The following is a 115,343-nucleotide window of genomic DNA, read 5'->3' as shown; positions in this document are numbered from 1 at the left end:
TCGCCTGAATGTGATTCAGTTGCGGGTGCCGCCCCTGAGAGAACGCAAAGAGGACATCGCGATTCTCGCCCGTCACACGCTGCAGAAACTGGCCAAAGAGGTGAACCTGCCCACACCACAACTCAGCCAGAGCGCGCTGAAAAGCCTGTGCGAGTACCCCTTCCCGGGCAACGTGCGCGAGCTGGAAAACATACTGGAACGGGCGTTCACCCTGTGTGAAACCGAAGTACTCGATGCCCCCGACCTGCACCTGCCTTCGGACACCGTACCGCTGAACACCCCGGCAGATCAGACGCCAGCCGGAAACACTGGCTCTGCCATCAACCATCCGGCGAACTGCGCCAATTACCCTTCGCTCGATGCCTACCTTGAAGAAATCGAGAAGGACATCCTCTGCCATTCCCTGGAAGAGGCCAAGTGGAACAAAACCCAGGCGGCCAAGAACCTGGGCATCAGTTTCCGTTCACTGCGGTACCGACTCAACAAGCTCGGGCTGGACCGGGACTAAGCCTCAAAAACCACGCTTGAAAACCAGTCTACCAGCAGTCGGCGGGCGCACGGCGCCCCGTGTGCGCCAGCGACATATCATCGCACTCGTCGTCGTTGGTCTGGGGGGGCCTCACCGGCGTCGCGACCAGAGTAAACGTCGTGGCGCTAATGCTGCCGGCCTCATAGTCCACCTCGTACATCCCTTCACTGGAGTCGATCACCCCCGCGTCCAGCTCTGTGTGCACACCACACTCATCAGAGTTATAAGCGCTGTAGGTGGTGTAACAACGCTGCAATCGCTGCGCCACGTCGTTGAGCGCGGATTTGGCATCCGAGCGGTTGCTGCGCATGACCTGGCCGGTGTAAGAATTGTAGGCCAGTGCTGCCAGCAGCCCGATAATCGCCACCACCACCATGATTTCGATCAGGGTAAAACCTTTCTGTTTCATTCGTTGCATCATCAACCCTTAATTAAGATTTCTCATCGAATCTGCTGCCAAGACTGGCGGCCGATAGCGCTTTCCGGCCAATCCAATGGCGTCCCACCGCCGCCACCGCCGCCGGATCCATCACCGTCTTCCCCGGAGTCTTTTTCATCAAACGCCTTGCCGTCCGAGGTATTCAGAAACGCAAGCCCCGAACTGGCGTCCACTACTCCGACCAGAGGCGGCCCCAGAATCATGGAGTTCGTCTGCACGAACTCTTCCAGTAAGCGCTCGTCATTATCAAAGGGCGTGCCGACCGCAATCAGGTCCATCAACCAGCTGGTGCCGCCATACTCACAGGGAACATCCGACGGATTGATGGTCGCAAACAACAACCGGTCGAACAGCAACATCGGAGTTTCAATCACTCGCTCGCCATCGACAAGATCGAAGTCCAGGAACCAGCCCTCGTCCTCGGCCCAGTCCATGCCAAAGTCGTCCTCAACCGTTCTGTTGGACTCCGCCGTATCCCAGGCCAGACCTTTTTCGTGCAGGATCTCGGTGCGAGCGGTTGTATAGGTCAGTGCCACCCCGGTATCCGCAATACCATAGAAACTGTTGGTGTGGGAAATATCGCCGTTGTCCCCGCTATCGAGGTATTTGCCGGTGCCGAAATAGACCATCACCGCGTTATCCTTGGCGGAATTGAACCCGAGCTCCGGCGCCGCCGTGATCGGCTGAAACTTGCCGTCCGCATCTTTGGCCGTAAACAGCGGCTTGCCCGCCAGACCCAGCTTCCAGTTACCCGTGGTTTCATCATTCAGATCAAACCGCCAGATATTCCCCTGGAGATCCCCGGCGTAAGCCCGTTCAATAGTACCGTCCCGACCGGGAAGCAGAGACACGCCTGACAGCCCCGTAGAAGCGTCACCCGCCGACAGCTTGATGCCGGGCAAAGCGGGGCTCTCCAGGTCCAGCGCGAACAGATGACCACCACCGGTGGTATAGCCATTACCAAACACGACCATCCACTTGCCATTGGCCATACGGGCCACCACCGGCTCCCCCATGATGTACCCCAAGCCTTGCTCATTCTCGCCGGTATAGTCAAAAATCACTTCCGGGTAGTCCGGGTCCGTGATATCGAGGGCGTAAATGCCCTTACCACCGGCTCCCAGGGTGCCCACCGCCACAGTTCGCCAGGCCCCATCGAAGTACGCATCAGAGACGGTCACCGGGCCATCGACCGTGTAGCGGTGGCCATTGTCGGCCCGGCCATAGCTCGGCATCGTCAGGTTGGGCAAAGAGTCATACACACCCAGAGGAATATAGGCAAACCGCTCCTGCAGCACCTTCCCGGTACTGTCATCCGCGTAGAACGAGTGCAGCATACCGTCGTTGGCCCCCACCAGTATTGACGGTGCCCGGTCTCGCTTGCTCGCCAGGTAGGTGGTATAGGCGGCCCCCAGGTCGCCTCCCAGACGGGAGTACCCATGGTCGCGCTGGCCATAGTGGACCGGGCTGGAGTTGACAATATCGCCCAGGATCTGATCCCGCTGACGCAACTCATCAATGCCTTCGCTTCCCTGGTCTCCACGCACCCAGTTGAAACGGTTCTCAGCACTGATCGCCGAGCCCGCCAGGTCAAAAACGGCCCGCTGTGCATCCGAAACCAGCGACCACTCAAATTTGACCTGATTGCCGGTCTCCGAGTTGAGGGTATAGATGTGCCTGGCGACATAGCTGATATCCGCGAACGCCTCCACCGTGGTGAAAGGATCACTGATATCGATAAAGCCGTCGGCTCCGACCGGGAAAGCTCTGACCTCCCCGGACCAGTCGGTGCTGCTGAAGCGCGCCTGGTACAGAAAATCGTCTTTGCTCAAGCGGGTTGAGTTGGTTGCGACCGAGGAGGCGGCCCCAATACTGTCAGCCACCCGACCGAACGCCGCCCCCAGAGACTCCTGCAAGGCCTGAGGATTACGGGCTTCGGAGTAGGTGTCGGGGTCCTCGATATCGCGGATGTCTTCCTCGGTCATGTCATCATCCGGATAGCCACCCCATTTTGCCGCGTAAAACAGAGGCGGTTCGAGCCGCTGTGTCGATGCTTCCTGGACGATATAGGTATTGGTCGTGGCCGTATCCGAACTCTGGCAGTCAGAGCAACCATTGATCACCGCGCCGGCAGGCGCTGTCTCATCGGTGTAGGTAAAACCATTCATTCCCGAGTGAGCATGAAAACCGTCGGTGCTGGTACCGCTCAGCACATAACCGAACCCCAGCGGACGTTCTGAGGACTCATCGATAACGTTGGTTGTAATGGTCAAGGTCCCCGAGGTCAGCACATAATCAAGAATGCCCCACATGTCGGAGTCATAGTCGCCCCCCTGCTCGGCCGCTTCCCAGTTGATGTACAGTTTGCCCTTACTAGAAGCATCGGTACTGGTCTGGGACACAATCTTGAAGTCGACGATGGCACAGTTGCCCTCAGAGTTGCCGGCTTCATCCGTCTCCTGGTTCTGGCACGCGGGCAATATGTTCACAACCTGACCTTCCGCGCCGCCGGGAACCGGAACGGTCACCGAGGGTGTCGCCGGCGAGAGCGCTACACCATAGGTTGTCACCTCCTGAGTGTTTTCCTTCAGATCCGATCTTATACTGTTGTCTCTGGCGTAATAGGCCATGCCGGCAATGTTATAGGTGCCCTCCAGGCGCGGAGCGTCGGGGCAGGTACCACTGGCATCACTGAGATTGGATATGGTTTTCGGGGTACAAAGCTGATCGTCATCAGACGCTGTTTCTCCCACGAAAAATTCACTGCCATGAATACCTTCGGCGGCACCAATTTTGTTGACCCAGTCTTCAACGCTGCCGGTAATACCGATATCAGTGTGGTTGGGCGTCTGGCCGTCGTACGAGCTGGTGGAAGCATTGAACTGAACGACACTCAAGGGCGCGCAGTAATTTTCTGCACCGAGTGGGTCGACCCATTCAGCCGAAACCAGCCCGGATATATAGGCCGAGTCATCCGCACTGAAGGCCGTATTGGCGCTGGCGCCCGCGAGGTACCGCAGCGACTCCAGATAGATTTCTGACTGTGGGTTGCCCCAGTTGGAACAGGTTCCATCTTCAAACCCGGTCAAGCCAAACGGACAATCATCGCCACTATATAGGCCATCACCGTAGTTGTAACCATAAATCCGGAGGCTGTCGAGCGTGCCAATGATGTTCCCTGCCGTCGGAGCGGCCTTGAAGGTGCCGTCGGTCTCAACGTTGATTTCGTCCGTCATATCGCCGACATTCTTGCGTAGCACCCCACCCGATTTGTTCTTGGCATAGGAGCCGGTCAGCAGGCCGAACTGTATGCGGCCCGTCTCGCCATACTGTTGAAGCAGTCCTGTGGGTTTGAAATTGCCATCCGGGTATTTGGAGCAGTTGTCTTCGAAAAAACCGGACTCACACACGGACACCCGGACATTGTAGTCTCCGCTGCCCAGACCCACATCATCCTGGTCCGGGCTGCTGGAAGAGGCATAAATTCCCGTCAAAGTGGAATCATTGTTGTTTTGACCATTGCCACCACTGACATCATCCGCCCAGCGGCACTGCCAGCGCTCATTACTGGCCCACAACGAGTAATTCCCTTTGGCGACCCTCAACAGAGGAGGCGAACTCACCGTCTGTGACTCTCCGGTTCCCTCAGTGGTATTGCAGATGGTTATGCCACTGGCCTGGCTCCGCTCGACACCGCTCGTCACTGTGAAAGGAACGAGCTTGTTAATATCCGAACCGTTATAATACTTGGCAAAGGAGTGAGCATCGTGGGGAATGAAAGCGCGTTCCAGAACGGTTCGCTCTGCGGTGTCGACCTGGCGAGACCCGCCATAGAGAATTTTCCTGACCGCATCCATACGGGTCATGGTGGCCCAGTTCAGAAAGTTGCCATTCCACTTTGAGCTGCAATAACCTTCACTATCAACAGCACTGCTTGGCTCGTAAACACCGTCGCTGTAGTCGTAGCAGGTTTCACTGTTGAAGTAACCAAAATAGGTATGACTGTGAACATAGGTGGTGTCCGCCAGACCGTCCTCGGTCAAGTCGGAGTAATCATCGTAAAGCTTGAAGTACAGCTGATGATCATTTGACATGTTCAGCATCATGATGGGCCGAACGGGCGCAGACAGAAACAGCGGGTCCTGCGCATCGGCAGGCACAAATTCGTTCGCGGTCACCGAATGAGCGCCCAGAGCACAGGAAAGGAGTATGGCTGCGGAGGCAGACACCCTCTTTACGGCTGATAATTGACTCATCTCCACCACCTCTGGCTAATTCAGTTTGACATAGTTGGATTGAACAACGGCATCACTGTTCCCGGTGGCACCCACGCCCCGACTGCTGACCCGGTAGAAATTGACATTGATCGGGATAGAGTCCCTGGCACTCATGCTTAACATCCGCTTCAGGTCATATTCGGACACATCGACTTTCTCAACGACGTACCGGGGCTGCTCCTTCACCCCTTCAAGATCAAAGCCAACTTCTCTGGCCGCGGCCCAGTCTTCCGCCGTCCAGGCTTCAATTCGGACTTTTCCGGACGCGCCCAGGTCCATAACGAGACCGGGGGTTGAGCCGTCAAAGTCCGTTTCTTCCAGGGTGGTTGCTTCAACATACTCTTCAGCCGCTCCCAAGCCCGCTTCGGAGGCCTGAAACGCCACGTTGCGATCGCGCATGTTGCCCGCCATGATTTCCTGCAGGCCACTGCCACGAATGGCGGCCAGACCGACGATCGTCATCAACAGGACCATGATCAGGCCCATGAGCAAGACCGCTCCGCGCTGTCGTTCAGCGCACGCCACTCGACATTCTCTCTTCGCCATCATTTCGATACTCCCGGCTTAGTTGTCCAGTCGCCCGCGTATGCCCACGGTACTGGTAAAAATCTGGCGCATGCGACCGTCGGTGAAGGTCAGCTCCTCCCCGGCAAAGTCCAGTGTTTGAGACTCGGGCAGGACATTTGGCTGAGCGCCCTGCAATAACAGATACAACCGTACTGACCGCACATTGTCCCAATCCGTGGCGGCCATGGCCGATTGAGCCCTGTAGGTATCAGGCACACCGTCTGGAGCGCCAATATCCAGCCCGTAATGGATCGTCATGTCCTCCACGCCTTCAATCAATTCGACCGGAGTCTCCTCTCCCACCTGCTTCCAGAGACTTCTGACCGGCGCCGCACCATCGGGCGAAAAATCACTGTCGGCAACATAGTAGGCAATCGTATTGAGAGCCATGATCCGTGAACCATCGGCGTAGCCCTGGTCGCCGAGCGTATTATCAACGTTTGAGCGAACGCCGGAGCCCCCACCTTTACTGTGAGCAATCGTCGGTTTGCCGCTACTGTTGGAGATGGTGACGGCGCGAAAGACCCGTCCTTTCGTACAGTCGGTAATCACCCCGACCTGATTTGCACAAAAGCCGACACCAACCAGGCATTTATCGGAGACCTCCCCGTCCACCTTCAAGTTGGCGTTGGTAGCCTGCTCGTGCTCTTCGATAATGGGAACACCCTCGCCGGATGCCCGGCGGATGACGAGCACATCCGTGTCAGCTGCCGGCGCCAGAGTTCCCGGCGCATCGGCCGCCGCGTAGCCACGGATCGCCTCGCTGAATTCATACTTATAGTCATCCGACTCGTCACCAGAGTCCAGACCAAGGGTGATTTCGGCATTATCACTGGCACAGCCCATATATCCGGCCATGCGGATATCCTGGGCCAGGAAGTCAACCGCCATCCGGCCGCCCTCCTGAATCCGCGAAATCGCCTGCTGATGACTGTAGGTTGTGCGGCTGGTCAGGAACATCTGCACGACGCCCGTCATCAACACAATCCCGAGCGTGAGTGAGATCATCAGTTCAATCAGTGACAGGCCTTTCTGTTTATACATCGCCCTGGACCTCATATTCGGGTTTCATAAGTGAACGTCGTGGTTTCCTGCTCTTCATCAGGCGCCTCCTCACTATCGGCCAGGCTGTCCTGCTCAATCCACTCGAGCGTGACGGTGCAGACACGATCAGCGCAGTCGACCGCACCTTTGCCGCCGGGAAGCGTACGCTCTACCGCCGTCAGCCACTCGTTGAGATCCCTGCTAGCCAGGCCACCGCCGGTCCCCGGCTTGGTATCCTCAAGGCCATGGTCATAACTGCCCAGCTGCCCTTGATTGATCCGCATCCGATCCAGAATGTCATAGGCCATGACATTCGCCTGGGAACGGAGGTAAGCGCTGTGGTTGAACTGCAGAGAACGGGACTGCAGGGCGCCCATGGCCAACAGCGAGGTGGCCAGAATCAATACCGTGACCAGCACCTCGATCAACCCGACGCCGCGCTGCTGCTTAATACCGGAACTCAACATAAGCTTACTCACCCTCAACAGTTCACCCGCCGCATCTGCACTGAGCCCGACACACCCACTCTGATGGCCCGCGCGGCATTGCCCGTGCAGCTCTCATGCTTCGCGGTGGCATTCACGGGGACATTGTCATTATTGATTCGAGCCAGGCCTCCCATGCTGACAAACCGGACAAAATCGGTAGCGCTACCACCACGTGTCACCTCAAGTGTCATTTCATTGTTGGCCGGATCCCAGTAACGCAGTACCTCTCCCACCGTCACGCTGGCATCCGTGGTGTTAGCCGCCTCATCGACGAAGGCCAGCCAACCATTGGTCCAGTCGCTGCCACAGCCGGTGCCCGCGTCATTGCTCGCACAAACAGACACCGAACCACTGCGCTTGACTGCCTCACTGCGCACATAATTCAGGGCCGTGGCAAACTCTTCACCGAAAGTGAGCGAGCGGTTATTGCGGATCTGATCGGTGAAACTGGGGATGGCAAAGCCAAGAATAATGGCCAGCACCAGAAGCGTGACCAGCATCTCTATCAGGGTAAACCCTCGCATCGAGCGGCCAGATTTGCATATTTGACGCATATAACAACAACTCTTGTTTTGGCCTAATGAGGCATGGCCCGGTTGATAACCATTCGGTCTTAGCCGGCGCTGGACGCCCGGATTTTCGACCTTTATATTACGCAACGCTACCACAGCCCGCCGGACACCGCGCAGCGACTCGCGACATGTGGTCATCATGGATGTATGAACGGCGCCCTAGTGGGCTGCACAGCCCACTAAGTGGCGCACAGCGACATCAAGGAGGAAAATTATGTCACAGCGTGGTTTCACCCTGCTGGAACTGCTTATCACTCTGATCATTCTTTCCCTGCTGCTTGCCTGGGGCATCCCCAGCCTGCAGAGCCAGATTCACCAGACCCAGACCCGTACGGCCACACTGAGCCTGTACGAAGCCATTCAGACCGCCCGCGTGCGAGCCATCACCCGCAATGGCCGCGCGACGCTCAGGGCAAAGGGAAACTGGGATCGGGGATGGGAGCTGTTTGACGACCTGAATCACAACGGCGAGCGGGACCCGGGTGAGGCGCTTATCCTAGAGCATCAGACGCCAGGGAGCGATATCCGCATTAGCGGTAACAGCAAAGTGTCGCGCTATATTTCTTACATTGGAACAGGCGAGAGCCGACACGCCACCGGCACCCCGCGCGGCGGATTTCAGGCGGGGACCATCACGATCTGCCCGGAGGCGGGAAGCGAAGGGTATAAGCTGGTCCTGGCCCGCATGGGAAGGGTGCGACAGCAGGTGATCGACGCCGAGGAGTGCCTCGACGCCTGAGGGTGACGTTGAGGCTACTTAGCGCAGCTCCCGGGGCAGACTGAAGCTGATGTTCTCAGGAATGCCCGCCGCCTCTTCGGCGGTCTGTGCTCCCCAGCCGCGCAACTTCTCAACGACCTGATTCACCAGCACTTCCGGGGCCGAGGCACCGGCGGTAATGCCGATGCTGAGCTTGTCGTTGAGCCATTCGCGCCTGATGCACTCCGGCCCGTCAATCAGGTAGGCCTCGGTACCGCAGCGCTCGGCCAGCTCCTTGAGCCGGTTGGAATTGGAGCTGTTGTGAGAGCCGACCACCAGTACCAGATCGCACTCCAGGGCCAGCTGACGCACGGCATCCTGGCGATTGGTGGTGGCGTAACAGATGTCGTCTTTGCGCGGCCCCAGGATCTCGGGAAACTTCTGCCGCAGCGAATCAATGACCCGGGCGGTGTCATCCATGGAGAGCGTGGTCTGGGTGACATAGGCGAGAAAGTCGGGGTTCTTGACCTCCAGAGCCGCCACATCCTCTTCATCTTCCACCAGATAGATGGCCCCGCCATTACCGGCATCATATTGGCCCATGGTGCCCTCCACCTCGGGGTGACCGGCGTGGCCAATGAGGATGCACTCGCGGCCCTCCCGGCTGTAGCGGACCACCTCCACGTGCACCTTGGTCACGAGCGGGCAGGTGGCGTCAAACACCTGCAGACCCCGGTCTTCGGCCTGTTTGCGCACGGCGCGCGAGACGCCGTGAGCACTGAAAATCACGATGACGTCATCAGGCACCTGATCCAGCTCTTCGACGAAAATCGCGCCCCGTTCGCGCAGGCTGTCCACCACGAACTTGTTGTGTACCACCTCGTGGCGGACATAAATGGGGGCGCCGAAGACGTCCAGGGCCCGATTGACGATGTCAATGGCCCGGTCGACGCCGGCACAGAAGCCTCTGGGGTTTGCGAGTTTGATTTCCATGGGGTCAGTGTACCTGTGCGGGCTCCACGTTCAAAATAGCCACATCGAATATGATGTCGCGCCCGGCCAGCGGATGGTTGAAATCGATGACAACGCGCTTGTCGTCAAACTCCCGCACCACCCCCGGCAGCTCGGATTTCTGGGCGTCGGCGAAAGAGAGCATCAGCCCCTCCTCCAGCTCCAGCCCGGCGTCAAACTGGTCCCGGGGGATCTCCTGAATATTGCTCGGATTGTGCTGGCCAAAGCCCTCCTCGGGGCCCACCACCAGGGTTTCCCGGGCGCCGGCTTTCAGCCCGTACATGGCCTTCTCAAAACCGGGTAGCAGGTTGCCATCGCCCACGGTAAAGGTGGCGGGGCTCTGCTCGAAATTGGAATCGATCTCTTCACCGTCTTCCAGCCGTAGAGCGAAATGCAGGGTCACGGTGGTGCCGGGGCCTACGGGTAATTGTTCGGTCATGTGTTCTGTCCCTCTTTGTCCTTTACGAACAGCATATCAATGATCAGCAAAGCGGCGCCCCCGGTGATGGCCGAGTCGGCAATATTGAACGCCGGCCAGTAGTTGTCCTGGTAGTGCACCACGATAAAGTCCACCACGTACCCCAGCAGGACGCGATCGTAGAGGTTGCCCAGAGCGCCGCCCAGGATCAGGGCCAGCGCCAGCGCCTCGTAGCGCCGATGCGCCACCCGCGTCAGCCAGACCACCAGAACGATGCTGATCGCCGCCGCCAACACGGCGAAAAACCAGCGTTGCCAGCCGCCGGCGGTACTCAGGAAGCTGAAAGCCGCGCCGGGGTTATGCAGCAGAGTGAAGTTGAAAAAGGAAGTGAACACCACTGGCTCACCATAGGTGAGCGCGGCGGAGACCCATTGCTTGCTGATCTGATCCAGAATGATGATCACCGCCGCCAGGGCGTACCAGCGCCAGACATTGGTGGGGATTTTTAATGGCATGTTTGCGCTCGGTTCCAAAGTGATACAACAGTAGTGGAATGGTAAATGGACGGCTTGCGCCGGCACGTCAGGCGTACCGGCGCTCTTCGCCCTGCCCCTCGACATTGTCCACGCAGCGGGCGCACAGCTCCGGATGCTTGGCATCGCTGCCCACATCCGGGCGGTGATGCCAGCAGCGGCCACACTTGTCGTATTTCGATTTCTCCACCGACACCTTGAGCCCCTCGATATCGGTCAGCTCGGCTTCGGTGGCTTCGTCCAGCGGCCGTACCTGCGCAGTGGAGGTGATCAGCACAAAACGCAGCTCGTCGCCCAGTTTGGCCAGCACCTGCCGCTGTTCTTCGTCGGCATAGAGCACCACTTCCGCTCCGAGCGCACCGCCGATCTCGCCCTCGGCGCGCTTGGATTCCAACACCTTGTTGACCGCGTCCTTGACCCGGGCAATCAGCACCCAGTCTTCGGCGTCAAAATCCGATTCCGCGGCAGCCGGCAAGGCATACCATTCAGCCGCAAACACCGGGCCCTGCCGCTCGCCCGGAATCAGGGGCCAGATCTCATCGGCGGTAAAGCTCAGAATGGGCGCAATCCAGCGGGCCATGGCTTCCACCACGTGGTAGAGCGCGGTCTGGGCCGAGCGGCGCGGTAGGCCATCAGCCCGGGTGGTGTACTGGCGATCCTTGATGATATCCAGGTAAAAGCCGCCCAGATCGACTACACAGAAGTTGTGCAGCTTCTGGTAAATATGATGGAACTGATACTGGTCGTAGGCGTTGATGATCTCTTTCTGTAATTCGGCAGTGCGCGCCAGAATCCAGCGGTCCAGCGCTACCATGTCCTCGGGAGCGACCGCATGCTCGGGCTCAAAACCATTCAGGTTGGAGAGCATGAAGCGGGCGGTATTGCGGATCCGGCGGTAGGAGTCCGCGGTGCGCTTGAGAATCTCATCGGACACACTCATCTCACCGCTGAAATCGGTAGCCGCCACCCAGAGGCGCAGCACATCAGCGCCCAGCTCTTTCATGACTTTCTGTGGAGGCACCACGTTGCCCACGGATTTGGACATTTTGCGTCCTTGAGCATCCACGGTGAAACCGTGAGTGAGCACGGTTTTGTAGGGCGGTGTGCCATTCATGGCCATGGCGGTTTTGAGGGAGGACTGAAACCAGCCCCGGTGCTGATCCGAACCTTCCAGATACAGATCCGCCGGGTAGCCCAGATTCTCGCGCTGCTCCAGGACCGCATGGTGGGTCACGCCGGAGTCAAACCAGACATCCAGGGTATCGGTCACTTTCTGGTAGTGATCGGCCTCGGCCCCCAACAACTCGGCGGCGTCCAGATCGAACCAGGCGTCCATGCCGTCCTGCTCGACTTTTTTCGCCACGGCTTCAATCAGCTCGGGCGTTTTCGGATGCAGGTCGCCGGTCTCTTTGTGCACAAAGAGGGCAATGGGAACACCCCAGGTGCGCTGCCGGGAGATGCACCAGTCGGGCGAGCTGGCCAGCATGGAGTCGATACGCGCGCGGCCCCAATCCGGCACCCACTGCACCTGATCCACCGCATCGCTCACCTGCTCGCGCAGCTGGTTTTTGGTCATGCTCACAAACCACTGGGGCGTGGCCCGGAAAATCAGCGGGGTTTTGGTGCGCCAGCAGTGGGGGAAGCTGTGGGTGATTTTCCCCTGGGCCAACAGGGCGCCCTTTTCTTCCAGCAGTGCGACCACTTTTTCATCGACCTTGTAGACGTGCTCGCCGGCAAAGATCTCTACCGAATCCCGATAGAGGCCATTATCATCGATATAGTTGAGGGTGCCGATGCCGTATTTCTGGCCCACCACAAAGTCATCCATACCGTGATCGGGTGCGGTGTGAACACAGCCGGTGCCGGCTTCGGTGGTGACGTGATCGCCCAGGATGACGGGTACCTGGCGCGGGTAGAACGGATGCTGCACCTGCAGCTGTTCCAGTTCGCGACCGGGGGTGCGGCCGACGATTTCATAGTCTTCGACACCCGCGCGCTGCATGACCGACTCGACCAGGGCCTCGGCCAGCAACAGCCGCTCCCCGCCCACCTGGACCACGGCGTAATCCAGCTCCGGATGCACGCTGACGGCCTGGTTGGCGGGAATGGTCCAGGGCGTGGTGGTCCAGATCACCAGAGAAACCTCGCCCTGCCCTTTCAGTCCGGGCACAGCGTGTTCGAGGGCGTGCTGGTCGGTAAAGGCGAATTTGACGTCGATGGAGTAGGAGGTTTTGTCCTGATATTCGACTTCGGCTTCGGCCAGGGCGGAGCCGCCCACCACGCTCCAATAGACGGGCTTGAAGCCTTTGTGCAGATGGCCCTGCTCGGCGATCTTGCCCAGGGAGCGGATGATGTCCGCTTCGAACCGGTAGTCCATGGTCAGGTAGGGGTTGTCCCAGTCCCCGAGTACGCCCAGGCGTTTGAAATCCTCTCGCTGACCGTTGACTTGTCGGGCGGCGTAGTCGCGGCATTTCTGGCGGAAGCTTTTCATGTCCAGTTTGGTGCCGGCTTTGCCGTGTTTCTTTTCGACGTTATGCTCGATGGGCAGGCCGTGGCAGTCCCAGCCGGGCACGTAGGGGGCGTCAAAGCCGCTGAGGGTTTTGCTTTTGACGATGATGTCTTTCAAAATTTTGTTGACGGCGTGGCCGATGTGAATATCACCATTGGCGTAGGGTGGGCCGTCGTGCAAAATGAATTTTTCGCGGCCGGCGCGAGCCTGGCGAATCTGTTGGTAGAGTTTGTCCTGATACCAGCGTTTGAGCATTTCGGGCTCGCGCTGGGCCAGGTTGGCCTTCATGGCGAAGGCGGTATGGGGCAGATTCAGTGTCGCTTTGTAGTCGCTCATAATCGTCAGTTCGCCAAGTGTTTGTGGCTCTCAGGAATTTAGTGCACTTCGTTAGTTCGATCCGGGCCAAGTCGGGGTAATGCCTTCCAAGACTCGCCGTAAATACGTCCCTGTAGGCTCGTTTCGCGAATCCCGCGCTCGACGGTCTTGGAAGGCATTACCCCGCCTCGGCCCTCAGTGCCAGATTCAGGTTCTGTTCCGTTCGGCTTTTGGTTCAAAAAACTGTCTCGCCTGGGCAATGTCTTTTTGCAGTTGCTCGCGCAGTTTGTCTACCGATTCAAACTTCTGTTCTTCCCGCAGCTTGCCGTGAAATTCCACTTCGATCATCTGGCCGTACAGGCTGCCGGAGAAATCCAGCAGGTGCACTTCCAGTAGCGGCTGCGGGTCGCCGCTGACGGTGGGTCGCACGCCCACATTGGCGGCGCCCGGGTGAGTACGGCCATCCGGCAGGCGGGCCTTGACCGCGAAGACCCCGTGCAGGGGGGAGCGGTAGCGGCGCAGCTGTACGTTGGCCGTGGGCACGCCCAGTTCCCGGCCCAGTTGTTTGCCGTAGCCCACTCGACCGGTGATCCGGTAGGGGCGCCCGAGCAGCTGCTCGGCCAAGGCAAAGTCACCGGCTTCGAGCGCTTCGCGGATGCGGGTGCTGCTCACCCGGGCACCGGCCACTTCCAGCGTGCAGGAATCGGAGACAGTGAAGCCCTGTTCCTGCCCCACGGTCTGCAGCAGGTTGAAATCGCCCCGCCGGTCGCAGCCGAAGCGAAAGTCATCGCCAACGACGATATGGCGAATCCCCAAGCCCTTGACCAGTATCCGGTCGATAAACTCCCGGGCGGACAGCGCGCGCAGTTCGTCGTTGAAGCGCAGGCACAGGATCCGCTGCACGCCGGCATCGAACAGGGCCTGCACTTTTTCCCGCAGACGCATCAGGCGTGCGGGCGCCCGTTCGCGGGAGAAAAACTCGTGCGGCTGAGGCTCGAATATGATCACCACGGCCGGCAGGCCATGCTGATGGGCGGCGTCGGTCAGCTGGCGCAGAATGGCCCTGTGGCCAAGATGCACGCCATCGAAGGATCCGATGGTGGCCACGCAGCCCCGGTGCCGGGGGCGCAGGTTGTGCAGGCCGCGAATGAATTCTCTGGGGGCCGGATTCACAGTAATACCCGCGTGCCTCGCTCAGTCAGCAATAAGAAACGCGTGAGTATACAGCAGCCGGACAGCGGGAGTAAGGGGTGAAGGCCCGGTATTACCGGGCTCAGGCGCGATTGATCAGTTCTGCTCCGGAGCGGACCAGGTGCCTGGGCCCCTGGTCCTGATGGTAGGTATGGCGCACGCCGTCGATGGTGACGCTGACGTTGGCATACAGCTGGCGTTTGACGTGGACCCGGCAGTCGGCCCCGGCCCGCTGGCGGGCGGCGACCCGCTCGATCAGCGCCTGCAGGCGCCCGCGCCGGCGGCGCTGGGACTCCAGGGTCGTGCGGATGCGGGCCCGCTTCGTTTCAGGAACCGCTTCCGTCGTCCCCTGCTGCTCCAGTGTTGCCAGAGCATCATTCAACTTGCTCCAGTTGTGTTCGCACAACTCCTTCTCCTGACGCAGTCGGCCCAGGAGTTTGCGCTTGCGCGGCGGCTTGCCGACGATCACTTCGGTGGCCACACTGGCTTCGCTCCCCAGAACATTGGCCACCAGCGCCCGGCCGGCCCTGGCCCAGCCGCCGATGAGGCTGCCTTTGCCGCTGGGCTGCCCCAGCAACAGGTCGCGCCCGGCGCTCAGCTGGCTCTGCAGGGCGTATTCGCGCACCTCCAGGTCGCCCCCGGCCGAGGCCTCGGCCAGATTGATGAATTTGGCGCTCAGGTTGTCGCCGGCGCGCAGGCGGGTCCGTAACGTCAGCTGTCCCCGGTCATCCTGGCCGGCGTCTTCGCCCATGACACCCCCGGAGATGATCAGACTTTTGCCGGCATAGACTTCGGCTTTTTCGACCATGCCGCGCACGATCACATCCCCCGTGGCACTCACCACAAAACCACTGGTGACATCCCCCGCCACCTCCAGGGAGCCGTCAAAATCGATGTCCCCGGTCGAGAGATCCACGTTCTTCACCCTCAGGACCGGATCGACACGGACGCCCTGGCGAAGCGTGACCGGGTGGCCCTTGATCGACGCGCAAAGAATGTCGGGATCACGGGCATCCGGCTCTGTCCCCTCGCAGTCCTTGCCGTAGGGCAGCTCCTTGCCCGGTCTGGGCTCAAGCGGCTCGCCCAGGACATTGACGCCGGCCTCGCCCTGAGTGGCGGGAATTCGCCGCATCAGGGGGGTACCCGGGTCCACCACCACAAAATCGTGCAGCTGGTGCATATCCACCCGGCCCTTGTCATCCTCGACCGGCGACAGGTCCCGGTCGCCCTCGATCAGCGTCTCAAACCGGGTGTTTTCTCCGTTTTTGGGCGGGATCGCGCGGGCGATAATCTGGTGCTCGGCCTGCCCCATGGAGAGCACTTCCTCGAAGGGAATGGCCAGAATGCAGCGCTCGGGCACCCCCAGCTGCGCCAGCTCTTCCAGCAGGTAGTTGCGGGTCACGGGGCGCCCGCCCCAGGCACGGTGCAGGGTGAGATAGACCGCTTCTCTGTCATCGCTGACCTGCCATTCGGGCTGGGCGTCGCGGCGCTCTGCCACAACAAAATCCCCGGGCTGGCGGTTGTTGGCTTTTTGCACCACCGATTCCAGCGTGGCCTCGGGAGCGTGGTAAGCCCCGAAACCGGACGTTTCCAGCTGCGCCCGGAGACTGGCAACACTGACCGGCTGAGCGGCCCTGGACGGTGTCAGGTGAGCCCACACCAGAGACGATTCGGAATCAAAGCTCAAATCAATGGCGCAGGCACGCGCCTGCTCCGGGGTCTGATCGGCGGGAACCGAGGACTCCTGCTGGCCGGGTGCGGTCGCTGAACGGGGCGCACCGGGTACTGTTCTGTTGGAATTGTCGCCCATAACCACAAGCGTAGCACAGACACGACGATTTTCCCGTTTTTAGCTGTTTGTGCGGAATTCGCTGAATTTAATGCCAAAAATACGCAAACTGACACCATAAACCGAGAGTCCGGCAAAGCAGAGCAGGGTCAGGCGCCAGACCCGGTTCCACCAGTCCCAGCTCGACCAGTCACTCCACTGCCCCAACAGCGCCAGCAAAACCAGCACCATTGTGCCGTTGGCCAGCGCAAACCTCACCAGGCGTGAACCCCAACCCGGGCCGGGGGTATAGGTGTCGGAGCGGCGCAGGCCCCGATAAAGAAGGAAGGCATTCAGGTAGGCCGACACCGCCGTGGCCAGCGCCAGCCCCACATGGCCGATATTGAAGATGAAGTACAGCGGCAGCACAAACACCAGGTTCAGCACCATATTGGCGGCCATGGCGTAGATGCCGATCCGCACCGGCGTTTTCATGTCCTGACGGGAAAAATAGCCCGGCGCCAGGATCTTCACGAGCATGAAGGCCAGCAGACCCAGAGCGTAGGCCTGGAGGCTGAGCGAGGCCATCTGCATGTCCCGGGCACTGGTCTCGCCGTACTGGAACAGGGTAAACAGAATCGGCTCGGCCAGCAGCACCAGCGCCAGGGCCGCCGGCAGCGCCACCACCAACACGCTACGCAGCGCCCAATCAAGGGTCCGACTGAAGGCCGCCGGATTCTCGGCGGCATGCTGGCGCGAGAGGCTCGGGGTGATCACCGTAGCCAGGGCAATACCGAACACCCCCAGGGGCAACTCCACCAGGCGATCGGAGTAGTACAACCAGGACACGCTGCCGGTGGGCAGGAATGAGGCCAGCACGGTATCCAGCAACAGATTGATCTGACTGACCGACACCCCGAACAGCGCCGGCGCCATCAGCCAGAGAATGCGTTTGACCCCGGGGTCTTTCCAGTCGACCTTGGGAGCGGGCAGCAGATGCAGGCGCCGCAAAAACGGCATCTGAAACAGCAGCTGACAGACCCCTGCCACCATCACCCCCCATGCCAGGGCGTAGGCGGGCGTGTCCACCAGAGGCGCGGCTGCCAGGGCGGCCAGAATCAGGCTCAGATTGAGAATAACGGGAGTGAAGGCGGGAATGGCAAAGCGGTCGTAACTGTTGAGAATGGCCCCGGCGAAACCGGTCAGGGAAATCAGCAACAGGTAGGGGAAGGTCACCCGCACCATATCCACCGTGAGCGCGTACTTGTCGGGATCATTCAGCCAGAAGCCCGGCGCGAACAGGGCCGTGACCATGGGCGCTCCCACCACGGCGAGCACCGTCACCGACACCAGCACCAGCCCCAGACAGCCCGCCACCCGATCCACCAGCGCCTTCACCGCGGCGTGGGTCCCCTGGTGGCGATACTCGGACAAAACCGGTACAAACGCCTGGGCGAAGGCCCCCTCGGCAAACAGACGGCGCATGAAGTTGGGGATCTTGAACGCCACAAAGAAGGCGTCGGCCCCGGCACCAGCCCCGATCACCCGGGCAAATACCATATCCCGCAGCAACCCGAGCACGCGCGAGACCATAGTGAGCACACTCACCAACGAGCTGGAGCGCAATAGACTGGGCGCCGGTTTGGGCGAGTCGGAAGCCGATGATTTCAATTCAGACACATTCCTTCCTGCAATCAGAGATGACCCGCGCATTATCCACACTCCGGTCACCGAGATACAGTGCCAGGAAACAGAGGAGCGATACGGCACCCTGCCCGGTCGCCGCCCCCCCACGCCGGCCTTGTATGTCATAATCAGCCGTCTCGTCGTGACGCCGTTATCCGTCGCGTCATCAAAACCCATTCCGGTTTTCTGGTAGGAGCCTAGCTGTGCACCGATGCACTCCCCACCTCTTCTGCTTCTTTTTGCTGGCGTCCAGCCTCGCCAGTGGCGCCCCGCCCCTGACGGAAGAGGAGGCGGTCCGCCTCGGTCTCGAACAATCGGACGCGTCCGACCGCTGGGACGCCCACGCGGACCTTGCCCGGGGTAAGCTCGAATCCGCCGGCCGCTGGGCCAACCCCGAAATCGAATACAGCCGCGAAACCCTGGAACTGCCAGAGGGCGACTCCGAAGAGGACACCTGGTCGATCCGTCAGCGCATCAACCTGGCCGGCGTTGACGGGCTGACCCGGGAAGCGGCCCGGCACCAGTACCGGGCCGCTGGCATGCGCAACGACTACGCCCGACTGGAATGGTCTGCCGATATTCGAAGCCGCTTTTACCAGGTTCTGGCGGCCCGGCGAGACGCCGAACTGGTCGCCGACTGGCACCGGCGTTTTTCGGAGTTGACCGAAGCCATCGCACAACGGGTGGAAGCGGGCGACGCTTCCCGCTATGAACTCAGCCGTCTGCAACAGGAGCTGGCACTGCTCGACGGTGAGCGACTGCAGACGCAAGCCGAAGCGATGTCGGCCCGGGACCGACTCACGCAGCTGATTGGCGAGAGCGACCGCCCGCTGACAGGCCGCCTACTCCCGCCCCGGGCACCGGACGCCGGAGACACCCTCGCAGAGAGCCCGTTGTTGCAGGCGCTGTCAGCGGAAGCCGAGAGCGCCGCCGTGCGCGCACGCGCCGCCGAACGCCAACGCTGGCCGGAACTGACCCTTGGTGTGGGCCGCAAAGAGGTGACCGAACCCGGTTTTCAGGCCGAGGGGAATGTGGTATCCGTCGGGCTTGAGATTCCACTGTTTGATCGGAACACCGGTGAGGCCCGCACCCAGCGCAGCCTCGCGCAACAACAACGGGCAGACCGGGCCCTGGCCCGCGCCGAGCTCACTACCCGCCTCCAGACGCTGCAACGTGCCTTGAGGGCCCAGCGGCAGGCCGCCCTGGCGCTGCAACGGAACACAGAGACAGACTCAAGCTCGCTCTCGGACATCGCCGAAAGCAGTTACGCCGCCGGCGAGCTCAGCATCGCGGAACTGATCGACGCCCACCGCTCGGAACTTGACGCCCGCCGGGAGGCGCTGCAACGCGAATTGGAAGCCCGCCGCACCTATATCCAACTGAACCTTCTGATATCCAACTGAACCGTCTGACTGACAGGAGATCACCCATGATTTCAATGAAGCCCCTGATGACCCTCGCCGCACTGACCCTGGCTCTGGCCGCCTGCAGCGATGCCGAGCATCCCCATGACGATGACGCCATGCACGAGGACGAGCATCGCCATGAGGAAGGTGCCCATGATGATGAAGGTGCCCATAACGGTGATGAAGCGCACGATCACGGCGATGGAGATGACCATAGCCACGACGGTGATCACAGCCATGATGATCACGACCACGCCTCGACCGAAGCCTACTACGGGGACGAGGCCGAACAGGCCGACACCGAGGGTACAGTTACCGACGCAGAGCACCACGACGGCGACCATGACCAAGAACACGACGACCAGGAGCACGAACACCACGATGGCGACCACGAACACGGCGAAGACCACGATCATGCCCATTGATTCACGCGCCCGGGCATTGGGTCTGGGGTTGGCTCTGGGATTGGGTCTGGCTCTGACCCTGGCGGGGTGCTCCGACGCCCCGACGGATGATCATGGCCACGCCCACGGTACCGACGGCTCTCATGCGGCCCACGACGAGCACGACACCGGCGCCCGGGTCTACACCGATTTCAGTGACAGCACCGAGCTGTTTGTGGAATTTCCGGCCCTGGTCGCGGGACATGCCTCGCCCTTCGTTGCCCATGTGACCCGACTGAGTGACTTCCAGCCACTGGCCGAAGGGCGGATGGACGTGCTGATCCAGCGCGAAGGACGCTCCGTGGCCCGATTTCGGGTCAATGAGCCGGCCAGCCCCGGCATTTTCCGGCCAACCGTCACCCCCCGGGACGCCGGCGAGTTCACCCTGGTCGTAGAAGTGACTCAGGGGGAGCTGAAGGCCCGGCACACCCTGGGCCGGGTGACGGTTTTCCCGGACGCCCATGCGGCTCAAGACCCCGGCGATCATCCCGAGGGCGACATCCAATACCTGAAAGAGCAGCAGTGGGACAACCGGTTTGCCACCGAGGTGGTCCGGCCCCGGCCCCTGCGGGCCTCGGTGCCCGGTTTCGGGACCGTCACCGCCCCCGCCGATGCCGGCGCCATCGTGCGCGCCCCAGCGGACGGTTACATTGCCACGGCTCAACTGGCTCAGCCGGGCCAGCGTGTGGAGCGGGGCACCCGACTGGGCACCCTGATTCCCCGCTTGGGGAGCGAATCCGATGTGGGCAGCCTGGCACTGGCCCTGGAGCAGGCCCGCTCCCGCCTGACGCTGGCCGAAAAGGATGTCGAGCGGCTGACCGGCCTGCTGGAGGAAGGCGCCATCCCCGAGCGACGCCTGCTCGAAGCACGGCAGGCGCGCGATGTCGCCCGGACCGAATTCCAGACGGCGCGCGCCCGGGTCGAGCAGTATCAGTCCGGAGACACCGAGGCGGGCCTTGCCCTGCGGGCGCCCGTCACCGGAGAAGTCGTCGCCACCGACGCCAGCCCCGGCGCTTTCATCAGGGCCGGGGAGCCCCTCTTCCGCCTGGCCGCGCCCGAGCGGCGCTGGCTCGCCATTCGGGTTCCGGAGCGGTTTGCCGAAGCCCTGGCCCGGAGCAGTGGCGCCTGGCTCGATCACCCCGAGGGCCCGCAGGTGCTGGACGCCGAGCGGGGCGCTCGCGTGGTGCGTCACGACAGCGCGGTGGACCCGCACAGCCGTACCGCCGGCATTACGGTCGAATACCCGGCGGCCATCGGCCCCACCCTGCTCGGTGCCCGGATGCCGGCCCGGGTGTTCACCGAACCGGCCACCGACCGACTGGCCATCCCCCGCCGTGCCGTCATCGACGATGACGGTCGCGCTGTGGTGTATGTGCAGATCAGCGGCGAAAGTTTTGAGCGGCGCCCGGTCGAGCTGGGCGTGCGCGACGGGTCCTGGGTGGAAGTCCTTCGGGGCCTGGATGCTAAGGAACGGGTAGTCAGTGAAGGGGCCTACCTGGTGAAACTCGCCTCGGTGGGTGGCAGCGATATTGGCCACGGTCACGCCCACTGACCTCCCAATCTCCTAATCTCCCAACCTCCTAAACTCGCGGAGTTTTGCATGATTGACCGAATCATACGCTGGTCGCTGGGCAACCGCCTGCTGGTACTGGCCGCCGCCGGCCTGCTGATGGCTTGGGGCGGCTGGTCCTCGATGAAGGCGCCGGTGGATGTTTTCCCCGACCTGACCGCTCCCTCCGTCACCATTGTCTCGGAAGCCCACGGCATGCCGCCCGAGGATGTCGAGCGCCTGGTGACCTTCCCCATCGAGACCGCCATGAACGGCGCCGGCGGGGTCCGGCGGGTGCGCTCCAACACCGGGGTGGGCATCAGCGTGGTCACCGTGGAGTTCGACTGGGGCACGGATATCTATCGGGCGCGCCAGCGGGTCGCGGAGCGCCTGCAGAACGTATCCCGGGCATTGCCCGAGGACCTGCCACCCCCGGTGCTGGCTCCGGTCACATCGATCATGGGCGAGATTCTGTTCATCGCTCTGAGCTCCGATCGGCACAGCGAAATGGACCTGAAAACCGCCGCCGACTGGCAGGTCCGGCGGCGGCTGCTGGCCGTGCCGGGCGTCGCCGAGGTGATTCCCACCGGGGGCGAGACCCGCCAGTTTCAGGTGGTTGCCTCCCCCGAACGGCTGTCGGCTTACGGCGTCACCCTGAACCAGTTGCGCCGGGCCGTGGCCGATGCCAGCCACAACGCCTCCGCCGGTTTCCTGACCGAGAACAGCCAGGAATTTCTGATTCAGGGCATCGGCCGGGCCCGCACCATCGAGGATCTGGAGCAGGCGGTCGTGACCACCCGGGCGCAGGTGCCGGTGCTGGTGCGCGATCTGGCGGTGGTGCAGACCGGTCCGGCGCCCCGCCGGGGCACCGGCAGCTACAAGGGCGAAGCGGCGGTGGTACTGGGCATCCAGAAACAGCCGGGGGTGAACACCCTGGAGCTGACCGAGCGCCTGGATGGCGTCATCGACGAGCTGCAGGGCTCACTGCCCGAGGGCATGCGGATCGAAACCGACGCTTTCCGGCAGGCGGACTTCATTACCGTTTCCATCGACAACCTCAGCGCGGCGCTGCGCGACGGGGCCATTCTGGTAGTGGCCATCATGTTTCTGTTTTTATACAGCGTGCGGGCCACCGCCATCGCGCTGGTGGCCATCCCCCTGTCGCTGTTGGTGGCGGTGCTGTCCATTCGCTGGCTGGGCGGCACTCTCAATACCATGACGCTCGGGGGCATGACCATTGCGCTCGGCGCGCTGGTGGACGATGCCATTATTGTGGTGGAAAACATCGTCCGGCGCCTGCGCGAAAACGCCGACCGGCCCGAGGATCAGCGACAGTCAGCGCTGCACGTGGTCTCGGCGGCCACCCGGGAGATCGAAGGCTCCATTGTTTTTGCCACCCTGATCATCATTCTGGTGTTCCTCCCGCTGTTTTTCCTCAGCGGCGTCGAAGGGCGGCTGCTGGAACCGCTGGGGCTGGCCTATGTGGTGTCTCTCGCCGCCTCGCTGCTGGTCGCGGTGACCGTCACTCCGGTGCTTTGCCTGCTGGGCCTGCCAGGGAGTCGCACCGTCGCCCATGACCACGACACCCGCCTGATCCGGGCCCTGAAATCCGCCTATCGCCCCCTGCTGGACTGGTCACTGCGGCGCTGGCGCGTGGTGATCGGCGGGGCTCTGGCCCTGCTGCTGGTCTCTCTGGTGGGGCTTTCCTTCGCCGGACGTGGTTTCTTACCCGAGTTCAACGAAGGCAGCCTGACCCTGAGTGCGGTGACCCTACCCGGCACCTCGCTGGAAACCTCCGATTCCATCGGCCAGCGGGTGGAAAACATTCTGCTGGAGCAACCGGAAGTGGTCGCCACGGCCCGACGCACCGGACGGGCCGAACTGGATCCGCACGCCCAGCAGGTCTTCTCCTCCGAGATCGACGTATCGCTCAAGATGCAGAAGCGGGACAAGGCCGAGCTGCTAGCGGCCCTTCGGGAGGAGTTCGCGCTGCTGCCCGGCACCAACGTCATTATCGGCCAGCCCATTTCGCACCGCATTGATCACATGCTTTCCGGTACCCGCGCCAACATTGCCATCAAGCTCTTTGGCGATGACCTGTTCGAGCTGCGCTCACTCGGTGGTCAGATCGAATCCCTGGTCAGCGAGGTTCCGGGCGCGGTGGACGTCGCCATGGACGAGCAGAGTCAGATCCCGTTTGTCACCGTGCGCTTTGACCGATCCGCCCTGGCCAACTACGGGATGACCATGGCCGAGGCCGCCGACGCCCTGGAGACGGCCTTCAACGGCACCACCGTCGGCCGGCTGCTGGAGGGAGAGGCGAGCTTTGATCTGGTCGTGCGCCTGCCGGAAAGCGCCAAAGAGAACCTGGACACCCTGCGGGAAACCCAACTCACGCTCGCCTCCGGTGCCCAGGTGCCCTTCTCGGCGTTGGCCGACATCCGGCGCGAGCGGGGACCGAACACCATCACCCGGGAGAACGTCCAGCGCCACCTGGTGGTCATGGCCAACGTGGCCGAGCGGGACCTGATCAGCGTGGTAGAGGACATTGAGCGCACCCTCGACGCCAACATCGAGCTGCCGACCGGCTACCGGTTGGAGTACGGCGGCCAGTTCCAGAGCGCCGAAGCCGCCAGCACCCGGCTGCTGTTACTGGGCGCGCTGGTCATTGCCGGCATTTTCTTTCTGCTGGTGGCCGCTTTCGGGCGCGCCCGGGACGCACTGTTGGTCATGCTCAACCTGCCACTGGCACTGATTGGCGGCGTGGCGGGCGTCTGGTTCGCCGGAGGCGTCGTCACGGTGGCCGTACTGATCGGCTTTATTACCCTGTTCGGCATTGCCACCCGCAACGGCGTGATTCTGATCGACCATATCGGCCGCCTGATTCAGGATCAGGGGCTTGCCCCCGCTCAGGCCGTCCGCCAGGGGGCCGAAGAGCGGCTGGTGCCCATCCTGATGACCGCCCTTGCCACAGCGCTGGCGCTGGTCCCCCTGGCCCTGGCCGGAGGAGAACCCGGTAGCGAGATTCAGGCCCCCATGGCGATTGTGATTCTCTGGGGGCTGCTCAGCTCCACCGCCCTGAACATGCTGGTGGTGCCGGCCATGTACCTGCGCTTCGGTGGCATCAGTTCTCGCTGATCGGTTGGGCTGACAATTGCCCAGCGCACCACCAAGAGTTGACAAGTCGCCCTGCAATCAATACTGTATAAAAAAACAGTAATGACCCAGGAGGTAAACCATGGCTGTAGTCGCCGTTTGGAAATGTGATCGGGATGGCAAGATGTTTGACGATAAAAAAGCCGCGGAAGCGCACGACAAAATGCTGGAGCTGGCCGCCAATATCACCGAGCTGATTGAAAGCTCCATTGACGGCATCAGCGAGGAACACAGTGAGGCCATTGGTCTGCTGTTGGCCGAGCGCCGTGATCAATTGGCCAAAGCCTGCAAGGGTAAGCCCGAAGCTCTGCTTGAAGAGTCCGAGGGGCAGGCCGGAAACGTCACGCCGCTGGCTTCCAATCAGTAGTATGGCTCACTGGTTCAGGGATGAACCTCTGATCTACTTCCCTCAAGCCTTATCACTGCCCCAGGCCCGGTTCATGACCAGGTAACTGAACGAGGCCGACCAGGTGATCATCATGAAGCCCACCAGGGCCTCGGTGCCCGCCAGAAAACGTATATCCCCAACGGCCACTAAATCCCCCCATCCTGCCGTCGTGTAGTTCGCGACCGAAAAATAGACGCAGTCGAGCAGACTCAGTTCCCCGTACCCCTGAATCACGCCGTACCCTTCAAGATCCAACAACCACCAGAACGCAAAGCCGAACAGCCAGATTTCCACCACATGGGCCAACAGCAACACAAACATGGTGAACAATACAATGGGACGGACCCGGTGGTTATGACCGAATCGCCGATGACGCCCGACATGCCAACGGTTGAGCCACTGGATCACTTCATAGTGAAAAACCACGTTCAGCGCCACCACCAGAGACGTGGTGACAACCGTAATGAGAGATGAGTGCAGGGCGAAGTCCATCAAGCGCTCGCTGTCTGAGTGGCAGTCGGTGAACCCAAAGTTTACGTCAACCCGCGAGTCAGCGTCGAATCATCAGGTGCCGATCACACCACCGTCATCCTTGGTGATCAACACCGTGGTGGAGCGCGGGCGGGTCTTGCCGTCGCTCGCCGGGTAACTGATGCCCGGGTGCTGGACGTTGATCCACAGGGTTGTGCCATCCGGGGTGCCGGTCACGCCGGTGATCTCGCACCCGGACGGCCCGGTGAGGAAACGGCGCACTTCGCGGGTGACCGGGTCGGCGCAGAGCATCTGGTTGGTGCCCATGGCGTCGTACACGGACTTGCCATCGCTGAAGTCGGTCTGAATCCACAACCTTCCTTCCGGATCAAACCAGAGACCGTCTGGACAGGCAAAGATATCGCCCTCAATGGTGCCGTACTGGTGGTCGGTTTTCCAGGACTCACCCGCCGGGGGCTGTTCACCGGCCAACAGGAACAGCTCCCACTCGAAGCGGGTGGCGTGCGGGTCGCGGTCCCGCTCGCGCCAGCGAAGGATCTGGCCGTGGTGATTCTCCGGCCGAGGATTGGCGGCGTCGACCGGCTGATCGGGATCCACACCCCGATCGACGTTGTTGGTGAGGGTGACATAGCCATCCCGGGTAAAAGGATTGACGGCGACCCATTCGGGCCGGTCCATGGGTGTGCCGCCCAGGGCGTCGGCGGCGCTTCGCAGGTTGATCAGCACGTCGGCCTGGGAGGCAAAACCGTCGGCCTCGGTCAGGCCCGGCTCGCCCCACACCAACGGACGCCACTCGCCCGTCCCATCCTCGTGATAGACGGCCACATAAACGGTTCCCCGGTCGAGCAGATCCCGGTTGGCCCGGGGATCATCCGGATCGAAGCGCCCCTCGGGCACAAATTTGTAGATGCACTCGCCCCGGGAGTCTTCGCCGGAATAAAACGCCAACCGACCATCCGGGTGCTGCACACAGGTGCAGCCTTCGCGCACCATCCGGCCAAAGGCGGTGCGCTTGACCGGTTGGCTCTGGGGGTCGAAGGGGTCCACTTCCACCACCCAGCCGAACCGGTTGGGCTCGTTGACATAGCCACCGTGAGGCTGGTCAGGTTTAGGCGTGGCATCAAAACGCGGGTCGGCGGATTCCCAGTAGTTGTAGTGACTGTTGGGACCGGCAGCGATACCGAAGCGATGATGCTCCCGACGCTGGGCGTGATCATCCAGGTCGCTGTTGGCAAAATAGTTTTTCCAGTTTTCCTCGGCGATCAGATAGGTTCCCCAGGGAGTGACTCCCATGGCGCAATTGTTCAATGTGCCCAGCACTTCCGTACCCGTGGGGTCATCGCGGGTTTTCATGGCGTCGGCGCCTGCGGCGGGACCACTGATCCTCATCGGGGTCGTGGCGGTCAGGCGGCGGTTGTACTGGGAGGGATAGAGCCGCTCCCAGTGCCCCCAGGGGTCGCGGCGCACTTCAACAATGCTCAGACCGTGTGCCGCCTGCTCTTTGCGCACCTCATCTTTCGGCCGTATTTTTCGACCCTGAGCATCTTCGGTGACGGTCGGCCCCTCGGGGTGAAGCGTGGCGTTGATGTACTCGTGATTGATCACCAGCAGGCCATGCTCATTGGGGGCATCGGGAAAGGGGAAGTAATGCATACCGTCATGGTTCTGGCCGGACTGGCGTTCCTGCTCCAGCCAGTCGTTCCCCGCTCCCGAATCCCAGGGGGTGGCGCCGTTCACCACCGGGTCGCCCCAGCTGAAAAACGGCTCGGCCGCATAGCCCTCGGGCACATCCACCCGGTCGTAATCCGGGTCCTGCGCCACTGGCACCGGGGTGAAGCCGATGGCGGGGCGGGGGCTGTCGGTAAAGGGGGCTCCGTGGCGTCCCATGCCGGGTACGCACGCCGTCAGGAGCGCGGGTGCGGCCAGGTGCGTGGCCAGCAGACCCAACCCGCCTTTGAGCAGGTTGCGGCGGGACCGACTGACTTCGCTCAACGGACGATTGCCGCTGGCATTGATACAGATATCATCAACATCCGCCGCCTCGGCGCGCTGGGTCATCACCGGTTGTTTCATAGCAGGAAGCACCTTCGTCAACTTCTATACCCTCAATGGTGCACCATTCCACCATGGCTTGCCAGCCGCAATAAACCAGCGGTTTGTTGCCGTGGGAAGTTAACAAGCCATTGCCTTAGTGAAGACGTACCACCCGCTCCCAGAGATCATTGGTCCAGTTCGCCAGTTCGTGGATAAAGGGCTCGCGCACCAGAGCGGGATCCAGGCACCAGTAGTCGATATCCGGATGTCCCGGGGCCGCGTACTCCCAGTCGATCAGATACAGCCGCTCGGGGGTTTCCAGGACATTTTCGGGAATCAGGTCGTGGTGGGTCAGACAGGGCGTCCAACCGGCCTGATCAAACGCCCACAGATGTGGGACAAAATTCTGCCATTCGTTACGCAGCTCATCCTCAACCGCCTCGGCCCGCTCCAGTTGCTGCCAGTAATGATTCAGGTAATCGTAGTAGCGCCGCCGGGGCACACTCGGCCGCAAGGAGTGGGCGAGCCGTAAACACTCGAGCAGACGCCGGCGCTGGCCCGGGTCGGCAAAATCCTGCGCGTTCCAGGTGCGCGCTTCGATATGGCGGAAGACGGTAAATCGCTGTTCGGGCTCCCAGTAACAGGCACCGAGGGTCAAGCCGGCATCGGCCACCGTCCGGAGGATCTCGACTTCCCGGTGGCGGTCGATGCCCAGCCTCTGTCCCTGAGGGTTGTTGATCCGCAGTAGCAGGTCGTGCCCGAGCTCGGGTGCCCGAAGCTGGTAGCTGCGGTTGGTTCGCCCTCCCGGCACCGGGCCCATGACTGCCGGGCGCTGTTCCAGTGCCAGCCCCCAGTCTCGCCAGGTGTCGAGCGCCGTCTCGAGCGGCAGAAATTTGTCCTCACCGGGCACTGGCCTGCTCCTGTTGATGGTTTTGGTAATCCCGGTACCAGCTGATCCAGCCGAAAATGGAAATGATCAGATAGGACAGCAGCAACAGGGCGGTCAGGTACATCCCACGATCGATAAAAATGAAGATGGAGGTGCTGTTGATCACCATCCAGTAGGCCCAGTTTTCCAGAACCTTGCGCGCGACCATGAAGGTGGTGACGACCGCTGCCCAGGTGGTGAATGAATCCAGGTAGGGCCAGGCCGCATGGGTAAACTGCGTCAGCAGGGAGCCGGAGGCGGCGCTGATCAGCACGATGCCACTGAGCACCAGGGCGTGTTGGCGCCAGCGCCAGGTGTGCACCGGTAAGGGGGTGTCATTCTGCCCGCCGTGGCGCCACTGCCACCAACCGTAGACGGCCATGGCCATGTAGTAGATATTGAGCCCGGATTCCATCAGCAGCTGCACGTTCCAGAACAGCACGGTGTAGATGGCGGTGCTGGCAAAGCCGGCGTACCAGCACAGTGGGTTCTGGCGCACGGCCAATACCAGATAGGCGATTGCCAGAATCACGGCGACGATTTCCCATCCGGACATCTGGGCCCAGGCGTTGGCGATCTGTTGGGCCGCGTCTTCCACCGTCACGTCAGAGGGCTTCGTGGTTGGGCAGGAATTTGGTGACGAATACGGCTTTGCCGTAGGTTTCGTAGCTGTATTTGAGGCCGTCACGCAGCACATCCATCACCCGGTCGTAGTCGCCGGTGATGAGGGTGCAGGTGGGGACGGTCTGGATTTTGATGCCGTCCTGTTGGTTGAGCCAGTCAATGAATCCTTTGATCGGTGGGATGTAGTCTTCATTGAAGGGGTACATGCTGATTTCGATGGATAGTTTCATGGCAAGGGTCTCTAGTAAATTATCGGTGGCGTGGCCATCAGGAGCATTAAACCAGGACACGCCGTGAATACTTCCATGTAGGCTCGTGTCGCGAATCCCGCTCTCCACGGTCCTGGTTCAATGTCCCTGACGGTCACTTCTCCGAATGTTTGCTTGCGCGTCATGCCTGGTAACGGCGGATGCTGCACCGAAACGTCGGACCGAATCATCAACCCAACCGTTGTTGCGTCGCGCCTCGTTGCGGCGGGTGCGCCTTAGGCTTACCACGCCCTACGGAACGTTGGGTAGGGCGGATAAGCCGCAGGCGCATCCGCCGTTGCCCTGGGTTCAACAAACAAAAAGCCTGGATCAAAACCACAGGGTGGCGTCCACGCCCAGAATACGCGGCTCGCCGAACTGATAATAGGGTTCGGTCTCGTAGCCGTTGCGCGGATCGTTGCCGAAGGCGCCGAAGCCGCGGGTCTGGTACAGCTCGTCGGTGAGGTTGCGTCCCCAGAGGGCCACTTCCCAGCTGTCCGCCCGATAGCCGAGGCGGGCGTTGAGCAGCTCGTAGCGATCCGACTGGGCTTCGTGCCGACTGGAAAAATGGAACGCATCTTTGCCTTCCAGTTCCACCCGCGCGTACCAGTGCTCGGTCAGGTCAAACAGGGCGCCGACGGCGAACTGGTAGTTGGGCGCGTGCGGCAGGTCATGGCCACTGAGATCGTAGGGCTCGCCGGTTTCGTCGTCGGCTTTGACGTGGGCAAAGCTTTCAAAGTTGTCGAACTCGCTGTCCAGCAGGCCCAGACTGGCGAAGACTTCGGTCATGGGGTTGAGCTGCCAATTCACTTCCGCTTCCAGTCCAAGGGCACTGCCGGAGGCGGCGTTGGTGGTGTAGTCGGTGAAACTGCAGGGGCAGTCGTCCCCCTCATTGGGCTGGACCAGTGACTGTTTGGTCTGAACGTCGTCACGGTCCTGATAGAACAGCGCCATTTGAGTCTGCAGACGACGATCCAGGGCGCTCGCCTTCCAGCCCAGTTCGTAATTCCACAGGGTTTCAGTGGAAAACTCCCGGTCTTCGGCGGGAATACTCTGGCTGCTGTTGAAGCCCCCGGCTTTGAAGCCGCGCGAGACCAGGCCGTACCAGCGGTGATCGCGGGCGTCCCGATACTCCAGGGCCAGCTTGCCGCCCCACATGTCTTCTTCGGGGGCAAACACGGCGCCGTCGCTGTCGGCGTAGTCCGCCTCCCGCTGCTCGAAGCGAAGGCCGGTGGTCAACGTCAGGCGTTGGGCTAACGGAATGTCCAGCTGGCCATAGAGCGCCCGGTTTTCGGTGCTGAATTCACTCAGGAAATCTTCGGAGAAGTAGGTGTATTCACGGCGCAGATCTTCGGACTGATCGCGGTAGTAAGCTCCTGCAACCCAGCCCAGTTCGTCCACGGCGTTATCGGAAACCAGGCGCACATCGGCGCTGGTGTGGCGGTTGTCGCGCAGGTAGTTGTCGAAAGAGTTGTAGCCGTCAAAGACACACTCAAAATCTTCGCACAGCCCTTCATAGGCCCAGTCCTCATCGTAGCCGTACTCCAGGTCGGAGTTGGCGTGACTGAGCAGGCCGATCAACCGGTAGGCGTCGGTGGCCTGCCACTCGAGACGCGCCGAGCCGGCGGCGGTCTGCTGGCGATCGTGGCCGGGCTCGTCCGACAGGGTGGTGCGGGTGTTGTCCAGGGAAAAACCGTCGTAGCCGTTATCGACATCGATGTAGAGAGCGGTCAGGTCAAGCGTCAGATCCGCATTGGGCTGGTAACGCAACTTGCCCCGTGCGGTCTGCTCGTCGTAGTCGGCGTTGTCATCAATACCGAGAAACGCATTGCTCTGATAGCCGTCGCTCAGGTGTTGCGACAGGGAGACACGATAACCCCACTGACCGTTGATCGGGCCGCTGACGACGCCGCTGGCGGTGCGGGTGTTGTATTCGGCCAGGGTGGTATTGAGTTCCCCTTCAAACGATTCGGTAGGCGCACCAGAGACCATGTTGATCAGTCCGGCCAGGGCGTTGGCGCCGTAGAGCGTCCCCTGGGGGCCGCGCAGAATCTCAACCTGCTGAATATCCAGAGTGGTGGCGCCGCCGCCAATGCCGGTCATGTCGATGCCGTCGATGATCAGGCCCACCGAGGGGTTGATCGGTTCGACAAACTGGCTGCGCTCACCGATGCCGCGGATCTGGAAAAAGCGGCCGCGCGAGGCGCCGGTAGAAAAATTGACATTGGGCGCGGTATTGAGCACATCGTCCAGATGCACGGCGCTGCGGCTTTTGATGGTCTGCGCATCAATCACGCTGGCGCTGGCGGACAGATCGAGCAGCTGCGCCTGACGAAAGTCAGCTGTGACAATGATTTCTTCGGTGATATCGGAGGGTTGCGCCAGCGCCGCCGAGGCCGTCGTCAAAGCAAGCGCGATACTAACAGCAAGGGTCAATCGATGAGTCATAAGGGATCTCCAAAAAATACGTGGAGATCCGGAATGCGAGCGGGAGTATTTGTAGGAGCCATGGCCAGTATCGGCGTCAACACGCCCTGGATGCCAACACCAATGCTGGCCAAGCGCACTTTTTTGTTCCTATCCCTACGCCGGCATTAACCGGATCAGGTTCAACGGGTCCGCCTTTTCGTTTCGCCGGCATTGCGATCACGGGCCGAAAAGGCATCTCAGGTGCTAGACCTCCCCGAGGAGTGGCTGCAATTCTAACCCGGTTTGGGGAAAACCGCCAAACCGTCAATCCTCCTGCAACGCCCAGCCGCCCAGGGCCGCCATCAACACCAGGGTGATCAGTGCCCCAGTCTGAAGCATCGCGTCCAGAGGCATCGCCAGAATGCCTGCCGCCAATGTATACGCCCAGGCTTGCGCCGGGATCACTGCCACCGCCAGCGACCCGACCAGGATCGCCGCCAACAGCACCCAGAGCCTCACACCCACCGACCGGCGCGAGGGCGCGGGCATGGAAAGACTCTGCATGACCCGGTCACTGAAACCGTCATCGTCAATGTAGTCGGCGCTGCGCCGAAGCGCCCGGGCCAGCCGGGCGTCCAGTTCGCGCTCATCGTTCGGGTTCTCAGGTTTCATCAGACGGTCTCCTGCCAAGATGACAAATAGGATTTCAACGCCTTCTTGCCGCGCAGAATGTGGGTTTTGACGGTGCCAAGAGCCAGGCCCATGATCTCGGCGACTTCCTCGTGGGTAAGCTCTTCCTCCAAGCTCAGGCGCAAGGCCCACTGCTGGGGCTCACTGAGAAGGGCCAGGGCGCCATCCAGGTCGCGTCTCGCCTCAGTGGGCCCGGTATGCGAAGGCTGATGGGTGGCGGCGTCCACCTCAGTGGCGGCATCATCCAGGTCGACCCGCGTCCAGCGCTCCCGGGCCAGCCGCCTCTGACTGGCCGCCAGATTGAACGCGATGCGATACAACCAGGTGGAAAAGCGGGCCTCGCCCCGGTAGCTGTGCAGCGACTGGTACGCCTTGATGAACACTTCCTGAGCCAGATCATCGGCGGCACTCTCATCGCCATCGCACAACCGTCGGGCCCAGCGACGCAGCGGCGACTGATAGCGCAGAACCAGTTGCCGGAAAGCATGGGGATCGCGCTGGGTCATGACGCGGGCGATGAGGCCCGCGTCAGACAGACTGTCGTGTTGCCGGTCCATCAGACGGCCCGGGTCTCGGCCAGCTTCCAGATCAGTATCTTGGCAAGGCCGACTCCGACCAGGATCAAACCGAGGCTACCGATCGCAAACCCGTTCATGAGCGTCAGGAACAGCGTCAGACCGGCACCCGCACCGAGCAACACCAGTCCCTGATTGAGGTGGCGGGCCGGAGCGGGCAGGCTCTCTCCCATCAGATTTTCCGGCACCGGCTGGCCATTTTCCAGAAACTTCTGGATGCGTTCATTCAGTAACTGCTGGCGCCGCTCGCGATGGCGAAACACAAACAGTGCCACCAGAATCACCGTTAGGGCCGGGGCGCCGAACACCATCACAATCGCGATGATCGGAATGGCGATGGCAGCGGCATCTCCGCCCGGAATATGAGCCGGCAACTGCTGCTGCCAGTCGACATTCTCGGCCAGCACCGGCAGAGCGCCGGTGATCAGGCCCAGGCCCATCAGGGCCAACATCAGACATTTAACAACCGCGAATCCATTGAACGTTTTCATGGGTTTTCCTCATCCTACTCAGTCAGTGATTCCGGCATTGTCGCCGGGTTACTGATTCAGACGCAGAACAGGCCCGTTTTGGATTCACCCGGGAGAAACATTTAATCCGGAGCCTTTCGACCGCTAGTCGGATAATTCCGAGTCCAGCACCACAGTACACTGCCGCCCCCGGTCCTTGGCCAGGTAAAGAGCGGCATCCACTTCTCTCAACGCCTGCACAGAGTCATCGACCCGACCCAGGGGAATGATGCCGATACTGACCGTCAATGGCGTCTGCTGCCCCGGCTCATGAAGCGGGTCATCGCTGAGTTGTTGATGGAGGCGCGAAGCCACAACCTCGGCGTCTTTTGTCCCGGTTTCCGGCAGCAGGATCATGAATTCCTCACCACCCCAACGGGCGAGGGTGTCGCCCTGTCGAAACAGGCTCCGGCACAGCTCCGAGAAGCGGGTCAGCACCCGGTCGCCCTTGTGGTGACCCGCCTCGTCGTTGATCCGTTTGAAATAGTCCAGGTCGATCATCATCAGGCTGCCCGGCGCCCGACCGCGATGAATCTGCGCCAGTTCCTGCTCCAGCTGTTCATCAAAGGCACGTCGATTGAACAGCCCGGTGAGAGGATCAGTGGTGGCCTGTTGAACCAGCTGTTCGCGTGTCTGTTCCAGCTCATTGAGAAGCTCACGCTGAAGATGATTGGTCCGCATCAGCTCCAGGTTGCCCATCGCCTGGCGGGCCAGTGCCTGGAGGGTGTTTTGCTGCAGCTCGGTGAGCTCCCGGGGCCGGGTATCCAGCACGCAAACGGTTCCCAGGGGAAATCCATCGCTACTCTCAAGCAGGGCCCCGGCATAAAAGCGCAGATGGCTCTCGCCGGTCACCAGAGGGTTCGCGGCAAAACGATCGTCCCGGGACAGGTCCGGGACCACGAAAGTCCCGGTTTGCAGAATGGTATGGCGACAGATGGAGATATCCAGTTTGGTCTCCCGCACGCCCAGCCCCTTGACCGCCTTGAACCACTGACGATGACCATCAATGAAGTTGATTACGGCGATGGGCGCTTCGCAGATATAGGCGGCAATGTCCACCAGATCGTCAAACAGCGCTTCGGGTGGAGTATCCAGAATCTGGTATTGACGCAAGGCTTCAAGGCGTTTGGCCTCATAGTCAGCGCTGAAGGGCTCCCGGGATGACTCGTTCATTCGCATTGACTCGCTCGGGGTTGGGTATCGCCAATAACCATAGCTCACTTTAATGAGATTGGCTTCAAGTCGGTCAGTATGCCTGACGGGCAGCTGATACGACTACAAAATCGTGCAAAAAACAGTCTATCGGGGCAATAGTCAATGCAGGAGGGAGCGGCGGGTCACGGGGACCCGCGCTGAAGATGAAAAGCAGGTCGTCAGAGCTGGAAGCGACTGACCAGCGTATTGAGCTCCACCGCGAGCCTGGACAGCTCCTCGGCCGAAGCGCTGGTCTGATTGGCACCGGCGGCGGACTGAGTGGCGATATCGCTGATTTTGACCAGATTGCGGTCCACTTCGCGGGCCACGCTGGCCTGCTCTTCCGAGGCGCTGGCAATGACCTGGTTGCGTTCATTGATATCGTCAATGCCCTCGGCGATACGCTCCAGCGCATCACTCGCCGCCTTGGCCACCGACAGCGTCTCGGTCGCCCGAGTGCTGCTCAGCTCCATGGAGGAGACGGCGTTCTTGGTGCCGTTCTGGATGTTGCTGATGATGGTTTCAATCTCCTTGGTGGAGGTCTGGGTGCGGTGCGCCAGCGCCCGCACTTCATCGGCCACCACGGCGAAACCGCGACCCGCTTCGCCCGCCCGGGCCGCCTCAATGGCCGCATTCAGGGCCAGCAGGTTGGTCTGTTCGGCAATTGCCAGAATCACATCCATCACCTTGCCGATATCGTTGGCCTGCTCGGCCAGGCCATTGACCGACTCCGAGGTCTTGTCAATTTCATCGGTCATGAACTGGATGGATTTGCGTGTCTCAAGGACCTTGGACAGGCCGTCTTTCGCCGCACTGGCCGACTCGCTTGAAGATTCGGATGTCTCGGTGGCGTTGCGGGCCACCTCCTCGACAGCGGCCGTCATCTCGGTCACGGCGCTGGCGGCCTGCTGAATTTCATCGGTCTGCTCCTGCAGGCTGCGGGAGGAATCCTCGGCCACCGAGCTGAGCTCTTCGGTCGCCGACGCCAGTTGGGTGGAAGAGTTGGAGATCTGACTGATGGCACTGCGCAGGTTCTCTCGCATGAGTGCCAGGGAATTCAACAGGCGAGCGGGCTCATCGTTACCCTTGACGTCAATGGGCTGGCTGAGATCCCCCGCCGCGATGGTTTCGGCGTTGTCCAGCGCCTGAGCCAGTGGTTGAACAATACTCCGCGCCAGAAATACCGCCAGGCCGATCACAAGCAGAACGGCGACAACAATAGCGGCTATGACCGCCGTTTGCGCTTCGACGAACACCGCCTTTCCGCGAGCATCGGCCTCACGCGAACCCTCCTGGTTTATATTCGAAAGCTCCAGCAAGGCCTCCGCCATCCGGTCGGCCGGCCCGCCCAGGGCAATATTGACAATCCCCATGGCCGAACCGAAGTCGCCATCCTGAGCGTAGTCCACCAGGATGTCGGAGTTCTCAAAGTATTCCTCCTGCGCCTCGACATACCGATCGTAAACCGCCCGCTCTTCAACTGTGTTGATAACCTCCTCGTACCGCGCCTGATTCTTGCGCACATCGGTTTTGATTGCCCGCAGACGCTCGATATTCTCTTTGACCATGACCGGATCATCATCGGCCGCCACCCGCAGGGTAAACACCCGGTAGCGCATGATACTGGTACCCAGATCGCCCACGGCACGTACGCCGGGTAGCCAGTCCTCATTGATCTCGGTGGATATTTCATCCATCTGGGACATTTCGTACAGAGCAAAAATGCCCTGACTGATCAACAACAGGAGCAGCACCCCAAAGCCCGCCGCCAACCGGGGGCCAATATTCAACGCTCGTAAAAACATAATCCCATCTCAAAAATGCCGGGCTGCTGCTTTTCCCTACCACTTGCCCTTGGTCGCCAGAGTAAAGACCGCCACACCCCAAGCGGACGTGTTCCCGCAGCCTTCAAAATCATCATCAGCAGGGGCGACAGCATACGTCCCCCTCCTCGACCCTAGCACAGCACCCGCTCGGTCGCTGTGATGGTCGCGCTTCCTTGTTTTCGGCCGGACTCCGGGAAAGTTGAGGCCTTTTTACCGCTCTGGTGTACACTGGGCGCAACGTCAAACACAGCTCGAAACCCCTGAATTCGACGGAGGTCGTCATGAACAAGATTCGCTGGGGGGTGCTCAGCACCGCCAATATCGGTCGCACGAAAGTGATTCCCGCCATCCAGGCCTCGGAGCACGGCGAGGTGGTCGCCGTGGCTTCGCGCAGCGCCGAGAGCGCCCGGGCCTTTGCCGAGGAGCTGGGCATCCCCCGCTCGCACGGCAGCTACGAGGCGCTGCTGGCCGACCCGGAAGTGGATGCCATTTACAATCCGCTGCCCAACCATCTGCATGTGCCTCTATCGGTCCAGGCCCTGGAGGCCGGCAAGCACGTACTGTGCGAAAAGCCCATCAGCCTGGACAGCGATGACCTGAAGGCGCTCAAGGCCGCCGCCAAAGCCCATCCCGAATTGAAGCTGATGGAGGCCTTCATGTACCGCTTCCACCCCCAGTGGCAGTCGGTGCACGAGTGGCTCAAGCGCGGCGACATCGGCCAGGTGCGCCACTATTCGGCGCATTTTGCCTACAACAACCGCGATGAAGAGAACATCCGCAACCTGCCGGACATTGGCGGTGGCGGCCTGATGGACATTGGCTGCTATGGCATTTCCTCGGCACGCCATGTCTACGGGGCCGAGCCGGTCCGGTTGGTCAGCAGCGTACAGCCCCTGCCCGGCTACGAGGTAGATTGTCTGACCTCGGCCCTGATGGAGTTTCCCGATGGCACAGCCAGCTTTACCGTGACCACCAAAACCGAGGCCAGTCAGTGGGCGGAGCTTCACGGCGAGAAAGGCATGATCCGCCTGGAGAAGCCCTTCAACCCCGAGCCCGGCCAGGAAAATCGCGTGACCCTGGTGGTGGGTGGCGAGCGCCAGTCCTACGCCTTCCCGGAACCGGACCAGTACCAGCTGATGGCCGACGCCTTTTCCCAATGCATCCGGAACAACACCCCCGTACCGACACCCCTGTGGGATGCGGAGGCCAACATGAGAATCATCGATGCCATTTTCGCCAGCGCCGAACAGGGCCGCTGGATTGAGTTGGATTAACGAGCAATAGAGGAACAGAAGTGGAAAAAATTGTGGTGGTCGGCGGTGGCGCCGGCGGATTGGAGCTGGTGACCAGACTGGGCCGCCGGCTGGGACGCAAGAAGAAAGCCCATGTCACCCTGGTGGATCGGAACACCACCCACCTGTGGAAACCGCTGCTGCACGAAATTGCCGTGGGCACCATGGACGAGGGCAACGATGCGGTCAGCTATCGGGCGCATGCTTTCGCCAACGGCTTTCATTTTCGTGTGGGCAGTCTGTCCGACATTGATCGGGACAACCGGCAGGTAGTGCTCGCCCCGGTCCTGGACGACGAGGGCGTGGAGTACATTCCCTCCACGCGCATCGACTATGATTATCTGGTGGTGGCCCTGGGCTCGGTCTCCAACGATTTTGGCACCCCGGGCATTCCGGATCACTGCATCTTCCTGGACAGCCCGATGCAGGCCCACCGCTTCCGCACCAAACTGCTGAACCGCTTCCTGCGTATTCAGCGGGTGCCCGAGGAACCGGATACCGTGCGCATTGCGATTGTCGGCGGTGGCGCCACCGGGGTGGAGCTATCCGCGGAATTGCACCACGCGGTAAGCGAGTTTCACCACTACGGTTTCAACGCCATCACCAACGAGCACCTGCATGTGACCCTGCTAGAGGCGGGCGAGCGGATTCTTCCCGCCCTGCCCGAGCGCATTTCCGCCTCGGCCACCAAGGAGCTGACCAACATCGGCGTCAAGGTCCGGACCAACACCATGATCACCTCGGCCAGCACCGAGGGGCTGCACACCAAGGACGGTGATACCGTCGAGGCAGATCTGATGGTATGGGCCGCCGGCATCAAGGTGCCGGATTTCATGGCGGATATCGGGGGCCTGGAAACCAACCGGATCAATCAGCTGAAGGTCAACGAGTTTCTGCAGACCACCCGGGACGATCGTATTTTCGCTTTGGGTGATTGCGCCGAGTTCATTCAGGAGGACGGCAAGCGGGTCCCCCCGCGCGCGCAGTCCGCCCACCAGATGGCGAACACCTGCTATCACAATCTGGTGGCCAGTCTGAACTGCAAGCCTCTGAAAAAGTACGAGTACCGCGACCACGGTTCGCTCGTTACCCTGGCCAATTATTCCACGGTGGGCAGTCTGATGGGCAACCTGACCCGAGGCAGTCTGTTTATTGAGGGGCGCATGGCGCGGGTGGTTTACATTTCGCTGTACCGGATGCATCAGGTCGCGGTGCACGGTCTGATGAAAACCGGCCTGCTGATGTTGGCCGGCAAAATCAACCGCTGGCTGCAGCCTCGGTTGAAGTTGCATTGATAAATTAATCAGGTCTTGGTCGGCACTTCGCAAGGAATGCTCCGTCTGGGTATCCCCTTGTGAGACACGCCGTAAACCCATCCATGGGGGCTCGATCACCCGCCGGTCCCCTTCGCGCTCCCGGCGCTTCGGGACACTTCCCACATCCATGTGGGGCGTCCAAGGCGGGTGACGGTCTCACAAGGGGATACCCAGCCTCCGCTGTGCCAGCGTAACGTTCCGGGAACTAGCACCCTGGATTACGGCGGATGCGCTTGACGCTTATCCGCCCTACGGGATCGCTCGGCGGGTTTTACAAAGTGCGGAGGACCGATCTGGGGTAGGCTCTTCCCAGACCATCACCGACAGGATGTCGGTGGAGAGGCCCCAGGGAAGGGTTCACGCCGTGTCTGGGAAGACCCTACCCCTGAGCGGGCCGGTCTCAGAAGCCAACTCCAGAGCGAGCCGGACGTGATGTGGACTAAACGCCACCCACTAATCTGACCGACGCGGCAACCCAAGCGCAATCACTGTCGCCAGGGCGAGAAACAGCGCCGAGATCCACAGGCAGGCGGTGAGCCCCGCTATTTGATACACCCAGCCCGAGAGCACCGTGCCCACCAGGCGTCCCATGGCATTCGCCATATAATAAAAACCCACATCCAGCGACACACCTTCGCGCTGGGCGTAGCTCACAATCAGATAACTGTGCAGCGACGAATTGATCGCAAACAACACCCCGAACAACAACAGACCGCCGAGCAGACTCCACTGGGGGGCAATATTGGCCGTCAATGCCAGAGCGATCAGTGCGGGTATAAGTGTCAACGCCAGCGCCCAACCAAAAGCGGTGCGCCCATCGGGCAAGAAACCGTTGGCCCGGCCGGTGATTCTCGGAGCCACCGACTGCACCCCACCGTAACCGATCACCCAGAGTGCGAGAAAGCCGCCCACCTGCCAGTGGTCCCAGTCAAACTGACTGGCGAGAAACACCGGTAGCGCCACCACAAACCAGACATCGCGCGCGCCGAATAAAAACAGACGCGCCGCCGAAAGCACATTCACTGCACGACTTTTGGAGAAAATCTCGGAGAATTTTATTCTGTTTTTGGCCCGCCCCAGATCCTTTTTCAGCAGCACCATGCTCGCCATCCAGACCAACAATAACGCCACCGCCATGCTGCCCACGGCACCGGCAAAGCCCAGCCACATCAGCAGGGCGCCGCCGAGAAAAAAGCCGGCGCCTTTGAGCGCGTTCTTAGAGCCGGTCAGTACCGCCACCCAGCGATAGAGCGCACCGCCCTGCCCGTCCGGCACCAGCAGTTTGATCGAGCTCTTGGCGCTCATCTTGTTCAGATCCTTGGCGATACCCGAGAGCGCCTGGGCCGCCATCACCCAGGGCACGGTGAGCATGGCCGCCGGCACCAGCAGCATCGACAGGGCAACGACCTGAAGAATCAGACCGATGTTCATGGTCCGGTTGAGCCCCAGGCGCGCGCCCAGCCAGCCGCCCACCAGATTGGTGATCACCCCGAATATTTCGTAGAACAGAAACAGCAGAGCAATTTCCAGCGGGCTGTAACCGAGCTGGTGAAAATGCAGCACCACCAGCATGCGCAGAGCGCCGTCGGTGAGGGTGAAGGCCCAGTAATTGCCGGTGACCAGCAGGTACTGACGAATCTCCGGGGACAGCGACGCGAGCATAAGCCTAGACCTTCTGATCCATCTGATCTCTTTGCCCTACCAACCGCGCCAGTTCAGCGGTGCGGTTGGCGTAGCCCCATTCGTTGTCGTACCAGGCGTAAATTTTTACCTGGGTGCCATCGATCACCAACGTCGAGAGCGCATCGATGATGCTCGAGCGCGGATCGGTTTTGAAATCCACTGACACCAGCGGTCGCTCCTCATAGCCGAGGATACCGGGCATCTCGCTCTCGGCCGACGCTTTCAGCAGTTGATTCACCTCGTCCCGGTCGGTGGGCTTTTCCACTTCGAAAACACAGTCGGTGAGCGAGGCGTTGGCCAGAGGAATGCGCACGGCGTGGCCATCGAGCCGGCCTTTCAGCTCCGGGAAAATCTCGATGATGGCCTTGGCCGAACCGGTGGTGGTGGGAATCATGCTCAGGCTGCTGGCCCGCGCCCGGCGCAGGTCCTTGTGGGGCTGATCAAGAATGCTCTGGGTGTTGGTGATATCGTGCAGCGTGGTCATGGAGCCGTGCCTGATGCCGAGTTCACGGTGAATCACCTTGACCACAGGCGCCAGACAGTTGGTGGTGCAGGAGGCGGCGGTGACGATGGGGTAGCGCGCCGGGTCATACAGCGCTTCGTTTACCCCCATGACCACGTTCAGGACATCATCGGCCTTGACCGGCGCCGTTACCACCACGCGTTTGACGCCCTGATCCAGATAGGCCTGCAACAGTTCGCGGTCGCGCATCTTGCCCGAGGCTTCGATTACCAGATCGCAGCCGGACCAATCGGTCTCGCCGATCTGGCCATTGCCGGTGACGGCCAGGGTCTGCTCCCCAATACGAATGCCACCCGCTTCCGCCACCGCCTCGTGCGACCAGCGCCCGTGCACCGAATCGAAGTTCAACAGGTGCGCCAGGGTCTCGGCATCGCCCGCCGGGTCGTTGATCTGCACAAACTCCACTTCGTCCCAGTCCCAGGCGGCGCGCAGCGCCAGGCGCCCCATGCGGCCGAAGCCGTTGAGTCCGATTTTGATCGTCATGCCTTGCTCCTCACGTCAGTACTTCAAGAAAACCAATGGCGGGTCCGGTTGGCGAAGGCCACCAGTGACAACATCACCGGTACTTCCACCAGCACCCCCACGACCGTTGCCAGAGCCGCCCCAGACTGCATTCCGAACAGGGAGATTGCCACCGCCACCGCCAGCTCAAAAAAATTCGAGGTGCCGATCAGACAGGCCGGCGCGGCCACATCGTGTGACAAGCGCAAGCGGTGCGCCATCCAGTAGGCGAAGATGAATATGCCGTAGGACTGGATCAGCAGCGGAATGGCAATCAGCACAATCGCCAGAGGATTGTTCAGAATTTCCGGTGCCTGCAGTCCGAACAACAGCGTGACCGTGGCCAGCAGACCAAGGATGGAGGCGGGCTTGATGCGATGCAGAAACTCCTCGAGTGCGGGCTCACCACCGCGCGTGAGCAGCCAGTGGCGAGTGACGGCACCGGCAATAAGCGGTAGAACCACATACAGGACAACGGACAGAACCAGCGTCTCCCAGGGCACGGTGATATTGGTCATGCCCAGCAGAAATGCCGCCAGAGGGGCAAAGGCAAAGACCAGAATCAGATCGTTGATCGACACCTGCACCAGGGTGTAGTTGGGGTCCCCTTTGCTCAGCTGGCTCCAGACAAACACCATGGCCGTGCAGGGCGCCACGCCCAGAAGAATCATGCCCGCAATGTATTCATTGGCGGACTGAGGATCGACCCAGCCGGCAAAAAACACCCGGAAAAACAGCCAGCCCAGCGCCGCCATGGTGAAGGGCTTGATCAACCAGTTGACCACCAGCGTCAGGATCAGCCCCCGGGGTTTTCGCCCCACGGCCTTCAGGGAGGTCAGGTCCACCTGCACCATCATCGGGTAGATCATCAACCAGATGAACACCGCCACCACCAGATTCACCTGGGCGTACTCCCACTCGGAAATCCGGTTGAACAGCGTCGGGGCCAGACTGCCCAGCAACACTCCGGCCCCGATCGCCAGTGCCACCCATAGCGACAAAAATCGCTCAAACCGTCCCATAAACTCTCACTTTCGAAAACAATGATATCGCCTCAGGCGCAGCAGATCCGGTCCCGCTCGGGCCGATCGCCCATGGTGGCCAATGCCCGCTCACAGGATTGCAGAAAGGCGCCATTGGCCCGACGCGAGCTGGTGAGCACCTGGCAGGCCCAGTCGGGCAACTCCGGGTGTAGCCGATAGAAGACCCACTGCCCCTGCCGACGATCCAGCAGCAGGCCATCGCGCCGCAGGCGAGCCAGGTGACGGGAGATGGTGGGCTGGCTTTGACCCAGGGCCGCCATCAGTTCACAGACACAGAGCTCGCCCTCACGCTCGATCAAAAGAAGGGATTTGAGCCGGGTATCGTCGGCCAGGGATTTGAAAAAAACCAGTGGATCCACAGCGGATGCCCTCAACTGAATATATGGATTTGATTATATATGGTTCTCCACATATTTAAAGGGGCATCTCGGGAGGGTCGCCTCTGAAGTGTCACTTCGAACGTCATTGAGGGTATTGGAAGGGGACTCTTCGGGAGGCACGAGGCCCTGCTGGATGCCCACGAAAAAGGCCGCCCGGAGGCGGCCTCTTCGGCGCAGGGAAGAACGATTGAGGGCTATCGTGTCTTATTGTGTGTCTTACTGAAAGTCATTGTGGATAGCTCAGCACCGCCACGTAGCGCATGCGCTCGGGCTCGCCACTCACCATCCCCGGGATGAACCGGGAGTCTTCCAGTGCCCGCTCGACCACTTTGGCATCACGCTTGTATCGCCCGTGGGTCTGCAGACGCCGGGCGGAAGCGACACGGCCATTGGCGTTCACCCAGGCTTCCACCCGGGTCTTTCGCCCCTCTCCGCGGAAAAAGGGATTCCCTTCGCCACGGCCATCAGACTGGTACAGCGCATACCAGTTCCGGTCACCCAGAAGCTCCTGGGGCGCGCTGTATTGATAACCGAACTCGCCCTGCATCAGGCCGAGATTGGGCAAAATCATGATGGGCGGCTGGCCCTCGAGATCGGCGTACACTACACGGAACACCATCCGCACTGCTGCGGTTTCGCCATCCACCCGGGCCGGAGTGAACCGGCGGCCGGTAAAGGCTTCCTCTACCTGAAGGCGCAGCTGGTCAAAGCCATCGCGCTCGTAGCAGGCCACATCGCTGGATGAGCCCTGCTCGTCCACCGCCGCCTGGCAATAGACCGACGCGACGGGATAATCCTCGGTCAGCGCCGGCGAGGCCAGGGCCGATTCGAGATACTCCAGGGTGCCATCCGCGAACCCGGCTGGCTGATAGTCATCGGCGGTCACCTGCCCCACTGTACCCAGGCCCAGTGCCAGAACGGCACCGATTGCGACTTTTTTCATGCTCTTATCCTCTTTCTCAAGGCATTTAGGGTTGGTGGCCTTCGAAACAGATCGAAAAACCCACCGCTTATGCCCTGAAGGGTAGCATTGCCCTTAACACGTTTATGTTAATTTATTATGACAATGACCGAGGAATATAAAAAAACCGCTCCCATGGGAGCGGTCAAAGCGGAAATTCGTCCCTGCCCAACCTCCTGATGGATCACATCAGAAGCGATACTGAACGCTGAGGCTCACATCCTGGCCGCGCTCCTGGTTATAGATTTCCACATCCCGGCTACTGCCATCCGAGGCGGTGCTGGTGCGCTCAATCACCAGATCCTCATCCAGCAGGTTGTTCACCTTGAGCTTCACGGTGAAATTATCATCCGGATAATAGGAGTAGGTGAAGTTCACCGAGTGGAACGGCTGCTCGAAACTGTCGGGCGCGCCATTGCGCCCGGCAAAGAACAGACGTTCGCTGAACGAGTTGTAAGCCATCGTTGCCGAGTGCTGCCCGTTCGGGGAGTCGTAACCCAGAATCAGGTTGCTGACCACATCGGAGGCGCCCTGCAGCGGACGGACCGCGTTGGTGGGCGCATCCGCGTTGTTACCGGCCACCAGCTCCTGGTCCATGAAGGTGAAGTTACCCTGAACAAAGAAAGGATCCAGGACCGAGGCCATGTCTCCCAGACTTTTCAGGAACTCCACCTCCAGGCCGTAGAGTTCGGCGCTTTCACCGTTGTGGATCTCGGCCCGGATATTGTCATCCGTGGCCGCGCCCTCGAACTGCTCGATGGGATTCACGATGTCCTTGTAGAACAGGGACAGGGTGAAGTTGTCACCGCCGGAGAAGAACCATTCGGCGCGCAGGTCGAAGTTATCCATCTGGGAGGGCACCACATCCGGGTTACCATTCACCACGATGTCGGTCAGAGGGTCAAAGTAGCTGGAAACTGAAATTTCCCGAAGATCCGGACGGACTGTGGTTTCACCAAAGCTGGCACGCAACTGGAAGTCTTCGGCCCAGAAGTCCTGAACCATCCAGGTCAGTGCCGCCGAGTTGTAAACATCGTCCTCGGTGTAGGTGACTTCCTGAAAGTAGTCGGCCGTGTCCATCGGGTCGGAATTCTGCATCCCCGGGAACTGACTGCCATCATAATTGACCGGGTTCCAGGGCAGGTTCACCTGCTGGTAATCCTCCCACCGGCTGCCGATCACCAGACGCCAGGTGTAATCCCAGGTCATGTCCAGTTGGCCGAAAGCCGCATTCACCTTGTTGGCCGCAACGTAGCTGTTGGCGTTGCCCGAGTTATTGGTCACCCGAAAGCCGTTGTCCGGATCGAGCACATTATCATCGGACAGAATGGCACTCAGCGGTTGCTCGAACAGCGGATCGCTATTGCCCAGGGCTGTGCTCCCCAGGTAGAACTCATACTGCTCATAGGTCCGGGATTTCTGCCAGTAGTCCATACCACCGGAGAACTCGAACTCCCAGCTCCCGAGCGTCGCCGGCATGGCCAGGGTAAAGCCGTTGCTGTCGACGTAATCACGCAGGTCTGAGTAGCGGTAGCTCGCCGCCGTGCTGTTGGCACCCGCGAATGCCGCCGACTGGACCTCGCCGGTCTCAGGATCGGTCGATGTCAGGCTTAACGCATTCACTTCATTGGGCAGGTCCGTAGACGCCTCGCTGTCAGAAACATACCACTCAAGACTCAGACCACGCAGCAAGCTCAGACTGTCACTCAGGCCCAGCGTATCCAGGGTATCCCACCCCAGTTCGTGACTGCCGTGCACTTGGTGGACTTCCAACTCCCGCTGTTCGAAGCGTAACTCGGTGTTGCGAAAGCCCTGGCCATCGGACAGCAGGCGGTTGGCGTTGAAGAAATCCCGCACCGAGACTTCGTCGTCGGTATTGCGCAACCACAGACTGGTGGTCTCAATGGAGTTTTCGGCGTTGAGTCGCAGACCAAAGCTCAGGTTGCCCGAGATGTCCACGGAGTGGACGGTCTCATCTTCAAACACCACCTGATTCTCGGGATCCTGAAAGCGGCGCTGAACCACTTCGCGATTGCGCCAGCTGCTGTCATAGGCCGCTCCGGCCAGAAAGCCAAACTCCATATCGTTGGGAAGATAGAAGTTGTTACCCAGATTGATCTCAGCATCGACATCCGGATCACCCGAGGTTTCCCGGGTGCTGATATCCCGATTGAGTCCGGTCGCCAACTGGCGATTGATTTCGGCCGCTTGCTGAACTGAATCGAGCTGATCGATCCGGTTAATATTGTTGGGCGTCAGATCGCCCCGGTACTGATCCAGCGCTCCATCCAGACGGGAAGACAGTGCCCGGGAGCCATCGTCGGAGCCCCAGCGGTCATCGTCCCCACCGGTGTAGGTCAGAAAGTCCGAAGAGGCGGTGTTGGTACCCGTGCCCAGCTCAATATTGAACAGGATATCGTCCGGGATACTCTTGGTGCGGATATCAACACTGCCACCGCCAAAAGCGGCAGGCTTATTGGCCGAGGGGACTTTCTGAATCGCCAGCGAGTCAACAATGGATGTCGGAATGATATCCAGTGGCAGCACGTTGCGGGACAGGTCCGGCGAGGGCACCATGGCGCCGTTGAGCGTGGTGCTGGAGTAGCGCTCACCCAGGCCACGCACAAACACAAACTTGTCCTCGACCAGGGTAACGCCGGGAACGCGTGTCAGCGCCAGGGCGACGGTGGAGTCGCCAATCCGGCTGATCTGGTCTGAACCGAGCAGGTCGGTCGCCACAGCCGCTTCCTGACGCTCAACCGCCAGACTTTCCGCACCGCTCATCAGACGGCCACCGGTCACCAGCATTTCTTCCATCGGAGGAGCCGCGATACCCGAATTGTCTTGTTCCGGTGCCTGGGCGTGAGCCGAGGCGCCGATCATTACACTGAGGAGACTGGCGCTGAAACCGGCCAGTGCCTTGTGATTGGATAAATAGGTGGTTTTCATTTTCATCGCCCTAATCTTGTCTACTTGAACGAACCCGCCAGAAAAAAGGGCGCCGTAAGGCGCCCTTTGATTACGGCAATCGGATGTTTACTCGATTGTAGTCAGGGCTTACTCTTGGCTTTCGAACCACAGCGGCTGAGCACGATTGGCAGGGTGCAGGCCGTAGGTCCAGCCAGCGGTCCAGTCGTCGTCGGCAGTCACGCCACCTACGAAGTCGGCATCAACCGGAGTGACTCCTGTCGCACCGCCATTGACCACCATGTCGACCAGCGGCAGAGAGTAGAAACCGTCCAGAATCTGCAGGTTGTTGTTGCTGGCGATTGTGGGATCCTCACCATCAGCGGCCGTCTGCATGACATCGTTGCTGGCTTCAAGGAACTCGCGAGTGGTAGTGCCATCGGGCAGCGGTCCGCCATTGGTCAGAGTGGCGCAGGCGATGATGGACTGTTCGATCACCAGATCACCGTCCTGGGCGGCCTGCAGGCCTTCGTCCGACTCGATGCGAACACAGTAGTTATCATCGGCCTGGTCACCCATGTAGGCGGTAGTCAGGATGGAGTTGCGGATGGTCGGGAAGTGCGCTTCCCGGATGCGCCAGCCGTGACCGTCGGCGTGCTGACCATCCACGTTCGGAGAAACGATGCAGGTCAGGTTGTTGATGGTGGCGCGAGAGTTCAGACCGCGAGCCACAAAATCATCAATGGTGGCCTGATCCTGGCCACTGTAGCTGCCGATGCCGTCAGATTCGATGCAGTGGTCGCCGTCAGTCTCGCCCTGGATTACCAAAGCGTTGGTGATGGTGCCGACGTAGGCTTCGTCGATATCGATGGTGTCATCGCGAGAATACAGGCCGACATAGTTGTTGACGTTGACCGCACCACCAAAGAACTCGATGCCGTCATCGTAGGTTGAGTAGGTCTGCAGAAAATCAACCTGGGTGCCGGAGCCTACAGCGTTGAAGGAAATACCGTTCAGGTCATTACCCGGAGCCACCTGAGCGCCGGTGTGCTTGACCATGAAGTAATTCAATACGCCGGAATTGTCTTCATTGTTCTCGCCGCCGTAGTAGGTCTGGCCCGCACCGGCTTTACCTTCGGCCGCCACATGACAGTCGCTGGTAGTCAGGTCGCCATCCATCATGGTGCCGGTGTAAGAACACTTGTTGGTGATACCGAAACCATTGATGATCATGCCGCCCCATTCCTGGACGTCTTCCGGTCCCACTTCGCCCTCGATATCCGAGGTTGAAGTAACCACGATCGGCTCCTCGGCGGTGCCTTCGGCAAAGACCTGTGAACCGCGGTTGATCACGAAGTAGTCATCGTTGGAGCGGAATGCCAGAATCGCGCCGGCTTCCAGGCGCAGAACTGAACCGTCGCCGCCCTGGGTGATGCCGGCGTCTGCCATTGCCGCATCATCCTCGTAACCCTGACCGATCATCAGGCTGTCGTTGAAAATGTGGGCGCCATCGTTGGACAGATCACCCAGAACCAATTCGTCAGAGGCCGTGTAGGGCTTGGCCAGGCTGACAAAGTCGGTACCGTAAACACAGTTGGGGGCGTCATAGGAGCCCTGCTGGGTTTCACCATCCTGCTCGTAGGAGGCGCAGGGGTTCTGGCTATCGCCAGTACCGCCAGAGCCTTCGTTGACGACGTTGCCGCTGCCATCGCCAACCGAGTTATCTGTGGTGGACTGGTTGCGGGCATCGATCTCGATATCGCCGCCGCCACAGGCGGCCAGTGTTGCGGCCAGAGCGGTTACGCTCACTAAAGTCAACATTTTCATAGGTTTAGCACTCCTGATGGATCGCTTTTTTGGAAAAACCGGGTACCGGCCAAGGCCAATCCCCCAATTCGAATACACGAGCCCGCTGCACCGCTGATCTTCTCTGCGAGCTCTGTGTGTGTGGCGCCTATGTTGGTGAAGTTTTATGAAAGCCAAAAGACAGTTTTGTGAAGGTTTTATGAAGGCGGGAATCCGGAACACGCGGGCACTCTGAAACGCACAGCGCCCAAATGCCGCTGAACCAGACGACAGGGACGTTAACGAGACCTTACTCATCTTTACGCCGCCCCTTCGTGGCAAGCGCGGACAAAGACAGGCAAAATGAGGGCACCGCAATAAGGATGCACAGAATAAAATGATCCAGTTGAACAACCTGCACAAATACTACGGCTCCGGCGAGCAGCGACTCCATGTGCTCAAGGGCATCGACCTGCACATCCGTGAAGGCGAGCTGGTCGCCATCATGGGCTCTTCGGGCTCGGGCAAATCCACACTGCTCAATATTCTGGGCCTGCTGGACAGTCAGGATGAGGGCCGCTACACCCTGGCCGGCACCCCCATGGAGCGCCTCAAAGAGAAGCAGGCGGCCCGGCTGCGCAATCAGCTGATCGGCTTTGTGTTCCAGTCCTTCAACCTTCTACCCTTCAAAAATGCTCTGGAGAACGTCGCCCTGCCGCTCTACTACCAGGGCATGAGCCGACGCGCGCGCAATGACCAGGCCCGGGAATATCTGGACATGGTGGGACTCTCGGATCGGGCCACCCACATGCCCAATGAGCTCTCGGGCGGGCAGAAGCAGCGGGTGGCGATTGCCCGGGCGCTGGTGACCCGCCCCAAAGTCATTCTGGCGGACGAGCCCACAGGCGCGCTGGACAGTGTCACAACCGGGGAGGTGATGAGCCTGCTGCACGAGATTCACGGGCGCGGCAACACCCTGGTGATCGTGACCCACGAGCCCGAAATTGCCGCCCAGACCCAGCGTCGCATCATTCTGCGCGACGGTCTGGTGGTGCCCGAGTCCGAATCGCAGACGGAGTCGGTGCCAGAGGGAGTAAAGTAAGGTGATCGACGGCCTTCAGGAAATTCTCTACACCATGCGCCGCAACAAGCTGCGCACCGCGCTGACCGCTTTCGGGGTCTTCTGGGGGATTTTCATGCTGGTGCTGTTACTGGGGGCCGGTCAGGGCATGCAGAACGGCATGGAGCGGCGCTTCATGCACGACATGAGCGACTCCATCTGGATCCGGGCCGGTCGCACCTCGGTCCCCTATCAGGGGCTGGGTGTGGACCGGCCGATCGAGCTGACTGAATCGGACATGCACGCCATTGAAGAGCGCATTCCGGGTGTGCGCTTCCTGTCCAGCGAGACCCCGCTGGGCGCCTACCGCCAGGCGAGCGCCCAGATCACCTTTGGCCCGCGGGCCGAATCCTTCGGCGTGCTGGGTGTGTCCGACGACTATTTCAATATTAAAGCCAATATCGACTTTCCCGGCGGCCGACGTCTCAACGAACTGGACGCCGACGAGCAGCGCAAGGTCGCGGTCATCGGCACCACCGTCCAGGATGCGCTCTTTCCCAAAGGGATGGAGCCGCTGGGGCAGGACATCCGAATCAACCGGGTGACCTTCACGGTGGTGGGTGTGTTCTACGACAGCGGCCGCGAGGGCCGGATGTCCGAGCGGATCTACGTGCCACGCACGGCCTTCCAGCAGACCTTCGGCGGGGGCGAAAGGGTGTCGATTCTGGCCCTGCGACCGGAGCCGGGCGTGGACAGCTACGAGCTCGAGGAGCGCATCAAAACCCTGCTGCAACGTCGTCACCAGGTCGCCCCCAATGATCGCCGGGCCATACGCACCAACAACATGGCGCGCCATGCCGAGCACTTCAATCAGATTTTTACCGGCCTCAATGCCTTTCTGTGGTTTGTGGGGCTGGGCACACTGACCGCCGGCATTGTGGGCGTGAGCAACATCATGATCATCACGGTCAAGGAGCGCACCCGCGAGATCGGCATCCGCAAGGCGCTGGGAGCCAATCCCACCGGCATCGTGGGCAGCCTGCTGCTGGAGTCGGTGCTGATCACCGGGCTGGCCGGCTACACTGGGCTGGTTCTGGGCGTAGGCCTGCTGGAGCTGGTGTCCTACGCACTCACCAGCCTGAACATCCAATTGGATTTTTTCGCGCGCCCGGAGGTGGACTTTGGTCTGGCGATCACCGCGCTGGCGCTACTGATCGGCGTCGGGGTGCTGGCCGGTCTGGCCCCGGCCCTGAGAGCGGCGTCCATTTCACCAGTGGAGGCCATGCGGGCGGAGTGATGCAACCCCATGTTTGATCTGGAAAAATGGCAGGAGATCCTGTCGACCCTCAAGCAGCACAAGCTGCGCACCGGCCTGACCGCGTTCGGCGTCTTCTGGGGCATTTTCATGCTGGTCATTCTGCTGGGCGCCGGCAAAGGCCTGGAAAATGGCATGACCTCCAATTTCGGTCAGGTCACCAACTCGATCGTCATCTGGTCCGGACGCCCCACCCAACTCCCCTACGCCGGGCTGCCCCAGGGCCGACGCATCACCCTCAAGCCGGCCGATGTCGAGCTGATCCGCTCGCGCATCCCCGAGGTGGGCTATGCCGGAGGCTTCAACCGGCTCGGGGGCTGGGGCAATGAGCAGTATATTGTCCGGGACGACAACAGCGGCACTTTCTCCGTGCGCGGCTCCCAGCCGGGCCAGGCCTATCTGCACTCGCTCAATATCGAGGGTCGGTTCATCAACCAGCTCGATTACGACGAGAAGCGCAAGATTGCCATCATCGGACGCGGGGTTCAGGAAGTGTTGTTCGCCCCCTGGGAAGAGCCCATCGGCCAGGACATCAATATCCACGGGGTGAATTTCACCGTGGTGGGCACCTTCACCTCCATGACAACTGGCGACAATGCGGCCAATGAGGAGGAGGCGATTTTCATCCCCAACCGCACCCTGCGCCACGCCTTCAACCAGGCCGGCTGGATCGGCAACATCACCCTGGTTCCCAAGCCGGGGCACGATGCCGCCATGGTCGAAGAGAAAGTCAAAACCCTGCTCAAGGAGTACCACCGTGTGCACCCGGACGATCGGGCGGTATTCGGTAGCTGGAACATGCAGGAGTTCTACGACCGGATTCAGGGATTGTTTACCGGCATTCAGGTTTTCAGCTGGATTGTGGCCATCGGCACCATTCTCGCGGGCGTCATCGGTGTGGGCAATATCATGCTCATCGTGGTGAAAGAGCGCACCCGCGAAATTGGCCTGCGCAAGGCTCTGGGTTCCACGCCCGGCGCCATCGTCAGCATGATTGTCCAGGAGGCACTGGTGATCACCGGTTTTGCCGGCTACCTGGGCCTGGTCGCCGGGGTGTTTGCGCTGGAGGGCGTCAATGCCTATCTGCAGAGCATCGGCGCCAGCGGTAACACGTTTCAGCGCCCCGAAATCGATTTTTCCACGGCACTGGTCGCCATCGGCGTCTTGATGCTGGCGGGTCTGCTCGCCGCGCTACTGCCGGCGGCCAAGGCGGCGCGAGTCAATCCGATCGTTGCCCTACAGGATGAATGATCTGTCTTTATTACCCGAACAGCCGACGCTTGTTCACAAGGAGTCACCATGAAGAAAGTTGTTTCCATCGGCGCACTGGTACTGTTGCTTGCCCTGTTTGTGTGGACCACCTGGTTTCTGTATCAGAAATCCCAGGAGCCGCCCGTGGTGCATCAGACCGATAAGCCGTTCATTACCGACATTGTCACCAAGACGGTCGCCATCGGGACCATCGTGCCGCGTCAGGAGATCAATATTAAATCCCAGGTCTCCGGGGTCGTGGACGAACTCTACATGGACGGCGGAGAACAGGTGAGCGAGGGCGATCTGATTGCCCGGATCAAGCTGATTCCCGATATGGAACACCTCAATCAGGCCCAATCCCAGCTGCAGACGGCGCGCATCAACCTGCGCAACACCGAACGGGAGCTGCAACGCCAGAAACGGCTGTTTGAGCAGAACCTGATTTCCGAGTCCGAGTACAACAGCTTTCTGCTCAGCTACGAGCTGCAGCAGGAGTCCGTGGCCGCGGCCGAGAACAATGTGTCACTGATCACCGAAGGGGCGACCACCAGCGCCGATCAAACCTCCAACCGGGTGCGCGCCACCACCAGTGGCATGGTGCTGGATGTGCCGGTCAAGGAGGGGGTGTTTGTGATTGAGTCCAACACCTTCAACGAAGGCACCACCATTGCCATCATTGCCGACATGACCGATCTGATCTTTGAGGGTCAGGTGGATGAGTCGGAAGTGGGCAATCTGCGCGAGGGCATGGAGTTGATCCTGAACATCGGTGCGCTGGATGGCGAGACCTTTCCCGCCACGCTGGAGTACATTTCTCCCAAGGGGATCGAGGATCAGGGCACCATCAACTTCGAGATCCGGGCGGCGATCAAGCTGGAGGAGGACGATTTCCTGCGCGCCGGCTACAGCGCCAACGCGGATATCATCATGGCCCAGAAGGAGGAGGTGCTGGCGATCAATGAGGGCAATCTGCTGTTTGAGGAGGATGGCCGGTTTGTCGAGGTTGAGGTGGGCGAGCAGCAATTTGAAAAGCGCCGGGTGAAGACGGGCATTTCCGATGGGATCAATATCGAGATTCTCGAGGGGCTTGATCTGGGTGATGCTATTAAAAGGCAGTAGGACCAACCATCAATAACAGTCAGAGAGACCGGTCGCTTTGGGGATGCCCTAGATACAGTGGTTTTGAACTTCAGTGATTGCTTCACGTCCGGCCCGCTTCGGGGTGGACCGTTCCAAGACACGTAGCGAGTACATCCCTGTAACTCGTCAACACTAGTCCCGCGGTTGACGGTCTTGGAACGGTCCACCCCAAATCGGGCCTCTGAGCCTTGTAGATATAATCCCTCCAGCAATAATTTTGTGGCCTGATACCCTCATGGCAGGTGCGCTGTCGCTTACCAGCCCTACAGGCTCGCACGGCGGGCCCTACAATGTGCGGAGGACCGATCTGGGGTAAGGTCTTCCCGGACCGTCACCGACAGGATGTCGGTGGAGAGGCCCCAAGGATGGGTTTACGCCGTGTCCGGGAAGACCTTACCCCTGAGCGGGCCGGGCGTGAAGCAATCACTGAAATTCATAGATACTCTATCTAGGGCACAGAGACCTATCGAAGGCAGGGATGCCACCGGGATTCTTGACAGCACCCCCGCCCCTGCCTAGGATGCCATTCCTTATCAGTAACAGAGCCCTAGCCCCATGCTGCCTTTTCATCAGGTTGTTGCCGACGACTTTGAAGCCGTCAACCAGCGCATACTCGAACAGCTGCACTCCGACGTTGAACTGGTCGAAAACATCGGCCACTACCTCATTGAAGCCGGCGGCAAACGGCTCCGGCCCCTCATGGTTCTGCTCACCACCCGCGCGCTCGATTATCAAGGGCGCGACCACCTCGACCTGGCCGCGATCATCGAATTCATCCACACCGCCACCCTGCTCCACGACGACGTCGTCGACACCTCCGACCGGCGCCGCGGGCGGCTGACCGCCAACGCCCAGTGGGGCAACGCCCCCGCCGTTCTGGTGGGCGACTTTCTGTACTCGCGCGCCTTTCAGATGATGGTGGCCATCGGCCGCATGGACATCATGTCGGTGCTGTCCGAGACCACCAACCGCATTGCCGAGGGTGAAGTCCAACAGCTGGTCAATGCCAAGGATCCCGCCGTTACCGAAGAGAACTATTTCTCGGTCATCGACAAAAAAACCGCCATCCTGTTTGCCTCCGCCTGTGAAGTGGCTGCGCTGTTGAGTGACGCCTCCAAAGCGCAGCGCAAAGCGCTGCGCGCCTACGGCCACCATGTGGGCATGGCGTTCCAGCTGATGGACGATGCCCTCGACTACCGGGGCGATGCGCAGACGCTGGGCAAGAATGTGGGGGATGATCTGGCCGAGGGCAAACCCACCCTGCCACTCATCTACGCCATGGAGAACGGTTCACCGGAACAATCCAGCCTGGTCGCGAGCGCCATCCGTTCGGGCGATGCCAGCCAGTTGCCCCAGGTGCTGGAAATCGTCAACGCCACCGGCGCCATGGAGTACACCCTGGGCCGGGCCCACAAGCAGGTAGAGCGTGCCCGGGCCCAGCTGTCGGGGCTGCCGGACAGCCGCTACACTCAGGCCATGGCCGAGGTCGCCGATTTTGCCCTGGCACGCAGCCACTAGCGCATAGCCACCCCAGACTGGTGGTGACACCGGCGGCCACATTTTGAACAGCCCGCTAGACAAGCTCCACACAGTCGGTAGAATGGCGAACTTTGCCGCACCAATTGCGACCCGAATAGCCTTCCGGACGCTGATGAGCCGCTGTCCGGACGCCGATTTGCCAAACAGCCAAATAGCCAATTAGAGAGAACCGAGCCGAAACTATGAACGCCTTTGCCCAGAAAAATGCCTACAACCGCGACGAACTGCTCGAGTGTGGCCACGGCCGCCTGTTTGGTCCCGGAAACGCGCAGCTCCCTGTACCCAACATGCTGATGCTCGACCGCATTGCTCACATCAGTGAAACGGGCGGCGAATTCGGCAAAGGCGAGATCATCGCTGAGCTCGACATCACGCCAGATCTGTGGTTTTTCGATTGCCACTTCCCCGGTGACCCGGTCATGCCCGGCTGCCTGGGCCTGGACGCCATGTGGCAGCTGGTAGGCTTCTTTCTGGGCTGGAAGGGAAACCCCGGCAAGGGCCGGGCCCTGGGCTGCGGTGAGGTCAAGTTCACTGGCCAGATCCTGCCGACCGCCAAGCAGATCACCTACCATATCAACCTCAAACGTGTGATCGAGCGCAAGCTGGTCATGGGGATCGCCGATGGCCGCGTTTCCGTGGACGGCAAGGATATTTACTTCGCCAAAGACCTGCGGGTTGGCCTGTTTCAGAACACCGATTCGTTCTAGAACGCGTCAGCGACCCCCCGGTTTGACGCTAAACTTTCTGCGTCGGGCGGGGTCGAACACAGTCAACGACCGGCTGATTTGTGTGGCATAATGGCGCCCACAGCTTCCGCTACAATCAGAGAGAATCAAGAGGTAGCCTATGAAACGCGTTGTAGTTACCGGCATGGGCATCGTGTCCTGCTTAGGTAATGAGATCGCCACCGTGCTTGAGGCACTGCGCGAGGGCCGCTCCGGCATCACATTCCAGGAAACCTATGCCGAGATGGGCTTCCGCAGCCAGGTGGCGGGCTCCATCGATATCGACCTGAAAGAGTGCATCGATCGCAAGGTGCTGCGCTTTATGGGTGACGCGGCCGCTTATGCCTACATTTCCATGGATCAGGCCATTGCCGATGCCGGGCTGGATGAGTCGCTGGTTTCCAACGAACGCACCGGGATCATCATGGGCTCCGGCGGCGCCTCATCCAAGAACCTGGTCGAGGCGGCCGATGTGCTGCGCGAGAAAGGGCTCAAACGCGTAGGCCCCTACCGGGTGACCCAGACCATGGGCAGCACCACCTCGGCCTGCCTGGCGACGCCCTTCAAGATCCGCGGCGTGAACTACTCCATTTCCTCGGCCTGCGCCACCAGCGCCCACTGTATCGGCACCGCCATGGAGCAGATCCAGCTGGGCAAGCAGGACATCGTCTTTGCCGGCGGTGGCGAGGAAGAGCACTGGTCACTGACCTGCCTGTTTGACGCCATGGGCGCGCTGTCAACCAAGTACAACGATACCCCGGACAAGGCCTCCCGCGCCTACGATGCCAGCCGCGACGGCTTTGTCATCGCCGGTGGTGGCGGCTGCCTGGTCCTGGAAGAGTACGAGCACGCCAAGGCCCGCGGAGCGAAGATCTACGCGGAGCTGGTGGGTTATGGCGCCAATTCCGACGGCTACGACATGGTGGCCCCCTCGGGCGAGGGCGCTCAGCGCTGCATGAAGCAGGCGCTGGCCACCACCGACGGCCCCGTGGACTACATCAACTCCCACGGCACCAGCACCCCCGTCGGCGACCTGGCCGAGCTCAAGGCCGTGCGCGCCACCTTCAGCGACAAGATTCCGGCCATCAGCTCCACCAAATCGCTGACCGGGCATTCTCTGGGCGCGACCGGCGTACAGGAGGCCATCTACAGCCTGCTGATGATGCAGAACGACTTTATCTGCGCCTCGGCGAATATCGATCAGCTGGATGATGAAGCCGAAGGTCTGCCGATCGTGACCGAGCGTCGGGACAACGTGAAGCTCGAGCGCGTCATGTCCAACAGCTTTGGTTTTGGCGGGACGAACGCCTGCCTGATTTTCCAGCGGATCTAAACCAGCCAGCGGCTAATCTCTGTTCTGATGCAGCCACTGCTTGATCATGGGAACCAGACTCGGTTCCCATGATCGGGTCTGCACGCCAAAATTGTCCCGCACCCGCCGACAGCTGAGCACCGCGCTCACCGGTTCATCCTCAGGCAACGAATCCAGTCGGGTCAGCATGGGCTCGGCGGGCAACGCCTCCAACTGGCGCAACACGTCGACCACCTGGGCCGCCAGTTCCGCCTGCGAGCAGGCACCAGTGCTGCAATAGTGGAGGGTCCCCCAGTTTTCCGCGCCACAGCTGACCTGCTTCACCAGCGCTACCGCCACCCGGGCCACGTCTGACAGAGCCGTGGGCGCCCCTCTCAGCCGGGCATTCACCATGACCGCCTCGCTGGAGTACAGCTGAGTCAGCAGGCGGGTCAGCAGGTTGTCGCCGTGACTGTCCAGTAGCCAGCTCAGGCGCAAAATCAGCCTCTGCGGCAGGTTGGCCTCCAGTGCCTGCTCGGCAGCAAGCCAGGCCCGGCCGGTGTCACTCTGGGGGTTGGGTTCGTCGCGCTCGCTGTGACTGCTTTTATTGTCGCCACCGAATACGCGATAGCTGGAAAACTGCAACACGGGGGTTCCGCCGGGCTGGCAGGCACGCCCCAGTCCGGCCGCCGCGGCCTGCTGGAGTGTCCGTTCGCCCACATCGGGCAAATCCGACCAGCCCAGTGTGTTGATGACCAGGCCCGGGCGCAAATCCTGGATATAGTCGGCCACCGCGCTCGCACTGTGCCAGTCGAGCGCGTCGGGCCCGGAGGTCACCAGGCTGAAGGCCTCGCGCTCCAGCTCGTGCTCAAGCGCACGCCCCAGGGGGTTGGAAACATCAGTCAACAGCAGTTTCAAAAGAGAGTCAGACCGGCTTTCTAAAAGGGAATGTCGTCATCAAAGCTGTCGAAGCCGCCGGCGGGCTGCTGAGGGGGCTGCTGCGGCTGGTTGCCGCCCTGCCCTTGACCCTGCCCATAACCCTGGCCCTGGCCACCTTGCGGCGCATTGCTGCCATAGTCATTGCTGGGCCCCTGCTGAGCGGGCTGGTTGCCGTAGCCGCCACCGTAACCGGCATTGTCATTGCTACCGCCGCGGCCATCGAGCATCTGCATCTCACCGGCGACGATCTCAGTGGTGTAGCGATCCTGGCCGTCCTGACCCTGCCACTTGCGGGTACGCAGCGAGCCCTCGATGTACACTTTGCTGCCCTTCTTCAGGTATTCACCGGCAATTTCGGCCAGCCGGTTGAAAAACACCACCCGGTGCCACTCGGTCCGCTCCTGGGGCTGACCGGTCTGCTTGTCTTTCCACTGCTCACTGGTCGCCAGATTGACGTTGGTCACCGCCCCACCGGAGGGCATATAGCGGGTTTCCGGGTCGGCGCCCAGATTGCCTATGAGGATGACTTTGTTGATTCCCCGAGCCATGGTTTTCTCCTAAATTGTGATCGATCAGAATGGCCGTCAGGATACACCAGCCGACGGTAGCTGTCATCGCGGGATCACGCACTGTTCGGCAATCTCGGTCAGTTGATGACGATCCACACGACGCGGGTCGACTTTCAGGTAGGCCGTGCCTTCACTCTCCACTACCACCACCTCTTCAACGCCGGGCACTTCCGCCAGACGCTCACTGAACTCCTCGCTCACGCGCCCGTGCAAGGGAATCAACACGCTCGCCAGATAGCGGGGCGGGCGCATCCAGAGGGCGATCAAGCCCCAGGCCAGCGACAGGAGCGCCGCCAGAACCAGCAGGGCCGAATCGCCCCACCACTGCAGCAACAGCCCCCCGAGGGCACCCCCGACAAAGGCTCCAAAAAACTGACAGCTGGCGTAAATGCTGGTGGCCGTGCCCTTGCCGCCCGCCGGCGCGGTTTTGCTCACCAGCGAGGGCAGCGTCGCCTCCAGCAGGTTGAACGCCATGAAAAAGAAAAACAGCAGGGTCAGAACCAGCACCGGAGAGGGGGGTAAGTTGAGCGCCAGCAGGCAGGCGCCCAGCAGCGCAATCGCCCCGAGAAACACCGGCTTCATCCGCCGGTGCTTCTCAGCCAGAATGATGAACGGCAGCATCGCCACGAAAGCCCCCGCCAGCAGGGGCAGGTAGACGTACCAGTGGTCTTCGCGGGCCCGCCCCAGATCCTGCTCGAGCATGCCCGGCAGCACCAGAAACGCGGCCATGAGCACAAAATGCAGCACAAAGATGCCAAAGTTGAGCCTGAGCAGCTCCCGGTTGGCCAACACCTGCCGGATCAGCTCCGGCACGGCGCCCACGTCGCGTCGCCGCCGGGGTGGGCGCTGAACCGTCGGCACCAGGGCCCAGAGCACCCAGAGCCCCACCAGGCCCAGAAGCGACGTCAGCCAGAAGATGGCCGACATGCCACCCCAGGCCGCCAGCAGGGGGCCAATCACCAGCGCGAGCGAGAAGGACGCGCCGATGGCCGCGCCTATTGTCGCCATGGCTTTGGTGCGATTCTCCTCGGCGGTGAGATCCGCCAGCAGCGCCATCACCGCCCCGGCAATCGCTCCACCGCCCTGCAGCAGTCGACCCAGCACCAATTCGTACACCGTATCGGCCTGCGCGGCGACCACGCTGCCGATAGTGAACACTAACAAACCGGCGGCGATGACCGGCTTGCGACCGATACGATCGGAGAGGATGCCAAAGGGAATCTGCAGTAGCGCCTGGCTGAACCCGTAGGCCCCCAGCGCCAGGCCCAACAGCATGGGCGTGGCATGGCGGTAGTCGTCGCCGTAGAGCATGAGCACGGGCAGCACCATAAACAGCCCGAGCATGCGGAAGGCATACAGTAGCGCGAGCGATACCACGGTGCGGCGCTCAAATGGGATAGTGGCGGTCAGCAAAAACGGCTCCCGGCTTCAGGCATTAATAAAAGGGAGCCGGATTCTACCACAGGCAGAGACCATTCCTTTTCTTCTCGAACAGTCTTCCATCACGCTCAGCCGCTGCGGCATCACGGCCGAAACAGAATTCGTTTGCACACCGATGACCGGGCCGGGGGTGAAATGCGTATAATGTCGGGTTTTGATCGTTTCGGGAGAGACAATGGACACGATTCTGGTTCGCGGGGCCCGCACCCACAATCTGAAGAACATCGATCTGGACATTCCCCGGGACAAACTGGTGGTCATTACCGGCCTGTCCGGTTCGGGAAAGTCGTCACTCGCCTTTGATACCCTCTACGCCGAGGGCCAGCGGCGCTACGTGGAATCACTGTCCACCTACGCCCGGCAATTCCTTTCCATGATGGAAAAGCCCGACGTGGATCATGTCGAAGGCCTGAGTCCGGCCATCTCCATCGAACAGAAGTCCACGTCCCACAACCCCCGCTCCACCGTGGGCACCATCACCGAAATCTACGACTATCTGCGCCTGCTGTACGCCCGTGTCGGGGAGCCGCGCTGCCCGATTCACGGGGAGCCGCTGAGCGCCCAGACCGTCAGCGAAATGGTCGACTCGGTCCTTGCGCTGCCCGAGGGCACCAAGTTGATGCTGATGGCGCCGGTGATTCGCGACCGCAAGGGTGAGCACTTACATATCTTTGAGCAGCTCAAGCGCGAGGGCTTCATTCGGGCGCGGGTGGACAAGCTGCTGGTGGATCTGGACGACCTGCCCAAGCTGGACAAGAAAAAGAAGCATACGATTGAGGTGGTCGTGGACCGCTTCAAGGTGCGCCCGGATCTGCAGACCCGCCTGGCCGAGTCGTTCGAGACGGCGCTCAACCTGACCGAGGGGCTGGTGGGCATCAGTTTCATGGACGGCGAGCAGGAGGACCAGATGTTCTCCGCCAAACACGCCTGTCCCGTGTGCGATTACAGCCTGACCGAGCTGGAGCCGCGCCTGTTTTCATTCAACAATCCCGCCGGGGCCTGCCCCAGCTGCGATGGCCTGGGCGTGAACCAGTTTTTTGACGAGGCTCGTGTGGTGCAGAATCCGGACGCCTCTCTGGCGAGCGGGGCGATTCGCGGCTGGGATCAGCGCAACATCTACTACTATCACATGCTCGACTCACTGGCCGAGCACTACGGGTTTGAGATCGACACACCCTGGAAAGAGCTCAAGACCCGCGATCGGCGGGTCGTGCTCTACGGCTCGGGCGATGAGGAGATCGACTTCAGCTACATCAACGAGCGCGGCGATCAGTACAAACGTCGCCATCGCTTTGAGGGGGTATTGCCCAACATGGAGCGGCGCTATCGGGACACGGAATCGTCCTCGGTACGCGAAGAGCTCGCCAAATACATGTCCAGCCAACCCTGCCCGAGTTGCGGTGGTGGTCGCTTGCGCGAGGAGGCTCGCAATGTCTTCATCGACGAGCGCACCCTCCCCGAAATTGTCGACCTGCCCGTGGGGGGAGCCCACGACTACTTCAGTCAGTTGACGTTCACCGGTAGCCGCGGCCGCATTGCCGAGAAGATCCTCAAAGAGCTGCGCGAGCGGTTCCGCTTTCTGGTGGATGTGGGCCTTAACTACCTCACCCTGAGTCGCAGCGCCGACAGTCTGTCGGGCGGTGAGGCCCAGCGTATACGGCTGGCCAGTCAGATCGGCGCCGGGCTCGTGGGCGTGATGTACATTCTGGACGAGCCCTCCATTGGCCTGCACCAGCGCGATAATGAGCGCTTACTGCGCACGCTCAACCACCTGCGCGATATCGGCAATACCGTGATCGTGGTGGAGCACGACGAAGACGCCATCCGTCACGCGGACCACGTCATTGACATCGGCCCCGGTGCGGGTGTGCACGGGGGCGAAATCATTGCCCAGGGCGACGTCAACACCATCATGCAGACGCCCGGCTCCATAACCGGTGAGTACCTCAGCGGCAAACGCGAGATCGCGATTCCCGGGCAACGGCGCCCGATCGATCCCGAACGGGTCCTGCGTCTGAGCGGTGCCAGCGGCAACAACCTGCGCAACGTCACCATGGAGCTGCCCGTCGGTCTGATGACCTGCGTTACTGGTGTTTCCGGTTCGGGCAAGTCCACCCTGATCAACGCCACCCTGCATCCGCTGGCGGCCACTGAACTCAACGGCGCCACTACCCTCAAGGCGGCCCCCTACGAGAGCGTGGAAGGACTGGAGCTGTTCGACAAATGTGTCGATATCGACCAGAGCCCGATCGGACGCACCCCGCGCTCCAACCCCGCGACCTACACGGGCATTTTTACCCCCATCCGCGAGCTGTTCGCCGGTACGCAGGAAGCCCGCTCGCGCGGCTACAAGCCGGGACGGTTCAGCTTCAACGTTCGGGGTGGTCGCTGTGAGGCCTGTCAGGGGGATGGCGTGACCAAGGTGGAAATGCACTTCCTGCCGGATGTATTCGTGCCCTGTGACGTCTGCAAGGGCAAGCGCTACAACCGCGAGACGCTGGAAGTAAGGTACAAGGGCAAAAACATTCATGAGGTTCTGGAGCTCACAGTCGAAGAGGCGCGCACCTTCTTCGATGCCATCCCCGCCATCGCCAACCGCCTGCAGACACTGATGGATGTGGGGCTGTCCTACATCCATCTGGGGCAGGCGGCCACCACCCTCTCCGGGGGTGAGGCGCAACGGGTGAAGCTGTCCCGTGAGCTCTCCAAGCGCGATACCGGCCAGACCCTGTACATTCTGGATGAGCCTACCACCGGCCTGCACTTCTACGATATCGAGCAGTTGCTGACCGTACTGCACCGCCTGAGAGATCACGGCAATACCGTGGTCGTGATCGAGCATAACCTGGATGTGATCAAAACCGCCGACTGGCTGATTGATCTCGGACCCGAGGGGGGTTCCGGTGGTGGGGAGATCATTGCCACGGGAACACCCGAACAGGTGGCCCAGCTGGAACACTCCCACACCGGGCGCTTCCTGAAGCCCATGCTCGACGCCAATACCGCCCGCAAACAGGCCGGGTAATCACCCTTCGCACGGCCAGCAGGCCGTGCGGCAAGCCCCAACACGCAAAAAGCCAGGCACAAGGCCTGGCTTTTTGTGATGTCAGTGTTTCAGTGAGCCGGGACACCGGCCCAGCTGACTCACTGCTCGGCGGCTTCCGGGGTGTTGGACACCTCTTCTTCCACCTGCTCAACCTGCGGACGGTCTACCAGCTCGACGTAGGCCATTGGGGCCTTGTCGCCGGTGCGGTATCCACATTTGAGAATACGAATGTATCCACCCGGACGTGCTTCGTAGCGCGGACCCAATTCGCTGAACAATTTGCCGACGGCTTCTTTATCACGCAGACGGCTAAATGCCAGACGACGATTGGATACGCTGTCCTTTTTGGCCAAAGTGATGAGCGGCTCGGCAACGCGACGCAGCTCTTTCGCTTTGGGCAGGGTGGTTTTAATCAGCTCGTGCTCAACCAGAGACGCAGTCATATTGCGAAACATGGCTTTGCGGTGTGAGCTGTTACGATTCAGTTGACGGCCACTATGACGATGACGCATGACGCTAAACCCTTCACTAACGATCGCTTCACAGCGATCTCGTTGACCGCCGGCAATTGCCGGCGACGAAACAATTTATGATCAGTCTTCGTTTTTCAAACTGGCCGGTGGCCAATTTTCCAAACGCATACCAAGAGACAACCCACGAGAGGCGAGCACATCTTTAATCTCGGTCAGAGACTTCTTACCCAGATTCGGAGTCTTGAGCAGCTCAACTTCTGTGCGCTGAATCAGATCGCCGATGTAGTAGATGTTCTCTGCCTTCAGACAGTTGGCCGAGCGAACGGTCAGTTCCAGGTCGTCCACAGGACGCAACAGAACCGGATCGATCGCCTCTTCTTTCTCTTCTGGAGTCGACTGCTTCTCGGCTTCCAGGTCAACAAAGACAGCCAGCTGCTGCTGCAAGATGGTAGCCGCGCGGCGGATAGCCTCTTCCGGATCAATGGTACCGTTGGTTTCCAGATCCAGAACCAGCTTATCCAGGTCAGTACGCTGCTCCACTCGAGCCGCTTCGACCGAGTAGGACAGACGACGGACCGGGCTGTAGGTCGCATCCAATTGCAAGCGACCGATGGCACGGCTTTCATCGTCGTCCTGACGGCGTGTATCAGCCGGCTCGTACCCGCGGCCACGCGCGACGGTCAGGCGCATGTTGAGCTCGACATTACCCGTGATATTGGCAATCAGCAAATCGGGATTTTTGATCTCGATATCGTGATCGACCTGGATATCACCGGCGGTAACAACACCCGGGCCCTTCTTCTTCAGTGTCAGCACCGCACGGTCTTTGCCGTGCATGACAACAGCCACATTTTTAAGGTTGAGCAGGATTTCGATAACGTCTTCCCGCACACCCTCAATGTCACTGTATTCGTGCAATACACCGTCGATTTCCACCTCGGTAACGGCACAGCCCGCCATGGAGGAGAGCAGAATACGCCGCAGGGCATTGCCCAGAGTGTGACCGAAACCGCGCTCAAGCGGCTCCAGTACCACGCGCGCGTGGGACGGGCTATTTTCGGTCACATCGATATGACGCGGTGTCAAAAATTCGTTTACTGCAGTCTGCATAGCCACACCTGTTAGCGGTTAGTCCCTTACTTGGAGTAAAGCTCGACAATAAGGTTCTCGTTGATTTCAGCGGGCAACTCACTGCGATCGGGAACTCGGGTAAACACACCTTCCTTTTTGTCCGCGTTCACATCGATCCACTCGACGTTGCTGCGCTGGCCGGCAAGAGTCAACGCGCTCTGAATGCGCAGTTGATTACGGGCCTTCTCGCGAATAGCGACCACATCACCTTCCTTCACCTGGTAGGAGGGAATGTTCAGGGTCTTGCCGTTAACGCTGACAGCCTTGTGAGACACCAACTGACGCGATTCCGCGCGAGTTGAGCCAAAGCCCATCCGGTAGACGACATTGTCCAGGCGGCCTTCCAGCAGCTTCAACAGGTTCTCACCGGTTGCGCCCTTACGACGAGCCGCTTCTTTGTAGTAGCTGCGGAACTGCTTTTCCATCACACCGTAAGTGCGACGAACTTTCTGCTTTTCGCGCAACTGCACACCGTAATCCGACAGACGACCACGACGGGCGCCATGCTGACCGGGTACAGATTCCAGTTTACATTTTGAATCCAGGGCGCGGGCACCACTCTTCAGGAAGAGATCGGTACCTTCGCGGCGGGACAATTTACATGTTGGTCCAATATAACGAGCCATTATCTATTCCCCTTACACTCGACGTTTCTTGGGAGGACGGCAGCCGTTGTGCGGAATCGGCGTAACGTCGACAATATTGGTTATCTTGTAACCAACATTATTAAGTGCGCGAACTGCTGATTCGCGCCCGGGTCCGGGACCCTTCACTTCCACGTCGAGGTTCTTCAAACCGTATTCTTTCGCAGCTTCCCCGGCACGCTCCGCCGCAACCTGGGCGGCAAAAGGAGTACTCTTACGCGAACCGCGGAAACCTGACCCACCGGAGGTGGCCCAGCTCAGGGTGTTACCCTGACGGTCGGTAATGGTGACAATGGTGTTGTTAAAAGACGCGTGGATATGGGCTACCCCATCGACCACCGACTTTTTGATCTTCTTTTTCGTTGCGGTTTTATTACCTGGCTTCGCCATAGCAATCTCTTCCTAACCTGTAGTTACCGTAGTTTGAATGACTGGCGCCCGATTAACGTTTAATCGGCTTGCGCGGGCCCTTACGAGTACGTGCGTTGGTCTTGGTACGCTGACCATGTACCGGGAGGCTGCGACGGTGCCGCAGACCACGGTAGCAACCCAGGTCCATCAAACGCTTGATATTCATCGACACAACGCGACGCAAGTCACCTTCTACGGTGTGCTTGCCCAACTCGGCACGGATGGCGTCCAGCTGCTCTTCAGAGAGCGAACCCATCTTTTCATTCTCTGCGATGCCAGTGGCGGCGCAGATCTGCTGTGCTGTGGTACGGCCAACTCCATAGACGTAAGTCAGGGAGATAACCGCGTGCTTGTGGTCTGGTATGTTTACACCAGCAATACGGGCCATTCAAATTACTCCAGTAACACAAAAATTGCAGCGCTGACGGCAATATTCGCCATCCAACACCTCCAAAAGGCGCGCAAGGATAGCGATAAAATCACCAAAATGCAATATTAGCCTGAAGATTTCTCCTCAGACGACAGTCAACGCCCCCAAAAAGCCTTCCAGCCACCCGGCCGGAAGGCCAATTTCTTAACCCTGCCGCTGCTTATGACGAGGCTCAGCTTCGCAGATTACCCGCAGAACGCCGTTGCGCTTTACCATTTTGCAGTTGCGACAGATTTTTTTAACAGAAGCACGAACTTTCATGATCCTACCCTAATAGTGGGGATTAGCGCGTATTACCGCTACCATATCCCTTCAAGTTTGACTTCTTCATCAGCGATTCGTACTGATGAGACATCAGGTGCGCCTGAACCTGGGACATAAAGTCCATGACCACCACCACCACGATCAGCAGCGAGGTACCCCCCAGATAGAAGGGGACGTTAGCGGCCACCACCAGAAACTGGGGCATCAGACACACCGCCGACATATAGACAGCACCCACGACGGTCAAACGCGTCAGAACACTGTCAATATAACGTGCCGACTGCTCTCCCGGGCGAATCCCCGGGATGTAGGCGCCGGACTTCTTCAGGTTATCCGCCACTTCCTTCGGGTTGAACATCAACGCCGTATAGAAGAAGCAGAAGAACGAGATCAACGCAGCAAACAGCAGAATGTTCAGCGGCTGCCCGGGACCAATAGCCAGGGCGAGATCCTGGAGAAAGTCGCTGGCGAAACCGTCACCGCCTTCGCCGAACCACTGAGCAATAGAGGCCGGGAACAGCAGGATACTGCTTGCAAAAATGGCCGGAATCACGCCCGCCATATTGATCTTGAGCGGCAGATGACTGGTCTGCGCCGCATAGGCATTACGCCCCTGTTGGCGCTTGGCATAGTTGACGGTAATACGGCGTTGACCACGCTCGACCCGAACCACACCCCAGATCACGGCCAGAGCAATCACGGCGATCACGAGCAAGAGCAGCAGATGCAGGTCGCCCTGACGCGAGCTCTCGAACGCCTGCCCTACGGCACTGGGCAGCCCGGCGACAATACCGGCGAAGATCAGCATCGAAATACCGTTACCGATCCCCTTCTCAGTCACCTGTTCACCCAACCACATCATGAACACCGCGCCGGTGACCAGAGATGTGACGGCGATGAAGTGAAACGCAAAATCCGCTTCGCCGCCGTAGGCAAACCCGGAAAAGCTCACGGACATCGCCATGGCCTGAACGGTTGCCAATACCACGGTACCGTAACGGGTGTACTGATTGATCTTGCGACGCCCCGCGTCACCCTCTTTCTTCAGTTGCTCCAAAGAAGGCGTCACCGCCGTCATCAACTGCATGATGATCGAGGCTGAAATGTACGGCATGATGCCCAGAGCCAGAATACTCATACGCTCCAGAGCGCCACCGGAGAACATGTTGAACATGCCCAGGATAGTGCCCTGATTCTGGTTAAACAGGTTAGCGATTCGCTCTGGATCAAGCCCCGGTACCGGGATATGTGTCCCGATCCGGTAGACGATGATCGCCAGGAACAAAAAACGCAGGCGAGCCCAAAGCTCGCCTAAACCTTTTTGATTTGCTAACGGCTGATTACCGGGAGTTGCCATTGTGGCGCCCCTTACTCTTCGACTTTCCCGCCGGCTGCTTCAATGGCAGCCTTGGCACCCTTGGTGACAGCCAAACCTCTTACTGTAACCGCTTTGTTCAGTTCGCCTGACAAGAAGATCTTGGCTCGCTTCATGCTCGCACTGATCACGTCAGCCTGCTTCAGGGTCTCGATGTCAACCGTGTCGCCTTCGACTTTGTTCAGCTCAGACAAGCGAACTTCGGCGGTCACCCGGCCGATACGAGAGGTAAAGCCGTACTTCGGCAGCCGCTTCTGCAGCGGCATCTGACCGCCCTCAAAACCGGGAGCCACAGTACCACCAGAGCGAGATTTCAAACCTTTGTGACCGCGACCGGCGGTCTTGCCCAAGCCACTACCGATACCACGACCCACACGCTTCTTGTCGTGGGTGCTACCGGGGGCGGGGCTCAGCGTATTAAGACGCATTTTATTCTCCCTCTACCTTGACCAGATAGTTTACAGAATTAATCATCCCACGCACGGAGGGAGTATCTTCTACCTCGACGGTGTGGCCGATACGGCGCAAGCCCAAACCAGCCACACTGGCCTGGTGCTTTTTAAGGCGACCGGCCGCGCTCCGGGTCTGAGTCACTTTAATCATTTTCTTAGCCATGGTCGTATTCCGCAATCAAACAACTGGCGTGAGCCAATCAATTCAGGATATCTTCAACACTTTTACCGCGCTTCGCGGCAACCGCCTCCGGAGAGGACATTGCTTTGAGAGCGTTAAAAGTGGCACGAACGACGTTTACCGGATTGGTAGAGCCGTAACACTTGGACAGTACGTTCTGAACGCCGGCAATTTCCAGCACTGAACGCATCGCACCACCGGCAATCACACCAGTACCCTGAGAAGCGGGCTGCATGAAAACCTTGGAAGCGCCGTGACGGCCCTTCGTGGCGTACTGCAGTGTATCGCCATTTAAGTCCACGTCAATCATATTACGCCGGGCCGCTTCCATCGCCTTCTGGATGGCGACCGGCACTTCGCGTGCCTTGCCCCGGCCAAAGCCGACTTTACCGTTGCCATCGCCGACCACAGTCAGCGCGGTGAAGGCAAAGATACGACCACCTTTAACAGTCTTGGCAACCCGGTTAACTTGGACAAGCTTCTCTTGCATGCCTTCGTTGTTGCCTTCTTCTTTCTTCGCGTATGCCATATCTTAACCCTTAGAATTCCAGTCCAGCTTCACGCGCGGCATCGGCCAGAGCCTTGACCCGACCGTGATACTTGAAACCGCTGCGGTCGAACGCTACCCGGGAAATGCCGGCAGCTTTGGCGCGCTCTGCAATCAGAGCACCGACAGCTTGCGCCGCATCGCTGTTACCCGTCTTGCCCTGGCGCAGATCTTTGTCCAGAGTGGAGGCACTCGCGAGTACCCGACCACCGTCTTCGGCAATAACCTGCGCGTAGATGTGCCGCGGCGTGCGGTGCACTGCCAGACGGCTTACGTTCAATTCACGAATCTTGGCACGGGCACGACGCGCACGGCGAAGACGAGATTGCTTTTTATCGCTCATATCTTGGCCCTACTTCTTCTTGGCTTCTTTACGACGTACTTGTTCAGAAGCATAACGAACGCCTTTACCCTTGTAGGGCTCCGGCTCGCGCAGTGCGCGAATTTCCGATGCTACCTGACCGAGCTGCTGCTTATCAGCGCCCGTAAGTACAATCTCCGTCTGACTCGGGGTTTCAACCGATACACCTTCCGGTAAGGTGTAATCTACTGGCTGAGAGTAACCCAGAGACAGGTTTACAGTTTTACCCGTTGCTTTCACACGATAACCAACGCCGACCAACTGCAGCTTCTCTTCGAAGCCCTTATCGACGCCAGCCACCATGCTTCCGACCAGGGCACGCATGGTGCCGGCCAGAGCGCGGGACTGCTTGGCCCCATCACGCGCGGTGAACTTCAACAGGTTCTCTTCCTGTTTCACTTCAACCTTGTCGTGAATTTCCAGAGCCAACGTACCTTTTCCGCCTTTCACGCTAAGGCTCTGACCCTGAAGGGTGACCTTAACAGCGGACGGTACTTCAACCGGACTGTTTGCAACTCGTGACATGACGACTTCCCGTTAAAATACTGTGCAGAGGACTTCACCACCAACGCCAGCGGCGCGAGCGGCACGATCTGTCATTACACCTTTACTGGTAGAAACAATGGCCACACCCAGGCCACTGCGTACACTCGGCAGCGCCGTCTTACCGGCATAGCTGCGCAGGCCTGGACGGCTTACACGAGCCAGCTCGGCAATGACAGGTTTGCCCTCAAAATACTTCAGCTCAACGGTCAACTGGGGCTTGGCGCCCTCAGATACCGAGAAACTGTCAACGTAACCTTCACTCACCAGCACTTCGGCCACACTGGCTTTCAGTTTGGAGGAAGGCATGGTGACATTCGGCTTACCCACCTGCTGGGCATTTCGAATGCGAGTCAGCATATCGGCCAACGGATCTTGCATGCTCATCTGATTCTGCTCCTAAAATTAAGCCCTTGGCTTACCAGCTGGACTTGACCAAGCCGGGGACATCACCACGCATGGCTGCTTCGCGCAGCTTATGCCGGCAAAGACCAAACTTGCGATAGACACCGTGCGGCCGACCAGTAATCCGACAGCGGCGACGAACGCGGCTGGGGCTGGCATCGCGCGGAAGTTGCTGCAGCTTGACTTGCGCTTCCCACACCTGCTCTTCCGAGGAGGCCGGATCTACAATCTTTGCCTTCAGCTCCGCACGCTTCGCGGCGTATTTGGCGACAGTACGCTCACGCTTTGCTTCACGTGCAACCATTGATTTTTTAGCCATGACGCTACCCTTAACCTTTGAACGGGAAGTTAAACGCTTTTAACAAGGCGCGACCTTCCGCGTCGTTGCGTGCGGTGGTCGTGATGCAAATATCCAGACCGCGCAACTTGTCAACCTTGTCATAATCGATCTCCGGGAAGATGATCTGCTCACCCACACCCATGGAGAAGTTACCCTGGCCGTCAAATTGCTTCGGGCTTACACCACGGAAGTCCCGGATACGGGGAATCGCGATGCTGACCAGGCGATCAAGAAACTCATACATGCGATCTTGCCGCAGAGTTACTTTACAACCGATCGGCCAACCATCCCGGATTTTGAACCCGGCAATCGACTTGCGAGCCTTGGTGATGACGACCTTCTGACCAGCCACCTTTTCAAGATCGCTGACCGCGTTGTCAAGCACTTTCTTGTCGCCCACAGCCTCACCGACGCCCATATTCAGGGTGATTTTGGTAATGCGTGGCACTTCCATCACATTTGCGAGCCCCAACTCCTCTTTCAGCTTGGGTGCGAGCTCTTTGCTGTACAGTTCTTTTAGCCTAGCCATGTCTACTTACGCCTCTACGGCTTCGCCATTGGATTTGAAAACTCGAACCTTGTCGCCGTTTTCAAGGATCTTGAAGCCCACACGATCAGCCTTCTGTGTTGCCGCGTTGTAAATGGCAACATTGGAAGCCTGCATCGCCGCTTCTTTCTCAACGATTCCGCCGGGTACGCCCATTTGCGGATTCGGTTTCTGGTGCTTCTTGATCATGTTGATGCCGGAGACAATCAGGCGGCCATCAGCCATAACGCGCGTCACTTTACCACGCTTACCTTTGTCACGACCGGCGATAACAATCACTTCGTCATCACGTTTAATTTTTCGCATTTTGTATGCCCTCAGCTCTCTGCTATTACCAGTGCTTAAAGCACTTCCGGCGCGAGAGAAATGATTTTCATGAACTTCTCGCCACGCAACTCGCGGGTCACTGGCCCGAAAATACGGGTACCGACCGGAGCATTCTGGTTGTTCAGCAGCACTGCAGCGTTGTCGTCGAACTTGATCAACGAACCATCCTGGCGGCGAACGCCTTTTTTGGTGCGTACAACTACCGCATTCATCACCTGGCCTTTTTTCACCTTACCGCGAGGAATTGCTTCCTTCACAGTAATTTTGATGATGTCCCCTACCGCGGCATAACGCCGGTGAGAACCGCCAAGAACCTTGATGCACTGAACCCGACGAGCGCCGCTGTTGTCAGCCACATCTAAGTAGGTTTCTGTTTGAATCATCGTCCGTCTCCGAAACTATTAAGTCGCCTGAAATACTTAGATCTCAGTTGCGCGCTCTTCAATGTTCACTAAAGCCCATGATTTGGTCTTTGACAGAGGACGAGACTCGGCAATTGTTACCACATCGCCAGTTCTGCAGTCATTGTTCTCATCATGTGCTTTCAGCTTTGATGACTTGCTCACGTACTTACCGTAGAGCTCGTGCTTTACGCGACGCTCGATTAGCACTGTGACGGTCTTATCCATCTTGTCGCTAACAACCTTTCCGGTCAGCGTACGAGCCAGTTTATCTGCCTGAGTCATCGTTAATTACCTGCCTTCTGTTTAAGCACCGTTTTAATTCGAGCTACATCGCGGCGAGTCTGCTTGAGCAGGTGAGTCTGACCGAGCTGGCCAGTAGCAGCCTGCATCCGCAGCTTGAACTGCTCCTTCAACTGATTGAGCAATTCGCCATTCAGCTCTTCAACGGATTTTTCCCGGAGTTCTGAAGCTTTCATCACATCACCGAACGTTTTACGAAAGTTGTTGTAATAGGCAACTTGGCCGCGGCCAGTGCGAAGGCTTCACGAGCCAGTTCTTCACTCACACCGTCCATCTCGTAGAGAACCTTGCCAGGACGGATCTGAGCCACCCAATATTCCACGTTACCCTTACCTTTACCCTGACGCACTTCCAGGGGCTTTTCAGTAATGGGCTTATCTGGAAACACGCGAATCCAGATTTTACCGCCACGTTTAATGTGACGAGTCATCGCACGACGGGCTGCCTCGATTTGGCGAGCTGTAATGCGACCGCGACCTGTAGCTTTCAAGCCAAAATCACCAAAGCTTACCTTGGCGCCCCTATGGGCCAGACCGCGATTGCGGCCCTTCATTTGCTTGCGAAACTTCGTACGCTTTGGTTGCAGCATCTTGCGTACCCCTTACTTGGACTTTGAGCCTTTTTTCTTAGGTGCAGCTTCAGCTTCGTCAATATCGCCGATCACTTCACCCTTGAAAATCCACACTTTCACACCGATGATGCCGTAGGTCGTTGCCGCTTCGGCCCCTGCGTAGTCGATATTCGCACGCAGTGTGTGCAACGGCACACGACCTTCACGGTACCACTCGCTACGAGCGATCTCGGCACCCCCCAGGCGGCCACCCACCTGGATCTTGATACCTTCCGCACCCTGACGCATGGCGTTCTGCACGGCACGCTTCATGGCACGGCGGAACATCACGCGACGCTCCAGCTGCTGAGCGACGTTCTGAGCCACCAATGAAGCATCCAGATCAGGCTTGCGGATCTCTTCAATGTTGATGTGCACGGGCACACCCATACGCTCGCTCACTTCGGCACGCAGACGATCAACATCCTCGCCTTTCTTACCGATCACAATCCCTGGACGGGCAGTGTGAATGGTGATGCGTGCCGTATTAGCGGGACGCTCAATATCAACACGGCTCACAGAAGCGCTGGACAATTTGTCCTTTATATAGGAACGCACTGCCAAATCATTGTTGAGTTTGTCTGCGTACTGGTTGCCACCGGCATACCACACTGAGGTATGCTTTTTGACGATACCCAGACGAATACCTGTCGGATTTACTTTATGACCCATAACGCCTGCTCTCTTACTGGTCGGCTACTTTTACGGTGATATGACAAGTGCGCTTAAGGATGCGATCTGCACGGCCTTTCGCGCGAGGCTTGATACGCTTCATGCGCAAACCCTCATCCACAAAAATTGTGGATACTTTCAGTTCATCGACGTCGGCGCCTTCGTTGTGTTCGGCGTTCGCAATTGCGGACTCCAGCACTTTCTTGATAAGCGCGGCGCCTTTCTTGGGGCTGAACGCCAGGAGGTCCAATGCCTCTTCGACGCCTTTACCGCGGACCTGATCGGCTACCAAGCGCGCTTTTTGCGCCGACAGACGAGCACCGCTTAATTTTGCTGCTACTTCCATCGTGTTACCTCGTAGGCACTAGTTAGCGCTTAGCGCTTTTTCGCTTTTTTGTCTGCAACGTGACCGCGATAGGTGCGGGTAGCCGCAAACTCGCCAAGTTTGTGTCCAACCATCTCTTCGTTGACCAGAACGGGCACGTGCTGACGACCATTGTGTACCGCCAGGGTCAAGCCGATCATTTCCGGCATGACCATCGAGCGCCGCGACCAGGTTTTGATTGGACGACGATCATTGTTTTCGATCGCTGTTTCGACCTTCTTAATGAGGTGAAGATCGATAAAAGGACCTTTCTTCAGTGAACGTGGCACTGTTGCTTCCTCTTTCAGCTATTGATTTATCGTTTACCGCTTACTGCGACTACGAACAATCATCTTAGTAGTGCGCTTGTTTTTGCGCGTCTTGTAACCCTTGGTAGGCATGCCCCAGGGACTGACCGGGTGACGACCACCAGAGGTACGACCTTCACCACCACCATGCGGGTGATCTACCGGGTTCATTGCCACACCGCGAACGGTCGGGCGAACACCGCGCCAGCGCTTGGCGCCAGCTTTGCCCAGTGAACGCAAGCTGTGCTCACTGTTGGAAACTTCGCCCAGAGTGGCACGACAGTTAACCAGAACCCGACGGGTCTCACCGCTGCGCAAACGCAGCGTCGCATAGGTACCATCACGTGCAACCAGCTGAACCGAAGCACCGGCGGACCGGGCTACTTGAGCACCCTTCTCCGGCTTGAGCTCAACACAGTGAACGGTGCTACCGACGGGAATGTTGCGCAAAGGCAGAGCATTACCAACCTTGATGGCTGCGGCATCACCGGACATGATCTTGTCGCCGGCTTTCAGACCTTTGGGAGCGATAATGTAGCGACGCTCACCATCGGCATAACAGACCAGTGCAATGTAGGCGGTACGATTGGGATCGTACTCCAACCGCTCAACGGTTGCCGGCACGCCATCTTTATTGCGCCGAAAATCAATTACACGGTAGTGCTGCTTGTGACCACCACCAATGTGGCGAGTGGTAATGCGACCGCCGCTGTTACGACCACCGCTCTTTGATTTCTTTTCCAACAAAGGGGCATACGGCGCGCCTTTGTGCAACTCCGGGTTAACGACACTTACTACAAAGCGGCGACCGGGAGAGGTTGGTTTACGTTTTACAATAGGCATTGCAACAATCCTCTTACTCAGCTACCGCAAAGTCGATATCCTGACCTTGCTCGAGACGAACGTAGGCCTTCTTCCAGTCATTGCGCTTGCCGATACCAAACCGAGTGCGACGGGTCTTACCCTTGACGTTCATGGTGCGAACGGCCTCGACTTTGACATCAAACAGCGCCTGTACGGCCGCTTTAATTTCCAGCTTGCTGGCGTCGGTGGATACTTTAAACACCACCTGGTTGCCATTCTCGCCCGCCATCGCAGACTTTTCGGACACTACCGGTCCCAGCAAGACTTTGTAGATTCGCTCTTGGTTCATCCCAGGATCTCCTCGAACTTTTTCAGAGCCGGAACAGTAATCACAACCTTGTCAAATCCAATCAGGGCCACCGGATCTACACCCTGAACATCGCGCACATCAACTTTGTGCAGGTTACGCGAGGCGAGATACAGGTTCTCATTGAGCTCTTCGGTCACAATCAACGCTTCGGACAAGTCGTACTGAGCCAGCTTCTGAACGAGATTCTTGGTTTTGGGGCCGTCGACATTGAAGTCTTCCACCACCACCAAACGCTCCTGGCGATTCAGCTCGGAAAGGATGCAACGCAACGCAGCGCGGTACATCTTCTTGTTCAGCTTCTGCTCGAAGTTACGCGGCTTGGCAGCGAATGCCTTACCACCGGAGCGCCAGATCGGGCTGCGGATGGTGCCGGCACGAGCGCGACCGGTGCCTTTCTGGCGCCAGGGCTTCTTGCCACCGCCGGATACTTCCGAGCGGGTTTTCTGTGCCTTGGTCCCCTGACGAGCACCCGCCAGGAAGGCGACTACCGCCTGGTGCACCAGGTCTTGATTAAACTCTTTACCAAACGCCACCTCGGATACGTTCATCGTATCGTTGGCACCATCGGGTTTTACAATATTCAATTCCATGGTCGTTTCCCCTCGGACATTAACCGTTACTGCGCGCTTTAACTGCGGGACGAACAATCACGTCACCGCCCGGAGCTCCGGGAATGGCGCCCTTGACCAGCAGCAGATTGCGCTCAGCATCGACCCTGACCACCTGCAGATTCTGAACAGTAACCTGCTCGGAACCCATGTGACCAGACATCTTTTTGCCCTTAAAGACGCGACCCGGGGTCTGACATTGTCCGATGGAGCCGGGTGCACGGTGAGAAAGTGAGTTGCCGTGAGTGGCGTCTTGCATGGAAAAATTCCAACGCTTAACGGTACCGGCGAAACCCTTACCTTTGGAGGTGCCGGTGACATCGATCATCTGGCCTACCTCAAAGGTATCGACCGAGATCTCTGCACCAACTTCGAAAGTTTCTTGAGTGTTGTTACGCAATTCCCACAAACCACGTCCGGCTTCGGCATTTGCCTTGGCATAGTGGCCCGCCTGGGCTTTGGTAACACGTGAGGCGCGACGAGACCCTACGGTGACCTGCACAGCAGAGTAACCGTCGGTTTCTACATTCTTCACCTGGGTGACGCGATTGGGAGAGACCTCAATCACGGATACAGGAATGGAAACACCATCATCGGTAAATATACGAGTCATGCCGCTCTTGCGGCCGACAATACCAATCGTCATGTTGCTAACCTCTCAGTGTACGGGGCTTTTACCCGCTATGGCCGCCCATTTCAGAGCGTTACACAAGGCCGACCGAAGCCGGCGTGACATTTACTTGTTTTAGCCGAGACTAATTTGAACCTCAACACCCGCAGCCAGATCCAGCTTCATCAGGGCGTCAACAGTTTTCTCAGTAGGCTCAACGATATCGAGCAAACGCTTGTGTGTCCGAATCTCGTACTGATCGCGCGCGTCTTTGTTGACGTGCGGAGAAATCAATACAGTGAAGCGCTCTTTGCGAGTCGGCAGCGGAATCGGGCCACGGACTTGTGCGCCTGTGCGCTTTGCGGTCTCAACGATCTCCTGGGTAGAAGCATCGATGAGCTTGTGATCAAAAGCCTTCAGGCGAATCCGAATGCGTTGATTCTGCATGTGAACCAAACTCCAGTAATAAACTTTAAAGAACTATCCAAATTGGCTGTGGCTCGCGAGCTCGGCTCGTTGAGTCCCTGCAAAATGGAGGCGCAATTCTAATGGCGGACCCTACTCCTGTCAAGGGAAAACCCGGAGATAATGCAAAAATCCCTGCAAACCGCCAAAACCTTAAAAATCAATAACTTATCTGCCCAAACGGAGGCAAAAACGACCACCTCCGTCCGGAGCACAAAAAAAGGGCCCCGTGAGAGGCCCTCATTTGGCGCTGTAGGCGTTTACTCGACGATCTTGGAGACCACGCCGGCACCGACAGTACGACCGCCTTCGCGGACCGCAAAGCGCAGACCTTCTTCCATCGCCACCGGGTGAATCAGAGTCACGCTCATTTTCACGTTGTCGCCCGGCATGACCATCTCAACGCCTTCGGGCAGCTCGCAAGCGCCAGTCACGTCAGTGGTACGGAAGTAGAACTGCGGACGGTAGCCCTTGAAGAACGGAGTGTGACGGCCGCCTTCGTCTTTGGACAGTACGTACACTTCGCCTTCGAACTTGGCGTGCGGGGTCACTGAACCCGGCTTGGCCAGCACCTGGCCACGCTCAACTTCGTCACGCTTGGTACCGCGCAGCAGTACACCAACGTTCTCACCGGCACGACCCTCGTCCAGCATCTTGCGGAACATCTCAACACCGGTACAAACGGTCTTGGTGGTGTCTTTCAGACCGACGATTTCCAGCTCTTCGCCGACTTTGACCACGCCGCGCTCTACACGACCGGTCACAACCGTACCGCGACCGGAGATGGAGAACACGTCTTCCACCGGCATCAGGAACGGCTGATCAATGGCGCGCTCGGGCTCCGGAATGTACTCGTCCAGCGCCTCAACCAGCTTCTTGACAGCAGTGCTGCCCAGCTCGTTGTCGTCTTCGCCGTTCAGAGCCATCAGGGCAGAGCCCGGGATGATCGGGGTGTCATCGGCAAACTCGTAGCTCTCGAGCAGCTCTCGCAGCTCCATTTCGACCAGCTCGAGCATCTCGTTGTATTCTTCGGTGCCCACGCCGCCGCAGTCTTCGGCCAGCAGGTCTGCCTTGTTCAGGAACACAACGATCTTGGGTACACCCACCTGGCGAGACAGCAGGATGTGCTCGCGAGTCTGCGGCATGGGGCCGTCAGTCGCGCCACACACCAGAATCGCGCCGTCCATCTGAGCGGCACCGGTGATCATGTTCTTCACATAGTCGGCGTGGCCCGGGCAGTCAACGTGCGCGTAGTGACGCGTCGGTGACTCATACTCGACGTGGGAGGTGGCAATGGTGATGCCGCGCTCTTTCTCTTCCGGCGCATTATCAATACCGTCGAAAGCCATGGCCGAACCCGACCCCCACACTTCGTGACAGACGCGGGTCAGTGCCGCGGTCAGAGTGGTTTTGCCGTGGTCTACGTGACCGATGGTGCCCACATTGACGTGGGGCTTACTGCGTTCAAACTTTGCTTTAGCCACTATCTTGTTCCTCTAAATTATATGCAAATCAGAAATTAGTCGTCTTTGGCCACTTTGCTCTTGGAAATGACCTCGTCGGCAATATTGCGTGGAGCTTCGGCGTAGCCTTTGAACTCCATGACATAGGTTGCTCGCCCCTGAGTGGCCGAGCGCAGATCCGTCGCATACCCAAACATCTCCGCCAGAGGCACCTCAGCATTAATGGTCTTGCCTGAGACGCCATCTTCCATACCCTGGATCATACCGCGACGACGGTTCAAATCACCAACCACATCGCCCATGTTCTCTTCCGGGGTCACCACTTCCACTTTCATGACCGGCTCCAGCAGCACGGCGCCACCTTGCTGAGCAAGTTTCTTGGTCGCCATGGAGGCGGCGATTTTGAACGCCATCTCGTTGGAGTCGACATCGTGGAAGGAGCCGTCATACAGAGTTGCCTTCAGGCCCAGCAGCGGATAGCCGGCCAGAACACCATTCTGCATCTGCTCGGAGATACCTTTCTGTACCGCAGGGATATATTCTTTGGGTACCGCGCCGCCAACGATCTCGTTGGAAAACTCCAGACCTTCGGCGTCTTCATCTTCACCCACGGTGAATCGGATCCAGACGTGGCCATACTGACCGCGGCCACCGGATTGCCGCACAAATTTGCCTTCGATTTCGCAGGTGTTGCGAATCGCTTCGCGGTAAGCCACCTGGGGCTTGCCGATATTGGCGTCGACTTTAAATTCACGCCGCATACGATCGACAATGATGTCCAGGTGCAACTCACCCATACCGCCGATGATGGTCTGGCCGCTCTCTTCATCCGTTCTCACGGTGAATGAGGGGTCTTCCTGGGCCAGTTTGCCCAGCGCAACGCCCATCTTTTCCTGGTCTGCCTTGGTCTTGGGCTCAACCGCCACGTGGATAACCGGATCCGGGAACTCCATCCGCTCCAGGGTGATCACGTGGTTGGGGTCACAGAGAGTGTCACCGGTAGTGACGTCTTTCAGACCCACAGCCGCCGCGATATCGCCCGACAGCACCTCTTTGATTTCCTCACGGTTGTTCGAGTGCATCTGCACCATACGGCCAACACGCTCTTTCTTGCTCTTGACCGGGTTGAACACCGGGTCACCCGAATTGAGCTTGCCCGAGTAGACGCGGAAGAACGTCAGAGTGCCCACAAAGGGGTCAGTCGCGATCTTGAACGCCAGCGCGGCAAAGGGCGCGTCGTCATCCGCTTCGCGGGTTTCAACGGTGTCCTTGCCATCGTCCAGGATACCTTCAATCGGACGAACCTGGTTGGGAGCGGGCAAGTATTCGATCACCGCATCCAGCACGGCCTGAACACCTTTGTTCTTGAACGCTGAACCGCCCAGTACCGGAACGATTTCGTTTGCGAGGGTGCGCGAACGGATACCGGCCTTGATTTCGTCGTTGGTCAGCTCGCCCTCTTCGAGGTATTTGTCCATAAACTCTTCATTGGCTTCGGCGGCCGCTTCCATCAAGTACTCGCGCATTTTGTCGCACGTGTCTTTCAGCTCGTCCGGAATTTCCGCGTAATCGAAGCTCATGCCCAGATCCGCTTCATTCCAGAGAATCGCCTTCATTTCCACCAGATCGACCACACCTTTGAAGTCTTCTTCGGTGCCGATCGTCATCTGCAGCGGCACGGCGTTGGCGCCGAGACGGGTTCTCAGTTGCTCAACCACACGTTCGAAGTTGGCGCCGGTACGGTCCATCTTGTTGACGAAGACCATGCGCGGCACTTCGTATTTGTTGGCCTGACGCCAGACCGTCTCGGTCTGCGGCTGGACGCCGGAGGAGCCACACAGAACCACGACCGCGCCATCAAGCACCCGCAGCGAACGCTCAACTTCAATGGTGAAGTCAACGTGCCCGGGGGTGTCAATGATGTTGATGCGGTGCTCGTCGAACTGCTTGCCCATACCCTGCCAGAAGCAGGTAGTCGCCGCAGAGGTAATGGTAATACCACGCTCCTGCTCCTGCTCCATCCAGTCCATGGTAGCGGCGCCGTCGTGAACTTCACCCACTTTGTGAGAAAGGCCGGTGTAGAACAAGACGCGTTCGGTAGTGGTGGTCTTACCCGCGTCTACGTGGGCGACGATACCGATGTTGCGGTAGCGTGCGATAGGAGTTTTACGTGCCACGACTGTATCCCCAATTGCTAATTCATCAAAACGGGAAAAGGCAGCCCTCCGGCTGCCCTCACCCTCTCATCTTTCTCTGCGCTTTGGCGTCGATCGGCCTTAGAAGCGGTAGTGCGAGAAGGCCTTGTTGGCCTCGGCCATACGGTGGACATCTTCACGCTTTCTGACCGCGGCGCCCTTGCCTTGTGAGGCGTCAATCAGCTCACCGGCCAGACGCTGGGGCATGGACTTCTCACTGCGGTTGCGGGAGAAGTCTACCAGCCAGCGCATTGCCAGGGCGTGGCGACGACTGGGACGGACTTCGACCGGGACCTGGTAAGTCGCACCACCCACACGGCGGGATTTCACTTCCACCAGCGGAGCGATGTTATCCAGCGCCTCATCAAACACTTCGACGGGATCACGGTTGAGCTTGGCCTCTACAGACTCAAGGGCGCCGTATACGATACGCTCCGCCACCGCCTTTTTACCGCTAACCATCACGTGGTTCATAAACTTCGCCAGCGTCACATTGCCGTATTTGGGATCCGGCAGAATCTCGCGCTTGGCGACAACTCTTCTTCTTGGCATCTTAAATAGCCTCTCTTCAGGATTTGTCTAAGACTCCAGCGGACTGGCCGCTGCGCTTAGCCTTACTCGGTTCGCGCCCCAAGGGGCGTCACCGAAAACGCATTGCAACCCTGGGGAGCCCTGGGGCTACCCGGTTCGGGTTACTTGGGTCGCTTGGTACCGTACTTGGAACGGCCCTGACGACGGTTGTTGACCCCGGAGGTATCGAGTGAACCGCGCACGGTGTGATAACGCACACCGGGCAAGTCCTTTACACGACCGCCACGAATCAGAACAACGCTGTGCTCCTGCAAGTTGTGCCCTTCACCACCGATGTAAGACGACACTTCAAAGCCGTTGGTCAGACGCACGCGGCAAACTTTCCGCAGCGCCGAGTTGGGCTTCTTCGGCGTGGTGGTGTAAACGCGGGTGCAAACGCCGCGCTTCTGAGGGTTGGCTTGCAGAGCGGGAACGTCGCTCTTCTGAACCCTGCGTTTTCTCGGCTTACGAACCAACTGGTTGATCGTTGCCATGAAAATAAACTCCACAAGTATTAAAACACCTTCTCAGCGAAGGCTTGATTAAAGAGAGCGGCTTAAACCGCTCCCCACTTTGGAAAAAGCGGGTGGCGCATTGTAATGACGCGGACCCCCGACGTCAAGCCAAAGCTCAAACAGCCGGGGCGCCCGGGACGTATCCCGGCACACCACCTGATCTTCCCGTTAGTTGCTGGACTTGAGCGCCTCGGTCAGAGCCGCTTCGACATCCTCGGCGCTCACGCCGGCATCGGGCAGATCCTGGGCGATCTCGCGCTGGCGCTTGCGCTCAGCGTGATAGGCCAGGCCGGTACCCGCCGGAATCAGACGACCGACGACCACGTTCTCCTTCAGACCCGCCAGGCCATCCTTCTTGCCGGTGACCGCCGCTTCGGTCAATACGCGGGTGGTCTCCTGGAAAGAGGCCGCCGAGATGAAGGATTCGGTCGCCAGAGATGCCTTGGTGATACCCAGCAGCTCGCGCTCGAACTGCGCCGGCTGCCGATCTTCCGAGCGCAACCGCTCGTTCTGCTCGAGCACCGCGCTGAGCTCGACCTGCTCGCCCTTCACGAAGCTGGAATCACCCATCTCCGTGATGAGCACCTTGCGCAGCATCTGCCGCACGATGGTCTCAACGTGCTTGTCGTTGATTTTCACGCCCTGCAGACGGTAGACGTCCTGGATCTCGTTGGTGATGTAGTGGGCCAGAGCTTCAATGCCCTGCAAGCGCAGAATATCGTGCGGATTGCTGGGACCATCGGAGATCATCTCGCCTTTTTCTACTTTTTCACCCTCAAACACGTTCAACTGGCGGTGTTTGGGAATCAGCACTTCGTAATGCGTTGAGCCGTCAGGCAGCGGCTGCCCATCGGTGGGGGTAATCACCAGGCGGCGCTTGCCTTTGGTTTCCTTGCCGAAGCTCACTGTGCCCGAGATCTCCGCCAGGATGGACGGCTCTTTGGGCTTGCGTGCTTCGAACAGGTCAGCCACTCGCGGCAGACCACCGGTAATGTCACGGGTCTTGGAGCCTTCCTGCGGGATACGTGCGATGACGTCACCCACCTGAATCTCCTGATTATCCGCGATGCTCAGGATCGCCATGGCCGGCAGCATATAGTGCGCGGGCGCATTGGAGTTGGCCTGAATCAGCTCATTACCCTCTTCGTCCACCAGGGTAACGGCGGGACGAAGGTCCTTGCCGGCCGAGGGACGCTCACTGGTATCGAGCACCTCGATGGAGCTCAAGCCGGTCAGCTCGTCGGTCTGGCGACGAATCGACAGACCATCTTCCATCCCGGTAAAGCGGACTTTACCGGCCACTTCACTGACAATCGGGTGAGTGTGCGGATCCCACTTGGCGATGATCTGGCCGCTATCGACCATCTCACCATCCTTGACCGTGATCAGCGCGCCGTACGGAATCTTGTAGCGCTCGCGCTCACTGCCGGTGGCATCGGCCACGGCCAGCTCGCCGGAGCGGGAGACCGCCACCAGGTGGCCATCGGAGTTGGTCACTACCTTCACGTTGATCAGGCGAACCTTACCTTCCTGCTTGACCTGAACATTGTCAGCGGCGGAGGCACGCGACGCGGCACCACCGATGTGGAAGGTACGCATGGTCAGCTGGGTGCCCGGCTCACCAATGGACTGGGCGGCGATGACGCCGACCGCCTCACCCTGGTTGACGCGATGGCCGCGGGCCAGGTCACGCCCGTAACACATGGAGCAGACACCGGTACGAGCGGAACAGGTCACCGGAGAACGCACGATCACTTCGTCGATGCCCATGGATTCGACACGCTCGACCCAGGCTTCGTCGATCATGGTGCCGGCGGGCATCAGGATCTCGTCACTGCCCGGACGAACCACATCACGAGCGATGATACGCCCCAGAATACGGTCGCCCAGGGATTCGATCACGTCGCCGCCTTCAATGACCGGCGCCATTTTCAGACCTTCGTCGGTGCCACAATCGACCATGGTCACCACCAGATCCTGGGACACGTCCACCAGACGACGGGTCAGGTAACCCGAGTTCGCCGTCTTCAGTGCCGTATCCGCCAGACCCTTACGAGCACCGTGCGTGGAAATAAAGTACTGAAGAACGTTCAGACCTTCACGGAAGTTGGCCACAATCGGGGTTTCAATGATCGAGCCATCCGGACGGGCCATCAGACCGCGCATACCCGCCAGCTGACGGATCTGGGCGGGGGAACCCCGCGCACCGGAATCGGCGTACATGAAGACCGAGTTGAACGAATCCTGCTCTTCGTCTTCACCGTCGCGATTGACCACGGTCTCTTTACTGATGCCTTCCATCATCGAGTTGGCCACCAGGTCGTTGGCCCGGGACCAGATATCGATGACCTTGTTGTACTTCTCGCCCTGGGTCACCAGACCGGACGCAAACTGGGTCTCAATCTCTTTCACTTCCTTTTCCGCGCGGGCAATGATGCCGGCTTTGGATTCGGGAATGGTGAAGTCATTCACGCCAATGGAGGCGCCTGACTTGGTCGAGAAGTCATAACCCATGTACATCAGCTGATCGGCAAAAATCACCGTGGACTTCAGACCGACGACACGATAGCAGTGGTTGATGACCGCCGAGATGGCCTTTTTCACCATTGCCCGGTTGATCAACTCCAGTGGGATGCCCTTGGGCGCAATGTCCCACAGCAGCATACGACCGACGGTGGTATCGACCACGTGGGTTTTCTCTTCGCGCTCACCCTCGGTACCGAACAGGGTTTCGTTGACGCGTACCTTTACCCGCGCCTGCAGGTCCACCCGCTGAGAGTAGTAGGCGCGCGACACTTCGGCCACATCGGAAAACACCATGCCTTCGCCCAGCGCATTCACCCGCTCGCGGGTCATCCAGTAGAGACCCAATACCACGTCCTGTGACGGTACGATGATGGGGTCACCCGAGGCCGGCGACAGAATGTTGTTGGTGGACATCATCAGCGCGCGCGACTCGAGCTGGGCTTCCAGGGTCAGCGGTACGTGGACCGCCATCTGGTCACCATCAAAGTCGGCGTTATAGGCCGCACAGACCAGCGGATGCAGCTGGATCGCTTTACCTTCAATCAGGACCGGCTCAAAGGCCTGGATGCCCAGACGGTGAAGCGTCGGTGCGCGGTTCAACAGCACCGGGTGCTCGCGGATCACCTCTTCCAGGATATCCCAGACCACGCCCTCTTCGCGCTCGACCATTTTCTTGGCGGCTTTGATCGTGGTGGCCAGACCGCGCAGCTCCAGCTTGCTGAAGATGAACGGCTTGAACAGCTCCAGTGCCATCTTCTTGGGCAGACCACACTGGTGCAGGCGCAGGGTCGGGCCCACAACGATCACCGAACGACCGGAGTAGTCCACCCGCTTGCCCAGCAGGTTCTGACGGAAGCGACCCTGCTTGCCCTTGATCATGTCGGCCAGGGACTTGAGCGGACGCTTGTTGGAGCCGGTGATGGCCCGACCGCGACGGCCGTTATCCAGCAGAGCGTCGACGGATTCCTGCAGCATGCGCTTTTCGTTGCGCACGATGATGTCGGGCGCGTTCAGGTCAAGAAGGCGCTTCAGACGGTTGTTCCGGTTGATCACCCGGCGATACAGATCGTTCAGATCCGAGGTGGCGAACCGACCGCCGTCCAGCGGGACCAGCGGACGCAGATCCGGCGGCAGCACCGGCAGCACTTCCATGACCATCCACTCGGGCTTGTTGCCGGAGAAAAGGAAAGCTTCCAGCAGCTTCAAGCGCTTGGAGAACTTCTTGATCTTGGTTTCGCTGTTGGTGTTCGGGATCTCTTCGCGCAGGCGATTGACTTCCGATTCCAGGTCGATGTCTTTCATCAACAACTGGATCGCTTCGGCGCCCATGCGGGCATCGAACTCGTCACCGAACTCTTCCATGGACTCGAAGTACTGCTCATCGGTCAGCAGCTGACCGCGCTCGAGCGTGGTCATACCCGGATCGACCACCACGTAGGATTCAAAGTACAACACCCGCTCGATGTCGCGCAGGGTCATATCGAGCAGCAGGCCGATACGGCTGGGCAGAGACTTCAGGAACCAGATGTGTGCCACGGGGCTGGCGAGCTGGATGTGGCCCATCCGCTCACGGCGCACCTTGGCCAGCGTCACTTCGACGCCGCACTTCTCGCAGATGATACCGCGGTGCTTCATGCGCTTGTATTTGCCGCACAGGCACTCGTAGTCTTTGACCGGGCCAAAGATCTTGGCGCAGAACAGACCTTCGCGCTCCGGCTTGAACGTGCGGTAGTTAATGGTTTCGGGTTTTTTCACTTCCCCGAATGACCAGGACCGAATCAATTCTGGCGAGGCCAGACTGATGCGAATAGCATCAAATTCTTCGACTTGTCCCTGGGACTTGAGCAAATTCAGTAAGTCTTTCAAGGCGTTTTCTCCAGTAAGCTCCAGTGGGCATCAGTGCGTTTGTTCCGCACAGCGGGGCCGAAATCGGCCCCGCACCTTAAGTGGGTGCAGCGGGGCTAGTCGTCTTGCTCCAGCTCCATACTGATCCCGAGCGAGCGAATCTCTTTCACCAGCACGTTGAACGATTCGGGCATACCCGGCTCCATCCGGTGGTCGCCATCCACGATGTTCTTGTACATCTTGGTACGACCGGCCACATCGTCTGACTTGACCGTCAGCATCTCCTGCAGCGTATAGGCCGCGCCGTAAGCTTCCAGTGCCCAGACTTCCATCTCACCGAAGCGCTGACCACCGAACTGAGCCTTACCACCCAACGGCTGCTGAGTCACCAGACTGTAAGAGCCGGTAGAGCGGGCGTGCATCTTGTCGTCTACCAGGTGGTTCAACTTGAGCATGTACATGTAGCCGACCGTGACCGGACGGGTAAACTTGTCACCGGTACGCCCATCGTACAGTACACACTGGCCCGATTCCGGGAAGTCCGCCAACTTCAGCAGCGCCTTGATCTCGTACTCCTGGGCACCGTCGAACACCGGTGTGGCCATAGGCACACCGCCGCAGAGGTTGCGCGCCAACTCGAGAATATCCTCGTCACTGAAAGACGCCAGATCTTCTTTGGTCAGGGAGTCGCCCGTCTTGTTGTAGATCTCTTCAAGGAACGCGCGAATATCCTTGACGGCCTTCTGCTGTTGCAGCATGCCGTTGATCTTGTCGCCCAGTCCCTTGGCGGCCATGCCCAGGTGGGTTTCGAGAATCTGACCGACGTTCATGCGCGAAGGCACACCCAGAGGGTTCAGCACGATATCCACCGGCTGGCCTTTCTCATCGTACGGCATGTCTTCCACCGGCATGATCACCGAGATCACACCCTTGTTACCGTGACGGCCGGCCATCTTGTCACCAGGCTGAACCCGGCGTTTGATGGCGAGGTACACCTTGACGATTTTCAGCACACCGGGTGCCAGATCGTCGCCGGAAGACAGTTTGCGCTTCTTGTCCTCAAAGCGGTCATCCAGAATCTTACGCCGCTCGATCAACTGAGCCTCGGCCGAGTCCAGCTGCTCATTGAGGGCGTCATCCGCCATCCGCAGTTTGAACCACTGGTCTTTATCCAGTTCGTCCAGAGTTTCCTCGGTGAGCACATCGCCTTTCTTGACGCCCTTGCCGGAAGAGACCTTCTGGCCGGCCAGCGCCTCGCGCAGACGACCGAAGATCGCGCGCTCGACAATGCGGTATTCTTCGTTGAGGTCCTTGCGCACCTCGTTCAGCTGATCGCGCTCGATCTCCAGGCTGCGCTGATCTTTTTCCAGACCATCGCGGGTGAAGACCTGAACATCAATCACGGTACCCTTGGTGCCGGCCGGAACGCGCAGAGAGGTATCCTTCACGTCCGAGGCTTTCTCACCGAAGATGGCACGCAGAAGCTTCTCTTCCGGTGTGAGCTGGGTTTCGCCCTTGGGCGTTACCTTGCCGACCAGAATGTCGCCGCCGCCCACTTCAGCACCAATATAGACAATACCGGATTCGTCCAGCTTGCCCAGAGCGCTTTCACCGACGTTGGGGATGTCCGAGGAGATTTCCTCGCTACCCAGCTTGGTATCGCGGGCAATACAGGTAAGCTCCTGAATGTGAATACTGGTGAAACGGTCTTCCTGCACCACGCGCTCGGAGATCAGGATCGAATCTTCGAAGTTGTAGCCGTTCCAGGGCATGAACGCGATGCGCATGTTCTGACCCAGAGCCAGCTCGCCCATATCGACCGAGGGGCCGTCGGCGAGAATATCGCCTCGAGCGACGGTATCGCCCACATTGACGATCGGGCGCTGGTTGATGCAGGTGTTCTGGTTTGAACGGGTGTACTTGATCAGGTTGTAGATGTCGACCCCGGCCTCACCTTCGACCACTTCATCGGCGTTGACCTTGATCACGATCTTGCCCGCATCGACGCTGTCCACGGTACCACCGTGCAAAGCCACCACACAGACACCGGAGTCCGAGGCGACATTGCGCTCCATACCGGTACCCACCAGGGGCTTGTCGGCACGCAGTGTCGGAACCGCCTGACGCTGCATGTTTGAACCCATCAGGGCGCGGTTGGCGTCATCGTGCTCCAGGAACGGAATCAGCGCGGCGGCCACAGAGACCACCTGGCGGGGAGAGACGTCCATCAACTGGACTTCTTCCGGGCCTTTGAGGTTGAATTCGTTCTGGTGACGAACCGAAACCAGCTCTTCGCACAGCTTGCCGTTTTTGTCGAGCTTGGCCGAAGCCTGGGCAATCACAAATTCGGATTCGTTGATGGCTGACAGGAACTCGATGTCATCGGTGACCTTGCCGTCGATTACTTTGCGGTAGGGCGTTTCCAGAAAGCCATAGTCGTTGGTGCGCGAGTAGGTCGCCAGGGAGTTGATCAGACCAATGTTCGGTCCCTCCGGCGTCTCAATCGGGCAGACCCGACCGTAGTGGGTCGGATGCACGTCACGCACCTCAAAGCCGGCGCGCTCACGGGTCAGGCCGCCCGGGCCGAGAGCCGAGACGCGACGCTTGTGGGTCACTTCCGACAGAGGGTTGTTCTGGTCCATGAACTGGGACAGCTGAGATGAGCCAAAGAACTCTTTCACCGCCGCCGCCACCGGCTTGGCGTTGATCAGATCCTGAGGCATCAGGCCTTCGCTCTCGGCCATGGACAGGCGCTCTTTGACCGCCCGCTCGACGCGGACCAAGCCCACACGGAACTGGTTTTCGGCCATCTCGCCCACAGAGCGCACGCGACGGTTACCCAGGTGGTCAATATCGTCCACAGTGCCCTGACCGTTACGGATGGACACCAGTGTCTTGAGTACGTCGACAATATCCTGATTCGACAGAGTGCCTTCGCCGGTTTCTTCCTCGCGTCCAAGACGACGGTTGAACTTCATCCGCCCGACGTAGGACAGGTCGTACCGATCCTGACTGAAGAACAGGTTCTGGAACAGTGCCTCGGCCGACTCCTTGGTGGGCGGCTCGCCCGGGCGCATCATGCGGTAGATTTCCACCAGCGCTTCGAGCTCAGTGCGAGTGGGGTCCAGCCGCAGGGTGTCGGAGATGAATGGACCGCAATCGAGTTCGTTGGTGTACAGCGTCTCGATGGTTTTGGCACCGGTTTTGGCCAGAGTCTCGAGGACTTCTTCGGTAATCTCGGTATTACACTCAACCAGCAGCTCGCCGGTTTCGCTATCGATCACATCGTGCGCCAGAGCGCGGCCCAGCAGGTACTCGGGCGGAACTTCCATCTGATCGACGCCGGCCTTCTCCAGCTTGGTGATGTGCCGTGCGGTAATACGACGGCCTTCCTCGATCAGCACCTTGCCTTTCTTGTCCTTGATGTCGAAAGTGGCCACGTCGCCACGCAGACGCGCCGGCACCACTTCAAAGATGAAGTTGCCGTCGTCGGCCACCTGGAAGGTGCTGGTGTCGTAGAACATGTCCAGCATTTCCTGGGAACTGTACCCCAGCGCGCGCATGAGAATGGTCGCCGGCAACTTGCGGCGACGGTCGATGCGCACATAGACCAGATCTTTCGGGTCAAATTCAAAGTCCAGCCAGGAGCCACGGTAAGGGATGACCCGGGCTGAATAGAGCAGCTTGCCGGATGAGTGTGTCTTGCCCTTATCGTGGTCGAAGAACACACCCGGAGAACGGTGCAGCTGTGACACGATGACACGCTCGGTGCCGTTGATCACAAAAGTGCCGTTTTCGGTCATCACGGGGATTTCACCCATGTACACTTCCTGTTCTTTGATATCCTTGATCGCCTTGTTGGAAGAGTCGCGATCATAAATAATCAGCCGCACTTTCACGCGCAGCGGCACAGCGTAGGTTACGCCGCGCAGAATACATTCGTTGACATCAAAGGCCGCTTTGCCGAGGTTGTAGCTGACATACTCAAGCGCCGCGTTGCCTGAATAACTAACAATGGGGAAAACGGAGCGAAATGCCGCGTGCAGACCCATATCAGCCCGCTCCTCGGCGGGTGTCTCGGCCTGGGCAAATCGTCTGTACGAATCCAGCTGAATTGCCAAGAGGTAAGGAACATCCATGACATGCGGCAGTTTGCCGAAGTCCTTACGGATACGTTTTTTCTCAGTATATGAGTAAGCCATCTGTAATCCCCAGCTTGTTCACGGATCGGGCTCGATCACCAATGAGGCGTCAATGCCATGTGGATCTCTGCTCTACCCTCTACTACCCGGAGAATTCCCGTGGTAGCCTTAACCATGACGATGATTGAAACGTTTTCTCGTCCGGAAGCACCGCTGCCAAGAGCGATTCAGCACTTCCCAAAAAACCTGTCCAGTCTCGCCACTACTTCAGTCGTTACCGTCGACCGCAAACGGAAAAAGGCTGGCGGGCAAAAGCCCACCAGCCCAGGTCCAAATTGGTATTTGGACTGAGAAGCACGAACCCAATTACTTGAGTTCGACAGAAGCGCCAGCGTCTTCCAGCTTCTTCTTGGCTTCCTCAGCGTCTTCTTTCGAAGCGCCTTCTTTGACCGCCTTGGGTGCGTTCTCAACAATGTCTTTGGCTTCTTTCAGGCCCAGACCAGTGATTTCGCGAACAGCCTTAATAACGTTGACTTTCTTCTCGCCGAAGCTGTTCAGAACAACGTCAAACTCGGTCTGCTCTTCAGCCGCCGCGCCGGCATCGCCGCCGCCACCGCCAGCTACAACAGCCGCTGCGGCAGTAACGCCGAACTTCTCTTCCATAGCAGAGACCAGTTCAACAACGTCTTTAACAGACATTTCAGCAATCGCTTCAATGATATCTTCTTTGCTTACAGCCATGATTCAATTCCTACAATAGTGAGCTCAACGCTCGTGGATTCGGGTGAAGCAACCGTTTTAGGCCGCCTCTTGTTCTTTCGCGTCGCCAACGGCCGCAAGTGTGCGAACCAGTTTGCCAGCAGCTGCTTCTTTCATCACGCTCAACAGTTTGGCCACGGCTTCGTCGTAAGTCGGCAGGCTTGCCAACAGCGAGAAGTCGCAAACTTCGCCTTCATAGGCGGCCAATTTCATCTGCAGCTGATCGTTTGACTTGGCGAACTCCTTCAGGATGCGGGCGCCCGCACCAGGATGTTCGTTAGAAAACGCGATCAGAGTCGGGCCAACAAAACTGTCATTGAGACACTCATAGTTGGAACCCTCCAGCGCGCGACGGGCCAGCGTGTTGCGAACGACTTTCAACCACACGCCATTCTCACGGGCCTCTTTACGCAGAGCAGTCATCTCACTGACGGTGACGCCACGGGAATCGGCTACCACCGCAGAAAGTGCGCTCTTCGCAGCTTCCTGGACTTCTGCGACAATCGCTTTTTTGCCTTCAAGTCCTAATGCCACGGGATTTCTCCTGGGTTTTGACAGCGCCTCCAGACTACGGAGCGTTCACTGTCGTTAACTTACACTGCCGGTCAGACTGCGACCGGCAACCTCATATCGGTGATTTTCTGTCCCCGGGCGCTTAACACCCGGGGCGGGTCCCACCATCTGCGTAGGCCCGAGGTCAAAGCACTGCCTTGACCTCACATTAAGACCCCGAGGGGTCGCCTACGGTCTTTGACAGCCTGCGCTCGTGGCGCAGACCCCAAAGCTCGTTATCCCTCTGGCGTTATACCGCCAGAGAGGCTTGATCAATTACCAGGCCCGGCCCCATGGTGGTGCTCAGGGAGATCTTCTTCAGATAGATCCCCTTGGCCGAAGAGGGCTTGGCTTTTTTCAGATCGTTCAGCAGCGCTTCCAGGTTTTCCTTGATGGCCTGCGCCTCAAAGGAAATCTTGCCGATGCCGCCGTGAACAATGCCGCCCTTCTCCGCGCGGTAGCGAACCTGACCGGCTTTGGCATTTCTGACAGCCGTGGCCACATCGGGGGTGACCGTGCCGGTTTTCGGGTTCGGCATCAGGCCACGCGGACCCAGGATCTGGCCCAGCTGACCCACAACGCGCATGGCGTCCGGGCTGGCCACGACCACATCAAAATCCATGTTGCCCGCTTTCACCTGCTCGGCGAGATCTTCCATACCGATGATGTCAGCACCGGCTTCTTTCGCCGCATCGGCATTGGCGCCCTGGGTGAAAACAGCGACACGTACGTCTTTACCGGTACCGTGAGGCAGAGTGGTCGCACCACGAACCACCTGGTCCGATTTACGCGGATCGACACCCAGGTTGACGGACACATCAAAGGTCTCCGGAAACTTCACGCTGGACAGATCTTTCAGCAGCGCTACGGCGTCTTCAATGCTGTACTGCTTGGCGGCGTCAACTTTCTCGTTGATCGCGCGCTGACGTTTACTCAATTTAGCCATCTTACACGCCCTCCACATCAAGACCCATGGCGCGAGCTGAACCGGCGATGGTGCGCACAGCGGCGTCCATATCAGCGGCGGTCAGGTCGGCCATTTTGGTTTCTGCAATCTCTTCGAGCTGCGCGCGAGTTACCTTGCCGACCTTGTCGGTATTGGGCTTGCCGCTACCCGAAGTGATGCCCGCGGCCTTCTTCAGCAGGAAGGAGGCCGGCGGAGTCTTCATGGTGAAGGTAAAGCTGCGGTCGCTGTAGACACTGATAACGACCGGCACCGGAGCGCCCGCTTCGATATTCTGAGTCTGAGCGTTAAACGCCTTACAGAATTCCATGATGTTCACACCGTGCTGACCCAGCGCAGGGCCGACCGGTGGACTTGGATTTGCCTTACCCGCTGCAACCTGCAGCTTGATATAGGCGGTAACTTTCTTAGCCATAATGTTACTCCCCAGTTGGGTGTTAGCGCCTCGAGAGCGTTTTTGGCGAAACGCTCTGTCGCTGGCTCCCCGCCCTGCCGACAAACCTGACGGTCAGGGACACGAAAACCTTCCTTCGCGTCACAGCGAAGAAAGGTAAAAAGCGGCTTCTTTTAGCCGTGCATCGCACAGCCCGATTCGTTCGCGGTCAGGTCTTCTCAACCTGGCCAAACTCCAGCTCAACCGGTGTCGAGCGACCGAAGATCAGAACGGCCACACGCAAACGACTTTTCTCATAATTGACCTCTTCAACCACGCCGTTAAAGTCGTTGAAGGGGCCATCAGTCACCCGTACCATCTCGCCGGGCTCAAATACTGTCTTGGGCTTGGGCTTCTCAATCGAGTCATCGACTCGCTGCAGAATGGCCTCGGCCTCTTTTTCGGTAATGGGGGCCGGCTGATCCGCCTTGCCTCCGATAAACCCCATAACCCGGGGCGTATCTTTTACCAAATGCCAGGTATCGTCGTTCAATTCCATTTGTACGAGAACGTAACCCGGGAAAAACTTGCGCTCACTTTTGCGCTTCTGGCCACCGCGCATTTCCACGACTTCTTCAGTGGGAACCAGAATCTCACCGAACTGCTCTTCCATCTTGCGCAGCTCGACGCGCTCTTTCAGGGCAGCGGCGACTTTTTTCTCAAAACCGGAATAGGCGTGTACTACATACCAACGCTTAGCCATCTATCACCTACCCTATAATCAAGGACGCGACCCAGCCGAAGAAGGTGTCCAACAGCCAGAGAATAATGGACATCACAATCACCACGGCAATCACGATCAATGTGGTCTGATTGGTTTCCTGACGACTTGGCCAGACTACTTTCCGTACTTCCACCAGCGATTCGCGCAGCAGACGCCAGAGGCTCGAGCCTTTTTCAGTCTGCAGGGAGATCAGAATTGCCACAGCGGCCAAAACCAACAGACCCAACACGCGGTACAGAATCGGCTCGGCGGAAAAGTGCGAGTTACCCACAACCCCAACGGCGACCAGCCCGACCACCAACAACCACTTTACCGGGTCCAGGCGGTACTCTTTTGCTTCGCTCTTTGTATTCATAGGCTGCAGAAACCTTGTTGCACTCTCAAAGATGGCAGGCCAGGAGGGACTCGAACCCCCAACTTTCGGTTTTGGAGACCGACGCTCTACCAATTGAACTACTGGCCTGTAACTTTTGGCGGGAACAGGGGCTCAGTGAGCCCCTGCCGCAATTTCGATACTACTTTTTACTCGACGATCTTGGAGACCACGCCGGCACCGACAGTACGACCGCCTTCGCGGACCGCAAAGCGCAGACCTTCTTCCATCGCCACCGGGTGAATCAGAGTCACGCTCATTTTCACGTTGTCGCCCGGCATGACCATCTCAACGCCTTCGGGCAGCTCGCAAGCGCCAGTCACGTCAGTGGTACGGAAGTAGAACTGCGGACGGTAGCCCTTGAAGAACGGAGTGTGACGGCCGCCTTCGTCTTTGGACAGTACGTACACTTCGCCTTCGAACTTGGCGTGCGGGGTCACTGAACCCGGCTTGGCCAGCACCTGGCCACGCTCAACTTCGTCACGCTTGGTACCGCGCAGCAGTACACCAACGTTCTCACCGGCACGACCCTCGTCCAGCATCTTGCGGAACATCTCAACACCGGTACAAACGGTCTTGGTGGTGTCTTTCAGACCGACGATTTCCAGCTCTTCGCCGACTTTGACCACGCCGCGCTCTACACGACCGGTCACAACCGTACCGCGACCGGAGATGGAGAACACGTCTTCCACCGGCATCAGGAACGGCTGATCAATGGCGCGCTCGGGCTCCGGAATGTACTCGTCCAGCGCCTCAACCAGCTTCTTGACAGCAGTGCTGCCCAGCTCGTTGTCGTCTTCGCCGTTCAGAGCCATCAGGGCAGAGCCCGGGATGATCGGGGTGTCATCGGCAAACTCGTAGCTCTCGAGCAGCTCTCGCAGCTCCATTTCGACCAGCTCGAGCATCTCGTTGTATTCTTCGGTGCCCACGCCGCCGCAGTCTTCGGCCAGCAGGTCTGCCTTGTTCAGGAACACAACGATCTTGGGTACACCCACCTGGCGAGACAGCAGGATGTGCTCGCGAGTCTGCGGCATGGGGCCGTCAGTCGCGCCACACACCAGAATCGCGCCGTCCATCTGAGCGGCACCGGTGATCATGTTCTTCACATAGTCGGCGTGGCCCGGGCAGTCAACGTGCGCGTAGTGACGCGTCGGTGACTCATACTCGACGTGGGAGGTGGCAATGGTGATGCCGCGCTCTTTCTCTTCCGGCGCATTATCAATACCGTCGAAAGCCATGGCCGAACCCGACCCCCACACTTCGTGACATACACGGGTCAGTGCCGCGGTCAGAGTGGTTTTGCCGTGGTCTACGTGACCGATGGTGCCCACGTTGACGTGGGGCTTACTGCGTTGAAATTTTTCCTTCGCCATTGCGAGCGCCTCCTCACATTCAAGCTATACAGTTGGGTTAAACATTCCGCGAATCCGGACTTAGCCAACCAGAACACAACGGCCAGAACCACCGGATACTCAGACAAAAACAGCCGCAGGAGCACTCTCCCGCAGCCAAATATGGAGCTCATGAGCAGATTTGAACTGCTGACCTCACCCTTACCAAGGGTGTGCTCTACCAGCTGAGCTACATGAGCTTAAAACCTTCATCAAACCTTTCGGCCTGATTTCTCACCCGGGGATAAACCCGAAAGGGTGGAGCGGGCAGCGGGAATCGAACCCGCATCATCAGCTTGGAAGGCTGAGGTTCTACCATTGAACTATGCCCGCAATACATGCCCGCAAACTACAAACTTCCTTTTGCGAGTTGCCCGCCTAGCCTGGCCGGGGTATTCTAAATAATGGTGCAGGGGGGAGGATTCGAACCTCCGAAGCTTGCGCGTCAGATTTACAGTCTGATCCCTTTGGCCACTCGGGAACCCCTGCTAAAGCAGCCGGCATTGTCCGGCTCAAAGCACTGCCTGTCAACCAAAAAGCGCAATATTTTCACGCAGTTACAGTCAGATACTTAGGTTAAATGGAGCTGGCGAGAGGAGTCGAACCCCCGACCGGCTGATTACAAGTCAGCTGCTCTACCAACTGAGCTACGCCAGCCATAAACCTGTTCACGTCTCAACGTGGAGGCGGGATTCTAGAGAAAGTTTCACTCAGACGCAACACCTGGACAGAAATTTTGTCGACGCTCGAGTTCGGGGGCCTGCTCCAGAAGATCTTCCCACAGCCCCTCACCCAACTTTCGGGCGTCACCGGGAGGCAGGGAGACCCAGATTTCCCGGTGAGTTCGTTCAATTTCGCGGATACGCGCCTCATAACCCTGATCGCTCATTTCGTCCCGGCGCGCCTCGGCCAGCGCTTTGCGACTGAACATGCCGAAGGAGATACCGTTCTCCAGGTCGCCCCGGGGAATGATGTAGCTGTCGACCTGCTTGGCCTGCAGTTCATGCAGGCGCCTCAGGGCAGCGCGATGGGACAACTCCGGCTCAAGATAGACCCAATAACCCTCGCCGTCCGGAACCTCCAGATCGCGCACCTGAGCATCCAGATCCAGCGCCTGCAGGCGCTGTACGGCAGTTTCAGCCGAGGGCCGATCGGCATAGGGGCCCACCAGTGTGCACAGCGGGTTCTCCCCCAGGTCGGCCGACCCGGACGGGTCGGAAGCGAGCGAGGCTTCCGGCTCGCGCTCCGGCGCAGGCGCCGATGACTCGCGCGGCTCGCCGGATTCGGGCAGCTTGGGTAGAAGGGACAGAGACGGCACTCCCTCCAGCTCCGCCCCGGCCTTACCAGCGCCTGCTTCTGCCTCCCCTTCTCCCAGAGTCACCCACTGCAATAGAAACAACAGCAGGTTGGCCAGTAGAAGTACGAAAAAAATTGCCCGCATCGAGATTCAGCCCTGAAACGAAGAGTATTAGATTGGAGCGCGATCGGCGCTGATCACCGGTGCCAGCCCGTCCAGCACCAATTCCGGGACCAGACGGGCGCCCGGCAGATGCTCCAGCAAAAGCGGACCGTCACCGCCGGCCACCAGGGTCTGGGCGGGTCCCGCCGGCAACCACTTCAGCCCCTGTCGCACCAGCCCCAGCGCCATGGAGGCAATCGCCGCCTCCACCGCCTGGACCGTATCGCGCCCGGGCTCGAGCATCAGACGCTCGGGTGGCTCGACGGCGGCGCGCACACGAGCGGTGTCGCTACTCAGCGAGCGCCGCATCAATTGCCAGCCCGGCCCGATGTAGCCCCCCAGATGGACGCCATCGGCCCTCAGCAGGTCCACTGTGATCGCTGTGCCAGCCTGCACTACCACGACCGGGCCGGCACAAGCCTGGCGCGCCGCCACCAGCGCCAACCAGCGATCCACGCCCAGTTGCGACGGGTCCCGATAGCCGTTGGTCACTCCGGCGCAACGGGCCTGGGTCCGGGCAAAGCGCGGCTGACGGTTCCAGAGCCGCTCACACCAGGCGCTCAGATCGGCGTCACGGTCCCCGGCCAGCACGCTGGCCACCCAGATTTCCCCGGGAACCGCTCCCAGAGCGGCCAGTTCGTCCGCCACCAGAGGTAACTCCTGGTGCCCGGCCACGCCGCCTGCAAGCCTACCCGAATCGTCGCGCAGTCGCCATTTAATGCGGCTGTTGCCCAGATCAATTTCCAGAATCATGACACAGCTCTCATTGACAGTTCCCCACCATGACAGAGCTGTTCCTGGCCGTCGACCTCAAGGCGGAGCGCTCCGCTGCCGTCAACGCCCCGAGCCACTCCAAGTTGCTCGCGCTGAGCGGACTTCAGAACCACGGTCTGGCCCAGAAACGCATCCCGGGCGTGCCAGGCATTCCGATAGTCAGAAAAACCGCTGCGCTGATAATCGGCCAACAGAGGCAGCAACTGGTTGATCAACTCAGCGGCCAGGCGGTTGCGCGATAGCGGCGCGAGCCCCTCTTCACGACAGGCTTCGCTGACATCCACCCAGGGCTGATCAATACCCCGGGCGGCCCCGGCCGGCATGGAGAGGTTGATACCGATCCCCACCACCACCCGACACTGCCCCACCGGGTCCCCGGTCATTTCCAGCAGCACGCCGGCGAGCTTGCGTCCGCGCCAGAGCAGATCGTTGGGCCATTTGAGCCGCACCCCCTGCAGCCCCGAGGCTTCCAGGGCCCGGCAGATTGCCACCCCCACCGCCAGACTCAGCCCCTCCAGTGCGGCCGCGCCGCCGTCAAAATTCCAGGAGGCCGACAGATAAAGGTTGCGCCCGTAAGGGCTGACCCAGGCGCGCCCCCGCCGGCCACGCCCGGCCGTCTGCTGCTCCGCGAGGCAGACATAGCCGCTGGGCTCGGCCGGGCCCCGCGCCAGGGCGCGGACATTAGTGGAGTCAGTCGCCCGAAACAGCTCCAGAACATTGAGTCGCCTCCGGGCTTCCGGGTCGAGAGCGCCGAGAATACGTTCTTTCTCCAGCAATTCCAGACCACCCTCTACCTGATAGCCACGCCCGCGAATGGAAGTCAGGGGCAGCCCCAGCTCGGTCAGTTTCTGCAGGTGTTTCCAGACCGCTGCGCGACTCATCCCCAGACTCTCCCCGAGTTCGTCGCCGGAGTGAAAGTCGCCATCGGCCAGGCAGACCAGCAGCGCAGAGAGCGGATCTTTGGGAGTGTCAGCTTGGGTCATGGGCCTCCTGATCTCGGTAAATACGGCGGTAACGGCCCGCCAGGCTGGTAAGGACTTCGTAACCCAGAGCGCCACTGCGGTGGGTGACATGACTCAGGGTCAGGCGCTCATCCAGCACGCGGACATAGGCCTGCTCAGGCTCCGCCGGAAGAGCCGTTCCGGTCACATCGAAGACCGTGGTATCCATGGAAATTCGGCCCACGACCGGCACCTCCCGATCGCCCAGTATTCCTTTTGCCCCCTGGCGGCCAATGGTCCGGTTGAGCCCGTCGGCGTAGCCTCCGGCCACGACCGCCAGGCGGGTCCCCGCCGGGCGTTGCTCGGTCGCGCCATAGCCGATGCTGACCTCGCCCGTCAGCTCCCGGACCTGCAACACCGGAAGCTCAAGCTGCACCACCGGCTGCATGGCCGGTGTCCGGTCAAGGTGGGGATCGTAGCCGTAGAGCGCGGCACCGGTGCGGGCCAGGTCAAAATGCCAGTCGGCGCCGAGAAAAATACCGGAGGAGTTTGCCAGGCTGCAACGGATGTCCGGCACCAGCGTTCGCACCTCGGCGCACCGCCGGGCAAAGGCCTGCTGTTGCTGCCGGTTCATGGGGTGATCGTACTCGTCGGCGCAGGCAAGGTGGCTCATCCAGAGTATCGGGTGAGCGGCGTTCAGCAAGGCGGGATCTTCCCGCAACTGCTGCCATTCGGAGTCGCTCAGCCCCAGTCGGGTCATGCCGGTGTCGATCTTCACGGCCGAGGGCGCCGCCCGGCCCTCGAAGCGACAGGCGCGGGCCCAGCGATCGATCGCGGGCAGACTGTAGAGCACCGGCACCAGCCCCTGCGTCATGCACTCGCGCTCCTCGCCCGGACGCGCGCCGCCCAGCACGTAGAGTCGCGCATCGGCGGGCAGAAACCGGCGCGCGGCGATCGCCTCTTCCAGGGTGGCGAGAAAAAACTCACGGCAGCCGGCCCGGTAGAGACTGTTGCCCACCGGATCCGCCCCCAGGCCATAGGCGTCGGCCTTTATCACCGCCGCCGGCGGTTCTGGCGTCTGCGCACTGACGCGCCGCCAGTTGGCCCGAACGGCGTTCAAATCGATGGTCAACCGCCCCGTTGCTGTACTCATTGAAACTACGACCTGGATGTGAGGATAGAGGCTCGCATCTAAGCAAACCTGAGGGAGAAAATCCAGAACGGAGTGGAGTTGTGACGCCTGGGCCTCCGTGCAAGTGCCGTGGCGCCACCGAAGAACCAGCGACGCATCCGCGATGGAGCGCCGCAGCGCTCATCGCGAAGGTCTGGTGCTACTCGCCGGAGGGAAAGTGATGCAGGGTATAAAACGCACTCATCGGTACCTCGCCATGCTCGGCGGTAATGGCCTCCCCTTCAAACACCAGGTGGTACACCCGGGCGGTCTGCTGGGGATGGACCTCGGGCACCTCGGTATCCTCAAGCGTCACCACCAGCGTCCGGCGGGGCTCGTCGAGCCGGAGGTTTGCCACCGCTTCGGGGCGTTCGCCCAGTCGCTCTGAGCCGTAATCGGGGGCGTCCCGGTAGGTCCAGGAGTTCAGAGCGAGCGATTCGCTCAGCTCATCCACGCCAATGGACTCCGGCAACGCCCGAGTAAAGCACACCGCAAACCCTTTCTCTGTAGCCGTGACCCGCTCAATCGCCAGGGGCGGCTCCTCGCCCTCCCAGACAAGCCGCTGCATGGCGGCCACATGTCCGCCCTTGGCCTGCCAGCCCCGGCCGGTCTGGCCCAGCAGCAGACTGCCGTCCGGCAGGAATACGGGGCGCATGGCACCGGAGGCAAGCCCGGTCACAAACGGCAGGGCAGCGCCCTGTTCGGTGCCGTCGGGCAGGGTTTCCATCACCACGCGGAAGAGGTTGGACTGGGTCTGATCGCCGATCAGCATCTGCCCCTGAAACGGTCCGAATTGCCCCTCGGTGGTGTCCCAGGCGGGATGCCCCGGGGAGTTGGCAAGCAGGTTGTGCGGCATGAGCAACAGCTCTGGCTCGCGCTCGTCCTGCACCCGCTCCCAGGCGATCTCGGGCGAGTCCGGGGTCATGCCGGGGCGATCGACCAGCCCGGAGGGATGGCCGTAAAACGCGTCCTTCTCCAGCACGAACAGCTTGGAGGTACCGACAAATTCGCCCTGATTCTCGGTGATCCAGATGCGGTCGTCCGGTCCGCGCGCCCAGCCGGCGGCACTGCGCAGGCCGCTCGCCCAGGGCGTGGCTTCGCCATCGGCCGTGACCCGGAAGGCCCAACCGCTGTAGCCCCCCTGCGACCCCATGTAGAGGCCGTCGGCCTTGTAGACCGCCTCGTCAGTGTGCGCCAGGTTCAGGCCAAAGTAATAGGCCCCGTCTTTGCCCTTGACCGGCCCGTGCAGGTAGGTGTGGTAGTTGCTGTGGAAGCCGAAGCCATCAAAAAGGGTGTCGTAACGGTCCGCCAGACCGTCACCGTTGGTATCGCGCACCCGGGTCAACTCGGCCTTCTGGCCCACGACCAGATCCAGCCCCTTTTTGTCTTCGATGACCAGCCCGAGGCTGTCAAAAAAGCCCTCGGCAAAGAGGCGCCATTCGCCATCGACAATGCGCCAGATACCGGAGTTACGGTTGGCGACAACAATGGTGCCGTCTTCGGCCACGGCGAGGCCGAGCCCTTCAAACAGCTGCTCGCGGCCGTAGTTATCCCGGGGCGGAAGATAGTCCTCAATGCGATAGCCCTCGATCAGACCCGCCTCGGAGGAGGCCACCTTCAGGGGTTGGCGTTGATAGTCAAAATCGCTCGGCTCGGGTCGCCAGGGGTTATCCGTGACCCGCATCCTGGCCTGGAGCGTCACCGGCAATCGGGTGTTTTTGGCAAGCTGCCATTGCCCATCTTCAACATCGCCTTTCGACACTTCAATGGAGTCCAATGCCTCGGTACTGAGATGGAACGCCTGCGCCTGCTTCAACTCACCCCCGACCGTGATCGTCACCGAGCCGTCGGACGAAACCTCGGTGCCCACTTCCAGGCGGTTCTTCCCGACCCGGTAACGAAAGACCGGCGCCGCCCCGGGATCGGTGGAATCGTGCCGGTAGCCCAGAAAGCGGGCATCCTCCTGCTCGAGACGCTCCATATGATCCTGCTCGGAGTAGAGCGAGGCACGTACAGTGTCAAAGTCCTCAAACACCGACTCCTTGAATGAGAAATCGATCAGCTCACCCGAGCGGTTGAGCGGCGCAAACAACACCCCCTCACTGCCCAAATCAATCTCCCGGCTGTTGAAGCCCATGTCCAGACCGCCGCCACCGCGGTTGCGCAACTCACCGGACATGTCCAGAAAACCGCCCTGCCAGAGTTTGGCGATTCCCAGCACCCGGGGGTCGAAACTGTAATTGATGCCATTGGGCTGCCCGACGTGCAGGGCCCGGCCGGAGACGCCCGGCATGGGGCCGCGCTGCAGGCGCACCCGCTCATCCACCAGTCTCTGCAGCCCATCGATCAGGGGGTCGTAGGCCTCGGGCCCGCCCTCTTCGACCAGCTGCACCTGAGGCCCCTGGTCCGCCAGTGGATTGAGGGTTTTGAGATAGGCGCCGATGGCATCGATGTCCGCCTCCGAGAGCATCTGCTCGGAGTAGGCGGGCATGATCGGCTGATACGCCTGACCGCGACTCTCCCCCGCCTCGGCGATGGCCAGTTCCTCATCGGGCGTGCGGATACTGCTATGCAGGTAGCTGCGATCGGCCTTGACCACAAAGGTACCGTCACCCGACCCTTGCTGAACCTCCCGGTCGCGCGGGTTCTGCTGGAACAGTCCGTAGAGGTTGGGCCCGGCGCGAACCGACTTTTCTCCCTGATTGACGGCGTGGCAGGAAGCACAACCCAGCGACCGGAAGGTCTCTTCGCCCAGCGCCACGTAGTCCACCAGCTCGGACTCATTGGTGACCCCACCCGATTCGTCAGGTGGTGTAACCCGGCTGTAGTCGGCGCGGGCCAGGTGGACATTGCGAAGCGCGAGCGAACCCTCGTGGATGCGGATCATCAGGGGCCCGGTCGGCTCCTCCCAAGGCTGGATGGACCCGTCACTAAAACCCGAAACAATGACGTTGCGCTGCACCGTCTCGTCATTGACTTCGACTTCCAATAGCAGGGCGTCGCCCACTTTCTTGCCGCTGTCGTCGTAGCGTGGAGCGCGAAAACGTATCTCGATAGCCTGCCACTCACCGGCGGCATTGGCGGCATCCGTCGTGGGTGGAGCACCGTCGTGTTCATTGCCGGGGGCCAACGCGCCCAACTGATCGAGCTCCGGATGAGACTCATTCCCGGCATTGGCCAGCCGGATCTCATAGCGCCCAAGCAGATAAAGTCCCGCGCTGGCGCCCTCGGGCAGCATGACTTCCAATCGCACAATACTGTCGCCAAAGCGCTGTTCGGACAGAAGCGGAACCTCATCCTGATCGGCGCTCGCCCGGTACGCCAGGGAGGGGGCCTCACCGCGCGACACATCAAAGCGCTCGCCATCCCGGGACAGAGAAAGTGTCTGGGCGCTCTCCCAGTGCGGGTGGGCCTGAAACAGCTCAAGCGGCGTCTGCGCGAACGCACCCGCGGGGATTGAAAGACCGGCCCACAACCAGAAAAGGCTTTGGCTGAAAAACCTCGTTATTATCGCTTTCATTTGGGTACTCCATGCTATCGCCGACAGTCGTCATGCATCGTTTTGATCGTTAGAAGTCTTACTCACAAAAAAGCCCGACGGCCGCCCACTGGACGACGTGCCGGGCTCTGTAGGGTACGCTGCAAAGAAGCGCGTGATTCCTGCTACAGCTCCCTGACCCAGATATTGCGGAAGCTCACCGCCGCATCGTGGTCCTGCAGATACAGCGAGTCGCAGCCATGAGCTTCATCGTAAGAGGGCGCGCCAATCCATTCGGTCTTGCCCTGAATTTCCACATGGTTCTGCACGACGACACCGTTGTGCAGTACCGTCACATAGGCCGGGCTCTCCAGCTCGTCCTCATCATCAAAACGCGGCGCGGTGTAGATGATGTCGTAGGTCTGCCACTCCCCCCGGGGGCGCGTGGCATTGACCAGCGGGATATGCTGCTTATAGACCGAACCGGCCTGTCCGTTGGGGTAGGTTTCGTTCTCGTGCGAATCCAGGACCTGGATTTCGTAGCGCTCCTGGAGGAAGATGCCGCTGTTCCCCCGGTCTTGCCCGTCCATGCCCTCGATGTCGGTGGGCGAGCGCCATTCGATATGCAGCTGAATATCGCAAAAATCCCGCTTGGTGCGAATCCCCCCCTCGCGGCGGGCGACGGTCATGGCATCTTCCTCCAGCTTCCAGTGCGCTGGACCACCGTCGTCGGCCTCCCATTCCTCCAGATCACTGCCGTCGAACAGCACAATCGCATCGGATGGCGGGGCGTCTTTGGGTGTTTCCACGACCGGGGGAACCGGCTCCCAGACTTCGGTTTTCTGGGCCTGCTGCCAGGGCTCCAGCGCTTCCTCATCGGACGTTTCTGCGCTACAGGCCATGGTCATCAGGCTGCCACAACTTACCAACAGGAGTGTCTTCAACGAAAAATGTGTCACATTCTGCATCTTTTAAGCTCTCTTATAAGAATCTTGGAACAACTCTCACTCACTGAGCCTGCTCACCGCTCACTAAAAGCCGAGAAGGTTGTATTGCCGAATACCCAAGATATTAACTTTATAACATATAAAACATATTTACCCAATAAAATGGGCATTGCCAGCCAGCTGGCTACAGCAGTGTACCACTTTGTTCCACGGCAGACGCCACGACCGGTGTGGGCTACGTTCTTTGGCAATCAAACTGATTCGTCACACCACGGATTCACGCAACCGACACCGACCTGACCGGGTTGGCATTACGTCGAGAGCGGCGGCTCGGGGACTACCTGTGAAAGCCCGGTAGAAACTCCGATGCAATCGTTTGCATTCTCTGGGGGTCGCTGCTAGACTCAAAGAGTCTCTATCAACACAAAAAAGCCCGACCGGAAGAATAACGAGGACACCATCATGCAACATCCTTTGACTCGCCGACAGTTTTCCCGTAACGCGCTGGCCGCAATGGCCTTGGCCGCAACGCCACTGGGAGGGCTCAGCGCCCAGCCCGCGAAAAAACCCAACATCCTGGTGTTTGTTGCCGATGACGCAGGTTTTCGTCACTTCGGCTGCTACGGCAACGAAAACATCAAGACTCCCAACATAGACCGCCTGGCCGCTGGTGGCCTGACCGCGGACAACGCCCAATTAACCAGCTCGCAGTGCAGCCCCTCACGCATCAGCCTGATGACTGGGCGCTACCCTCACGAAACCGAAACCGAAGACCTGCACATGCCCCTCAAGGAGGGTCACACCATAGTCCCCGGATGGCTTCAGGAGCAGGGCTACTTTACCGGTCATATGCAAAAAACCCACTATGGCCCGGCCGCCGATGCCCAGTTCCAGTGGTACGACCCGGAGCTGGACAAACTGCCAGCCTTTATCGATTCTGCCGGTAACAAGCCATTTTTCATGTGGGTCGCCTTCGATGACCCCCACAGACCTTACCAGGCAAACACCATTGCCGAGCCCCACGACCCCGGCAAAATCAAGCTGGCACCCTGGCTGGCCGACACCCCGGAAACTCGCCAGGATGTGGCTTATTACTACGATGAAATCGCGCGCCTGGACGGCGTGGTGGGCCGTATGATGCGCACTCTGGAAGAACGGAATCTGGTGGAAGACACCCTGGTTATGTTTTTGAGCGACAACGGGTCCCCCTTTCCTCGCGAAAAAGGCACGTTATATGACTCAGGGGTCAAAACCCCCTTCATTTTTCACTGGCCGGGCAAGATTGCCGTTGGCAAACGCACCTCAGCGCTCATCAGCGCCACCGACTTTGCGCCCACCTGCCTGGCTGTGGCTGGCATGGAGTTACCTTCGATACTCAGCGGCCAGAGCCTGCTACCAGGCCTGCTGGGAGACCACGACTTCGGCCGTAAAGCGGCTTTCAGCGTGCGCAACTGGCATGACACCGACGAGCACATTCGCAGCATCCGCTCTGATCGGTACCGGCTGATTCACAACGCCTACATCTACCTGCCTTTCGGATCGCCAGCCGATGTGTCCGAAAGTCCCTCCTGGCGCGCGTTGTACCACCGCAAAGAGGAAGGGAAGCTCACACCGGAGCAGGCTTTGCTGTTCCAAAGCCCCAGGCCCGAAATTGAGTTTTACGACTTGCAGGAAGACCCCTGGGAACTCAACAATCTGGCGGCCAACCCGGATTACCGGGATCTACTACGTGATCACTTCCGGCAACTGGCCCAGTGGCGCGAGGACACCAACGACTTTCCGCCCTCACGCCGACGCCGAGCCGGGCATACCGACCGGATCAAAGGTGTGCACTTTTCCGATACGATTCCACCCATGACCAATAAGTAGTCATTGAGGGGCGCGCTGCGCTCCCTCGATCGCTAAGAGGAGGAGCGCACCACCAACTCGGTTTTGATTATCTCTGAGGTCACCGACTGCCCCTTGACCATGGCCATTACCTTTTGCACGAGGATCTTGCCTCCAAGGTGCACATTCTGCCGCACCGAAGTCAACGGAGGGTTAAAGTAAGGCGCTATTGGGATATCGTCGAAACCCACCACAGCCACATCCAGGGGCACCCTGAGACCTTTCTCTCTCAGAGCGTTAATGGCTCCCATGGCAATGTTGTCACTGGCGGCGAAAATGCCGTCGAAATCCAGCCCTTTGGTCAACAGCTCAATTACATGCTGGTAGCCGGACTCTATGGAAAAAGCCGACTGAACATGGTGCTCCCGGGAGGACAGTCCTTGCTCGGCCAACGCATCAAAGTACCCGTGAAAACGACGCTCAATTTCCGGGTGCTCCACATCACCCAGAAACAGCATGCGTGTACAACCCCGTTTAATCAGGTGGCGCGTGGCCAGCTGTCCGCCCAGGTAGTTGTCACTTCCCACTATACAATAGTTGGCATTGTCCAGCCTGGCACCCCAAGCCACAACGGCGTTGCTCTCTTGTTGCAGCTTGCGCAAAGGTTCGTCGTTCCTGCCCTGACCAATGACTATGACACCGTCAGCCCGCTGTGAGCTAAGCAGGTGCGAACACCAGTCCTGAGGTTTAATGGCGCTGCTGGAATACAGCAGACTATACTGGTGCTCGTTCAACTCGTCGGCGATCGCACCGATCATATCCATCATAAAAGGGTCAGAGAAAGTCTGGCCGTCCACCTTTTCTGCATTGATGATGAGCGCTATGGTATGACTTCGTTGCAACCGGAGGTTGCGGGCTCCGGTATTGACCTTATAGTTAAGCTCTCTGGCAATAGCCTGAATCTTTTCCCGGGTTGTGATGTTAATGGCCGGGTTATTATTGAGCGCACGGGATACCGTTGAGCTCGATACCCCGGCACGGCGCGCTATATCCGCAATGGAAGTACCGGTGGGGTTTTTTCTCGGTGTTGTAGCCATAGTACCTAATTTTTCATGTAATCAGCTCACTTCCGCCGGAGCTCGTTCGGTTTCCCTTTTGAGCCCGCGCAAGAGCACCAGAATAACAGCCATGGGAACCAGGGCCAAATAGAACGCCGTCTGTCCGTCAAAACGGCCAAAAATCACACCGGTGACCATGGCGCCTGTAGTGCCGCCCAGCGCCGAAAACACAATGATCAGGCCCGCCATGGAGGACTGCTCCCGCAACGGCAGGGAACTCAGGACCACTGAACTCAAGGCGGGGTAAATAGGCGACATAAAAAGCCCGATAAGAGGAATCAGATAGGCCGCCAACGGCATGCTGAACCAGTTCACGTCAGCTGCCACTTCCACATCATACGACAAAGGCATGACCAGAACCATGAGCACGCCCATCCCCAGAATGCAGCCGCTCAAGAGGATATACCAACTGACTCTCCGTAGCAAAAGCCCGGCACTCAAGCGGCCTACAGCCAGACTTAAAGCGAAAATGCTGGTGACCTGAACACTGATGGCACTAGGCAAGCCCAGAACCTCGTTATTGAAAGTGGGCAGCCAGGTACCCAACCCCTGCTCAATGAGAACGTAGAGGAACACCGAAATCACGAAAATATACACCAGGGGCCGGGCGGCCAAGCGCAGCATGGCAAGGAAGTCCCGACTCAAGCTGGAACCGGGGGGAGCAACCTCCCCTTCGCCGAACCGGATAAAGCTCATCACCAGCAGGTTGAACAAGCAGATGGCTGCCAGCCACCAGTAGACATTCAACCATTCCTGACTGGCCGGATTATCGGAGTCTATAAAAAAGCTGAAGACCCAGTAGCCCGAAAGCACGCCCAGCATGAACACGCCCTCGATTGCGTTCATCAGGCTGGCGTGACCCTGCTTGCCCGAAGTAAGCAAGCCGATGCTGGCGTAAACCGATACTTTGATGAGTGCAAACGAGGCCCCGATCGAAAGAAACAGCATTTTGGTGGCCCAGAAGCTGCTCAGAATGGGCATGGACAGGCAGGCCAGCATCACTACGACCAAACCAATCATCATGGCGTGACGATACCCCAGCCGGGGGAGAAAAGAAGCCACCAGGAATGACACCACGGCGATGGGGATGTCCTTGAACCCTTCCAGCAGGGCGGCGCTCTCCTTGGTCACACCAAAACTGTTGATCGACTGCATGATCACGACACCCACGCTGTTCAGCAGCAGACCGAACAAGAAGTAGTTGAGCATCAATACCAGGATAATCAGGCGCTTACTCATTGTTATTGACCTTCGTTTTAGTAAATGTGCTGCATTAAAAGGCAGGCGGCTCTTTTTCAGTCCCGGCCGGCGCCTCGCCCCCCTGAACTCAGAATGCCAACCGCACCTCCAGTATAGCAGTATTGCAATCGATTGCAATACTGCTATACTGGTCTCATCAGCCATACGCAGGACCGGGCCTTGTGCCCAGGCCACCAGAATAAAGAGGACCCCCGATGCAAAAACACACGCAGAACCTCGGCAACAACCCCTGGCGTGTTACCGAGTCGAGCTTCAGGCCCGAACACTACAGCCTCAATGCCACTCTGTTCGCCTTGGGCAACGGCTACATAGGACTGCGCGGTACCTTCGAGGAGGGACTGGAGGGAGCTGCCGATCAGCACGGCTGTTACCTGAACGGGGTCTACTTTTCCGAGCCTATCACCTACGGCGAGTCCGCCTACGGTTATGCCAAGAACAACCAACGCATTGCTTCGACGGCCCTGCCCCACCAGCTCAGCATAAAGCTGAATGGCGAACTGATGGACATGAAGCGAGGCAAAGTGCTGGGGCATCACCGTGAGCTGCAGCTTGATAACGGCCTACTCAGCCGCGACCTACGCTGGCAAACCGAGGGCGGGCAAACCCTGAAAATTGAAAGCCGTCGGCTGGTATCCTTGACCGACCGTCACCTCATCGTTACCGAATACCGCGTCACGCCGGAGAACTTCAGCGGCCGCCTGGAGATCAGCTCTTACCTTGATGCCACCCCGGCCCAGGCCGAAGCGAGCGACGACCCCCGGGTGGGTTCCGGCATCAATCCGGACGACCTCAAACCTCTCGAATGCCAAGCGGATGAACACGGCTTGCTGGTAAGCCAACGACTGCGCAGCAGCGGCTTTACTCTGGTAAGTGCCGCCACTGATCGATTCCATGGGAAGCAGCCCCTATCGACCCAGCCGGAACGACTGGGCTCTTACAGTGCCGCCCACCATCATCAGCTAGATGCCAAGGCAGGCGAGACTATCACTCTGACCAAGTACGCACTGTGCTACTCCTGGTTGCACGAAAATGAAGAAGTATCCACCCAGAAAATACAGAGTCACCTCCTGGCCAGTTGTCAGAAAGGCTTTGGTCACTATGCCCAACAGCAGCGCCAGGCAATGGACCGCTTTTGGCAAGATTCGGACATAGAGATTGAGGGTGACCCCGAGCTGCAGCAGGGCCTGCGCTTTAACCTCTTCCACTTGTTTCAATCCCTGGGCCGCACCCCCGGCACCAACATAGCCGCCAAAGGCCTGACCGGCCACGGCTACGATGGGCACTATTTTTGGGACAGTGAAATTTATATTTTCCCCTTCTTTCTCTACACCCAGCCGGAGCTCGCCCGCAACCTGATTCAGTTCCGTTACAGCCTGTTGGATGCGGCCCGGGACCGCGCCCGGGAGCTGGCCATCTCCAAAGGCGCCCTCTTCCCTTGGCGGACTATCGGTGGTGAGGAGTGTTCGGCCTACTACCCGGCAGGCACGGCCCAGTTTCATATCAATGCCGACGTCGCCTACTCAATCAAGCAGTACCATCTCGCTACCGGCGACAACCAGCTGATACTGGATGTCGGCGCGGAAGTTGTCTGGGAGACCGCCCGGCTCTGGTTGCAGATCGGGCATTACAACCCGCATAGAGACAACCGTTTTTGCATCAACGAGGTGACCGGCCCGGATGAATATACAGCCCTCGTCAACAACAACTACTTCACCAACGCCATGGCTCAAGCCCATCTGCGTTATGCCTCGGAGCTCTACCACTGGCTGCAATGCGACCATCCCGGACGCTTCGAGGAACTGGTTCAAAACCTGAATCTGTCCGAGGCCGAAGTCAACGAGTGGCGGGAAGCGGCCGAGCGCATGTTTCTACCCTACGATGACGAATCGGGCATTCATCTGCAGGACGACAGCTTTCTGGACAAGCCCCGCTGGGACTTTGCCAACACGCCCAAAGACAAATACCCGCTGTTGTTGCATTACCACCCGCTGACCATTTACCGGCACCAGGTGTGCAAACAAGCGGATACGGTGTTGGCGCTCTTTCTGCTCAGTGAGAACTTTAGTCTGGAAGAAAAGCGAAGGGACTACGACTTTTACGAGCCCATCACCACGCACGACTCGACCCTGTCCGCCTGCATGCACAGCATACTGGCCAATGAGCTGGGTTATGCCGATAAGGCCCGTCACTATTTCAGTCAGGTAGCGCGCATGGACCTGGATAACCACCACAACAACACCCAGCATGGCGTACATACCGCCTGCATGGGGGGCACCTGGCTGTGCATGGTACAGGGCTTCGCCGGCATGCGTATCCATAAAGGGCAGTTGCACTTTGCGCCTACACGGCCCGAGGGTATTACCCATTACCGTTTCAAGGTTCGCATCCAAGGTCGTCAACTGAGCGTATCGGTGGCCCCCAATGGCACCCGCTATCAGCTTCTGTCTGGCCCTCCCCTGACCCTGATCAGTGGCGACCAGGAGCTGCGGCTGGAGCAACCGAACACCGACTACACCGCTACCACGCTGCGCGAGGACAACGCATCATGAGCCGATTCAAAGCCGCCATTTTTGATCTGGATGGCGTTATTGCCGACACCGCCTGCCTGCACTTCGCCGCCTGGCAGCGCCTGGCCCAGCAGGAGGGGTTCGAGATCCCCGGGGACGCCGACGAGCGTCTCAAGGGCGTCGATCGAATGGCATCACTGGATATCGTTCTCGAGCGTACCGAGCCGGGCCGTTATAGCCATGAACAGAAGCAGGAACTGGCCAATCGTAAAAACCGCCACTACCAACAGCTGATCACTATGCTCACTCCACAGGATATGCTACCTGGCGCCAAAACACTGCTCGATCAACTAACGGCCTGGTCGGTGCCCATGGCCCTGGCCTCCGCCAGCAAAAACGCCCAAGCGGTCCTGGAGGGGTTGGGCATCGCCCATCAGTTTCAATACATCGCCGACGCGGCCCGGATTAACCACCCCAAACCCGACCCGGAAATTTTTCTGACGGCGGCGGCTGGACTCAACCTGCCCCCCAGCGAGTGTATGGGGCTTGAAGATGCGGCGGCTGGTGTCACCGCCATCAAACGCGCCAATATGTTTGCTGTGGGTGTGGGCGACCCCAAGGCATTAGCCGAGGCCGACTTGATCGTGGCTTCGTTGGAGGATTTTGACGCGAAAACCTTTTTTGGGCCACAAGCCTGACACTAACGCTCAATACCGACAAGGTCATCACGTCACGGCACATCCTCTGCGCTGTCAACATTGTGCGTGAGCCTATCCCATGGACTATGCTCAGGGGGAAGAGCTTAAAAGCCCCTCAATTTTCCATTGAATGTTAAGGAATATGAAAGCCTTTTTTTATTATGAAATCGTTTGTATCTTTATTTGCAATCGATTGCAATACGACATTAGCTGACCTACACTTAATTTGAAGCGTCGGGGATTCCCATTGAAACACTTGCATTGTCAGAACAGAACGCAAAGGGGAATGTCGCAACGCTCACCATCGCCCGTCAACAATAAGTAGCCCCTTAGGGGAGGAGTAAACAAAATGATGAAGCAGAAACTGTTACCCCAATTCATTTCATCTGCACTACGCATGCCTCAAAAACACACGGCTCTTTGGCTGGGCTCGCTAGCTGCATTGGCGTTACACGCGCCTGTATACGCCCAAGAGGCACCGCCTGAAAGAATTGAAGAGGTGGTCGTTACAGGTACCCCCGGTGGTGCCGAAATGCGCAAGCTGGATGCCAGCTTCGCCGTTACCAATATCGACGAAGAGGCCATCAAACGCCGCGCCCCCAGCAGCACGGCCGACCTGTTGAAGTCGGTCCCGGGTGTATGGGTGGAAAGCTCCGGTGGTAAATCCGGTGCCAACATCTTCGTGCGTGGTTTCCCCAGTGGCGGCGATGCTCCTTTCGTAACTGTCAGCATGAACGGCATGCCGGTCTTTCCGCCACCAACGCTTTCCTTCCTGGAAAACTCCACAATGTTCCGCACTGATGTGACCATCGCGCGGATGGAAGGCTTGCGGGGTGGACCAAACCCGGTATTTTCCAACGGCCAGGTCGGTCTCACCACCAACTTCATTTTGAAGGAGGGCGGTGAACAGTCCGAGGGCGTGTTCAAATACAGCACCTCGGACTTCGGTCTTCAGCGGGTTGATGCCATGAGCAGCGGCAAGCTAGCCGACGATCTCTACTACATGGTCGGTGGCTACACTTCAAGCTCCAGAAACCCACGCGACGGCAACTTCAATACGGAAGACGGCCAACAGTTCACGGTCAACCTGACCAAGATCCTTGACAACGGTGAGCTCAACGTTTATCACCGCAAGACCGACGATCACGGCACGTGGTTCCTGCCGGTCTCTTTGCGCGATACCGAGGGCAACTCCACCGGCCTTGACGGCAACTTCACCTTTGTTGGCCCAGCCAACCGCAACGTACTGGTTCCTTTTGCCACTCCCGATGGTCAAGGCGGTTCAACCAATTCAGTTGAGACCCGCGATATGGGCCAAGGGCGCGGCTGGGATGGCAGCATCACCGGCGGCTCAATCACGTTGGATCTGCCCGACAACTGGACCTTTACGGACCGTTTCAGTTACACCAGCGGTGATGCCAATACCGCGGGCTTCGTACCCGATGGCTCAGCCGCTCGCTTGGGTACATTGACCGACGAGCAAGGCGCTCAGAATGTCAGTGGCGACTCCGTTGGCGCGGACGCCCTCGTACAAAAGTTCGGTGCTTGGGTTGTTAACAAGCAGGTTGAGTCTTTCAGCAACGACTTGAGTTTCGCCAAACAGTGGGACACCACCAAAGTTACGTTAGGCCTCTATACCTCAGCTTGGGACGTATCCGAGCAATGGTCTATCGGCAACTCCAAGTGGTTTGAGCTTCGCTCTGACGGCCAATTGCTTGACCCCGACAGCCTGCCCATGGACGACAATCCCGACGAGTTGGCCTGTCAGTCCTTCGATCAGGCGAGCTGTGGTTTCACCTTTAACGTCGACGCCGTCGGCGAGGCACAAGAAAACGCCTTTTACGCCGCCGTCGAGCAACGAGTCAACGACCTTAAGTTCGATGCTGGTGTCCGTGCCGTCAACCGCGCGACTCAGTACAGTGCCGATGTCGGTGCCCTCGATGGTATCAACGACGTTATCGTCGATTCCGACGAAACCGAGTTCACCTACACAGCGGCCCTCAACTACGACCTTACCAGGGACTCTGGCGTGTTTGCCCGCATCAACGACGGCGTCAAGTTCCCGGACTTTGACACCTACCGCGATTTCTTCGGTGACTTCGAAGACGGATCCGACTTGATCATTGATGTTCAGCAGTTCGAACTGGGCTACAAACTGGATCAGAACGCGTACTCTCTCTACGCGACGGGCTTCTACAACGAAACCCAGGGCCAACCTTTCGGCAGCCAGGGCGCGGGCGACTTCGAGCGCGAAGAAACCGAAGCCATTGGTGTCGAGCTGGACGGTAACCTGTATCTGGGCAACTTCGACTTGAACCTGAACGCCACTATTCAGGACGCGGAATTGACGACCGGTGCAAACAAAGGCAACTCGGTCGCCCGGCAGCCTGATCTTCAGGTTCGTTTGACCCCCAGCTATCAAATCGACTTTAGTTCAACGGTTAACGCCTCCATCTTCGGCACGCTGAGCCTTGTTGATGAGCGCTTCAGTGGTAACGCCAATGTCGTGACACTGGACAGCTACGAAGCGGTTGATCTTGGCGTTATCGTCAATGTCGATGATGTTGAATTCCAGCTGGCTATTAACAACCTGACCGATGAAGCTGCACTGACGGAAGGTGACCCCCGCTCTGGTACCGGAACCAACGGTCGTTTCATCTTGCCACGTCACGCAACATTCAGTGTTGCCTACAACTTCTAAGAAGTTGTTTTCGGACCATGGAAGGTCTACCACATTCAGTCCCGCTCTCCTGGCGGTAGCTGTAGCGATGATCCAACCATAGATCTATCGTCTCTTGGGGAATAACGGCGCTGCCGGTATTCCCCCTTTTTAGTTTGATCACGCTTTCCCGAAAAACGCCGCTCCTCTCTCCAGAAACAATTAGTTGTTATCTTAGTTCCCATAAGTCATTCGGTTGATCATCCCTGCTATTCATCCTCCTTACAGAGCGCCGGCCTTCATACGATACGGCGCACTTTGCTGCATTTCCTTCCACTCATCCCTTTAAGGGCCGGCCAAACCGCCGTGCCGGAGCCAGTCCGCTGCTTATAGCCAGATTGAACCAACCCTGCCAGCACGGCCTGGCATCTTCCTTCGAGAGGAGGACGGACATCAGGGCGGCGGCGTCCCCCTGCCTACCCGGAGAATCTGTTGAGCCTCCGCTTCAACCGTCACCGTGGCATAGCGATGACCTTTGAACAGGGGGAGAAGAGAGGGACGTAGCAGAGATAGGGCATTGCGGTGGGCGGAGCCCACCCTACCCGCCTTTAGGAGCTTGACCAATCTGCCGGGAGCAGATTGGCACAGCGAAGCTGCCTGAAGGGTTGAGCGCAGGGAAGCGCTCAATGAACGCTGCCCGAAGGGGCGATGCCATGGATGGCATCGATGACCATGACCGCAGGGCATCGGCAAGCACCTCGAGCTTTTTCGGGCCCATAAAAAAATACCCCGAACCATTGCTGATTCGGGGTATTTCATTTTAGGAGCTTGACGATGACCTACTCTCACATGGGCAAGGCCCACACTACCATCGGCGCTAAG

At 59.3% G+C, this 115,343-nt stretch carries 104 protein-coding genes, 5 tRNA genes and 1 riboswitch (1 of these 110 running past the window's edge); of the genes, 21 read left to right on the top strand and 88 right to left on the bottom strand.

Annotated features, from left to right (window positions below):
* Positions 1 to 508, top strand: the 3' end of a protein-coding gene (locus AAE484_RS13695; protein ID WP_341938969.1) for a sigma-54-dependent transcriptional regulator. The gene continues 881 nt to the left of window position 1, outside the view; 508 of the gene's 1,389 nt are visible here — the last part of the coding sequence; the start codon falls outside the window, past its left edge; the stop codon is at positions 506 to 508.
* A 28-nt stretch (positions 509 to 536) separates the two neighbouring features.
* On the opposite strand, the gene AAE484_RS13690 is transcribed toward AAE484_RS13695, so the two are convergent.
* Genes AAE484_RS13690 through AAE484_RS13665 form a run of 6 tightly spaced genes read right to left on the bottom strand, consistent with a single transcriptional unit; the run spans position 537 to position 7,898 of the window.
* Positions 537 to 938 carry a type IV pilin protein gene (locus AAE484_RS13690; protein WP_341938968.1) on the bottom strand — a complete coding sequence of 134 codons (402 nt, stop codon included), beginning with the start codon at positions 936 to 938 and terminating at the stop codon, positions 537 to 539.
* A gap of 32 nt (positions 939 to 970) precedes the next feature.
* The gene (locus AAE484_RS13685) at positions 971 to 5,224 is read right to left on the bottom strand and encodes a pilus assembly protein (RefSeq protein WP_341938967.1); all 4,254 of its coding nucleotides are present in this window, start codon (positions 5,222 to 5,224) and stop codon (positions 971 to 973) included.
* A 15-nt stretch (positions 5,225 to 5,239) separates the two neighbouring features.
* Complete coding sequence (locus AAE484_RS13680; RefSeq protein WP_341938966.1) at positions 5,240 to 5,794, bottom strand: pilus assembly PilX family protein; 555 nt, start codon at positions 5,792 to 5,794, stop codon at positions 5,240 to 5,242.
* Between the two features lie 15 nt (positions 5,795 to 5,809).
* A complete protein-coding gene (locus AAE484_RS13675) occupies positions 5,810 to 6,856 on the bottom strand; it encodes a PilW family protein (protein WP_341938965.1) in 1,047 nt (348 codons plus the stop codon).
* 11 nt (positions 6,857 to 6,867) lie between these two features.
* Positions 6,868 to 7,323 (bottom strand): type IV pilus modification protein PilV, encoded by a 456-nt coding sequence (pilV, locus tag AAE484_RS13670; protein ID WP_341938964.1) that lies wholly within the window; start codon positions 7,321 to 7,323, stop codon positions 6,868 to 6,870.
* A 14-nt stretch (positions 7,324 to 7,337) separates the two neighbouring features.
* A complete protein-coding gene (locus tag AAE484_RS13665; protein ID WP_341938963.1) occupies positions 7,338 to 7,898 on the bottom strand; it encodes a GspH/FimT family pseudopilin in 561 nt (186 codons plus the stop codon).
* Positions 7,899 to 8,130: 232 nt separating this feature from the next.
* Here AAE484_RS13665 and AAE484_RS13660 point away from each other — a divergent pair, with 232 nt between their 5' ends.
* On the top strand, positions 8,131 to 8,655 hold the full coding sequence (locus AAE484_RS13660; RefSeq protein WP_341938962.1) for a GspH/FimT family pseudopilin: 525 nt from the start codon (positions 8,131 to 8,133) through the stop codon (positions 8,653 to 8,655).
* Positions 8,656 to 8,673: 18 nt separating this feature from the next.
* On the opposite strand, the gene ispH is transcribed toward AAE484_RS13660, so the two are convergent.
* The 7 genes from ispH to murJ all read right to left on the bottom strand — a co-directional run bounded on the left by ispH (position 8,674) and on the right by murJ (position 18,038).
* Positions 8,674 to 9,606, bottom strand: a complete 933-nt coding sequence (gene ispH, locus AAE484_RS13655) for a 4-hydroxy-3-methylbut-2-enyl diphosphate reductase (RefSeq protein ID WP_341938961.1) — start codon at positions 9,604 to 9,606, stop codon at positions 8,674 to 8,676.
* A gap of 4 nt (positions 9,607 to 9,610) precedes the next feature.
* On the bottom strand, positions 9,611 to 10,063 hold the full coding sequence (locus AAE484_RS13650) for an FKBP-type peptidyl-prolyl cis-trans isomerase (RefSeq protein WP_341938960.1): 453 nt from the start codon (positions 10,061 to 10,063) through the stop codon (positions 9,611 to 9,613).
* Positions 10,060 to 10,557 carry a signal peptidase II gene (gene lspA / locus AAE484_RS13645; RefSeq protein ID WP_341938959.1) on the bottom strand — a complete coding sequence of 166 codons (498 nt, stop codon included), beginning with the start codon at positions 10,555 to 10,557 and terminating at the stop codon, positions 10,060 to 10,062. Before lspA ends, AAE484_RS13650 begins: the two co-directional genes overlap by 4 nt.
* Before the next feature lie 67 nt (positions 10,558 to 10,624).
* On the bottom strand, positions 10,625 to 13,420 hold the full coding sequence (gene ileS, locus AAE484_RS13640; RefSeq protein WP_341938958.1) for an isoleucine--tRNA ligase: 2,796 nt from the start codon (positions 13,418 to 13,420) through the stop codon (positions 10,625 to 10,627).
* Between the two features lie 186 nt (positions 13,421 to 13,606).
* Positions 13,607 to 14,572 (bottom strand): bifunctional riboflavin kinase/FAD synthetase, encoded by a 966-nt coding sequence (gene ribF / locus AAE484_RS13635; RefSeq protein ID WP_341938957.1) that lies wholly within the window; start codon positions 14,570 to 14,572, stop codon positions 13,607 to 13,609.
* Between the two features lie 100 nt (positions 14,573 to 14,672).
* The gene (locus AAE484_RS13630; protein WP_341938956.1) at positions 14,673 to 16,400 is read right to left on the bottom strand and encodes a DUF342 domain-containing protein; all 1,728 of its coding nucleotides are present in this window, start codon (positions 16,398 to 16,400) and stop codon (positions 14,673 to 14,675) included.
* A gap of 39 nt (positions 16,401 to 16,439) precedes the next feature.
* Positions 16,440 to 18,038 (bottom strand): murein biosynthesis integral membrane protein MurJ, encoded by a 1,599-nt coding sequence (gene murJ, locus AAE484_RS13625; RefSeq protein WP_445928859.1) that lies wholly within the window; start codon positions 18,036 to 18,038, stop codon positions 16,440 to 16,442.
* 209 nt (positions 18,039 to 18,247) lie between these two features.
* Here murJ and AAE484_RS13620 point away from each other — a divergent pair, with 209 nt between their 5' ends.
* From AAE484_RS13620 to AAE484_RS13600, 5 genes are all read left to right on the top strand, one after another.
* Entirely contained in the window at positions 18,248 to 19,447 is a 1,200-nt protein-coding gene (locus AAE484_RS13620; RefSeq protein WP_341938955.1) for a TolC family protein, read from the top strand.
* A 26-nt stretch (positions 19,448 to 19,473) separates the two neighbouring features.
* Positions 19,474 to 19,875: a hypothetical protein gene (locus AAE484_RS13615; RefSeq protein WP_341938954.1), complete on the top strand. Its 402-nt coding sequence runs from the start codon at positions 19,474 to 19,476 to the stop codon at positions 19,873 to 19,875.
* The gene (locus tag AAE484_RS13610) at positions 19,865 to 21,445 is read left to right on the top strand and encodes an efflux RND transporter periplasmic adaptor subunit (protein WP_341938953.1); all 1,581 of its coding nucleotides are present in this window, start codon (positions 19,865 to 19,867) and stop codon (positions 21,443 to 21,445) included. Before AAE484_RS13615 ends, AAE484_RS13610 begins: the two co-directional genes overlap by 11 nt.
* Before the next feature lie 48 nt (positions 21,446 to 21,493).
* The gene (locus AAE484_RS13605; protein WP_341938952.1) at positions 21,494 to 24,580 is read left to right on the top strand and encodes an efflux RND transporter permease subunit; all 3,087 of its coding nucleotides are present in this window, start codon (positions 21,494 to 21,496) and stop codon (positions 24,578 to 24,580) included.
* Between the two features lie 100 nt (positions 24,581 to 24,680).
* The gene (locus AAE484_RS13600; protein WP_341938951.1) at positions 24,681 to 24,965 is read left to right on the top strand and encodes a YebG family protein; all 285 of its coding nucleotides are present in this window, start codon (positions 24,681 to 24,683) and stop codon (positions 24,963 to 24,965) included.
* Between the two features lie 42 nt (positions 24,966 to 25,007).
* On the opposite strand, the gene AAE484_RS13595 is transcribed toward AAE484_RS13600, so the two are convergent.
* From AAE484_RS13595 to AAE484_RS13545, 11 genes are all read right to left on the bottom strand, one after another.
* The gene (locus AAE484_RS13595; RefSeq protein ID WP_341938950.1) at positions 25,008 to 25,478 is read right to left on the bottom strand and encodes an ion channel; all 471 of its coding nucleotides are present in this window, start codon (positions 25,476 to 25,478) and stop codon (positions 25,008 to 25,010) included.
* A 72-nt stretch (positions 25,479 to 25,550) separates the two neighbouring features.
* Positions 25,551 to 27,551, bottom strand: a complete 2,001-nt coding sequence (locus AAE484_RS13590) for a PhoX family protein (protein ID WP_341938949.1) — start codon at positions 27,549 to 27,551, stop codon at positions 25,551 to 25,553.
* A 115-nt stretch (positions 27,552 to 27,666) separates the two neighbouring features.
* Positions 27,667 to 28,422: a phosphotransferase gene (locus AAE484_RS13585; RefSeq protein WP_341938948.1), complete on the bottom strand. Its 756-nt coding sequence runs from the start codon at positions 28,420 to 28,422 to the stop codon at positions 27,667 to 27,669.
* On the bottom strand, positions 28,412 to 29,044 hold the full coding sequence (pnuC, locus tag AAE484_RS13580; protein ID WP_445928858.1) for a nicotinamide riboside transporter PnuC: 633 nt from the start codon (positions 29,042 to 29,044) through the stop codon (positions 28,412 to 28,414). The genes AAE484_RS13585 and pnuC overlap by 11 nt, the downstream gene beginning before the upstream one ends.
* Before the next feature lies 1 nt (position 29,045).
* Positions 29,046 to 29,294: a YkoF family thiamine/hydroxymethylpyrimidine-binding protein gene (locus tag AAE484_RS13575; RefSeq protein WP_341938947.1), complete on the bottom strand. Its 249-nt coding sequence runs from the start codon at positions 29,292 to 29,294 to the stop codon at positions 29,046 to 29,048.
* 348 nt (positions 29,295 to 29,642) lie between these two features.
* Entirely contained in the window at positions 29,643 to 31,760 is a 2,118-nt protein-coding gene (locus AAE484_RS13570) for a TonB-dependent receptor (RefSeq protein ID WP_341938946.1), read from the bottom strand.
* Positions 31,761 to 31,874: 114 nt separating this feature from the next.
* A riboswitch (TPP riboswitch) is annotated at positions 31,875 to 32,008 on the bottom strand.
* 37 nt (positions 32,009 to 32,045) lie between these two features.
* Positions 32,046 to 32,393, bottom strand: coding sequence for a hypothetical protein (locus tag AAE484_RS13565; RefSeq protein WP_341938945.1), 348 nt, complete (start codon positions 32,391 to 32,393; stop codon positions 32,046 to 32,048).
* Entirely contained in the window at positions 32,393 to 32,968 is a 576-nt protein-coding gene (locus tag AAE484_RS13560) for an RNA polymerase sigma factor (RefSeq protein ID WP_341938944.1), read from the bottom strand. Before AAE484_RS13560 ends, AAE484_RS13565 begins: the two co-directional genes overlap by 1 nt.
* A complete protein-coding gene (locus AAE484_RS13555) occupies positions 32,968 to 33,477 on the bottom strand; it encodes a DUF6249 domain-containing protein (RefSeq protein WP_341938943.1) in 510 nt (169 codons plus the stop codon). The genes AAE484_RS13560 and AAE484_RS13555 overlap by 1 nt, the downstream gene beginning before the upstream one ends.
* 123 nt (positions 33,478 to 33,600) lie before the next feature.
* Positions 33,601 to 34,668 carry a GGDEF domain-containing protein gene (locus tag AAE484_RS13550; protein ID WP_341938942.1) on the bottom strand — a complete coding sequence of 356 codons (1,068 nt, stop codon included), beginning with the start codon at positions 34,666 to 34,668 and terminating at the stop codon, positions 33,601 to 33,603.
* Positions 34,669 to 34,868: 200 nt separating this feature from the next.
* Positions 34,869 to 36,494: a methyl-accepting chemotaxis protein gene (locus tag AAE484_RS13545; protein WP_341938941.1), complete on the bottom strand. Its 1,626-nt coding sequence runs from the start codon at positions 36,492 to 36,494 to the stop codon at positions 34,869 to 34,871.
* Positions 36,495 to 36,796: 302 nt separating this feature from the next.
* Between AAE484_RS13545 and AAE484_RS13540 the strand changes: the two genes are divergently transcribed.
* On the top strand, positions 36,797 to 37,789 hold the full coding sequence (locus AAE484_RS13540) for a Gfo/Idh/MocA family protein (protein ID WP_341938940.1): 993 nt from the start codon (positions 36,797 to 36,799) through the stop codon (positions 37,787 to 37,789).
* Between the two features lie 20 nt (positions 37,790 to 37,809).
* Positions 37,810 to 39,102: an NAD(P)/FAD-dependent oxidoreductase gene (locus AAE484_RS13535; protein WP_341938939.1), complete on the top strand. Its 1,293-nt coding sequence runs from the start codon at positions 37,810 to 37,812 to the stop codon at positions 39,100 to 39,102.
* 474 nt (positions 39,103 to 39,576) lie between these two features.
* Here AAE484_RS13535 and arsJ read toward each other — a convergent pair whose 3' ends face one another.
* The 7 genes from arsJ to AAE484_RS13500 form a co-directional block, all read right to left on the bottom strand.
* The gene (arsJ, locus tag AAE484_RS13530; RefSeq protein ID WP_341938938.1) at positions 39,577 to 40,785 is read right to left on the bottom strand and encodes an organoarsenical effux MFS transporter ArsJ; all 1,209 of its coding nucleotides are present in this window, start codon (positions 40,783 to 40,785) and stop codon (positions 39,577 to 39,579) included.
* Between the two features lie 4 nt (positions 40,786 to 40,789).
* A complete protein-coding gene (locus AAE484_RS13525) occupies positions 40,790 to 41,812 on the bottom strand; it encodes an ArsJ-associated glyceraldehyde-3-phosphate dehydrogenase (RefSeq protein WP_341938937.1) in 1,023 nt (340 codons plus the stop codon).
* Positions 41,813 to 41,835: 23 nt separating this feature from the next.
* Complete coding sequence (gene arsB / locus AAE484_RS13520; RefSeq protein ID WP_341938936.1) at positions 41,836 to 42,852, bottom strand: ACR3 family arsenite efflux transporter; 1,017 nt, start codon at positions 42,850 to 42,852, stop codon at positions 41,836 to 41,838.
* 32 nt (positions 42,853 to 42,884) lie between these two features.
* Positions 42,885 to 43,232 (bottom strand): metalloregulator ArsR/SmtB family transcription factor, encoded by a 348-nt coding sequence (locus AAE484_RS13515; RefSeq protein WP_341938935.1) that lies wholly within the window; start codon positions 43,230 to 43,232, stop codon positions 42,885 to 42,887.
* A gap of 247 nt (positions 43,233 to 43,479) precedes the next feature.
* The gene (locus AAE484_RS13510) at positions 43,480 to 44,196 is read right to left on the bottom strand and encodes an energy transducer TonB (protein ID WP_341938934.1); all 717 of its coding nucleotides are present in this window, start codon (positions 44,194 to 44,196) and stop codon (positions 43,480 to 43,482) included.
* A 207-nt stretch (positions 44,197 to 44,403) separates the two neighbouring features.
* Positions 44,404 to 47,169 carry a TonB-dependent receptor domain-containing protein gene (locus AAE484_RS13505; RefSeq protein ID WP_341938933.1) on the bottom strand — a complete coding sequence of 922 codons (2,766 nt, stop codon included), beginning with the start codon at positions 47,167 to 47,169 and terminating at the stop codon, positions 44,404 to 44,406.
* Positions 47,170 to 47,271: 102 nt separating this feature from the next.
* Entirely contained in the window at positions 47,272 to 48,948 is a 1,677-nt protein-coding gene (locus AAE484_RS13500; RefSeq protein WP_341938932.1) for a serine/threonine protein kinase, read from the bottom strand.
* A gap of 355 nt (positions 48,949 to 49,303) precedes the next feature.
* On the opposite strand from AAE484_RS13500, the gene AAE484_RS13495 reads away from it, so the two are divergent.
* The 7 genes from AAE484_RS13495 (at position 49,304) to fabB (ending at position 57,272) form a co-directional block, all read left to right on the top strand.
* Entirely contained in the window at positions 49,304 to 50,008 is a 705-nt protein-coding gene (locus tag AAE484_RS13495; protein WP_341938931.1) for an ABC transporter ATP-binding protein, read from the top strand.
* A gap of 4 nt (positions 50,009 to 50,012) precedes the next feature.
* The gene (locus AAE484_RS13490) at positions 50,013 to 51,263 is read left to right on the top strand and encodes an ABC transporter permease (protein WP_341938988.1); all 1,251 of its coding nucleotides are present in this window, start codon (positions 50,013 to 50,015) and stop codon (positions 51,261 to 51,263) included.
* Positions 51,264 to 51,272: 9 nt separating this feature from the next.
* Positions 51,273 to 52,532: an ABC transporter permease gene (locus AAE484_RS13485; protein ID WP_341938930.1), complete on the top strand. Its 1,260-nt coding sequence runs from the start codon at positions 51,273 to 51,275 to the stop codon at positions 52,530 to 52,532.
* A 48-nt stretch (positions 52,533 to 52,580) separates the two neighbouring features.
* Entirely contained in the window at positions 52,581 to 53,654 is a 1,074-nt protein-coding gene (locus tag AAE484_RS13480; protein ID WP_341938929.1) for an efflux RND transporter periplasmic adaptor subunit, read from the top strand.
* A gap of 576 nt (positions 53,655 to 54,230) precedes the next feature.
* A complete protein-coding gene (locus tag AAE484_RS13475) occupies positions 54,231 to 55,193 on the top strand; it encodes a polyprenyl synthetase family protein (protein ID WP_341938928.1) in 963 nt (320 codons plus the stop codon).
* Positions 55,194 to 55,396: 203 nt separating this feature from the next.
* Positions 55,397 to 55,921 carry a 3-hydroxyacyl-[acyl-carrier-protein] dehydratase FabA gene (fabA, locus tag AAE484_RS13470; protein ID WP_341938927.1) on the top strand — a complete coding sequence of 175 codons (525 nt, stop codon included), beginning with the start codon at positions 55,397 to 55,399 and terminating at the stop codon, positions 55,919 to 55,921.
* Positions 55,922 to 56,060: 139 nt separating this feature from the next.
* Complete coding sequence (gene fabB, locus AAE484_RS13465) at positions 56,061 to 57,272, top strand: beta-ketoacyl-ACP synthase I (protein WP_341938926.1); 1,212 nt, start codon at positions 56,061 to 56,063, stop codon at positions 57,270 to 57,272.
* Between the two features lie 12 nt (positions 57,273 to 57,284).
* Here fabB and AAE484_RS13460 read toward each other — a convergent pair whose 3' ends face one another.
* The 3 genes from AAE484_RS13460 to AAE484_RS13450 all read right to left on the bottom strand — a co-directional run bounded on the left by AAE484_RS13460 (position 57,285) and on the right by AAE484_RS13450 (position 60,151).
* Positions 57,285 to 58,136: a sugar nucleotide-binding protein gene (locus AAE484_RS13460; RefSeq protein WP_341938925.1), complete on the bottom strand. Its 852-nt coding sequence runs from the start codon at positions 58,134 to 58,136 to the stop codon at positions 57,285 to 57,287.
* A 32-nt stretch (positions 58,137 to 58,168) separates the two neighbouring features.
* On the bottom strand, positions 58,169 to 58,717 hold the full coding sequence (gene ssb / locus AAE484_RS13455; RefSeq protein WP_341938924.1) for a single-stranded DNA-binding protein: 549 nt from the start codon (positions 58,715 to 58,717) through the stop codon (positions 58,169 to 58,171).
* A gap of 63 nt (positions 58,718 to 58,780) precedes the next feature.
* A complete protein-coding gene (locus AAE484_RS13450; RefSeq protein WP_341938923.1) occupies positions 58,781 to 60,151 on the bottom strand; it encodes an MFS transporter in 1,371 nt (456 codons plus the stop codon).
* Positions 60,152 to 60,353: 202 nt separating this feature from the next.
* Here AAE484_RS13450 and uvrA point away from each other — a divergent pair, with 202 nt between their 5' ends.
* Entirely contained in the window at positions 60,354 to 63,203 is a 2,850-nt protein-coding gene (gene uvrA / locus AAE484_RS13445) for an excinuclease ABC subunit UvrA (protein WP_341938922.1), read from the top strand.
* Between the two features lie 119 nt (positions 63,204 to 63,322).
* On the opposite strand, the gene rplQ is transcribed toward uvrA, so the two are convergent.
* The 52 genes from rplQ to AAE484_RS13185 all read right to left on the bottom strand — a co-directional run bounded on the left by rplQ (position 63,323) and on the right by AAE484_RS13185 (position 104,413).
* Complete coding sequence (gene rplQ, locus AAE484_RS13440; RefSeq protein ID WP_341938921.1) at positions 63,323 to 63,736, bottom strand: 50S ribosomal protein L17; 414 nt, start codon at positions 63,734 to 63,736, stop codon at positions 63,323 to 63,325.
* Between the two features lie 81 nt (positions 63,737 to 63,817).
* The gene (locus tag AAE484_RS13435; RefSeq protein WP_341938920.1) at positions 63,818 to 64,807 is read right to left on the bottom strand and encodes a DNA-directed RNA polymerase subunit alpha; all 990 of its coding nucleotides are present in this window, start codon (positions 64,805 to 64,807) and stop codon (positions 63,818 to 63,820) included.
* A gap of 26 nt (positions 64,808 to 64,833) precedes the next feature.
* A complete protein-coding gene (gene rpsD, locus AAE484_RS13430; RefSeq protein ID WP_341938919.1) occupies positions 64,834 to 65,454 on the bottom strand; it encodes a 30S ribosomal protein S4 in 621 nt (206 codons plus the stop codon).
* 12 nt (positions 65,455 to 65,466) lie between these two features.
* Entirely contained in the window at positions 65,467 to 65,862 is a 396-nt protein-coding gene (gene rpsK / locus AAE484_RS13425; RefSeq protein WP_341938918.1) for a 30S ribosomal protein S11, read from the bottom strand.
* Positions 65,863 to 65,914: 52 nt separating this feature from the next.
* On the bottom strand, positions 65,915 to 66,271 hold the full coding sequence (gene rpsM, locus AAE484_RS13420; protein ID WP_341938917.1) for a 30S ribosomal protein S13: 357 nt from the start codon (positions 66,269 to 66,271) through the stop codon (positions 65,915 to 65,917).
* 186 nt (positions 66,272 to 66,457) lie between these two features.
* Entirely contained in the window at positions 66,458 to 66,574 is a 117-nt protein-coding gene (gene rpmJ / locus AAE484_RS13415; RefSeq protein WP_341938916.1) for a 50S ribosomal protein L36, read from the bottom strand.
* 22 nt (positions 66,575 to 66,596) lie between these two features.
* A complete protein-coding gene (gene secY, locus AAE484_RS13410) occupies positions 66,597 to 67,934 on the bottom strand; it encodes a preprotein translocase subunit SecY (protein WP_341938915.1) in 1,338 nt (445 codons plus the stop codon).
* Between the two features lie 11 nt (positions 67,935 to 67,945).
* Positions 67,946 to 68,380, bottom strand: coding sequence for a 50S ribosomal protein L15 (gene rplO, locus AAE484_RS13405; RefSeq protein ID WP_341938914.1), 435 nt, complete (start codon positions 68,378 to 68,380; stop codon positions 67,946 to 67,948).
* Position 68,381: 1 nt separating this feature from the next.
* Entirely contained in the window at positions 68,382 to 68,567 is a 186-nt protein-coding gene (gene rpmD / locus AAE484_RS13400) for a 50S ribosomal protein L30 (RefSeq protein WP_341938913.1), read from the bottom strand.
* Between the two features lie 37 nt (positions 68,568 to 68,604).
* Complete coding sequence (rpsE, locus tag AAE484_RS13395; protein ID WP_341938912.1) at positions 68,605 to 69,114, bottom strand: 30S ribosomal protein S5; 510 nt, start codon at positions 69,112 to 69,114, stop codon at positions 68,605 to 68,607.
* Positions 69,115 to 69,124: 10 nt separating this feature from the next.
* Positions 69,125 to 69,475, bottom strand: a complete 351-nt coding sequence (gene rplR, locus AAE484_RS13390) for a 50S ribosomal protein L18 (protein ID WP_341938911.1) — start codon at positions 69,473 to 69,475, stop codon at positions 69,125 to 69,127.
* Between the two features lie 9 nt (positions 69,476 to 69,484).
* Positions 69,485 to 70,018, bottom strand: a complete 534-nt coding sequence (rplF, locus tag AAE484_RS13385) for a 50S ribosomal protein L6 (protein ID WP_341938910.1) — start codon at positions 70,016 to 70,018, stop codon at positions 69,485 to 69,487.
* A gap of 12 nt (positions 70,019 to 70,030) precedes the next feature.
* On the bottom strand, positions 70,031 to 70,423 hold the full coding sequence (gene rpsH, locus AAE484_RS13380) for a 30S ribosomal protein S8 (protein WP_341938909.1): 393 nt from the start codon (positions 70,421 to 70,423) through the stop codon (positions 70,031 to 70,033).
* Positions 70,424 to 70,454: 31 nt separating this feature from the next.
* Positions 70,455 to 70,760, bottom strand: coding sequence for a 30S ribosomal protein S14 (rpsN, locus tag AAE484_RS13375; RefSeq protein ID WP_341938908.1), 306 nt, complete (start codon positions 70,758 to 70,760; stop codon positions 70,455 to 70,457).
* Between the two features lie 10 nt (positions 70,761 to 70,770).
* The gene (rplE, locus tag AAE484_RS13370; RefSeq protein WP_341938907.1) at positions 70,771 to 71,310 is read right to left on the bottom strand and encodes a 50S ribosomal protein L5; all 540 of its coding nucleotides are present in this window, start codon (positions 71,308 to 71,310) and stop codon (positions 70,771 to 70,773) included.
* Between the two features lie 6 nt (positions 71,311 to 71,316).
* Positions 71,317 to 71,634 carry a 50S ribosomal protein L24 gene (gene rplX / locus AAE484_RS13365; protein WP_341938906.1) on the bottom strand — a complete coding sequence of 106 codons (318 nt, stop codon included), beginning with the start codon at positions 71,632 to 71,634 and terminating at the stop codon, positions 71,317 to 71,319.
* A gap of 35 nt (positions 71,635 to 71,669) precedes the next feature.
* Complete coding sequence (gene rplN, locus AAE484_RS13360) at positions 71,670 to 72,038, bottom strand: 50S ribosomal protein L14 (protein ID WP_341938905.1); 369 nt, start codon at positions 72,036 to 72,038, stop codon at positions 71,670 to 71,672.
* 36 nt (positions 72,039 to 72,074) lie between these two features.
* Positions 72,075 to 72,341 (bottom strand): 30S ribosomal protein S17, encoded by a 267-nt coding sequence (gene rpsQ, locus AAE484_RS13355; protein ID WP_341938904.1) that lies wholly within the window; start codon positions 72,339 to 72,341, stop codon positions 72,075 to 72,077.
* A gap of 2 nt (positions 72,342 to 72,343) precedes the next feature.
* Positions 72,344 to 72,535 (bottom strand): 50S ribosomal protein L29, encoded by a 192-nt coding sequence (gene rpmC / locus AAE484_RS13350; RefSeq protein ID WP_341938903.1) that lies wholly within the window; start codon positions 72,533 to 72,535, stop codon positions 72,344 to 72,346.
* Positions 72,535 to 72,948 (bottom strand): 50S ribosomal protein L16, encoded by a 414-nt coding sequence (gene rplP / locus AAE484_RS13345; RefSeq protein ID WP_341938902.1) that lies wholly within the window; start codon positions 72,946 to 72,948, stop codon positions 72,535 to 72,537. Before rplP ends, rpmC begins: the two co-directional genes overlap by 1 nt.
* A gap of 12 nt (positions 72,949 to 72,960) precedes the next feature.
* Entirely contained in the window at positions 72,961 to 73,641 is a 681-nt protein-coding gene (gene rpsC, locus AAE484_RS13340) for a 30S ribosomal protein S3 (RefSeq protein WP_341938901.1), read from the bottom strand.
* A 13-nt stretch (positions 73,642 to 73,654) separates the two neighbouring features.
* On the bottom strand, positions 73,655 to 73,987 hold the full coding sequence (rplV, locus tag AAE484_RS13335) for a 50S ribosomal protein L22 (RefSeq protein WP_341938900.1): 333 nt from the start codon (positions 73,985 to 73,987) through the stop codon (positions 73,655 to 73,657).
* A 29-nt stretch (positions 73,988 to 74,016) separates the two neighbouring features.
* Positions 74,017 to 74,295: a 30S ribosomal protein S19 gene (gene rpsS / locus AAE484_RS13330; RefSeq protein WP_341938899.1), complete on the bottom strand. Its 279-nt coding sequence runs from the start codon at positions 74,293 to 74,295 to the stop codon at positions 74,017 to 74,019.
* 33 nt (positions 74,296 to 74,328) lie between these two features.
* The gene (gene rplB / locus AAE484_RS13325; protein WP_341938898.1) at positions 74,329 to 75,156 is read right to left on the bottom strand and encodes a 50S ribosomal protein L2; all 828 of its coding nucleotides are present in this window, start codon (positions 75,154 to 75,156) and stop codon (positions 74,329 to 74,331) included.
* Positions 75,157 to 75,169: 13 nt separating this feature from the next.
* Positions 75,170 to 75,466 carry a 50S ribosomal protein L23 gene (gene rplW / locus AAE484_RS13320; RefSeq protein ID WP_341938897.1) on the bottom strand — a complete coding sequence of 99 codons (297 nt, stop codon included), beginning with the start codon at positions 75,464 to 75,466 and terminating at the stop codon, positions 75,170 to 75,172.
* Entirely contained in the window at positions 75,463 to 76,077 is a 615-nt protein-coding gene (gene rplD / locus AAE484_RS13315) for a 50S ribosomal protein L4 (protein WP_341938896.1), read from the bottom strand. Before rplD ends, rplW begins: the two co-directional genes overlap by 4 nt.
* A gap of 19 nt (positions 76,078 to 76,096) precedes the next feature.
* Positions 76,097 to 76,741, bottom strand: coding sequence for a 50S ribosomal protein L3 (gene rplC / locus AAE484_RS13310; RefSeq protein WP_341938895.1), 645 nt, complete (start codon positions 76,739 to 76,741; stop codon positions 76,097 to 76,099).
* A gap of 99 nt (positions 76,742 to 76,840) precedes the next feature.
* Positions 76,841 to 77,152 carry a 30S ribosomal protein S10 gene (rpsJ, locus tag AAE484_RS13305; protein WP_007644456.1) on the bottom strand — a complete coding sequence of 104 codons (312 nt, stop codon included), beginning with the start codon at positions 77,150 to 77,152 and terminating at the stop codon, positions 76,841 to 76,843.
* A 278-nt stretch (positions 77,153 to 77,430) separates the two neighbouring features.
* Complete coding sequence (tuf, locus tag AAE484_RS13300; protein WP_341938894.1) at positions 77,431 to 78,654, bottom strand: elongation factor Tu; 1,224 nt, start codon at positions 78,652 to 78,654, stop codon at positions 77,431 to 77,433.
* A 35-nt stretch (positions 78,655 to 78,689) separates the two neighbouring features.
* Entirely contained in the window at positions 78,690 to 80,810 is a 2,121-nt protein-coding gene (gene fusA / locus AAE484_RS13295; protein WP_341938893.1) for an elongation factor G, read from the bottom strand.
* Positions 80,811 to 80,909: 99 nt separating this feature from the next.
* Complete coding sequence (gene rpsG, locus AAE484_RS13290; RefSeq protein WP_341938892.1) at positions 80,910 to 81,380, bottom strand: 30S ribosomal protein S7; 471 nt, start codon at positions 81,378 to 81,380, stop codon at positions 80,910 to 80,912.
* Positions 81,381 to 81,520: 140 nt separating this feature from the next.
* Entirely contained in the window at positions 81,521 to 81,892 is a 372-nt protein-coding gene (rpsL, locus tag AAE484_RS13285; protein WP_341938891.1) for a 30S ribosomal protein S12, read from the bottom strand.
* A 189-nt stretch (positions 81,893 to 82,081) separates the two neighbouring features.
* A complete protein-coding gene (gene rpoC / locus AAE484_RS13280) occupies positions 82,082 to 86,305 on the bottom strand; it encodes a DNA-directed RNA polymerase subunit beta' (protein ID WP_341938890.1) in 4,224 nt (1,407 codons plus the stop codon).
* A gap of 95 nt (positions 86,306 to 86,400) precedes the next feature.
* Positions 86,401 to 90,486 carry a DNA-directed RNA polymerase subunit beta gene (gene rpoB / locus AAE484_RS13275; protein WP_341938889.1) on the bottom strand — a complete coding sequence of 1,362 codons (4,086 nt, stop codon included), beginning with the start codon at positions 90,484 to 90,486 and terminating at the stop codon, positions 86,401 to 86,403.
* A 306-nt stretch (positions 90,487 to 90,792) separates the two neighbouring features.
* On the bottom strand, positions 90,793 to 91,167 hold the full coding sequence (gene rplL / locus AAE484_RS13270; RefSeq protein ID WP_341938888.1) for a 50S ribosomal protein L7/L12: 375 nt from the start codon (positions 91,165 to 91,167) through the stop codon (positions 90,793 to 90,795).
* 57 nt (positions 91,168 to 91,224) lie between these two features.
* Positions 91,225 to 91,719: a 50S ribosomal protein L10 gene (rplJ, locus tag AAE484_RS13265; RefSeq protein ID WP_341938887.1), complete on the bottom strand. Its 495-nt coding sequence runs from the start codon at positions 91,717 to 91,719 to the stop codon at positions 91,225 to 91,227.
* 268 nt (positions 91,720 to 91,987) lie between these two features.
* Complete coding sequence (gene rplA / locus AAE484_RS13260; protein WP_341938886.1) at positions 91,988 to 92,683, bottom strand: 50S ribosomal protein L1; 696 nt, start codon at positions 92,681 to 92,683, stop codon at positions 91,988 to 91,990.
* A 1-nt stretch (position 92,684) separates the two neighbouring features.
* On the bottom strand, positions 92,685 to 93,116 hold the full coding sequence (rplK, locus tag AAE484_RS13255) for a 50S ribosomal protein L11 (protein ID WP_341938885.1): 432 nt from the start codon (positions 93,114 to 93,116) through the stop codon (positions 92,685 to 92,687).
* Between the two features lie 187 nt (positions 93,117 to 93,303).
* On the bottom strand, positions 93,304 to 93,837 hold the full coding sequence (gene nusG, locus AAE484_RS13250; RefSeq protein ID WP_341938884.1) for a transcription termination/antitermination protein NusG: 534 nt from the start codon (positions 93,835 to 93,837) through the stop codon (positions 93,304 to 93,306).
* A 7-nt stretch (positions 93,838 to 93,844) separates the two neighbouring features.
* On the bottom strand, positions 93,845 to 94,213 hold the full coding sequence (gene secE / locus AAE484_RS13245; RefSeq protein ID WP_341938883.1) for a preprotein translocase subunit SecE: 369 nt from the start codon (positions 94,211 to 94,213) through the stop codon (positions 93,845 to 93,847).
* 32 nt (positions 94,214 to 94,245) lie between these two features.
* Positions 94,246 to 94,321, bottom strand: a tRNA-Trp gene (locus AAE484_RS13240).
* A gap of 59 nt (positions 94,322 to 94,380) precedes the next feature.
* Complete coding sequence (gene tuf / locus AAE484_RS13235) at positions 94,381 to 95,604, bottom strand: elongation factor Tu (protein WP_341938882.1); 1,224 nt, start codon at positions 95,602 to 95,604, stop codon at positions 94,381 to 94,383.
* A gap of 142 nt (positions 95,605 to 95,746) precedes the next feature.
* Positions 95,747 to 95,822: transfer RNA gene (locus tag AAE484_RS13230), tRNA-Thr, on the bottom strand.
* Between the two features lie 59 nt (positions 95,823 to 95,881).
* A tRNA-Gly gene (locus AAE484_RS13225) sits at positions 95,882 to 95,955 on the bottom strand.
* A 72-nt stretch (positions 95,956 to 96,027) separates the two neighbouring features.
* Positions 96,028 to 96,111 (bottom strand) — tRNA-Tyr (locus AAE484_RS13220).
* A 92-nt stretch (positions 96,112 to 96,203) separates the two neighbouring features.
* Positions 96,204 to 96,279: transfer RNA gene (locus AAE484_RS13215), tRNA-Thr, on the bottom strand.
* Positions 96,280 to 96,328: 49 nt separating this feature from the next.
* Positions 96,329 to 97,063, bottom strand: coding sequence for an SPOR domain-containing protein (locus AAE484_RS13210; RefSeq protein ID WP_341938881.1), 735 nt, complete (start codon positions 97,061 to 97,063; stop codon positions 96,329 to 96,331).
* Positions 97,064 to 97,090: 27 nt separating this feature from the next.
* Positions 97,091 to 97,834: a type III pantothenate kinase gene (locus AAE484_RS13205; protein ID WP_341938880.1), complete on the bottom strand. Its 744-nt coding sequence runs from the start codon at positions 97,832 to 97,834 to the stop codon at positions 97,091 to 97,093.
* Positions 97,831 to 98,838, bottom strand: coding sequence for a bifunctional biotin--[acetyl-CoA-carboxylase] ligase/biotin operon repressor BirA (gene birA, locus AAE484_RS13200; RefSeq protein ID WP_341938879.1), 1,008 nt, complete (start codon positions 98,836 to 98,838; stop codon positions 97,831 to 97,833). The genes AAE484_RS13205 and birA overlap by 4 nt, the downstream gene beginning before the upstream one ends.
* Entirely contained in the window at positions 98,825 to 99,949 is a 1,125-nt protein-coding gene (alr, locus tag AAE484_RS13195; RefSeq protein ID WP_341938878.1) for an alanine racemase, read from the bottom strand. Before alr ends, birA begins: the two co-directional genes overlap by 14 nt.
* 178 nt (positions 99,950 to 100,127) lie before the next feature.
* Entirely contained in the window at positions 100,128 to 103,487 is a 3,360-nt protein-coding gene (locus AAE484_RS13190) for a family 16 glycoside hydrolase (protein ID WP_341938877.1), read from the bottom strand.
* A gap of 143 nt (positions 103,488 to 103,630) precedes the next feature.
* Entirely contained in the window at positions 103,631 to 104,413 is a 783-nt protein-coding gene (locus AAE484_RS13185; protein WP_341938876.1) for a 3-keto-disaccharide hydrolase, read from the bottom strand.
* 441 nt (positions 104,414 to 104,854) lie between these two features.
* On the opposite strand from AAE484_RS13185, the gene AAE484_RS13180 reads away from it, so the two are divergent.
* Positions 104,855 to 106,261 carry a sulfatase family protein gene (locus AAE484_RS13180; RefSeq protein ID WP_341938875.1) on the top strand — a complete coding sequence of 469 codons (1,407 nt, stop codon included), beginning with the start codon at positions 104,855 to 104,857 and terminating at the stop codon, positions 106,259 to 106,261.
* Between the two features lie 32 nt (positions 106,262 to 106,293).
* Here the strand turns inward: AAE484_RS13180 and AAE484_RS13175 are convergent, their stop codons facing one another.
* Positions 106,294 to 107,316 carry a LacI family DNA-binding transcriptional regulator gene (locus tag AAE484_RS13175; RefSeq protein WP_341938874.1) on the bottom strand — a complete coding sequence of 341 codons (1,023 nt, stop codon included), beginning with the start codon at positions 107,314 to 107,316 and terminating at the stop codon, positions 106,294 to 106,296.
* A gap of 21 nt (positions 107,317 to 107,337) precedes the next feature.
* The gene (locus AAE484_RS13170) at positions 107,338 to 108,576 is read right to left on the bottom strand and encodes an MFS transporter (RefSeq protein ID WP_341938873.1); all 1,239 of its coding nucleotides are present in this window, start codon (positions 108,574 to 108,576) and stop codon (positions 107,338 to 107,340) included.
* Positions 108,577 to 108,791: 215 nt separating this feature from the next.
* On the opposite strand from AAE484_RS13170, the gene AAE484_RS13165 reads away from it, so the two are divergent.
* From AAE484_RS13165 to AAE484_RS13155, 3 genes are all read left to right on the top strand, one after another.
* Positions 108,792 to 111,146, top strand: a complete 2,355-nt coding sequence (locus tag AAE484_RS13165) for a glycoside hydrolase family 65 protein (protein WP_341938872.1) — start codon at positions 108,792 to 108,794, stop codon at positions 111,144 to 111,146.
* A complete protein-coding gene (gene pgmB, locus AAE484_RS13160; protein ID WP_341938871.1) occupies positions 111,143 to 111,802 on the top strand; it encodes a beta-phosphoglucomutase in 660 nt (219 codons plus the stop codon). The genes AAE484_RS13165 and pgmB overlap by 4 nt, the downstream gene beginning before the upstream one ends.
* A gap of 349 nt (positions 111,803 to 112,151) precedes the next feature.
* Positions 112,152 to 114,503, top strand: a complete 2,352-nt coding sequence (locus AAE484_RS13155; RefSeq protein ID WP_341938870.1) for a TonB-dependent receptor — start codon at positions 112,152 to 112,154, stop codon at positions 114,501 to 114,503.
* Positions 114,504 to 115,343: the final 840 nt, after the last annotated feature.

This window comes from Marinimicrobium sp. C2-29, assembly GCF_038419845.1.
Classification (GTDB): domain Bacteria; phylum Pseudomonadota; class Gammaproteobacteria; order Pseudomonadales; family Cellvibrionaceae; genus Marinimicrobium.
Note: the sequence above shows the minus strand (reverse complement) of the source record. Positions and strands in the feature narration are given on the sequence as shown.

Bases quoted from the DNA above. Each gene is read 5' to 3' on its own strand.
- lspA (WP_341938959.1), bottom strand. From the start codon at position 10,557: ATGCCATTAAAAATCCCCACCAATGTCTGGCGCTGGTACGCCCTGGCG.
- rpoB (WP_341938889.1), bottom strand. From the start codon at position 90,486: ATGGCTTACTCATATACTGAGAAAAAACGTATCCGTAAGGACTTCGGC.
- rplB (WP_341938898.1), bottom strand. From the start codon at position 75,156: ATGCCTATTGTAAAACGTAAACCAACCTCTCCCGGTCGCCGCTTTGTA.
- ssb (WP_341938924.1), bottom strand. From the start codon at position 58,717: ATGGCTCGGGGAATCAACAAAGTCATCCTCATAGGCAATCTGGGCGCC.
- AAE484_RS13495 (WP_341938931.1), top strand. From the start codon at position 49,304: ATGATCCAGTTGAACAACCTGCACAAATACTACGGCTCCGGCGAGCAG.
- rpmC (WP_341938903.1), bottom strand. From the start codon at position 72,535: ATGAAAGCTTCAGAACTCCGGGAAAAATCCGTTGAAGAGCTGAATGGC.
- AAE484_RS13680 (WP_341938966.1), bottom strand. From the start codon at position 5,794: ATGATGGCGAAGAGAGAATGTCGAGTGGCGTGCGCTGAACGACAGCGC.
- ispH (WP_341938961.1), bottom strand. From the start codon at position 9,606: ATGGAAATCAAACTCGCAAACCCCAGAGGCTTCTGTGCCGGCGTCGAC.
- AAE484_RS13565 (WP_341938945.1), bottom strand. From the start codon at position 32,393: ATGAAACCTGAGAACCCGAACGATGAGCGCGAACTGGACGCCCGGCTG.
- AAE484_RS13165 (WP_341938872.1), top strand. From the start codon at position 108,792: ATGCAAAAACACACGCAGAACCTCGGCAACAACCCCTGGCGTGTTACC.
- rplD (WP_341938896.1), bottom strand. From the start codon at position 76,077: ATGGAATTGAATATTGTAAAACCCGATGGTGCCAACGATACGATGAAC.
- pgmB (WP_341938871.1), top strand. From the start codon at position 111,143: ATGAGCCGATTCAAAGCCGCCATTTTTGATCTGGATGGCGTTATTGCC.
- rplQ (WP_341938921.1), bottom strand. From the start codon at position 63,736: ATGCGTCATCGTCATAGTGGCCGTCAACTGAATCGTAACAGCTCACAC.
- AAE484_RS13180 (WP_341938875.1), top strand. From the start codon at position 104,855: ATGCAACATCCTTTGACTCGCCGACAGTTTTCCCGTAACGCGCTGGCC.
- fabB (WP_341938926.1), top strand. From the start codon at position 56,061: ATGAAACGCGTTGTAGTTACCGGCATGGGCATCGTGTCCTGCTTAGGT.
- pilV (WP_341938964.1), bottom strand. From the start codon at position 7,323: ATGTTGAGTTCCGGTATTAAGCAGCAGCGCGGCGTCGGGTTGATCGAG.
- AAE484_RS13485 (WP_341938930.1), top strand. From the start codon at position 51,273: ATGTTTGATCTGGAAAAATGGCAGGAGATCCTGTCGACCCTCAAGCAG.
- AAE484_RS13570 (WP_341938946.1), bottom strand. From the start codon at position 31,760: ATGACTCATCGATTGACCCTTGCTGTTAGTATCGCGCTTGCTTTGACG.
- alr (WP_341938878.1), bottom strand. From the start codon at position 99,949: ATGAGTACAGCAACGGGGCGGTTGACCATCGATTTGAACGCCGTTCGG.
- AAE484_RS13500 (WP_341938932.1), bottom strand. From the start codon at position 48,948: ATGAAAATGTTGACTTTAGTGAGCGTAACCGCTCTGGCCGCAACACTG.
- AAE484_RS13615 (WP_341938954.1), top strand. From the start codon at position 19,474: ATGATTTCAATGAAGCCCCTGATGACCCTCGCCGCACTGACCCTGGCT.
- rpsL (WP_341938891.1), bottom strand. From the start codon at position 81,892: ATGGCAACGATCAACCAGTTGGTTCGTAAGCCGAGAAAACGCAGGGTT.
- AAE484_RS13575 (WP_341938947.1), bottom strand. From the start codon at position 29,294: ATGAAACTATCCATCGAAATCAGCATGTACCCCTTCAATGAAGACTAC.
- AAE484_RS13605 (WP_341938952.1), top strand. From the start codon at position 21,494: ATGATTGACCGAATCATACGCTGGTCGCTGGGCAACCGCCTGCTGGTA.
- AAE484_RS13510 (WP_341938934.1), bottom strand. From the start codon at position 44,196: ATGAAAAAAGTCGCAATCGGTGCCGTTCTGGCACTGGGCCTGGGTACA.
- tuf (WP_341938882.1), bottom strand. From the start codon at position 95,604: ATGGCGAAGGAAAAATTTCAACGCAGTAAGCCCCACGTCAACGTGGGC.
- rplA (WP_341938886.1), bottom strand. From the start codon at position 92,683: ATGGCTAAATTGAGTAAACGTCAGCGCGCGATCAACGAGAAAGTTGAC.
- arsJ (WP_341938938.1), bottom strand. From the start codon at position 40,785: ATGCTCGCGTCGCTGTCCCCGGAGATTCGTCAGTACCTGCTGGTCACC.
- rpsE (WP_341938912.1), bottom strand. From the start codon at position 69,114: ATGGCATACGCGAAGAAAGAAGAAGGCAACAACGAAGGCATGCAAGAG.
- AAE484_RS13665 (WP_341938963.1), bottom strand. From the start codon at position 7,898: ATGCGTCAAATATGCAAATCTGGCCGCTCGATGCGAGGGTTTACCCTG.
- AAE484_RS13170 (WP_341938873.1), bottom strand. From the start codon at position 108,576: ATGAGTAAGCGCCTGATTATCCTGGTATTGATGCTCAACTACTTCTTG.
- rplX (WP_341938906.1), bottom strand. From the start codon at position 71,634: ATGCGAAAAATTAAACGTGATGACGAAGTGATTGTTATCGCCGGTCGT.
- AAE484_RS13525 (WP_341938937.1), bottom strand. From the start codon at position 41,812: ATGACGATCAAAATCGGACTCAACGGCTTCGGCCGCATGGGGCGCCTG.
- fabA (WP_341938927.1), top strand. From the start codon at position 55,397: ATGAACGCCTTTGCCCAGAAAAATGCCTACAACCGCGACGAACTGCTC.
- AAE484_RS13610 (WP_341938953.1), top strand. From the start codon at position 19,865: ATGCCCATTGATTCACGCGCCCGGGCATTGGGTCTGGGGTTGGCTCTG.
- AAE484_RS13595 (WP_341938950.1), bottom strand. From the start codon at position 25,478: ATGGACTTCGCCCTGCACTCATCTCTCATTACGGTTGTCACCACGTCT.
- AAE484_RS13560 (WP_341938944.1), bottom strand. From the start codon at position 32,968: ATGGACCGGCAACACGACAGTCTGTCTGACGCGGGCCTCATCGCCCGC.
- rplR (WP_341938911.1), bottom strand. From the start codon at position 69,475: ATGAGCGATAAAAAGCAATCTCGTCTTCGCCGTGCGCGTCGTGCCCGT.
- arsB (WP_341938936.1), bottom strand. From the start codon at position 42,852: ATGGGACGGTTTGAGCGATTTTTGTCGCTATGGGTGGCACTGGCGATC.
- rplW (WP_341938897.1), bottom strand. From the start codon at position 75,466: ATGAACCAAGAGCGAATCTACAAAGTCTTGCTGGGACCGGTAGTGTCC.
- AAE484_RS13155 (WP_341938870.1), top strand. From the start codon at position 112,152: ATGATGAAGCAGAAACTGTTACCCCAATTCATTTCATCTGCACTACGC.
- rplL (WP_341938888.1), bottom strand. From the start codon at position 91,167: ATGGCTGTAAGCAAAGAAGATATCATTGAAGCGATTGCTGAAATGTCT.
- rpsK (WP_341938918.1), bottom strand. From the start codon at position 65,862: ATGGCGAAGCCAGGTAATAAAACCGCAACGAAAAAGAAGATCAAAAAG.
- rplN (WP_341938905.1), bottom strand. From the start codon at position 72,038: ATGATTCAAACAGAAACCTACTTAGATGTGGCTGACAACAGCGGCGCT.
- uvrA (WP_341938922.1), top strand. From the start codon at position 60,354: ATGGACACGATTCTGGTTCGCGGGGCCCGCACCCACAATCTGAAGAAC.
- AAE484_RS13660 (WP_341938962.1), top strand. From the start codon at position 8,131: ATGTCACAGCGTGGTTTCACCCTGCTGGAACTGCTTATCACTCTGATC.
- AAE484_RS13650 (WP_341938960.1), bottom strand. From the start codon at position 10,063: ATGACCGAACAATTACCCGTAGGCCCCGGCACCACCGTGACCCTGCAT.
- nusG (WP_341938884.1), bottom strand. From the start codon at position 93,837: ATGGCTAAGCGTTGGTATGTAGTACACGCCTATTCCGGTTTTGAGAAA.
- rpsM (WP_341938917.1), bottom strand. From the start codon at position 66,271: ATGGCCCGTATTGCTGGTGTAAACATACCAGACCACAAGCACGCGGTT.
- rpsG (WP_341938892.1), bottom strand. From the start codon at position 81,380: ATGCCAAGAAGAAGAGTTGTCGCCAAGCGCGAGATTCTGCCGGATCCC.
- AAE484_RS13210 (WP_341938881.1), bottom strand. From the start codon at position 97,063: ATGCGGGCAATTTTTTTCGTACTTCTACTGGCCAACCTGCTGTTGTTT.
- AAE484_RS13185 (WP_341938876.1), bottom strand. From the start codon at position 104,413: ATGCAGAATGTGACACATTTTTCGTTGAAGACACTCCTGTTGGTAAGT.
- AAE484_RS13175 (WP_341938874.1), bottom strand. From the start codon at position 107,316: ATGGCTACAACACCGAGAAAAAACCCCACCGGTACTTCCATTGCGGAT.
- secY (WP_341938915.1), bottom strand. From the start codon at position 67,934: ATGGCAACTCCCGGTAATCAGCCGTTAGCAAATCAAAAAGGTTTAGGC.
- rpsH (WP_341938909.1), bottom strand. From the start codon at position 70,423: ATGAGCATGCAAGATCCGTTGGCCGATATGCTGACTCGCATTCGAAAT.
- AAE484_RS13205 (WP_341938880.1), bottom strand. From the start codon at position 97,834: ATGATTCTGGAAATTGATCTGGGCAACAGCCGCATTAAATGGCGACTG.
- AAE484_RS13590 (WP_341938949.1), bottom strand. From the start codon at position 27,551: ATGAAACAACCGGTGATGACCCAGCGCGCCGAGGCGGCGGATGTTGAT.
- rplO (WP_341938914.1), bottom strand. From the start codon at position 68,380: ATGCGTCTTAATACGCTGAGCCCCGCCCCCGGTAGCACCCACGACAAG.
- rplK (WP_341938885.1), bottom strand. From the start codon at position 93,116: ATGGCTAAGAAAGTTACCGCCTATATCAAGCTGCAGGTTGCAGCGGGT.
- AAE484_RS13475 (WP_341938928.1), top strand. From the start codon at position 54,231: ATGCTGCCTTTTCATCAGGTTGTTGCCGACGACTTTGAAGCCGTCAAC.
- rplE (WP_341938907.1), bottom strand. From the start codon at position 71,310: ATGGCTAGGCTAAAAGAACTGTACAGCAAAGAGCTCGCACCCAAGCTG.
- rpsQ (WP_341938904.1), bottom strand. From the start codon at position 72,341: ATGACTCAGGCAGATAAACTGGCTCGTACGCTGACCGGAAAGGTTGTT.
- AAE484_RS13690 (WP_341938968.1), bottom strand. From the start codon at position 938: ATGAAACAGAAAGGTTTTACCCTGATCGAAATCATGGTGGTGGTGGCG.
- AAE484_RS13675 (WP_341938965.1), bottom strand. From the start codon at position 6,856: ATGTATAAACAGAAAGGCCTGTCACTGATTGAACTGATGATCTCACTC.
- rplF (WP_341938910.1), bottom strand. From the start codon at position 70,018: ATGTCACGAGTTGCAAACAGTCCGGTTGAAGTACCGTCCGCTGTTAAG.
- AAE484_RS13545 (WP_341938941.1), bottom strand. From the start codon at position 36,494: ATGTTTTTACGAGCGTTGAATATTGGCCCCCGGTTGGCGGCGGGCTTT.
- ileS (WP_341938958.1), bottom strand. From the start codon at position 13,420: ATGAGCGACTACAAAGCGACACTGAATCTGCCCCATACCGCCTTCGCC.
- AAE484_RS13435 (WP_341938920.1), bottom strand. From the start codon at position 64,807: ATGCAGACTGCAGTAAACGAATTTTTGACACCGCGTCATATCGATGTG.
- rpsD (WP_341938919.1), bottom strand. From the start codon at position 65,454: ATGGCTCGTTATATTGGACCAACATGTAAATTGTCCCGCCGCGAAGGT.
- AAE484_RS13480 (WP_341938929.1), top strand. From the start codon at position 52,581: ATGAAGAAAGTTGTTTCCATCGGCGCACTGGTACTGTTGCTTGCCCTG.
- rplC (WP_341938895.1), bottom strand. From the start codon at position 76,741: ATGACGATTGGTATTGTCGGCCGCAAGAGCGGCATGACTCGTATATTT.
- AAE484_RS13630 (WP_341938956.1), bottom strand. From the start codon at position 16,400: ATGGGCGACAATTCCAACAGAACAGTACCCGGTGCGCCCCGTTCAGCG.
- AAE484_RS13685 (WP_341938967.1), bottom strand. From the start codon at position 5,224: ATGAGTCAATTATCAGCCGTAAAGAGGGTGTCTGCCTCCGCAGCCATA.
- secE (WP_341938883.1), bottom strand. From the start codon at position 94,213: ATGAATACAAAGAGCGAAGCAAAAGAGTACCGCCTGGACCCGGTAAAG.
- rpsC (WP_341938901.1), bottom strand. From the start codon at position 73,641: ATGGGTCATAAAGTAAATCCGACAGGTATTCGTCTGGGTATCGTCAAA.
- AAE484_RS13540 (WP_341938940.1), top strand. From the start codon at position 36,797: ATGAACAAGATTCGCTGGGGGGTGCTCAGCACCGCCAATATCGGTCGC.
- rplP (WP_341938902.1), bottom strand. From the start codon at position 72,948: ATGCTGCAACCAAAGCGTACGAAGTTTCGCAAGCAAATGAAGGGCCGC.
- AAE484_RS13505 (WP_341938933.1), bottom strand. From the start codon at position 47,169: ATGAAAATGAAAACCACCTATTTATCCAATCACAAGGCACTGGCCGGT.
- rpmD (WP_341938913.1), bottom strand. From the start codon at position 68,567: ATGGCTAAGAAAATGATTAAAGTGACTCAGACCCGGAGCGCGGCCGGT.
- AAE484_RS13555 (WP_341938943.1), bottom strand. From the start codon at position 33,477: ATGAAAACGTTCAATGGATTCGCGGTTGTTAAATGTCTGATGTTGGCC.
- birA (WP_341938879.1), bottom strand. From the start codon at position 98,838: ATGACCCAAGCTGACACTCCCAAAGATCCGCTCTCTGCGCTGCTGGTC.
- rpsJ (WP_007644456.1), bottom strand. From the start codon at position 77,152: ATGCAGAATCAACGCATTCGGATTCGCCTGAAGGCTTTTGATCACAAG.
- rpsN (WP_341938908.1), bottom strand. From the start codon at position 70,760: ATGGCTAAAAAATCAATGGTTGCACGTGAAGCAAAGCGTGAGCGTACT.
- AAE484_RS13550 (WP_341938942.1), bottom strand. From the start codon at position 34,668: ATGAACGAGTCATCCCGGGAGCCCTTCAGCGCTGACTATGAGGCCAAA.
- AAE484_RS13600 (WP_341938951.1), top strand. From the start codon at position 24,681: ATGGCTGTAGTCGCCGTTTGGAAATGTGATCGGGATGGCAAGATGTTT.
- rplV (WP_341938900.1), bottom strand. From the start codon at position 73,987: ATGGAAGTAGCAGCAAAATTAAGCGGTGCTCGTCTGTCGGCGCAAAAA.
- AAE484_RS13190 (WP_341938877.1), bottom strand. From the start codon at position 103,487: ATGAAAGCGATAATAACGAGGTTTTTCAGCCAAAGCCTTTTCTGGTTG.
- rpmJ (WP_341938916.1), bottom strand. From the start codon at position 66,574: ATGAAAGTTCGTGCTTCTGTTAAAAAAATCTGTCGCAACTGCAAAATG.